General features: G+C 71.1%; 73 protein-coding genes, 1 tRNA gene and 3 pseudogenes. 42 read left to right on the forward strand and 35 right to left on the reverse strand.

The genetic code is table 11. The annotated features are described in order from the left end of the window. Positions 1 to 102: 102 nt before the first annotated feature. Entirely contained in the window at positions 103 to 573 is a 471-nt protein-coding gene (locus tag AB0F18_RS11155) for a hypothetical protein (protein WP_362057607.1), read from the reverse strand. Between the two features lie 129 nt (positions 574 to 702). Continuing rightward, on the reverse strand, positions 703 to 1,716 hold the full coding sequence (locus tag AB0F18_RS11160; RefSeq protein ID WP_362057610.1) for a DUF2254 family protein: 1,014 nt from the start codon (positions 1,714 to 1,716) through the stop codon (positions 703 to 705). Between the two features lie 163 nt (positions 1,717 to 1,879). Here AB0F18_RS11160 and AB0F18_RS11165 point away from each other — a divergent pair, with 163 nt between their 5' ends. Beyond that, entirely contained in the window at positions 1,880 to 3,577 is a 1,698-nt protein-coding gene (locus tag AB0F18_RS11165) for a glycoside hydrolase family 71 protein (protein ID WP_362057613.1), read from the forward strand. A gap of 167 nt (positions 3,578 to 3,744) precedes the next feature. Then, entirely contained in the window at positions 3,745 to 4,887 is a 1,143-nt protein-coding gene (locus tag AB0F18_RS11170) for an aminotransferase class V-fold PLP-dependent enzyme (protein WP_362057616.1), read from the forward strand. Positions 4,888 to 4,900: 13 nt separating this feature from the next. Here the strand turns inward: AB0F18_RS11170 and cobF are convergent, their stop codons facing one another. Further along, positions 4,901 to 5,653: a precorrin-6A synthase (deacetylating) gene (gene cobF, locus AB0F18_RS11175; protein ID WP_362057619.1), complete on the reverse strand. Its 753-nt coding sequence runs from the start codon at positions 5,651 to 5,653 to the stop codon at positions 4,901 to 4,903. Between the two features lie 18 nt (positions 5,654 to 5,671). On the opposite strand from cobF, the gene AB0F18_RS11180 reads away from it, so the two are divergent. Genes AB0F18_RS11180 through AB0F18_RS11195 form a run of 4 tightly spaced genes read left to right on the forward strand, consistent with a single transcriptional unit; the run spans position 5,672 to position 8,985 of the window. Then, the gene (locus AB0F18_RS11180; protein ID WP_362057622.1) at positions 5,672 to 6,427 is read left to right on the forward strand and encodes a (Fe-S)-binding protein; all 756 of its coding nucleotides are present in this window, start codon (positions 5,672 to 5,674) and stop codon (positions 6,425 to 6,427) included. Then, positions 6,424 to 7,929, forward strand: coding sequence for a lactate utilization protein B (locus AB0F18_RS11185; RefSeq protein ID WP_362057625.1), 1,506 nt, complete (start codon positions 6,424 to 6,426; stop codon positions 7,927 to 7,929). The genes AB0F18_RS11180 and AB0F18_RS11185 overlap by 4 nt, the downstream gene beginning before the upstream one ends. Beyond that, positions 7,926 to 8,585: an LUD domain-containing protein gene (locus AB0F18_RS11190; protein ID WP_362057628.1), complete on the forward strand. Its 660-nt coding sequence runs from the start codon at positions 7,926 to 7,928 to the stop codon at positions 8,583 to 8,585. Before AB0F18_RS11185 ends, AB0F18_RS11190 begins: the two co-directional genes overlap by 4 nt. Before the next feature lie 4 nt (positions 8,586 to 8,589). Beyond that, entirely contained in the window at positions 8,590 to 8,985 is a 396-nt protein-coding gene (locus AB0F18_RS11195; RefSeq protein WP_362057631.1) for a VOC family protein, read from the forward strand. Here AB0F18_RS11195 and AB0F18_RS11200 read toward each other — a convergent pair. Then, positions 8,982 to 9,461, reverse strand: a complete 480-nt coding sequence (locus tag AB0F18_RS11200) for a DUF309 domain-containing protein (RefSeq protein ID WP_362057634.1) — start codon at positions 9,459 to 9,461, stop codon at positions 8,982 to 8,984. The two genes, AB0F18_RS11195 and AB0F18_RS11200, sit on opposite strands and share 4 nt — an antisense overlap. Positions 9,462 to 9,578: 117 nt before the next feature. On the opposite strand from AB0F18_RS11200, the gene AB0F18_RS11205 reads away from it, so the two are divergent. Then, positions 9,579 to 9,652, forward strand: a tRNA-Pro gene (locus AB0F18_RS11205). 31 nt (positions 9,653 to 9,683) lie between these two features. On the opposite strand, the gene AB0F18_RS11210 is transcribed toward AB0F18_RS11205, so the two are convergent. Then, positions 9,684 to 10,139: a tyrosine-type recombinase/integrase gene (locus AB0F18_RS11210; RefSeq protein ID WP_362057794.1), complete on the reverse strand. Its 456-nt coding sequence runs from the start codon at positions 10,137 to 10,139 to the stop codon at positions 9,684 to 9,686. Then, positions 10,073 to 10,630, reverse strand: a complete 558-nt coding sequence (locus AB0F18_RS11215) for a hypothetical protein (RefSeq protein WP_362057637.1) — start codon at positions 10,628 to 10,630, stop codon at positions 10,073 to 10,075. Before AB0F18_RS11215 ends, AB0F18_RS11210 begins: the two co-directional genes overlap by 67 nt. Before the next feature lie 905 nt (positions 10,631 to 11,535). Between AB0F18_RS11215 and AB0F18_RS11220 the strand changes: the two genes are divergently transcribed. The 5 genes from AB0F18_RS11220 to AB0F18_RS11240 all read left to right on the forward strand — a co-directional run bounded on the left by AB0F18_RS11220 (position 11,536) and on the right by AB0F18_RS11240 (position 16,848). Further along, positions 11,536 to 11,985, forward strand: a complete 450-nt coding sequence (locus AB0F18_RS11220) for a hypothetical protein (RefSeq protein WP_362057640.1) — start codon at positions 11,536 to 11,538, stop codon at positions 11,983 to 11,985. Between the two features lie 57 nt (positions 11,986 to 12,042). Next, a complete protein-coding gene (locus tag AB0F18_RS11225) occupies positions 12,043 to 13,635 on the forward strand; it encodes a GMC family oxidoreductase N-terminal domain-containing protein (protein WP_362057642.1) in 1,593 nt (530 codons plus the stop codon). Between the two features lie 107 nt (positions 13,636 to 13,742). Further along, positions 13,743 to 14,561 carry an inositol monophosphatase family protein gene (locus AB0F18_RS11230; protein WP_362057645.1) on the forward strand — a complete coding sequence of 273 codons (819 nt, stop codon included), beginning with the start codon at positions 13,743 to 13,745 and terminating at the stop codon, positions 14,559 to 14,561. Between the two features lie 44 nt (positions 14,562 to 14,605). Further along, the gene (locus tag AB0F18_RS11235) at positions 14,606 to 15,202 is read left to right on the forward strand and encodes an NAD(P)-binding domain-containing protein (RefSeq protein WP_362057648.1); all 597 of its coding nucleotides are present in this window, start codon (positions 14,606 to 14,608) and stop codon (positions 15,200 to 15,202) included. 659 nt (positions 15,203 to 15,861) lie between these two features. Further along, complete coding sequence (locus tag AB0F18_RS11240) at positions 15,862 to 16,848, forward strand: helix-turn-helix domain-containing protein (RefSeq protein ID WP_362057650.1); 987 nt, start codon at positions 15,862 to 15,864, stop codon at positions 16,846 to 16,848. Positions 16,849 to 17,536: 688 nt separating this feature from the next. On the opposite strand, the pseudogene AB0F18_RS11245 reads toward AB0F18_RS11240, so the two are convergent. Further along, positions 17,537 to 18,588 (reverse strand): annotated as a pseudogene (locus tag AB0F18_RS11245) (SpoIIE family protein phosphatase). A 419-nt stretch (positions 18,589 to 19,007) separates the two neighbouring features. Between AB0F18_RS11245 and AB0F18_RS11250 the strand changes: the two are divergent. The 4 genes from AB0F18_RS11250 to AB0F18_RS11265 all read left to right on the forward strand — a co-directional run bounded on the left by AB0F18_RS11250 (position 19,008) and on the right by AB0F18_RS11265 (position 22,830). Then, positions 19,008 to 19,616: a hypothetical protein gene (locus AB0F18_RS11250; RefSeq protein ID WP_362057653.1), complete on the forward strand. Its 609-nt coding sequence runs from the start codon at positions 19,008 to 19,010 to the stop codon at positions 19,614 to 19,616. Positions 19,617 to 19,629: 13 nt separating this feature from the next. Further along, positions 19,630 to 20,970, forward strand: coding sequence for a peroxidase (locus AB0F18_RS11255; RefSeq protein WP_362057656.1), 1,341 nt, complete (start codon positions 19,630 to 19,632; stop codon positions 20,968 to 20,970). 24 nt (positions 20,971 to 20,994) lie between these two features. Beyond that, complete coding sequence (locus AB0F18_RS11260; protein WP_184930222.1) at positions 20,995 to 22,083, forward strand: catalase family protein; 1,089 nt, start codon at positions 20,995 to 20,997, stop codon at positions 22,081 to 22,083. Positions 22,084 to 22,182: 99 nt separating this feature from the next. Next, positions 22,183 to 22,830 (forward strand): TetR family transcriptional regulator, encoded by a 648-nt coding sequence (locus AB0F18_RS11265; RefSeq protein ID WP_116157425.1) that lies wholly within the window; start codon positions 22,183 to 22,185, stop codon positions 22,828 to 22,830. Between the two features lie 298 nt (positions 22,831 to 23,128). Here the strand turns inward: AB0F18_RS11265 and AB0F18_RS11270 are convergent, their stop codons facing one another. Beyond that, entirely contained in the window at positions 23,129 to 24,742 is a 1,614-nt protein-coding gene (locus AB0F18_RS11270; RefSeq protein WP_362057659.1) for an MFS transporter, read from the reverse strand. Between the two features lie 480 nt (positions 24,743 to 25,222). Here AB0F18_RS11270 and AB0F18_RS11275 point away from each other — a divergent pair, with 480 nt between their 5' ends. Together AB0F18_RS11275 and AB0F18_RS11280 are read left to right on the forward strand one after the other, a co-directional pair. Further along, complete coding sequence (locus AB0F18_RS11275; protein ID WP_362057662.1) at positions 25,223 to 25,588, forward strand: DUF2993 domain-containing protein; 366 nt, start codon at positions 25,223 to 25,225, stop codon at positions 25,586 to 25,588. After that, positions 25,563 to 25,847 (forward strand): hypothetical protein, encoded by a 285-nt coding sequence (locus tag AB0F18_RS11280; RefSeq protein WP_362057665.1) that lies wholly within the window; start codon positions 25,563 to 25,565, stop codon positions 25,845 to 25,847. Before AB0F18_RS11275 ends, AB0F18_RS11280 begins: the two co-directional genes overlap by 26 nt. A 169-nt stretch (positions 25,848 to 26,016) precedes the next feature. On the opposite strand, the gene AB0F18_RS11285 is transcribed toward AB0F18_RS11280, so the two are convergent. Continuing rightward, positions 26,017 to 26,652 (reverse strand): TetR/AcrR family transcriptional regulator, encoded by a 636-nt coding sequence (locus AB0F18_RS11285; RefSeq protein WP_362057668.1) that lies wholly within the window; start codon positions 26,650 to 26,652, stop codon positions 26,017 to 26,019. A gap of 135 nt (positions 26,653 to 26,787) precedes the next feature. Between AB0F18_RS11285 and AB0F18_RS11290 the strand changes: the two genes are divergently transcribed. Genes AB0F18_RS11290 through AB0F18_RS11305 form a run of 4 tightly spaced genes read left to right on the forward strand, consistent with a single transcriptional unit; the run spans position 26,788 to position 32,451 of the window. Further along, positions 26,788 to 27,933: a VOC family protein gene (locus AB0F18_RS11290; RefSeq protein ID WP_184930225.1), complete on the forward strand. Its 1,146-nt coding sequence runs from the start codon at positions 26,788 to 26,790 to the stop codon at positions 27,931 to 27,933. A gap of 28 nt (positions 27,934 to 27,961) precedes the next feature. Further along, complete coding sequence (locus AB0F18_RS11295; RefSeq protein WP_116157421.1) at positions 27,962 to 28,900, forward strand: fumarylacetoacetate hydrolase family protein; 939 nt, start codon at positions 27,962 to 27,964, stop codon at positions 28,898 to 28,900. Positions 28,901 to 28,909: 9 nt separating this feature from the next. Further along, positions 28,910 to 30,487, forward strand: coding sequence for a bifunctional 3-(3-hydroxy-phenyl)propionate/3-hydroxycinnamic acid hydroxylase (locus AB0F18_RS11300; protein ID WP_362057672.1), 1,578 nt, complete (start codon positions 28,910 to 28,912; stop codon positions 30,485 to 30,487). Continuing rightward, the gene (locus AB0F18_RS11305; protein WP_362057675.1) at positions 30,484 to 32,451 is read left to right on the forward strand and encodes an acetoacetate--CoA ligase; all 1,968 of its coding nucleotides are present in this window, start codon (positions 30,484 to 30,486) and stop codon (positions 32,449 to 32,451) included. Before AB0F18_RS11300 ends, AB0F18_RS11305 begins: the two co-directional genes overlap by 4 nt. A gap of 638 nt (positions 32,452 to 33,089) precedes the next feature. Here AB0F18_RS11305 and AB0F18_RS11310 read toward each other — a convergent pair. Continuing rightward, the gene (locus tag AB0F18_RS11310) at positions 33,090 to 35,444 is read right to left on the reverse strand and encodes a PEP/pyruvate-binding domain-containing protein (protein WP_362057796.1); all 2,355 of its coding nucleotides are present in this window, start codon (positions 35,442 to 35,444) and stop codon (positions 33,090 to 33,092) included. Between the two features lie 29 nt (positions 35,445 to 35,473). Here AB0F18_RS11310 and zapE point away from each other — a divergent pair, with 29 nt between their 5' ends. Then, positions 35,474 to 36,430, forward strand: coding sequence for a cell division protein ZapE (zapE, locus tag AB0F18_RS11315; RefSeq protein ID WP_362057799.1), 957 nt, complete (start codon positions 35,474 to 35,476; stop codon positions 36,428 to 36,430). Positions 36,431 to 36,647: 217 nt separating this feature from the next. Here zapE and AB0F18_RS11320 read toward each other — a convergent pair whose 3' ends face one another. Both AB0F18_RS11320 and AB0F18_RS11325 read right to left on the reverse strand, forming a co-directional pair. Continuing rightward, complete coding sequence (locus AB0F18_RS11320) at positions 36,648 to 38,534, reverse strand: AarF/UbiB family protein (protein WP_362057801.1); 1,887 nt, start codon at positions 38,532 to 38,534, stop codon at positions 36,648 to 36,650. Between the two features lie 249 nt (positions 38,535 to 38,783). Next, positions 38,784 to 38,969, reverse strand: a pseudogene (locus tag AB0F18_RS11325) (ISL3 family transposase); the annotation flags it as partial. A gap of 4 nt (positions 38,970 to 38,973) precedes the next feature. Between AB0F18_RS11325 and AB0F18_RS11330 the strand changes: the two are divergent. Beyond that, on the forward strand, positions 38,974 to 39,162 hold the full coding sequence (locus AB0F18_RS11330) for a hypothetical protein (protein ID WP_362057678.1): 189 nt from the start codon (positions 38,974 to 38,976) through the stop codon (positions 39,160 to 39,162). Between the two features lie 949 nt (positions 39,163 to 40,111). Here AB0F18_RS11330 and AB0F18_RS11335 read toward each other — a convergent pair. After that, complete coding sequence (locus AB0F18_RS11335) at positions 40,112 to 42,670, reverse strand: GH32 C-terminal domain-containing protein (RefSeq protein ID WP_362057681.1); 2,559 nt, start codon at positions 42,668 to 42,670, stop codon at positions 40,112 to 40,114. Between the two features lie 221 nt (positions 42,671 to 42,891). Next, positions 42,892 to 43,863, reverse strand: coding sequence for a carbohydrate kinase (locus AB0F18_RS11340; protein ID WP_362057684.1), 972 nt, complete (start codon positions 43,861 to 43,863; stop codon positions 42,892 to 42,894). A gap of 294 nt (positions 43,864 to 44,157) precedes the next feature. On the opposite strand from AB0F18_RS11340, the gene AB0F18_RS11345 reads away from it, so the two are divergent. The 4 genes from AB0F18_RS11345 to AB0F18_RS11360 all read left to right on the forward strand — a co-directional run bounded on the left by AB0F18_RS11345 (position 44,158) and on the right by AB0F18_RS11360 (position 48,395). Beyond that, a complete protein-coding gene (locus tag AB0F18_RS11345; protein ID WP_362057687.1) occupies positions 44,158 to 45,171 on the forward strand; it encodes a sugar ABC transporter substrate-binding protein in 1,014 nt (337 codons plus the stop codon). Between the two features lie 226 nt (positions 45,172 to 45,397). Beyond that, positions 45,398 to 46,393, forward strand: a complete 996-nt coding sequence (locus AB0F18_RS11350; RefSeq protein ID WP_362057690.1) for an ABC transporter permease — start codon at positions 45,398 to 45,400, stop codon at positions 46,391 to 46,393. After that, on the forward strand, positions 46,390 to 47,223 hold the full coding sequence (locus tag AB0F18_RS11355) for an ATP-binding cassette domain-containing protein (protein WP_362057693.1): 834 nt from the start codon (positions 46,390 to 46,392) through the stop codon (positions 47,221 to 47,223). The genes AB0F18_RS11350 and AB0F18_RS11355 overlap by 4 nt, the downstream gene beginning before the upstream one ends. Positions 47,224 to 47,333: 110 nt before the next feature. Further along, the gene (locus AB0F18_RS11360) at positions 47,334 to 48,395 is read left to right on the forward strand and encodes a LacI family DNA-binding transcriptional regulator (RefSeq protein ID WP_362057696.1); all 1,062 of its coding nucleotides are present in this window, start codon (positions 47,334 to 47,336) and stop codon (positions 48,393 to 48,395) included. Between the two features lie 300 nt (positions 48,396 to 48,695). On the opposite strand, the gene AB0F18_RS11365 is transcribed toward AB0F18_RS11360, so the two are convergent. The 3 genes from AB0F18_RS11365 to AB0F18_RS11375 all read right to left on the reverse strand — a co-directional run bounded on the left by AB0F18_RS11365 (position 48,696) and on the right by AB0F18_RS11375 (position 51,485). Then, positions 48,696 to 49,586, reverse strand: coding sequence for an alpha/beta hydrolase (locus AB0F18_RS11365; protein WP_362057699.1), 891 nt, complete (start codon positions 49,584 to 49,586; stop codon positions 48,696 to 48,698). 82 nt (positions 49,587 to 49,668) lie between these two features. Continuing rightward, entirely contained in the window at positions 49,669 to 50,673 is a 1,005-nt protein-coding gene (locus tag AB0F18_RS11370) for an NADP-dependent oxidoreductase (RefSeq protein WP_362057702.1), read from the reverse strand. Between the two features lie 125 nt (positions 50,674 to 50,798). Continuing rightward, the gene (locus AB0F18_RS11375; protein ID WP_362057705.1) at positions 50,799 to 51,485 is read right to left on the reverse strand and encodes an SDR family oxidoreductase; all 687 of its coding nucleotides are present in this window, start codon (positions 51,483 to 51,485) and stop codon (positions 50,799 to 50,801) included. Positions 51,486 to 51,600: 115 nt separating this feature from the next. Between AB0F18_RS11375 and AB0F18_RS11380 the strand changes: the two genes are divergently transcribed. After that, positions 51,601 to 52,161: a TetR/AcrR family transcriptional regulator gene (locus AB0F18_RS11380; protein WP_362057708.1), complete on the forward strand. Its 561-nt coding sequence runs from the start codon at positions 51,601 to 51,603 to the stop codon at positions 52,159 to 52,161. A 139-nt stretch (positions 52,162 to 52,300) separates the two neighbouring features. On the opposite strand, the gene AB0F18_RS11385 is transcribed toward AB0F18_RS11380, so the two are convergent. Continuing rightward, complete coding sequence (locus AB0F18_RS11385) at positions 52,301 to 52,714, reverse strand: beta-ketoacyl synthase N-terminal-like domain-containing protein (RefSeq protein ID WP_362057711.1); 414 nt, start codon at positions 52,712 to 52,714, stop codon at positions 52,301 to 52,303. A gap of 665 nt (positions 52,715 to 53,379) precedes the next feature. On the opposite strand from AB0F18_RS11385, the gene AB0F18_RS11390 reads away from it, so the two are divergent. Both AB0F18_RS11390 and AB0F18_RS11395 read left to right on the forward strand, forming a co-directional pair. Next, positions 53,380 to 54,003, forward strand: coding sequence for a DUF1326 domain-containing protein (locus AB0F18_RS11390; protein WP_362057714.1), 624 nt, complete (start codon positions 53,380 to 53,382; stop codon positions 54,001 to 54,003). Positions 54,004 to 54,436: 433 nt separating this feature from the next. Next, entirely contained in the window at positions 54,437 to 54,580 is a 144-nt protein-coding gene (locus AB0F18_RS11395; protein WP_362057717.1) for a hypothetical protein, read from the forward strand. Between the two features lie 37 nt (positions 54,581 to 54,617). On the opposite strand, the gene AB0F18_RS11400 is transcribed toward AB0F18_RS11395, so the two are convergent. The 5 genes from AB0F18_RS11400 to rpmB form a co-directional block, all read right to left on the reverse strand. Next, positions 54,618 to 55,376: an MBL fold metallo-hydrolase gene (locus AB0F18_RS11400; protein ID WP_362057719.1), complete on the reverse strand. Its 759-nt coding sequence runs from the start codon at positions 55,374 to 55,376 to the stop codon at positions 54,618 to 54,620. A gap of 73 nt (positions 55,377 to 55,449) precedes the next feature. Beyond that, positions 55,450 to 56,427, reverse strand: a complete 978-nt coding sequence (locus tag AB0F18_RS11405; RefSeq protein ID WP_362057722.1) for a helix-turn-helix domain-containing protein — start codon at positions 56,425 to 56,427, stop codon at positions 55,450 to 55,452. A 105-nt stretch (positions 56,428 to 56,532) separates the two neighbouring features. Continuing rightward, positions 56,533 to 57,987 carry a vanadium-dependent haloperoxidase gene (locus AB0F18_RS11410; RefSeq protein ID WP_362057725.1) on the reverse strand — a complete coding sequence of 485 codons (1,455 nt, stop codon included), beginning with the start codon at positions 57,985 to 57,987 and terminating at the stop codon, positions 56,533 to 56,535. Positions 57,988 to 58,231: 244 nt separating this feature from the next. Further along, a complete protein-coding gene (gene rpsN / locus AB0F18_RS11415) occupies positions 58,232 to 58,537 on the reverse strand; it encodes a 30S ribosomal protein S14 (protein WP_362057728.1) in 306 nt (101 codons plus the stop codon). Beyond that, complete coding sequence (gene rpmB / locus AB0F18_RS11420) at positions 58,537 to 58,773, reverse strand: 50S ribosomal protein L28 (RefSeq protein WP_362057731.1); 237 nt, start codon at positions 58,771 to 58,773, stop codon at positions 58,537 to 58,539. Before rpmB ends, rpsN begins: the two co-directional genes overlap by 1 nt. A gap of 67 nt (positions 58,774 to 58,840) precedes the next feature. Between rpmB and rpmG the strand changes: the two genes are divergently transcribed. The 5 genes from rpmG (at position 58,841) to AB0F18_RS11445 (ending at position 61,613) form a co-directional block, all read left to right on the forward strand. After that, a complete protein-coding gene (rpmG, locus tag AB0F18_RS11425; protein ID WP_362057734.1) occupies positions 58,841 to 59,005 on the forward strand; it encodes a 50S ribosomal protein L33 in 165 nt (54 codons plus the stop codon). Between the two features lie 40 nt (positions 59,006 to 59,045). After that, the gene (locus AB0F18_RS11430) at positions 59,046 to 59,291 is read left to right on the forward strand and encodes a type B 50S ribosomal protein L31 (protein ID WP_362057737.1); all 246 of its coding nucleotides are present in this window, start codon (positions 59,046 to 59,048) and stop codon (positions 59,289 to 59,291) included. Continuing rightward, a complete protein-coding gene (locus AB0F18_RS11435; protein ID WP_362057740.1) occupies positions 59,291 to 60,442 on the forward strand; it encodes a GTP-binding protein in 1,152 nt (383 codons plus the stop codon). The genes AB0F18_RS11430 and AB0F18_RS11435 overlap by 1 nt, the downstream gene beginning before the upstream one ends. 70 nt (positions 60,443 to 60,512) lie before the next feature. Then, positions 60,513 to 60,749: a 30S ribosomal protein S18 gene (rpsR, locus tag AB0F18_RS11440; protein WP_362057743.1), complete on the forward strand. Its 237-nt coding sequence runs from the start codon at positions 60,513 to 60,515 to the stop codon at positions 60,747 to 60,749. Positions 60,750 to 60,923: 174 nt separating this feature from the next. Continuing rightward, positions 60,924 to 61,613, forward strand: a complete 690-nt coding sequence (locus AB0F18_RS11445; protein WP_362057746.1) for a DUF6445 family protein — start codon at positions 60,924 to 60,926, stop codon at positions 61,611 to 61,613. Positions 61,614 to 61,646: 33 nt separating this feature from the next. On the opposite strand, the gene AB0F18_RS11450 is transcribed toward AB0F18_RS11445, so the two are convergent. From AB0F18_RS11450 to kdpF, 6 genes are all read right to left on the reverse strand, one after another. Further along, the gene (locus AB0F18_RS11450; RefSeq protein ID WP_362057749.1) at positions 61,647 to 64,190 is read right to left on the reverse strand and encodes a sensor histidine kinase KdpD; all 2,544 of its coding nucleotides are present in this window, start codon (positions 64,188 to 64,190) and stop codon (positions 61,647 to 61,649) included. 20 nt (positions 64,191 to 64,210) lie between these two features. After that, entirely contained in the window at positions 64,211 to 64,897 is a 687-nt protein-coding gene (locus AB0F18_RS11455; RefSeq protein ID WP_362057752.1) for a response regulator, read from the reverse strand. Positions 64,898 to 64,997: 100 nt separating this feature from the next. Next, positions 64,998 to 65,675, reverse strand: coding sequence for a potassium-transporting ATPase subunit C (locus tag AB0F18_RS11460; RefSeq protein ID WP_362057755.1), 678 nt, complete (start codon positions 65,673 to 65,675; stop codon positions 64,998 to 65,000). A 9-nt stretch (positions 65,676 to 65,684) separates the two neighbouring features. Further along, the gene (gene kdpB / locus AB0F18_RS11465) at positions 65,685 to 67,823 is read right to left on the reverse strand and encodes a potassium-transporting ATPase subunit KdpB (RefSeq protein ID WP_362057758.1); all 2,139 of its coding nucleotides are present in this window, start codon (positions 67,821 to 67,823) and stop codon (positions 65,685 to 65,687) included. Next, complete coding sequence (gene kdpA / locus AB0F18_RS11470) at positions 67,820 to 69,499, reverse strand: potassium-transporting ATPase subunit KdpA (protein WP_362057761.1); 1,680 nt, start codon at positions 69,497 to 69,499, stop codon at positions 67,820 to 67,822. Before kdpA ends, kdpB (AB0F18_RS11465) begins: the two co-directional genes overlap by 4 nt. A 6-nt stretch (positions 69,500 to 69,505) precedes the next feature. After that, the gene (gene kdpF / locus AB0F18_RS11475) at positions 69,506 to 69,595 is read right to left on the reverse strand and encodes a K(+)-transporting ATPase subunit F (protein WP_266387857.1); all 90 of its coding nucleotides are present in this window, start codon (positions 69,593 to 69,595) and stop codon (positions 69,506 to 69,508) included. Positions 69,596 to 70,009: 414 nt separating this feature from the next. Between kdpF and AB0F18_RS11480 the strand changes: the two genes are divergently transcribed. The 3 genes from AB0F18_RS11480 (at position 70,010) to AB0F18_RS11490 (ending at position 76,375) form a co-directional block, all read left to right on the forward strand. Continuing rightward, positions 70,010 to 71,863: an APC family permease gene (locus AB0F18_RS11480; protein ID WP_362057765.1), complete on the forward strand. Its 1,854-nt coding sequence runs from the start codon at positions 70,010 to 70,012 to the stop codon at positions 71,861 to 71,863. Positions 71,864 to 72,096: 233 nt separating this feature from the next. Further along, positions 72,097 to 74,247: a potassium-transporting ATPase subunit KdpB gene (gene kdpB, locus AB0F18_RS11485; RefSeq protein ID WP_362057768.1), complete on the forward strand. Its 2,151-nt coding sequence runs from the start codon at positions 72,097 to 72,099 to the stop codon at positions 74,245 to 74,247. A 193-nt stretch (positions 74,248 to 74,440) separates the two neighbouring features. Then, positions 74,441 to 76,375 (forward strand): amino acid transporter, encoded by a 1,935-nt coding sequence (locus tag AB0F18_RS11490; RefSeq protein WP_362057771.1) that lies wholly within the window; start codon positions 74,441 to 74,443, stop codon positions 76,373 to 76,375. An 87-nt stretch (positions 76,376 to 76,462) separates the two neighbouring features. Here the strand turns inward: AB0F18_RS11490 and AB0F18_RS11495 are convergent, their stop codons facing one another. Next, complete coding sequence (locus AB0F18_RS11495) at positions 76,463 to 77,287, reverse strand: DUF2182 domain-containing protein (RefSeq protein WP_362057774.1); 825 nt, start codon at positions 77,285 to 77,287, stop codon at positions 76,463 to 76,465. 116 nt (positions 77,288 to 77,403) lie between these two features. On the opposite strand from AB0F18_RS11495, the gene AB0F18_RS11500 reads away from it, so the two are divergent. Beyond that, entirely contained in the window at positions 77,404 to 78,057 is a 654-nt protein-coding gene (locus AB0F18_RS11500; protein ID WP_362057777.1) for a DUF1326 domain-containing protein, read from the forward strand. Here the strand turns inward: AB0F18_RS11500 and AB0F18_RS11505 are convergent. Then, positions 78,029 to 78,232, reverse strand: a complete 204-nt coding sequence (locus tag AB0F18_RS11505; protein ID WP_362057804.1) for a hypothetical protein — start codon at positions 78,230 to 78,232, stop codon at positions 78,029 to 78,031. The genes AB0F18_RS11500 and AB0F18_RS11505 overlap by 29 nt on opposite strands. An 8-nt stretch (positions 78,233 to 78,240) precedes the next feature. Next, complete coding sequence (locus AB0F18_RS11510) at positions 78,241 to 79,680, reverse strand: glycosyltransferase 87 family protein (protein ID WP_362057780.1); 1,440 nt, start codon at positions 79,678 to 79,680, stop codon at positions 78,241 to 78,243. A 105-nt stretch (positions 79,681 to 79,785) separates the two neighbouring features. On the opposite strand from AB0F18_RS11510, the gene AB0F18_RS11515 reads away from it, so the two are divergent. Further along, a complete protein-coding gene (locus AB0F18_RS11515; protein ID WP_362057783.1) occupies positions 79,786 to 80,937 on the forward strand; it encodes a molybdopterin-dependent oxidoreductase in 1,152 nt (383 codons plus the stop codon). Continuing rightward, positions 80,934 to 81,341: a hypothetical protein gene (locus AB0F18_RS11520; RefSeq protein WP_362057786.1), complete on the forward strand. Its 408-nt coding sequence runs from the start codon at positions 80,934 to 80,936 to the stop codon at positions 81,339 to 81,341. Before AB0F18_RS11515 ends, AB0F18_RS11520 begins: the two co-directional genes overlap by 4 nt. Before the next feature lie 84 nt (positions 81,342 to 81,425). Here the strand turns inward: AB0F18_RS11520 and AB0F18_RS11525 are convergent, their stop codons facing one another. From AB0F18_RS11525 to AB0F18_RS11535, 3 genes and pseudogenes are all read right to left on the reverse strand, one after another. Then, positions 81,426 to 82,085: a class I SAM-dependent methyltransferase gene (locus tag AB0F18_RS11525; protein ID WP_362057789.1), complete on the reverse strand. Its 660-nt coding sequence runs from the start codon at positions 82,083 to 82,085 to the stop codon at positions 81,426 to 81,428. Beyond that, positions 82,082 to 82,702 carry a TIGR04282 family arsenosugar biosynthesis glycosyltransferase gene (locus tag AB0F18_RS11530; protein WP_362057791.1) on the reverse strand — a complete coding sequence of 207 codons (621 nt, stop codon included), beginning with the start codon at positions 82,700 to 82,702 and terminating at the stop codon, positions 82,082 to 82,084. Before AB0F18_RS11530 ends, AB0F18_RS11525 begins: the two co-directional genes overlap by 4 nt. Continuing rightward, positions 82,699 to 83,096, reverse strand: a pseudogene (locus tag AB0F18_RS11535) (glycosyltransferase); the annotation flags it as partial. The pseudogene AB0F18_RS11535 and the gene AB0F18_RS11530, both read right to left, overlap by 4 nt.

Raw genomic sequence — 83,096 nt, forward strand, 5'->3', positions numbered from 1 at the left:
TGGGCTCGCCTGATGTTGGCCTGCCGCCCCGGACGCCCGGTGGTACGGGACCGCCCGGGCCGGCCCCCCGCCGGCCGGGGCGGACCCGTACCCGGTCCCGGATCAGAGGCGGTGGACGCGTCCCTCGCCCACCGCCAGCGGGTACCGGCCCGCCGCCAGGAGGCGCAGGCCGGGTGCCACCGCGAGCAGCCGCCGCAGCCAGGCCAGTGCCTCGGGGGAGAGCCGGTCGCTGTCGTCCAGGACCAGCAGCATGTCCCGTTCGGCGAGCCAGGACGCGGCGTTCGCCGTCCCGCAGGGCAGGAAGGGCATACCGGGCAGGCAGCCCAGCGAGGCCACGAGGTCGCGCACCCCGCCGTCCCCCGTGGGGGTGACCACCGCCGCGCCGTCGCAGAAGTTCGACGAGATCCGCCGCGCGATGTCCCGGACCAGCAGGCTCCGGGGTTCGCGGAAGCGGCCCGTGACCGTCAGCACCCGGCCCCGCCGTACGGCGGTCAGCAGCACCGACAGCTCGGTGGAGGTGGCCGGCAGTGTCCCGGCCGCCCCGTCCGATCGTGCGGGTCTGGAGTCCCCCATCATCACGATGCCCCCCATTGCATGCGTGACCGGTGCGGCGGGTGGGTCGAATTTCGGGCCGCGTGTCGACGATTATGCGCCAATTGGCACGCATGACCAGGGGAATGTCGTATTCCGTGGCCGTGCGGTTCAGCCGATGCCCTGCCGGTCGGGCTGGAGGGCGAACGCCGCGCGCTGCGGGCTCGCCGACGTGGTGTGGACGGCCTCTTCGAGGAGGTCCCGGTGGCGGCGCACGGGCTCGCGCCGGTCCGGCGGGGCCAGCCGCTCCAGGGCCGCCTGGAGGTCCGCGTCGGACGGCGGCGGCCCGCCCGCGACCCGGAACAGCGGGGTGTGCGGCACGAGGTAGTCCCCGATGCGGGGGACGAGGTACAGCACGAGCCCGTCCCGCCCGGCGAGCGCCACCAGCCGCGGCACGTCCACGGCCTGGAGCACGCCCGGCCGCCAGACGTGCGCGACCGGCGTGCCGCCGCCCGCGTCCGCGTGCTGCCCCGCGGGCCCCCCGTCGCCCTCGCGGGCGGGCCCGGCGCTGTCCCGGATCAGCCGCAGGCTCTCCTGGCACACCCGGTCCATGACGTACGTGACCCTCATCAGCCGGATGGTGGAGTGCACGTAGACGACGAACAGCACGAGGCTCAGCAGCAGGAAGCCCATCGCGAGCGAAGCACCCAGGTAGGGCACGACGGCGTCGCCGTCGTCGCTCGACGAGGAGTACTCCTTCTGCACGCGCAGGGTGTAGAGGAACGTGCAGAGGAAGGTGCCCAGGGTCAGCTTCGTGACCCGGCTCTCCACGTAGATGCGCAGCACCCGCGGCGAGAACTGGCCCGCCGCCATCTGGAGCGCGACCAGGGTGATCGAGAAGACCACGCCGATGAACGTCAGCATCGCCGAGCTGACCGCGGCCACCGCCGTTTTGGCCGCCGACCCGAAGTCCGCGGCGGTGCGCAGGAACCACAGGTCGGAGAGGTCCGTGCCGGACCAGCGGGCGTCGAGGTCGTGGATGAAGGCATCGGCCTGCACCACGACCGTGGCCAGCACCCAGCCGATCAGCAGGCCCGCGAACGGCACGAACAGGAAGGAGTTGCGCATGCGTTTGCGCAGCCTCGGGAACAACCCCCGACTGCGCCGCACCACGGTCATCGGCATGCACGCCAAATTAGCCCCGGCAAAGCGGTCTTCGTAGTTCCTGTGGTCCCCGTGACGTACGTGCCGCGGCCCGGCTCCCGGGGGAACGGTTGTCCGCACCGCGGACATCGGCTCTACTGCTGTGCGGGCCCCGGCGGGGCACGTTCCAGGGAGGGGCTCGACGATGACAGCGGACCGGCGGACCGACGGGCGCGCGCACAGACCCTCCTCGCACCGGCGCCGCCCGCGCCTGCGCGGGACCCGGGTGTTACTGACGCTGCTGCTCTCCGTCTTCCTCCTCGTCGGCGTCTGCGCCGCCTCCGGCATCGCCTGGGACCCCTTCGCGGCCGGCGCCGACGCCACCCCGGCGGCCGCCCCCGGGACCGCCGCGCCCCGGCCCACCGGCCCGGCCGCCGCCCCCGCCGCCACACCGTCCGCCAGGCAGGGCCAGGACCGGGGCGGGGACGCCGCGCCCCCCGCCCCCCGCGGACAGGCCGACACCGGGGGCGCGCGCCCCGCCGGAGCCCTCCCCTTCGACCTGCCCGACCCGGCCGTGCTGCGCTCCGGCGACGCCGGCCGGAAGCTGGTGTTCGCGCACTACTTCACCCCGTACCCGCTCTCCCTGGACAACGCGAGCGCCGACGCCGACTACTACACCCGCAACTACCTCGACCCCGGCGGCGAGAGCGGCAAGCACCAGCGCTACGGCGGCCTGCTGCGCGACCGCCCCCTGCCCGTCCCGCCGAAGGACGGCGACTGGGAGGACGCCAACCTCCGGCAGGAGGTGCGCACCGCGCGCGGCGCGGGCATCGACGGCTTCAGCCTCGACCTGCTCTCCCTCTCCGGGAAGAACTGGGAACGGGCCGGACGGCTGATGAGCGCGGCCCACTCCGTGGACCCCGCCTTCAAGATCATGCTGATGCCGGACATGACCGCGCTGGACACCGACGACCCCGCGGTGCTCGCCGGAGCCGTCGCCACCCTCGCCGCGTCCCCCGCCGCCCACCGGCTCGGCGACGGCCGCCTCGTCCTGTCGCCGTTCAAGGCGGAGCAGAAGGACCCCGCCTGGTGGACCAGGGTCATCGACACCCTCCGGACCCGGCACGGCATCCGGACGGCCTTCGTCCCGCTCTTCCTCGACCTCGACGCCCACAGCGAGGCCTTCGCGCCGATCAGTTACGGGTTCTCCGAGTGGGGCAGCCGCAGCTACGCCGGCCAGGACGGCGCCACCGCCGACGTCCGGCGGGCCCACGCCGTGGGCAGGATCTGGATGCAGCCGGTGTCCGTCCAGGACGCCCGTCCCAACCAGGGGATCTACGACGAGGCCGGCAACACCGCGACCCTGCGCTCCACTTGGACCCACGCCATCGACGACGGCGCCGACTGGGTCCAGCTGACCACCTGGAACGACTACTCCGAGGGCAGCCAGTTCGCACCGTCCCTGCACAACGGGTACGCCTACCTGGACCTCACCTCCTACTACCTGACCCGCTTCAAGACCGGCCGCTGGCCGGACGTCGTCCGCGACACCCTCTACCTCACCGGCCGCACCCAGTTCGCCGACGCCGGCCCGACGGGCGCCCAGTCCCTGGTGATGTCCCTGCGCAAGGGCAGCGCCGCCGCCCGGGACACGGTGGAGGTGCTCAGCTTCCTGACCCGGCCCGGGACCGTCCGCACCGCCGTCGGCCGGACCACGGGGGAGTACGGGGCCCCGGCCGGCGTCCACTCCGAACTGCTCCCGCTGCAGCCGGGCACCAGCTCGGCCCGGCTGGTGCGCGACGGCAAGGCCACGGCGGAGGTGGAACTGCCGTACCCGGTGGACCGGAAGGTGCCGGTCCAGGACCTCCAGTACTACGCGGCGACGAGCGGCCGGGCGGGGTAGGGACGGCGTCCGGGCGGGGCACACCTGCCGAAACCGGGCGCGGCCGGCCTCCGGGCAGGCCAATCCCGCCCAGGCGGCCCTTTCCCTCCGCCCCGGCCGGCCGCATCCTGCCGGAGCCGGGCCCACGAGGCCCGCCCCGCCCGCCCGTCCCCGACCCGGAGGCATCCGTGACCGAACCGACCGCCCCCTCCGCCTTCCCCGGCGGCCCCGACCTCTTCCGGCTGGACCCGGCCGTCTCGCACCTCAACCACGGCTCGTACGGGGCGGTCCCGCTGCCCGTCCAGGAGGCCCAGGAGACCTTCCGCACCCAGGCGCACGCCGACCCCGACACCTTCTTCAACGGGGTCTCCGACCGGCTCGCCGCCGCCCGGGCCCGGATCGCGGCGCGCCTGGGAGCCGACCCGGACGGCCTCTCCTTCATCTCCAACGCCACCGAGGGCGCCAACCTCGCCCTCGACGCCATCCCCCTCGCCGAAGGCGACGAGGTCCTCGTCACCGACCACGGCTACGGCACCGTCGTGGACGCCGCCGCCCGCCGGGCGAAGGTCACCACCGTGGCCCTGGACCCCCGCCTGCCCGACGAGGACGCCGTACGGGAGGCCGTGCTGGCCGGGGTCACCCCCCGCACCAAGGTGGCCCTGCTCGACCACGTCAGCTCGCCCACCGCCCGCCTCATCGCCGGCCCCCGGCTGCTGGCCGACCTCGCCGCGCGCGGGATCACCACCGTCGTCGACGGCGCCCACACCCCCGGCATGCTGGCCGAGCCGATCGCCGCCGGCGCCGACTTCTGGTTCGGGAACCTGCACAAATGGGGGTACGCCCCCTCCGGCAGCGCCCTGCTCGCCGTGGCCCCCGCGCACCGCGCCCGGGTCCGCTCCCTCAGCCCGTCCTGGGAGGACCACCAGGGCTTCCCGCGCTCCGTCGAGTACCGCGCCACCTTCGACTACACCGGCTGGCTCGCCGCCCCCGAGGGCCTCGACCTCCTGGAGCGGCTCGGCGCCGACCGGGTCCGGGCCCACAACAGCGCGCTGGCCGGCTACGGGGCCGAACTGCTCGCCCGGATCCCCGGCCTGACCCTGCTGCCGCACACCCCCGGCCTGGCCCTGCGCTCCCTGCTGCTGCCGCCCGGCGTCGCCGAGACCCGGGAGGCGGCCACGGCACTGCGCGAGGAACTCGCGGCGAAGGCCCGTATCCGGGTCCTGGTCTGGCCCCGGCAGGGCGGCGGCGGGCTGCGCGTCTGCGGGCAGGTCTACAACCGGCCCGAGGAGTACGAGCGCCTCGCCGCCGCCCTGCCCGCCTTCCTGCGGTGAGCCGCCCGCGGCCTCAGGCCCGCCGCAGCAGATAGGTGTCCATGATCCAGCCCTTGCGGGCCCGGGCCTCGGTCCGCAGCTCCTCGATGCGGTCCGACACCTCCGCCAGCTTCCCCGACACCAGGATCTCGTCCGGGGTGCCCACGTACGCGCCCCAGTAGATGAACAGGTCCTGGTCCAGGTGGGCGGTGAACGCGTGCCGCGCGTCCAACATCACCACCACGTCGTCCACGTCCTGCGGCCAGCCCTCCGCGAGCCGGCGCCCGGTGGTGATCTGGACCGGGCGCCCGACCCGGTTCAGGTTGGTGCGGTGCCGCGCCAGCAGCGCCGACACGCTGCTGATGCCGGGCACCACCTCGTGCTCGAACGCCACCCGGCCGCGCTCCAGCACCTCGTCGAGGATCGCGAGCGTGGAGTCGTACAGGGAGGGGTCGCCCCACACCAGGAACGCGCCCGTCTCACCCTCCGCCAGGTCCTCGGCGATGAACCGCTCGAAGATCTCGGCCCGGGCGCTGCGCCAGCCGTCCACGGTCGGCGCGTAGTCGGCCGGGGTCCGGTCCCGGTCCGGGTCCCGGCCCTCCACCAGGCGGTGGCCGGGGCGGGCGTGCGCCTCCAGCATCGTGCGCCGCAACCCCGTCAGGTCCGCCTTCTCCTCCCCCTTCTCCAGGATGAGGAATGCGTCCGCCGCACCGATCGCCTTGACCGCCTGGAGGGTCAGGTGGTCCGGGTCGCCCGCGCCTATACCGATCACTGAGAACTTCTTCACCGGGCTATTGTGCCCACCATGCGCGTCGCCCTGTTCGTCACCTGCGTCAACGACGCCCTCTACCCGCGTACGGGCATCGCCGTCGTCCGGATCCTGGAGCGCCTCGGCGTCGACGTGGACTTCCCCGCGGCCCAGAGCTGCTGCGGCCAGCCGCAGTACAACACCGGCTACCGCCGCGAGGCCGAACCGCTGCTGCGCCGCACCGCCGGGGCCTTCGCCGGCTACGACCACGTGGTCACCCCCTCCGGCTCCTGCGCCGCGATGATCCGCGCGCACTACCCGCGCATCGCCCGCCAGGCCTCCCACGAAGGGCGGGGGAGCGCACTGGAGAGGCTCGCGGAAGACCTCGTACCGCGCGTGTACGAGCTCACCGAGTTCCTCGTGGACGTGCTCGGCGTGACCGACGTGGGCGCCTACTTCCCCCACACCGTCACCTACCACCCCTCCTGCCACGGCCTGCGCACCCTCGGGCTCGGCGAACGCCCCAGGCGGCTGCTGGCCGCCGTCAAGGGCCTCGAACTCGTCGAGCTGCCCGGCGCCGAGGAGTGCTGCGGCTTCGGCGGCACGTTCGCCCTCAAGAACCCGGACGTGTCCGCCGCGATGGGCGCCGACAAGGCCGCCGCCGCCCGGGCGACGGGCGCCGAGGTGCTGTGCGGGGCCGACAACTCCTGCCTCGCCCACCTCGACGGCACCCTCCGCCGCGCCGGCGCCCCGCTGCGCACCCTGCACCTCGCCGAGATCCTGGCATCGACCGAGGAGGACCCGCTGCGATGACGCGCACGCACCTGGGCATGCCCGCCTTCCCTCCCTCCGCACCGTTCCCGTCCTTCCCGGCCTTCCCCGACGCGGCCCGGGAGGCCGTACGGGACGAGGTCCTGCGCGCCAACCTCCGCCGCGCCACCCACACCATCCGCGACAAACGGGCCCGTGCCGTCACCGAACTCGCCGACTGGGACCGGCTGCGCGCGGCCGGCCGGGCCGTCAAGGACCACACCCTCCGCCACCTCGACCACTACCTCCTCCAGCTGGAGGCCGCCGTCACCGCGGCAGGCGGCACCGTGCACTGGGCGGCCGACGCCGACGAGGCCAACAGCATCGTCACCGCCCTGGTCCAGGCCACCGGCGCACGCGAGGTCGTCAAGGTCAAATCGATGGCCACGCAGGAGATCGGCCTCAACGAGGCCCTGGAGGCCGCCGGGATCGCCGCGTACGAGACCGACCTCGCCGAGCTCATCGTCCAGCTCGGCCACGACCGCCCCTCGCACATCCTCGTCCCCGCCATCCACCGCAACCGCGACGAGATCCGCGACGTCTTCCGCTCCGAGATGGGCGCCTGGGGCCGCCCGGCCCCCGAGGACCTCGGCGACGACCCGCGCGAACTCGCCGAAGCCGCCCGCCTGCACCTGCGCGAGAAGTTCCTGCGCGCCGAAGTCGCCATTTCCGGCGCCAACTTCATGGTCGCCGAGACCGGCACGATGGTCGTCCTCGAATCGGAGGGCAACGGCCGGATGTGCCTGACCCTCCCCGACACCCTGATCTCGGTCGTCGGCATCGAGAAGGTCGTGCCCACCTTCCGCGACCTGGAGATCTTCCTCCAGACCCTGCCGCGCTCCTCCACGGCCGAGCGGATGAACCCGTACACCACCATGTGGACCGGCACCGTCGACGGCGACGGCCCCTCCGCCTTCCACCTCGTCCTCCTCGACAACGGCCGCACCGACACCCTCGCCGACGAGACCGGCCGCCAGGCCCTGCGCTGCATCCGCTGCTCCGCCTGCCTGAACGTCTGCCCCGTCTACGAACGCGCCGGCGGCCACGCCTACGGCTCCGTCTACCCCGGCCCCATCGGCGCCGTCCTCAGCCCCCAACTGCGCGGCACCGAAAGCGCGATCGACGCCAGCCTGCCCTACGCCTCCACCCTGTGCGGGGCCTGCTACGAGGTCTGCCCCGTCGCCATCGACATCCCCGAGGTCCTGGTCCACCTGCGCGAACGCGTGGCCCAGGGCGGACCCGTGACCCGCGCCGGGGTCCGCGTACGCCTGCGCCCCGCGCACGGCCACACCGCCGAGCGGGCCGCCCTGCGCGCCGCCCGGCTGCTCCTGGACCATCCGGGTGCGCTGCGCGCCGGCGAACGCCTGCTGGCCCGCGCCCGCCGCCTGCGCCCGCGCCGCCTCCCGGGCCCGGGACGGGCCTGGACCGACAGCCGCGAACTGCCCGACATCCCCGCGGAGTCCTTCCGCGACTGGTGGCTCAGAGAAAGGGGGACCCGAGCATGAGCACCAAGGACCGCATCCTGTCCCGCATCCGCCGTGCCACCACCCCGACGACGCCCGCCCCGCCCGCGCCCGCCTCGGACGCCCTGGCCGCCGTCCCCCGCGACTACCTCCGCGTCCACGGCACCCGCACCCCCGCCGAGACGGCCGACCTCCTCGCCGGCCACCTCGCCGAGTACCGGGCGAAGGTCCACCGCACGGACGAGGCCGGCCTCCCGCCGCTCCTGGCGCGGCTCCTCTCCGCCTCCCGCACGGTCCTCGTCCCGCCCGCCCTGCCCCCGCACTGGCTGGCGTCCACCACCGCGACCCGCATCCCCGACCGGCCGGAATCCACCCCCCACGAGCTCGACGGGGTCGACAGCGCGGTCACCGGCTGCGCCCTGGCCATCGCCGAGACCGGCACGATCGTCCTCGACGGCGGCCCCGACCAGGGCCGGCGCCGCATCACCCTGATCCCGGACCACCACATCTGCGTGGTCCGCGTCCCCGACCAGGTCGTGGAGTCCGTCCCGCAGGCCCTCGAACGCCTCGACCCGACCCGCCCGCTGACGTGGATCTCCGGCCCCTCGGCCACCAGCGACATCGAACTCGACCGCGTCGAGGGCGTCCACGGCCCCCGCACCCTGGACGTGGTCCTCCTCGACACACCCGCACAATGAGGGCATGCCATCCCACATCGCCCTCACCGCCCTCGTGGTCCGTGACTACGACGAGGCCATCGACTTCTACACCCGCGCCCTCGGCTTCGAACTCGCCGAGGACACCCCCCGCCCCGACGGCTCCCGCTGGGTCGTCGTCCGCCCGCCCGGCGCCCGGGAGTCCGCCCTGCTCCTGGCCCGAGCCAAGGACGACGCCCAGCGCTCCCGCGTCGGCGACCAGACCGGCGGCCGGGTCGGCTTCTTCCTCTACACCGCCGACTTCGCGGCCGACCACGCCCGCATGACCGCGGAGGGCGTCCGCTTCCTGGAGGAGCCCCGCCACGAGCCGTACGGCTCCGTCGCCGTCTTCGAGGACCTCTACGGAAACCGCTGGGACCTCCTCCAGCCGGCCGCCGGCTAGACCGGACCGGCCAGCCGGGGAGCCTCGGCCGCCGCGTCGATCCGCTCCCCGGCCTCCACCCGTCCGGCCAGCTCCCGGGCCCACCCGACCAGCCCGGCCACCTCGATCCCGTACGCGTTCCCGTGCCCGGCCAGGGCCCCGGCCCCGCGCCGCAGCAACCGCGCCCCGCCGACGGAGTTCCCCCGCGCGGCGTGCGTCAGCCCCACGGCGAGCTGCGCGAGCCCCCGCCACAGGCCGGCATCGGCCTCCGGCCCGGACTTCCAGGCGTCCTCGAACACCTCGTGGGCGTGGAACGGCATCCCGGCGTCCAGCAGCCGCTGCGCCTCCGCCACCGTCTCCCCGGGCGACCGCACGACCCCCTCGGGCTGCCGCGCCACCCCGTCGGCCCCGTACGGCAACGGCCGCCCGAGCCCGTCCCGCGGCCGCGCACTCCGCGCCCGCCCCGCCCCGTCCCGATCCCGCTCCCGACCATCCACCCGGCCATCCTCCCCCGCCCCGCTCACCCGTGCACACGCACCCCTCAACGTGCGGTAATGTTCTGCATGTGCCCGGCGCGAGGGGAAACCCCAGGTCGCAGGGGGCGCACGGTACAACGGGACGTGGCGCAGCTTGGTAGCGCACTTGACTGGGGGTCAAGGGGTCGCAGGTTCAAATCCTGTCGTCCCGACTCTGCTTTTCGCAGGTCGGAGGCCGTTCTCTCACAAATGAGAGGACGGCCTTTTCCGTGCCCGGAATGCTGGTGGTCGCAGTGTGGTCGCACGCCCGCTTCGGGGCTGGTTCGCCATGGTGCTGAACGCGGTCGGGGCGGGGGAGCGGAGCCGGTTGAGGGCTTCGCGGAGGTGCCGGATGTGGTCGCGTGGTGGTCGCAGCCACGCCGCGCGGCCTGTCCACGTCCTGGTCTTCTCGGCTTTGGTCAGCGTGTGGTCGATGGTGTCGACGGCTTCGCGGGCGGCTTGTTGGGTGAGGTGGCTGTAGATGTTGGCGGTGGTCGACAGGGTGGAGTGCCGCAGGGTCTTCGAGACCACGGTGAGCGGGACGCCGGCGGTGATGGTGATCGTGGCGGCCAGGTGCCGCAGGTCGTGAACCGTCACCCGTGGCACGCCGGCTTCTTGGGACAGCTGCCGGAGCCGGTCGAGGACGGTGTGGGGCCGCAGCGGCTGGCCGTCGGGTCTGCAGAAGACGAGTCCGGACTACGGGTCGCTGTGGGCGTGGGCCCTTGATCGGGCCCGGTGTTGGAGGGCGGTGGCGACGCGGGGTGAGATGGCGACCCAGTTCTTGCTGGTACGGGTCTTCGGGCTGGTGATGACGAGAACTCGAACAGGTCGGCCATCTCCGTGTCGGCCTGGTGGCAGTGCTGGAGGAAGCGGACGGCCTCGGCCGCGGTCCAGATCTGGCGCTCCGGGGACGGTGGCCGGTGAAGTGCCGGGGGACTGGCGGGGTTGTGGGCGAGGCGATGCTGGCGAACCGCGTCACCGAGAGCACTGGAGAGGGTGGCCAGGCAGCGGTAGAGAGTGGTTTTGCCGCGGCCTGCGGCGAGCTCGCTGGTGACGAAGGCAGAGATGTGCCGGTGGGCGAGCTGGTCGAGCTTGAGGGTGCCGAATGCGGGGATGAGGTCGTTGCGTACGTAGTCGCGGTACCGGGCCATCGTCGTCGGCTTCAGCGCGAGGGCTTTCGCGGTCAGCCAGGCGTTTCAGGTAGGTGGCGACCGTCTGGTTCGGGTCCGCGTCGAACCCGCCAGCCTCTCCCTCAAGGAATCGGCGCAGGGCCTGTTCGGCCGCATCCTGGCTGGCGAAGCCGCCCCGGCGCACGGTTGTCCGGCGACGGGCTGGGGGTGGGGACATCGATGGCGAAGCTCCAGGTTCCGTGGTCGCTGTCGGTGCGCAGGCGGTGGCAGTGCGTGCCGATCTGGCGTCGGAAGGCGTCTCTGCAGCCGCAGCGGCGGTAGATGCGGCCGCGGTCGGCGGTGGTGCGCATGGCAATTCGCCTCCAGGAGGAGGGGAAGGGTCTGGCACCTTCAGCCTGCGACCACACGCGACCACCACGCCCGTCGGATGCAATGGTGACCTGCGGGTTTCCCTTGTCTGGGCGCTCCGGAGACCGCCAGCAGATTCTTCGTCTGCTGGTGGTACGGGAGGCACACCCATGCTGACCAGCGGAAACGCCAGTTGATGCGCCCCCTTGGTCTGGGCTGGTCCGGAGCTGGTCCGGATCTTTGCCCGGGCGCTCCTGGCGTGGGGTGGGCCGGGAAGTTCTGGGAATGATCGCTGGGAGGCTTCCGTCGTCCGCCGCGCGGACAACCGCGCGGCGGACCATCGTCTCGTACCAGCCGGAGCCCCACCACTCGCCGATCGACTCGGTGTGGGAGCCGTGCAGGAGAGCAGGCGGAGGGTGGCTTCCGGGCCGAGGTTCTCGTCGACCTGCTGCCAGAGGTCGATCTCCCGGTGGACGGACGTGAGGATCCGCACCCATCCCCGATGCCACGGGCCCGCCGTGGCCGGAACTGCGGCCGCCTAACGTCCTTGCTGCCGACCCAGGTTCACGCGGCCGTCGGTGGGAAAGGGCGGCCACCTGTGGCAGGGCAAGAAGTCGGTCGGCGTGTACGAGCAGCCTGACCCAGTGCTGTGTGACGCCGACTGTCTCGCCACACGTATGGCGCTGAGGTTCCGAACGAACGTCGCGGAGGTTCAAGTACGCGCCGTGTCCGTATTCCTAAGATTCGACGGCAGAAGGGAAACCCGGGCCCTTCCAGGACGGGTACACACCAAGGACAAGAAACGCGTGAAACAAGAGAAGTCCAGCCGGAAGGCCGTCATCGCAGGCACCGGCGCCGGCATGGACATCCCCAACGGGGTGATCGGCAATGGCCGGACCGGGCGCTCCCAGGCCCGTCGGATCAAGGTGATCGTTTGCCGCCGGGCCACCTCGGTGTCCGTCAGCACCAGCAGCGCGCGCGGCCTGCCTGCGGACAGCCCCGCTCCACTGGAGCCCGCTCGCTGCTGATCAGCCGGTTCCACGCCTTCTGCGCGCCGAGCTCGGACTTCTCGGCCCCATTAGTTCGTGCAAGCAATCAGCTCTTTGATCGTCGAGGAGCCTTTTCCTGAAACCCGGTGGTCGGACAGTGCTGCCGTGGGAAGCGGAGACATGATGGGCAAGAGTCCTTATGACTATGTCGTGGTGGGAGCGGGGACGGCGGGGTGCGTGATTGCCTCCCGGCTTTCGGAACGCCCGGGCGTGCGGGTGTTGTTGCTGGAGGCGGGAGCCCGGGACGCAACCGAGGCGATGGCATCTCCTTGGGGGTTCCTGGGGTTTGACCCGTCATCCCTCTGGCTGGGCGCCTCGACCGTGCAGGCCGGTACAGGCAGGGCCGCTGACGTGCTGCGCGGTAAGGCGCTCGGCGGATCGTCGAGCATCAACGGCCTCTACCACCTGCGGGGGCACCGGTCCGGTTACGACGAATGGCCCGGCCTCGGTGCTCCGGGCTGGGGTTTCGACGATCTGCTGCCTTATTTCCGCCGCAGCGAGAGCACTCGCAGTCGTGATGCCTCCGTGCGGGGCACGGACGGGCCGGTCGCGGTCGCCCCGGTCCCGGAACCCCATCCCCTGGCCACGGCGGGCGTCGACGCCGCAGCGGAGGCTGGGTTCGCACGCGCCGATGACATCGGCAGCGGGCTGGAGACCGGGTTCGGGTGGAGTGACATGAATCTGCCCGGCGGCGCCCGCCAGAGCGCGGCCGACGCCTACATCCGTCCGTTCCTCGACCGGCCGAACCTGGACGTCGTCACGGACGCGACCGTGCAGCGGCTGCGCACCACCGCGGGCCGCTGCACCGGTGTCGAGTACACCATCGGTGGGGAGCACCTGTCCATCGACAGCGCCGAGGTCATATTGACCGCGGGAGCCATCGGTTCCGCGCACCTCCTGATGCTGTCAGGGATCGGCCCGGCCCAACACCTTGAGGAACACGGTATCGACGTCGTCGCCGACCTGCCGGGAGTGGGATCCCATCTGCAGGACCATCCGATGGCGGGCGTGGTGTACGAGGCCGACCAGCCCGTACCGTTCGTTCCTGCCAACCCGCCGGCCGAAATGATGGGCCTGCTGTTCAGCGATCCCGCCGCGGCCCGGCCGGACCTTCAGGTCTACATCGTCGCCGCACCGCTCCCGTCGGCTTGGGGCCAGCCGCCGGCCAACGGCTACTCCATAGCCTTCTCCGCGATGGCTCCGCACAGCAGCGGCACCGTGCGCCTGGCGGACGCCCATCCCGCCAGTGTTCCCGTCGTCGACCCGGGCTACCTGAGCGACGACCGTGACCTGGAGGTCATGCGCAAGGGCCTGGCAGTGGCACGCCGCATCGGCGAGGCCGACGCGTTCGCCGACTGGCGCAAGCAGGAAGCGGTGCCGGGCTCCGGGACGAGCGGCGAATCTGTGGACGAGTTCATTCGCAAGGCCACCGGCCCCTACTTCCACTTCACCGGCACCTGCCGCATGGGAACCGACGCCGATGCCGTCGTCGACCCTGCGAACCTTCGCGTGCACGGAATAGCCGGACTGCGTGTCGCAGATGCCTCGGTGATGCCGTCCATCCCCTCGGCCAACACCAACGCGACCGTTTACGCCATCGCCGAACGGGCCGCCGAACTGATCGACTGAGCCTTCTTCCGCGCCCACGGCGCTTCCACAACGCGCTTCATCCCCCCGTCGTCCGTCGAACGCGACCCCGACCGGCCTCATCACCCTCCTCAGACAGGAGCACCACCATGTCCGAAACGCTTCAGACCACTGACGTCGTCACCTCCGACGCCGACCTGCTCGACCGCACCGCGACCGCCGTGCGCGCCGCCGGTGCGGCGCTGCGCGAGCGTTTCGGCGATGTGGTCCGTTACGAGACCCGTGACGAGCTGATGCATGCGCTCGCCGTCAACGACGACACGGCCCTGGACATCCTGCGCCCCTGCCTCACGAGCCTGCGCCCGGAGGCCGGCTGGGTGGAGGACGAGCTGGACGGCGGGGCGCTGCCGCCCGGCGAGTGGTGGGTCGTGGACCCGGCCGAAGGCAACGTCAACCACCTGCACGCGCTGCCGGAGTGGGCGGTGACCGCGACCCTCGTGCGTGAGAACCAGCCGGTGCTCACCGCGGTCCACCTGCCGCTGACCGGCGAGACCTACACCGCGCTCACCGGCGCCGGCGCCTACCTCGACGGCCGGCCGCTGCGCGTCTCCCCGACCGCGGACCTCGGCCTGAGCATCGTGGCCACCAGCCAGGCCCGGCCGGACGAGGACGAGAGGGTCGTACGGCGCGTCGGCTCCTCGATCACCGCGATGCTCTTCGACGCGCTCGTCGTCCGCACCGCCGTGCCCGCGACCCTGCACCTCACGAACGTGGCCGCCGGCCGCATCGACGCCTTCTGGCAGTTCGCCGGCGCCCGAGCGGACCTGCTGCCCGGCGCGCTGCTCGTCACCGAGGCCGGCGGACAGATCTCCGACGCCGAGGGCCGCCCCTGGACCCCGCAGAGCGAGAGCTTCCTGGCCGCCGCGCCCGGCGTCCACGCCGAAGCCGTCGCCACGCTCTCCCGCTGACCCCGCACACCACAACCCGCACCCAACGCAAGGACCAGAACATCATGACCACGATCGCAGTTCTCGGAAACGGCCGCGTCGGCGGCAACCTGGCGAAAGCCCTCACCCTGGCAGGGCACGAGGTGACCGTCGCGGACCGCGCGCCGGGCGCCGCCGCCGATGCCGCCCGGGCGGCCCGGATCGTCATCAACGCCACCCCGGGCGCCGGCTCCCTGGAACGTCTCGCCGCCCTGCGCGAAGAGCTGCACGGCAAGATCCTCGTGGACGTCTCCAACGCCACCGTCGACGGACCGGACGGAATGCCCGCCGCCCTGATCTACCCCGGTTCAAGCCTCGCCGAGCAACTCCAGGCAGCGCTCCCCGAAACGCACGTCGTCAAGACCCTCAACACCATGCTCTTCCCGGTGATGACCGCCCCGGCCACGCTCACCCAGACGCCAACCGCCTTCCTCTCCGGCGAGGAACCGGAGGCCAAGCGGACCGTCCTTGAACTGCTCATCGACCTCGGCTGGCGCAAGGAATGGATCACCGACCTCGGCGGGATCCAGACCGCTCGCGCCACGGAGGCCGCGATACTGTTCGTACCGCACGTCATCCGGTCCATCGGATTCACCCCCTTCGCGATCTCGATCGCCCGCTGACCGTCGAGCCGCGCAACCTGCAGGTGACCGGAGCCGGCACCTGCACGGATGGGTTCCCGGTGGGACACGACCGCGACAGGATGATCTTGGCCGACACGGCTTGGCAGGCCGATCGGCATGGCCCGCAGGCCGGAAGACGCCCGGCTTCGGCAGCGGCTCGGTGAGTGACCTACCGGGGCAACTACGAGGTCGCGCTCACGGTCCGTTCCGTCGACACCGGGGCTGTGCACTACGAACTCGGTGCCTCCGGGGCACCACCTGCCTGGGCGTGGCCGACGCCATCGGCCCACACGGCGAACTGCGCGCCGGCCACTAACCGTTACCTCCGGCGAAAGGTCCGACCGAGGCGGCGAAGACGTCCCCGGCACGAGCCCATGAGGGAGGACCGAGCGCGAGTGCGACCCCTGACGATCAGGCTGCGACCTGATCGTCAGGGGTCGCGTCGTTCATCTCGCCGAATCAGAAACATCAGCTCTGCCTCCCGGCCGCTGCAATGCGAGCCGTCTGTAGGAAGATTGGCACGGTGTCCACATGGGTCATGGCGGCGTCCTGCGGAACACGACCACCACAGGACGGCGTTGAAGCAATGAAGACGAGAGGATCGCAGAGGGATGCACGGTACTGGAGCGGAGGTCGACGGCGCGCGCGGGGTGTTCGCTGTGGACTCGACCGCCCCGGATTCCGCACCGCGGGGACTCGACGTTTTCCGGCGCGGGTGGCAGACGCAGGTCGGCGACGATGTCTTCCAACTGCCGGCCTTCAGCCCGGACACGATCGGTGACTTCCGGGTCAAGGGCAAGGTTGCCAAGGTGCATGGCGCGGCGATCGCCGATCTCCACGCCGCGTCGGCAACCCGGACCGCGGACGTCCCGGGCGGCGATCAGGATCTGGTTGCCATGTATGTCGTGCGGAGCGGCGCATGGACTCTGGGCGGCCCGTCCGGCTACGGCGACCAGACCGTGTCGGCCGGGCAGTTCCTCGTCCGGCACCTCGGGCGCCTGACGGCCTTCGAGACGACGGCGCACCTCACGGCGAAGTTCCTCGTCCTGCCCCCCGGCGAGCTCAAACCCCTGCTCGGGAACCGGGTCGTCACCGGGCCGGCGGACTCGGCCGAGGTGCGCTTGCTGACGGCCCTTGCAGACATGATCCACATGACCGTGGCCGACCTCGGCCCGGCCGGTGTGGCAGCTGCCCAAGGTACCCTGATCGAGCTGACCAAGGCGGTGGTGAAGGGCCGGTTCGACGACGTAGAGCCCCGATTGGCTCCGGCGCTCACCCAGGCGGCCAAGGACCTCGCGGACCGTCGGCTCGCTGATCCCGAACTTTCTCCGGCGATGCTTGCGCGTGAACTCAACGTCTCAGTCCGCACGCTGCACCGGGCATTCGCCGTGGTGGGAGAGCAGGTGAGCACCTACATCCGCCACCGGCGACTGCATGAGGCCCGGCTCGCCCTTGTCTCGCCGTCAGGGCGCCTGAGCATTTCGGAACTCGCCGCACACTGGCAGTTCGCGGACGGCAGTCACTTCACCCGAGCCTTCAAGAAGCACTACGGTCAGACTCCCACCGAGTGCGCCCGCTCGACCGGACCGGCCTCGCTCTCGTCGAACCGGCACCCGCCGGGCCACGGGTCGGCCGATAGCGCGTGACCAGAGGTACGGCTGCAGTTCAGCGGATGCCGCCGACTCGTGTCCCAAGCAAGGCAGCGGGGCGCTGTGGGCGGCCTGGGCACCGGCTGGAGGCTCGACGACCTGCACCGCACGCGACCCGCCGACAACGAGGGCCGGGATGACGTGCCCGAACCGTCACGGCTTCGCCTGTGACTCCGACGGCTATCGCGTCACGGCTGCCAAGGGCAGCACGGTGCTCCGCACCTCGTCCTGGGACGTCAACGGAGCCCTGCCCACCATCGGCGCCGAGTACGACGGCAGAGGCCTTGAGTATCGCCACCTGGGGCCGCGTCATCAGAGGAAGGGCGCAGTCATGAACCCCGCCCAGCACGGAGCGGCGTTCGCAGCCGAGACCGCCTGCGTTATGGGCGTTACGTGCCATATCTTGACGCGTATTCGACGCACGTGACGCACGTTTGACGCACGGACGGCACGGTTTCTGATGGGTCGTCATGCGCGATTGGTGACCGCCGGGCGGAGCCCTCGATTGGGTGGCGGTGGGCAGCTTGCAGTGGCCGGGGCGCTGACTGCCGAGCTGTTGACTGCCGCTGCCTATCCGCCTCTCGATAGTGACGTTCCGTGACGCGAGGTTCGCGTGCTCGTGAGGGGGCGTCCGCTGGGTCAACCGCTCCCGATCCGGTGGCGGCGAGGTCCTCGGGCTTTTCGTCTACAGGCGGATCACGATGAGGGCGGTGTCGTCGGTGAGGTCGGCCGCAGGGATGAGGCGGGTCAGAAGTGTGTCGGCGAGCTGGTCCGGGTCCGCGGCGCTGTGTTCGGGGCGGGCGCCGAGCAGTGGGTCGCTGGCCTGGTCGAGGTAGGTGACGGTGTCATCGGGGAGCCGGAGCACGGGTGGGGTGGCCGGCGCTGCTGTAGATGAGGGTGCGGGCGTTCCAGCCGACGAGGACGCAGGCGGCGGTGGTGGATACGGCGCCGTCGACGGAGCGGGCGTACAGGCTGAGAACCTCCAGGGCCTGGGCGGGGTCGTCGGAGACTCGGGAGGCGGCGGACACGGTGCGCTGCCGAGCTGGCCCATGACGCCGGCCGCGACGGCCGTGCGGCAGCCCTCAGGCAGGTCGACGAGGGCGTACCAGTCGCTGCACACGTTCAGGCTCCCACCGCTGGCCGGTGGCACACCGCGGCCCGGTGGTGGCCGAGCGGCGGGGCGCGGGCAGCATCGCCTCCTGCAGGTGGAGGGCGACCTCTCCCTCCCGGGCGTGGGCTTGACGCAGGCGCTCGTTGACCTCTTGCAACTTCCGGGCGCGGGTGTAGAGCTCGCTCGGCGCGCGGTCCGCCGCGGTCGGCCGCCGCGGGCGCGGATGAGTTCGGCGACCGCTTCGACCCGGTGCAGCAGCAGAGCCACGGTGCCGTCAGGAGCGACCGGGCTCCAGTACGGCTCGTCCCACACCCCGGGCCGGTCGGGGTACCCCACGTCGTAGTCTGCACGGCCATGGTGTCGGGCTCGCCGGTGTCCGCGACTGGCGCAGTGAGGCATACAGGTTGCGCATACCGGTCGCGGCGGGTCGTTCGGGTTGTGGGGGAAGACGTCGAACAGGTACCGGCCGATCAGCTGCTCACGGGGCCGGCCCGACATCGACAAGAACGCCTCGTGGCATCCGCGTACGCCAGATCGCGGAGTGCAGCCGCTCCCGGCAGCGCGTGGAACGATTTCTCGCTGGAAGGGGCCGGGCCGGTCTGAAGGCTGCTTGGTGCTGCTGGCATGGATGCCGCATGTGGATGTCGTCGTGACGCCGCGCGTGGAGCGGGAGCGAGTCGAAGTCGGTGCGGAGGTGCTGGTCGGAGAAGCGCCTTGCTCGGGTTGTCGACGTGCGTGAACGAGGGGAAGGTGGCTGGAGCGGGCTGTCGCGCCGCGGCTGCTCGGGCCTCCCTGCGCAAGAGCGGTGGCTGCGGTGGAAGGCGCCAAGGAGACGTCGCCGGTAGGGATCCGGCGGCATGCCTCAGATCGGGTGTCGTGCGTTGACAGGCGGGACTGCCTGTCTGATGCTTTAATCAGTTCTGCTGAGATGGTCAGTGGGTGTGGGTGGGCACCTTCGGATGCCGCCGTGGCATCCCTTACCTGGCCGAATGGGAAATTCTGCGCCGGCTGACAGCGTGGGCGCTCGATCCCGAGGAGAAGTGCCATGGGTGAAAAGGATCTGCAGGACAGGTTCCAGAAGCTGCCTGAGGCCGTCCGGGAGAAGGTCGACTCGGCGCTGGCGGACGCGAAGATCGCGCTGAAGTTGCGTATCGCCGAGCTTCTGGCCGACAAGGAGGAGATGGCCGAGCACGCCGTCACCACTGCCGGCCGGATCGGCGCGAAGAGCGGCGAGGTGTCCGAGCTGACGACCATCCTGCCGCTGAAGCCGGACGGCGCGAAGCAGCTGCGGAAGTTCTTCAAGCTGGTCGGCGGGAACCTGGCGGGCGCAGGTCAGGTCGGCACGCTGCACAACATGCGGTTCGTGTTCCTGGAGAACGACACGAAGCTGCTGTTCGCAACTGCCTTCGACGGCGAGTGGGACCCCTACATCGACGACTTCGCCACCAAGATCCCCGACTTCATGGACTACCTGTTCAGCAACGTCGAGGGATGGCCCGGTATCACCTCGCCGGACGTGAAGGAGTTCATCGTCAAGCACCAGCTCCCGGCGGAGGCGTGGTACGTCGCGCACCCCGACCTCACTGTTGCGGAGGCCGGTCGGCTCAAGCGGCAGGAGGCCGCCGTGCAGCGGTTCCTGTCCGACCTCAACTGACGGCAGGCGCGCCATGCCTTCTCCGCTGTTCCGGCGTCTGCGCCGCCCGCCCACGCTGGATCTCGACGACATCCAGGCGACCTTGCTGCGGGCCCGACCCGAGCCCTACTTCGGTACCCACGCGATCCTGGAGATCACTGACGCTGCAGGGGGCAGGGAGCTGCTGCGTCGGCTGGCCCCGAGGGTGACCTCGGCGGCCCGCTGGGACGAGCCGCAGGCGTCCTGGCTGGCTCTCGCCCTCAGCTACCAGGGGCTGGTGGCGCTCGGCGTACCGCAGGAGTCACTGGCCTCCTTCCCCGCCAACTTCCGTGCCGGGATGGCCGCCCGCGCCGAGCGGCTGCGGGACACCGGCGTGAACGCCCCGGAGCGCTGGGAGTTCCCGTTCGGCACCCCGCGCGTGCACATCGCCGTCACGGTCTACGCCGCGAGCGAGAGCGACTGGCGCACAGAAGTCGCCGCCTATGAGGAGGAGTTGGGCGAAGTCCCGGGGGTGCGGCTGCTGTCGCACCAGGACTTCGCGGCCGATGGGTTCAACGTCTTCGGATACCGGGACGGCTTCAGCCAGCCGGTGATCGAGGGCAGCGGCGCCGAACCGCTGCCCGGCGACGGCCGTCCTATCAAAGCAGGAGAGTTCCTGCTCGGCTACCCGAGCGAGACGGGTGTACCGCTGCCCGTGCCGGCCCCGGACGTCCTGGGCCGCAACGGTACGTACGTCGTCTTCCGTAAGTACCACTCCCACGTCGCCGCCTTCAACAAGTGGCTGCACGACAACGCCGGCACCGAAGCCGAACGCGAACTGCTGGCCGCCAAGCTCGTCGGGCGTTGGCGCAGTGGCGCACCGCTGGCCCTGGCCCCGGAGCGCGACGACCTGGCCATCGGTGAGGATCCGAACCGGATCAACGACTTCGACTACTCCGCCGATCCACGCGGTCTGCGGACTCCTCTGGGTTCCCACATCCGCCGGATGAACCCGCGCGACACGAAACTGACGGTTCTCACCGACCTCAACATCCGCCGGATCATCCGGCGGGGCACCTCCTACGGCACCCCGCTGCCCCCGGACCGGTTGAAGGACGACGGCAAGCCGCGTGGCCTGGACTTCATCGCTCTCGGCGCACGCGCGATCGACAACGTCGAATTCCTGCAGAGCGAATGGGTCGGCTCCGGCAATTTCATGGGCCTGGGCAAGGAGAAGGACCCGATGATCTCGCTCCAGGACAAGGGCGCCTACTTCACGGTGCCCGGCACCCCGCCCCGCAGGGTGCAGAACATCCAGTCCTTCAACACCCTGCTCGGCGGCGAGTACTTCTTCATGCCCGGCCTGTCCGCCATCCGCTGGCTCAGCGGCATCTGACCCGAACCCTTCGCGGAGGCACTCATGACCTCGTACGTCTCCTACCGCCCCGACCTGGAACAGCCGTTTCCGAACGAGGAGGAGCTGATCCGCCAGGTCGTCGAGGCCATGGGCAAGGCCAACCAGCAGGTCGCCGACAAACACCGGCACGGCCTGCGCGACGCCCACGCCAAGAGTCACGGCGTCCTCGCCGGCGAACTGCGCGTCCAGCCCAACCTGCCCGCCCACCTCGCTCAGGGCCTCTTCGCCGAACCGGCCACCTACCCGGTGATCGTCCGCTTCTCCTCCGCCCCCGGCGACCTGCGCTCCGACCAGGTGCCCGTGCAGCGCGGCATCGCGATCAAGGTGATCGGCGCACCCGGACCCCGCGCCATCGACGACGGCTTCACCACCCAGGACTTCCTCCTGGTCAACCACCCCACGCTGCCCTTCGGCAACATCGCCGAGTACGCCAAGCTCCAGGACCTGCTGGAGAAGCAGCCCCGCCAGAGCGACCAGCAGCTCCAGCTCACCGGCGCGGCCGCCCGCGTGGCCGCCAAGGCCCTCACCCGCTCCGGACGCCCGCTCCCGCCGACCGTCGAGACCCTGGCCGCCGCCAACGATCACATCCTCGGCGAGACCTTCCACTCCATGGCCGCGCTGCGCTACGGCGACCATGTCGCGAAGATCTCCGCCGCGCCCCGCTCGGCGAACGTGAGAGCCCTCACCGGCAGCCGCGTCCACAAGAAGGCCGGCGAGTCGGCGCTGCGCGACCTCGTCGTCGACTTCTTCGCGCACGACAGCGCCGAGTACGACATCCGCGCCCAGCTGTGCACGGACGTCGAACGGATGCCCGTGGAGGACGCCTCGGTCCTGTGGCCCGAGGAACTGTCCCCGCACGAGACCGTGGCGGTGCTGCACCTGCCCGCGCAGGACGCCTACAGCGACGCCCGCCGCCGTTACGCGGACGACGTCCTGTCCTTCAGCCCCTGGCACGCCCTGGAGGCCCACCGTCCCCTGGGTTCCATCATGCGGTCGCGCCGCGCCGCCTATCCCGCCTCCAGCGACTTCCGCCACCGTGTCAACGGCATCGAGCCCGAGGAGCCGTCCGACATCAAGGAGCTTCCCGCCTGATCAGGCAGGCCGGCTCTGGATACGGCCGCGGATCGTGCAGCGGCTCGCGTGCCAGAATGGTGGTGCCCGTTTCCGTCCGGACTCTTCGAGGTTCCTTCCGTGCCCCAGCCCGTCGGCCGCGTGCCGCAGCGACGCAACGCACGGTCCAACCGGGCACGCATCCTGGCCACCGCTCGCCAGGAGCTCGGGCGAAACCCCGACACCACCCTGGAGGAGCTGGCGCGCGCCTCCGGTGTCGTCAGGCGAACGCTCTTCGGGCACTTCCCCGGACGTGCCGCGCTCCTGGAGGCGCTGGCCGAGGAGGCCGCCGAGGCTCTTCAGGGCGCCGTGGCAGGCGCGGCGGAGGCGACGGAGCCGGCCGAGCGGGCGCTCGCGCGCTTCTCGTTGGCGATGTGGCCGGTGGGAGACCGGTACCGGATGCTCCTGGCGCTCGCCCAGCGGGATCTCGGCGTCGAAAGGGTCGCCGAGATCCTCGAACCCGCCCGTGTCAGGGCGACGGCCGTCGTGGAGCGGGGCCAGCGGGACGGAGTCTTCCACTCTCATCTGCCGCCCGCGGTGCTCAGCGCCGCTCTGGAGGCGATGGCGCTCGCCCTGCTGGAAGAGGTCAACACCGGGGCTCTGGAGGACGACGGCACCCGGGTGGCCGTCACCACGCTCATCGCGGCCGGCGTGCCGGAGGAGCGGGCGGGCGTTGTTGTAGAAGAGGTGGCGGCCTCGGTCGCCCCGGAGGCCGGCGGCGACGGCTGAGCCGCGGCCCGGCCGCCGGCGCGGAAGTGCGAGCGGACCCGGTGCCGAGGCGCTGCCTCCGGGCGACTTCCTGCCTGGTGCACCCCCCTCCGTCGCACCGGGAAGTCCCAGCCGGGGGCCACTCGGTTCTTCCCGGTCGGCACCCTGGACGCACGCAGCAAGAGGAGGGTGTCGGCTGTCCCTTCCGGCACCGTCCGGGGCCGTGCACCGCTCAGGTACGGCCCGTCCTTGGTGGAGGAGGCCGGAACGCTGTCCGGCCTCCGGTCGGCGGCCATGAGCCGCGGTCATGCCGTGGGGTTCAGGCGGCGCCTACGGTCTCGGTCTGCCTCGCCGTCCCGTCCGTCTGCTCCTGACGGTGCTTCGCGACGCGCTTGCGGCCGGGCAGGACGGCGATGACGATCAGCGTGCCGGCGGCCATGATGATGCCGCCGATGAGGCTGGTGTGGGCGATGGAGTGGGCGAAGGACTCGTGCACCGCGCCGAGCAGGGCCTGGGCCTGTTGGGCGCCGCCCTGGGGGTTCAGGGCGACCTGTTCGGCGACCGCGATGCCGCCGCCCACCGAGTCCTTGGCGGTGTCCATCGCGGCGGCCGGGAGGTGGCCGCCGACGAGCTCGGTCAGCTTGTCCTTGTAGGACGTGGCCAGCAGTGAGCCGAGGACGGCGATGCCCAGGGCGCAGCCGAGCTCCAGCGCGGTGTCGTTGGCGCCGCCGCCGACGCCGAGCTCCGATTCGGGGAAGGCGCCCATGATGGTGTCGGTGGCCGGGGACAGGCTCAGCCCGATGGCGAAGCCGAGCAGGAGCAGGGGCGCCAGGAAGTCGGTGTACGTCGAGCCCGACTCGATCTGGGTGAGCAGGAAGACGCCTGCCGTGCCGATGGCCATGCCGGTCCCGACCATCAGCTTCACGCCCAGCTTCGGGGCCAGCTTGCCGGTCACCGCGGCACCGACGAAGACGGCTCCGGCGAGCGGCAGCAGTCGTATGCCGGTCTCCAGCGCGTCGTAGCCGAGGACGAACTGCAGGAACTGGGTGGAGTAGTAGATCGAGCCGAAGGTGCCGAAGAAGAAGAACAGCACCGCGAGCATCGAGCCGCTGAAGGGGCGCTCCTTGAACTTCCGCACATTCAGCATGGGGTTGGGGTGGCGCAGCTCCCAGACGATGAAGGCTGCCAGACTCAGGCCGGCGACCACGGCCGCGGTGATCGGGCCGGTGCCCCAGCCGAAGTGCGGGCCTTCGATGGTGGCGTAGACGAGGCTGCCGACCGAGGCGATCGACAGCAGACCGCCGACATAGTCGATGCGGCCCATGCCCTTCGCTTTGGACGGCGGTACCAGTACCAGCGCTCCGACGACGCCGAGGACGGCAATGGGCACGTTCATGAGGAAGGTGGAGCCCCAGGCGTGGTCCTGCAGCAGCCAGCCGGCGGCCACCGGTCCGGCGGCGATGGCGAGGCCGGAGGTGGCGCTCCAGGCCGTGATGGCCTTGGCGCGCTCTGCCCTCGGGAAGATCGCGACCAGCAGGGAGAGGGTGGCCGGCATGACCACGGCGGCGCCGACGCCCATGATCGCGCGCGCGGTGATGACCAGGCCGGTCTCGTCGACCAGGCCGCCCGTCACCGAACCGGCCGCGAAGATCAGCAGGCCCAGGATCAGCGCGCCCCGGCGGCTGTACTTGTCGCCGATCGCTCCCAGTACCAGCATCAGCGCCGCGTACGGGACGGTGTAGCCGTCGATGACCCACTGCAGGTCGCTGCTGGAGAGTCCCAGGTCCTGCGTCAGGTCCGGCGCGGCCACGACCAGCGACGTGTTGGCCATCACGACGATCAGCAGGCTGAGACAGAGCACGAGCAAGGCCCACCAGCGGCGTGGGTAGGGCTCGGTCATCTTCTCGGCGGGTGTGTTGGCAAAGAGCGGCATCGAGGCCTCGGCGGGGGGGGAGAGAGAAAGCGGGAGGCTTCGGGGGAGAGGATCGGCGCGGGCGCGGCTGTCTGCCTGCGAGGCACCGTCGGGCAAGTTAATTGCCCATCCATGTGCAGGTTAGCTAATTGCTCGCTAGTGTGCAACTAGTGAGTCACCTTCCCCGCCGCTGACCGGAGCTCCCGACCTGACCTGCCCGAGGGTGTGGTGTGGCGCACGGTGTCCGGTCACCAACGGCCGACCCGGCCCGCTGAGCCGGGCGCTGGAGGGGCATCCGCTGGGCCTGCTGGAGTGCGTGAACGCCGGGGCCTGGCCCGACGACGGCACCCGCACCGCGACCGCCGCGCTGATCGCGATGGGTGCGGACGGTGACCGAGCCGCGGCCTGCGTCCGAGGGCTCGGCCGGCCCGAGTGCATCGGCGCCTTCGTCTCAGAGACTCACCCCGAGAAGTTCCTGACCGCCTTCTGGAGAGCACTCCCATGTACCAGCCCCAGCCCGATGACGGACGCGTCGGCGAGCCCTACCGTGGCGATTCCTTGTCCACGGGCTTCTCTGCCCCGAGGGGGCGGCTCCTGATCGTCGTCGCCGCTTCTATGGCGGCGTTGCTGACTGGTGGCGTCGCGGTGGACCGGATCGCGGCGGCCCGTGCGGAGAGCCATACGGCCGAGGCGTTCCAGCACGGCATGGGAACCGCGGATCGGCCGTCGGTACGCGTCAGCGGCTTCCCGGTGCTCACCCAGCTGGCGAAGGGCAGCCTCCGGCACATCGACCTGGCCGCCCATGACATACCCGCGAACTGGCTCGATTCGGCCCCTGCCGGTGACGAAGCTGACCGTACGCCTTGACGGGCTGAAGACCTCCGGGAGTGCTGAGGAGGCTCACGCCGACCATGTCGAGGCGACCGCGTTCCTCTCGTACGGTGACGTGTCGGGCGCGCTCGGTGTGCGGATGTCACCAGGTGGCGAAACGGACCGGATCGGTGCGACGGCCGTTCTGCCGGTCGTCGGCGACGTCACCGTGAGCGCGGCCGTCTCGGCGGCAACGGGCAACCGCATCGCCTTCACGGATGTCCGCACCGTCCGGGGCGAGCTGCTCCTCCGCTGAAAACGCTGCTGGACAGAGCCCTGGAAGATCCCATCCCGCTGGAGAGCGTCCCCGAGGGGCTGCACCTGCGATCCGTCACCACCACGCGGGACGGAATCGACGCCGCCTTCACCGGCCGCTCGGTCGCCTTCCGGCAGGGTTCGTCCGCCGCCGGGTAGGAGCGGTCGTCTCAGACGGGGCCGGGGAGGGGGCGCCGGGCGACCTCGTGGGCGTCGTCCGGTGGTACGCCCAGCATGCGCAGGGCCATCTCGGCCAGGTTCACCGCGGCCTCGTCACCGTCCACGTCGGGGCGCGCGAACCTCAGCTCCACCAGGGACAGCAGGGTGCCGCCCAGTGCGGACAGGGCCACAGTCGGGTCGGCCACGGTGAAGCGGCCGGAGGCCGTGCCGACCTCGATGTCACGCAGCGCCCGCCGGGCCAGGCCGTTGTCCGAGTGGATGTGACCGAGGCCGCGACGGCGCAGGATCTGCATCAGTTCAGGGTGGGAGTCGGCCATGCGTGCGCTGAGCCGGAAGCCCGCCGCGACGAGCTCCGCAGGGTCGTCGATCTCCGCCAGGCGCTGGTCGAAGTTCCGACCGTACTCCTCCAGGGCGTCCACCACCGCCGCCTCGAACAGCTCGGCCTTCGACTCGAAGTGGTTGTAGAAGGAGCCGAAGCCCACGTCGGCGCGCTCGGCGATCGCCTGGATGCTGATGCCTGTGTCCCCGCTGTCGGCGAGTATCTGCCGGGCGGCGCGAATGAGCGCGCTACGGGTCTCGGCGCGACGTCGCTCGAATCGGTTGCTGGGCGGGGCTGACGTAGGCATGGGCCAAGTCTAACCGCGCAGGCGATGACGACTGCAGTTCTGATGAATCCATCATTTCCAGCCGGGAACATCTTGACGACGGAACTGTCAAAGTTGATGATTTCCTCATTGCGGCAATGTTGCTCGGAGGACACCATGTCTGAGACCCGCGTCCACGGGGCCGATGCCAAAACGGCCCACCAGGACCTGCATAGCGAACAGGGAGCCCTGAGGGGCGAGCATCCCGGCCGCTCCCGGAATCCCGTGATCAAGGTCGCGGACCTGGCCTGGCTGGAGTTCGAGAAGCCTGACCTGGAGCGAGCCGAGGTCTTCGCCCGGGACTTCGGCTTCCAGATCGCCGCGCGCACCGACAGCGAGCTGTGGCTGCGCGGCACGTTCGCCGGCTCGCCGTGCATGGTGATCCGGCGCGGGCGTACGTCCCGCTTCATCGGCCCGGCGTTCCGTGCGGCGGAGCGTCCCGATCTGGACCGGCTGGCGCGGGCCACCGGTTCCGACGTGCGTGACGCGGACGTACCCGGTGGCGGGAAGACGGTCGACCTGCTCGATCCGTCCGGCTTCCCGGTGCGGGTGGTGCACTGCGGCGAGCAGCTGCCGGCGCTGCCCGAGCAGCTGCCGCTGCTGCTCAACTTCGGTACGGACCATCGTCGTACGAACACCACGCAGCGCCCGCCGCGCGAGCCGTCCCGGATCCAGCGGCTGGGCCACGTCGTCCTGGAGACCCGCGTGTTCGGCCGGGCCCTGGACTGGTACCTGGACACGCTGGGGATGATCGTGTCCGACTTTCTCTTCCTGGACGGGCAGCGCGACCGCGGCCCGACCATGGCGTTCATCCGCTGCGACCTCGGCAGCGTGCCGGCCGACCATCACACGCTGGCCATGCACCTGGGACCGGGGACCGGCTATGTCCACTCCGCCTACCAGGTCACCGACCTGGACTCGATCGCCGTCGGCGGCGAATACCTCAAGGAACGCGGATACCAGCGCAGCTGGGGCGTCGGTCGGCACATCCAGGGCAGCCAGCTCTTCGACTACTGGCGCGACCCCGACCGCTTCATGCTGGAGCACTTCGCCGACGGCGACCTGTTCTCCAGCGACGTCGAGCCCGGGTGGGCACCCATGTCGACCAGCGGTCTTGCCCAGTGGGGTCCACCGGCCACGCGTGACTTCCTCGGCGCGAGTCCCTCCCCGCAGCGGGTCCGCGACGTCATCCAGGCCCTGCGCGGCGACAACGAGATGGACCCGGCGCGCCTGCTGGGCCTGCTCAAAGCCGCCAAGTCCTGAACACCGACCCCCTCACGAAGGTACTGACATGAGCACCAACGTCCTGCGCACCGCCGACGGATGGTGGGTCGTCCGCGGCCACCGGGCCATCCCTGTCGACACCAAGGCCACCACCACCGCCGAGCTGATCGCCGATCGTGACGCCGTACGAGAGGCGGCTCGCTCGACCGAGGCGGGCACGCCCGTCGCCGACCTGGCCGTCCTCTCGCCGGTCACCACCCCCTGCCGGGTGGTCGCCCAGATGGTCAACTACCGGAGTCACGCCCGTGATTCGGGCTTCACGGGCGACATCCCGCCCGCCTTCTTCCGCAAGGCGTCCGGGTCGGTCAGCGGACCCGGCGACCCCGTCGTACGGCCCTCGCACGTGAAGTTCCTCGACTACGAGGTCGAACTCGGGCTCGTCATGGGCGCCACCCTGCCCATCGGCACCACGGTCGACGAGCGGGACCTGCCGTCGTACGTCGCCGGGCTCGTCGTCACCAACGACATCAGCGCGCGCGACGTCCAGCTGACCAAGACGCAGTTCTACGAGAGCAAGTCCTACCCGACCTTCACACCGACCGGCCCGTACCTCGCCCTGCTTGAGCCGGAGGACTTCGTCCATCTCCTCGACCTCAGGCTGAAGCTGTCCGTCAACGGCGAGCTGCGCCAGGACCGCACCCTCGCCGACATGATCGTCCGCCCGGCGCAGGCCCTCACCCTGCTGGCCCGTTTCCAGACCCTCGACCCCGGCGACCTGCTCCTGACCGGCACGCCCGGCGGCACGGCCCTCAAGGCCCCGCCGAAGCCGGTCGAGAAGGTCGGCGCACTGCTGCCGCCCGCCTTGAAGTGGAAGGCTTTCTTCAAGTCCCAGGCGAAGAACCCGCACTACCTGCACGCGGGAGACGTGATCACGGCGACGATCGCGACCCCGGACGGCCGGATCGACCTCGGCGAGCAGCGGACCTCCGTCACGGACGCGAAGTAGGGACCTGAGGTGAGCCGCACCGAACAGCAGGTACCCGTGGTGATCATCGGCGCGGGACCGGTGGGCGTGACCGCCGCCCTCCTCCTCGCCCGGCGCGGGGTGCGCACCGTCGTCCTGGAACGCCACCGGGACGTCTACCCGCTCCCGCGCGCCGTCGCCACCGACGACGAGGTCCGCAGGATCCTCCAGGCCGCGGGCGTGGGGGAGGAGTTCGCAGAGATAGCCCGCCCCGCGAACGGACTGCGGCTGCTGGACGCCCAGCACCGGGTCATGGCCGAGTTCCGGCGCTCCGAGCACGGTCATCACGGCTACCCGCAGACCAGCATGTTCGACCAGCCCGAGCTGGAGCGACTGCTGCGCGACGCCCTCGCCCGGAACCCGCAATGCGAACTGCGCAGCGGCGTGGAGGTTACCGGCGTCGGCCCGGACACCGCCGGCCCCGTGCGCGTGACTTACCGCGACGACGACGGAGAGTCCGAACTGTGGGCCGAGGCGGTCCTCGGCTGCGACGGGGCGAACAGCCTCACCCGCGACGCCATCGGCGCCACATGGGAGGACCTGCGCTTCGAGGAACGATGGACCGTCGTCGACGTCCGCACGAACGCCGACGTCCGCTGCTGGGAAGGCGTCGACCAGGTCTGCGACCCACACCGCCCGGCGACCTTCATGCGCGTCGGCGAAGACCGCTACCGCTGGGAGTTCCGGCTGCAGGACGAGCGGCAACCGGTGCGGGAGCTGATCGCCCCATGGATGCCACCCTCCCACGACGGTGACTTCGAGATCGTCCGCGAGACCCAGTACACCTTCCGGGCGCGCATCGCCGACCGGTGGCGCAGCGGACGAGTCTTCCTCCTCGGCGACGCCGCCCACCTCACCCCGCCGTTCATCGGGCAGGGGCTGTGCGCGGGCCTGCGTGATGCCTACAACCTCACCTGGAAGCTGGCCCGCGTCCTGGGCCAGGGCGGCGACGAGCGGCTGCTTGACACGTACGAGAGCGAGCGCAAGCCGCACGCACGGCATGTGATCCGGCTCGCGGTCGCCATCGGCTGGGCCATGACCGGCGGCCAGGACGGCGCCGCCGCACTACGCCGCAGGATCCTGGCCGCTGCCTGCCGCATACCCGGCCTCACCGCGGCGGCGGGCCGGGACCTCAGCCCGTCCCTGACCGCCGGGCCCCTCGTCCGGCGCCGTATGCGCAGGGGCCTCGCGGGCACCCACTGCCCGCAACCATGGGTGGCACTCGACGGACGGCGCATCCGCCTCGACGAACTGCTCGGCGACTCCTTCACCGTCCTGACCGCCGCCGAACCCTGGCCCGCACTGAACGCCCTCGCCCACGCGCTCGGCGCCCGGACGATCCCTGTCACCGGCCTCGGTGACGACGGCACTCTCGCGGCCTGGCTGCGCGCCGGCAGGGTGGATGCCGTCCTGCTGCGCCCCGACCGCGTCGTCATGGACGTCGTTCCGGCCGGGAGGCACGACTTCACCGACACCGCCGCCTGGGCGGCCCTCCTGCACACCACGCGCAGCACCCTCCCCCTCCAACAGACCGCCGAGAAGAGCCTGCTGAGGAGCGCCACACGATGACCAGGCCGGACCCCTTCACGACCCCTGACCCCAAGGCCGTCGTGAACAGCCGCATCATGGACTTCGCCCGCCACGCCGGGCTCGACGGCACCGACTACGCCACCCTGCACCACTGGTCGGTCACCGACCTGGAAGGCTTCTGGCGCGCGGTGTGGGAGTACTTCGACATCGAGTCCGACACCCCGTACGAGCAGGTGCTGGCCGAGGAGCGGATGCCGGGCGCCCGGTGGTTCCCAGGCGCCACCCTCAACTACACCCATCATGCCCTGCGCAACCTCACCGACGACGCCGTGGCGATCACCGCCCTCGACGAGACCGGCTCCAGTCACGAGGTGACCGGCGGCCGGCTGCGCGCCCAGGTCGCCTCCGTCGCCGCCACACTGCGCGATCTGGGCGTCGGCAAGGGGGACCGGGTCGTGGGCTACCTGCCCAACACCCCGCACGCCATCGTCGCCTTCCTCGCCGCCGCGAGCCTGGGCGCGGTGTGGTCGGTCTGCGGGCAGGACTACGCCCCCAAGGCCGCCGCCGACCGCTTCGCCCAGCTCGAACCCACCGTCCTGATCGCCGCCGACGGCTACCTCTTCAACGGCACGACCCACGACCGCCGCGAGGCTGCCGGTGAACTGGCCGCGCATCTCCCGACGTTGAAGGCGACGCTGCTGGTGGACCACGTGGGCCTGCCGTGGCCTTCGCGAGCGTTCCCGTCGCTGGTGGTGCCGTGGGAGGACGCGTCCACCCGCGCCGAGGAACTCACGTGTACGCCGGTGCCGTTCGATAACCCGCTGTGGGTCGTGTTCTCCTCCGGAACCACCGGTCTGCCCAAGGGCATCGTCCACGGTCACGGCGGCGTCCTGCTGGAGCACCTGAAGACCCTCGGCCTGCACTCCGACCTCGGGCCCGGCGACCGTCTGCTCTGGTACACCACGACCCACTGGATGATGTGGAACCTGGTCGCCTCCACCCTGCTGACCGGCGCCACGACCTGTACGTACGACGGCAGCCCCGCACCCTTCGCCCGGCTCGACGTCCTGTGGGAGCTGGCCGCGCGCCACCGGGTGACCGTCTTCGGCACCAGCCCCCAGTACCTGCTGGGCATGGCCAAGTACGGCATCGACCCCTCGGCACACGACCTGTCGTCGATCCGCGTGGTCGGCTGCACCGGCTCCGCCCTGCCGGCCTCCGCCTACCCCTGGGTCCGCGACCACGTCGGCGACCACGTCCTGCTCGCGTCCACCAGCGGCGGCACGGACGTCGTCTCCGGCTTCGCGGGCAGCGCCCCCAACACACCGGTCTGGGCCGGGGAGCTGTCCGCACCTCATCTCGGGGTGGCCCTGGCCGCGTACGACGCCGAGGGCCTCCCGATCGTGGACCAGGTGGGCGAACTGGTCGTCACCCGCCCGATGCCGTCCATGCCGCTGTACTTCTGGAACGACCCCGACGGCACCCGCTACCGCGACGCCTACTTCTCCTCCCACCCCGGCGTCTGGCGGCACGGCGACTGGATCACCGTCACCGGACACGGCTCCGTGATCGTCCACGGCCGCTCCGACAGCACCCTGAACCGCAACGGCGTACGCCTGGGCAGCGCCGACGTCCACGACGCCGTCGAACGCCTCCCCGAGATCACCGAGGCCCTCGTCATCGGCGCGGAAGAACCCGACGGCGGCTACTGGATGCCCCTGTTCGTCGTCCTCGCAGACGACGCGACCCTGGACGACCCGCTCCGCGAGAAGATCAAGGAGGCGATCCGGACCGGCGCCTCACCCCGCCACGTCCCCGACGAGATCCTCGAAGTCCCCGGCATCCCGCACACCCGCACCGGCAAGAAACTCGAAGTCCCCGTCAAGCGCCTCCTCCAGGGCGCCCCGGTCGAGCAGGTCGTCAACCCGGCAGCCGTGGACGCCCCCGACCTCATCGACCACTTCGCCCGCCTGGGCGCCGAACGCCGGAGGCGGCCGGCGTGACCACCGCACAGGTCACCCTCGCCGCCGTACTGTCCCTCGTCTTCCTCCCGCTCAAGGGCGCGGGGGGAGCTCCGCGCGGTCATCGCCGACCGGATCACCTTCCGCTGGACCCTGATCCGTCCGCGGCGGCGAGCGCCTCGTCGAACTCCAGCAGCACTACCGACGGCGGCCGTTCGGCAACGGGGAGTGCTGGGCCGTGAAGATTCGAACGAGCCCAGTCGCAGAGTCCGCTCCGGCTCAACCGGGAACAACTCGCCAAGGAGACGCGCCGACGCCCAAGCAGCGGGGGAACGGCTGGAACAGGCAGGCGTCCACGTCAACCTCGTCAGGGTGCCGTTCAGCGGACCGGCGGACACCTACGGGTTCCGCATCGGAGCCGCTGAAATCACCGGCCGCGGCATGACCGGCCACGACGCCCGAACTCGCCCACCTGATGGCTGACGCCATCGTCCACCGAACGACCAGGGCAACGGCAAACGACACCGCGCGGCTGTCGGCGCGCTCTCGGCCCGATTCCCCCGGCTGCTGTTCGGCTACGACGACGCCACGGGGACAGCCCTCGGGAACACTGTCGCCCATGCGGCCTCCCGCCGCCGGCTCGGCCGGCACCGAGCAGAGAGGCTACTCGGCAGGGTCGGTCAAGCCTCGGCCAGCACCTCCACCGTCCCATGGCCGCCGTCGACGCGGATGCGTTGGCCGGTCCGGATCCGTGTCGTGGCGTTGCCGCACCCGACGACGGCGGGAATGCCCAGTTCGCGGGCGACGATGGAGGCGTGCGAGAGATTCGCGCCCACGTCGGTGACGATCGCCGAGATCCGGGTGAACAGGGGGGTCCAGCCGATGTTCGTCACGGTCGTCACGAGGATTTCACCTGGCCGCAGGGTCTCGCCCTCCTCGACCGTGGCGACGACGCGGGCGATGCCCTCCACCACCCCGCCCGAGGCCGGCGAACCGCTGACCGTGTCGGAGGGGGGCCGTGTGGCGTGCGCGTCGTACAGGTCGGCGCGCCGGTTCGGATCCGCCGCCCAGGTCTGCGGGTCGAATTCGCCTCGGATCAGAGTGGGGTACGTCGGCAGGGCGCGGTACAGCTCGTGGGCGGCGCGCCGCGCCGGCACCGCGGCGAGCGGCCGCTCGTCCCCGGCCAGCACGACCAGGATCTCCTCCGTGTCGAGGAAGAAGAGGTCCTCACCGTGGCCGGTCACTTCACCGGCGCGTCGGACGACATCGCGCAGCAGCCAGAAGACGCGTGCCACTTCGGTACGAGCCGCCTCGCGCAGGCGCGCCGAAGCGGCCCACTGGTCCACCGTGCGGCGTATCGCGGTGACCCGGTTCGGGTGGCGCGCGGCGAACCGTTCCCATGCCGCGGCCCGCGCCTCGGACTGCCGCTGCAGGCGGGCGTCAGCGTCCTCCTGGACGCTGCTCAGCGCGGCGAGCTGTCGGTCGATCCACTGTGGGTCCTCGGCGGGCCGCGCCAGGGAGATCTCGAACTCGTGCGGGCCGCGATGTCCGTACGTCCGCGTGTACGTGTCCCGGTCGATCTCCCCGCGCGCCAGCCGCTCCAGCCCCAACAGCGGTCCCATACTGGCGAGTTGGCCCTCGTCGCCGAGGCCCGTCGTCATCAGGTCGGCGTCCTGCTCGCCGACCAGCTCGTGGAGCGTGCCGCGAACCTTGACGAGTGTGTCGCCGTCCTTGCGGGTGGCCGCCTGGAGCATGTGACAGCAGAGGCGGAAGTACTCGCCCACCTCGGTGTCCCACAGTTCGCGCAGCTTCTTCGCGTCCGGGGCGCCGCCCACCCGGGCCCGCAGGTCCTCGCAGCGCGCCGGTGCCTCTTCCAGAAACGTCGACAGGATCTTGCCGTTGGCACGGATGCGGCTCACCACACGGGCGGCCTCCCCGAGCGTGTCCCGCCACACACGCAGTTTCGAGGCGGGCAGCAAGGGGATCTCCACCCCCTCGGGCAGCCGGCCGAAGACCAGCTCGTTGGCCTGCGCGAACTTCCTGCCCTGCCCGAAGGCGGCCGCCAGGGTGGCAGTGACGGAGAGGTTCATGTAGAAGCGGCCGCCGATGTTGCCGTACATGGGCCGCCCCTCCAGAGTGGCCCCAACCATGACCTCGCTCATGAACTGCCGTACGAACGACCAGGTCGCGGGCGTCATCACATCGGGCACGGCCTCGCCCAGGTTGGCGCTGGTCCACAGAGAGTCGGTGCCGGTGCTGTCGTTCCACACCTCGGGCCGGGTCGAAGCGGCGGCGGTGATCGGCCGGGCCTGCAGGATGAGGAAGCGCCCCTTCTCGCGGGCCCATTCGACGTCGCGCGGCTCTGCGTACAGCTCCTCGATCCGGTTCCCGAGCCGCGCCAGTTCCACTGCCTCGAAATCGCTCAGGACCGGGGCGTCCCGCCGGTCGGCCGGCACCGCCACCTCGCGGGTGCCGTCGTCCGTGGGGACGGTCATCACCTCCTTGGAGGCGGTCAGCCGGTCGGTGATCTCGAGCGTCCCGCGGTCGACGTACATCGTGTCGGGTGTGACAAGGCCGCTGACCACCGCCTCGCCCAGGCCCCACGCCGCGTTCAGGACCATACGGTCGGCGGGGCCACCGAGCGGGTCGATCGTGAACATCACCCCGGCCGCGTCCGCCGCCGCCAACTTCTGCACCACGACCGCGAGCGCCACGTCCTGATGGGCGATCCCGGCCCGGTCGCGGTAGGTGATGGCCCGGTCCGTCCACAGTGACGCCCAGCAGTCGCGGACCGCGCTCAGCAGCGCGTCCTCTCCGCGGATGTTGAGGTACGTGTCCTGCTGGCCGGCGAACGACAAGTCCGGCAGGTCCTCCGCCGTGGCCGACGACCGAACGGCCACGGTCATGTCGCCGCCGCCGCCGTCGCCGTCGTCGCCTTCGCCTTCGTTCTGGCCTTCGCCGAGCCGGGCGTACGCCGTGACGATCGCCTCGCGCAAGGAGCCCGGCAGCTCGGTCTCCTCGAAGAAGGCGCGGATTCGCGCCCCGGCGGGATCTCGGCGAGGCGCTGAACCGGGAAGGTGCCCGGCGCTGGTTCAGGCGCCCTGTGAACGAGCCGGTGCGCGGGGTGTACCTGTGGGGGCCGGTGGGGCGTGGCAAGAGCTGGTTGTCCGACACGCTCTTCGACATGGTGCGCGCGGAGAAGCAGCGTGTGCACTTCCACGAGTTCTTCCGCCGGTTCCACACCGCGTACGCCCGGCACAGGCACGAACCGCGGGCCGGTGAACGTGCCGTGGCGGAACTCCTCGGAGACTGCCGGTTCCTGTTCTTCGACGAGTTCCACGTGCACGACGCCGGCGACGCGATGCTGATGGGCCGGGTCGTGAGCGGACTGTTCGAGCGCGGAACGACCCTGCTGGCCACCTCCAACTACCCGCCGTCCGGACTATTGCCCAATCCGGTATTCCACCAGATGTTCGAGCCGACGATCGGGCTGCTCGAACGGTCCATGGACATAGTCGAGATCCCCGACGGCCCCGACTACCGCGTGTCCGGAGTCTCGACCCGCCCGTGTTCCGGTTTCTCCGGTGGCCGCTACCTCTGGCCGGGAGGCGCATCCGAACGCGCCGGATCGGCCCCGGCCCTGCCGGCTCCTGGCGAGGAACGGACCGTGCCGGCGGGACGCGGACACGTCCGGGCCCTCGCCGTACGGGACGACCTGATCTGGTTCGACTTCGCCGACCTGTGCGACCGGCCCCTCTCGACCATCGACTACCTCACCCTCGCCGACACCCACCGCCGCTGGACGATCTCCGGGCTGCCCCGCCTCGCCGAGGCCGGCCCCGACGCGGCACAGCGCTTCGCCAACCTCGTCGACGTACTCGTTGACCGCGACGTACACCTCACCCTCATCGGCCGCACATCTCTGACCGACACCCTGCACGGTGCCGGACTGCCACCAGACATCGGCCGCACAGCCAGCCGCCTCGCACTCCTCCAGCAGGAAACCGTCACCACTACGTGAAGTCCCCAGAAGCCGTTGCCCGGTAGCGGATGCCCGGGGTGGGGTGTTCCCACCGGTTGTAGTCGGTCATCGTCCCGCACTGGTCTCGGCGCGTTCGGCTTCTCTGTGATCAGGGCTTTGTGGCAGGCCGGCAGGCCGCGGGTCTGGAGCAGCTTGAGCTAGGTGGCTCGGGCAGTGCCAGTGCTGTGGGAACGGGCACGGAGGTCGGCGCGTCGCGTCATTCCATGGGCCGGCTGGTGACAAAGAGGGTACGGAGGACGATGGCGGCGGAGAGAATCAGGAGGTTGAAGCCTGTCAGCCCGTAGAGTCCGAGGCTCTCGCTCACGCGCGGCCCGCCGTCCATTCCCAGGAGTTGCAGGCCCGCGAACCCGAGGAAGATCCCGACGAAGGCGTGCACCATCCGCCCGACCAGCTCGCCGACGACCCGCCGGTCGCGGGGGTCGGCGAAGAGCCGCACGTTGAGCCCGAGCCGACCTTCCTCGAGCGCACCGCCGAGGCGGTCGAGGCGGCGGGGCAGCCGTCGCAGGACAGGCAGCAGCGCGATCAGTTCGTCGCGGGCCGTGTCACGGGCACTGCGCGGCCCCAGCCGGTCCGTGAGCCGGGCTGAGGCGTACGTACGGGACGCCTCCAGCATGTTGAATCCGGGGGAGAGGCGGACCAGCGTGCCTTCCAGGGTGGCCAGGGCCCGGAACACGGCCGCGACCTCCGGCGGAACCGTCAGCCGGAAGTCCGTCACCAGCCGGAACAGATCGCTGAACATCTCCACGTCGGGCGCGGACCCGTGCCCCAGATGGCGGGCGCTGAACTGCCCGAGCGCGCGCAGCAGCCGCTGTTCGTCGACCTCCTGGGGACGGCCGGTGATCTCCAGGAGGGCCTCGCGCAGGGCAAGCGGATCGCCGCGGTCGACGGCGAGGAAGAGGCCGCCCATCGCCTCGCGGAGCCCGGAGTCGATCCGGCCGACGGATCCGAAGTCGAGCAGGGCAGCAGTGCCGTCCGGCTGGAGCAGGATGTTGCCGGGGTGTGGATCGGCGTGGAAGACGCCGTCCAGCATGATCTGGTTGAGCAGCGCGGTGAGCAGGGTCTCGGCCAGCTTGGTGCCGTGCCGCTGGTCGTCGGGGACGGCCTTGCCGAGCGAGGAACCCTCGACCCGGCTCATGACGAGGACACACGCCGTGCTGAACTGCCCGTACAGGACGGGGATGGCGATGCTGGAGTCGCCGCGGGCCTCGGCGGCCTGGCGCACCGCGGTCATGTTGCGAGCCTCGACGCGGAAGTCCAGCTCCTCGCGCAGCGCGACGGCGAAGCCCTGCGCCAGGTCGTTCAGCCCCAGACCGCGCCCCCAGGCGGTGCGGTCGCTCAGAGCCGACGCCAGGCGCCCGACGATGTCCAGATCGCGCTCCACGAGTTCCGGTATCCCGGGCCGCTGCACCTTGACGACGACCTCGGTGCCGTCATGCAGGACGGCCGCGTGCACCTGCGCGATGGAGGCCGCTGCCAGCGGGACCCGCTCGAACGTGGCGAACACATCCCGCACCGGCGCTCCCAGGCTCTCCTGAAGCTGTGTCTCGACCTCGCTCCACGGCGCGGGCGGCACTTGGTCCTGAAGGAGACTGAGCTCCTCGGCGTACACCTCGGGCAGCAGGTCCCGCCGGGTCGACATCAGCTGCCCCAGCTTCACGAACGTGGTCCCGCCCGCCTGCAACGCCTGTCGCAGCTCCCGCGCCAGCAACTCGTGCCGCACCCCGGGCGCGCGCCGCCGGCCCCGCAGATACGGCCCGAGCCCGTGCCGGCCGGCTATGCGCACCACCCTGGAGTATCGCCGCGCCCGCGCGATCCGCCACCGCACGGACTGCGCCCACCCGAGCGGCCGTACGGCGCCCATGGGCACCACGATGTCCAGCACGACGAGAACCACCATCGAGGCGAGCATCCCCACCCCGCCCATCAAGGACAGCAGCGGCGCGAGCTCGCCCGACTCCTCCAGCCGGGGCCCGAACAACCCCCCGGACACCGCGAGCCCGCACGCCCCCGCGGTCGCGACCCGCACCGCCCCCGCCCGCACCCCCAGCAGTCGCCGCCCCACCACCGCAGGGGCCACCACCACAAGCAAGAAGACAAGCGTCCCGACCAACGCACCAGTAATCCACATGACGCCATTCAACAGCACATGCGTGCGATTCTCTGCGCCTGACAATCCGGCCAAGTCACCGAGCGCGGACGTGACTTGACGGTCAGGACGCCGGGTCCGACGTGCCCCCCAACCGGCTGCGATCAGCCGAATCAGCAGTCGAGCTCATTGGGACTGTGAAACGTTCGGCTCTGTCCCGCAATCGGTGGTTACGAAGGGTGACGGTCAGTGCGGGAGGATGCGGTGGCGGAGGAGGGGGAAGCCCGCGCGGCCGTGCATCTGCCTCATGATCCGTTTGGTGCGGGTGTTGACGCCTTCGGTCCGCCCATTGTGGTGCGGGAGGGTGAGGCCGGCGTTGACGGCTGCGCGGTCGAGTTCGAGACCGTTCACAAAGGCGTGGAGGTAGGGCATCGGCATGGCGTTGCGCCAGCCGACCCCGGGCGGCGCCAAGCGCCGCGAGCGGATTGCGCAGAAGACGGTGGGCGTCCTTCGGGTCGCTCCCTCCCGGTCCGTGCATCCCGAAGGCGAGCACGTCGCAGTACGCCTCCAGGTCGTCCCCGGAGTCGAGCCGATCGGCCAGCGTGCGCAGTTCTTCCATGCGTGAGATCAGCCGACGGGCCTGCGTGTAGTAGTCGGGGAACGGGTTGGGACAACGCTGGCAGCCCCCGGGCTCCGGAACGTCGGCCATGCTGCCGCGGTCCGGTACGCGCAGGCTGACGGCAGCCCGCTGCGGAGGTACCCGGAACGCCCCGCACGCCGCCGACAGGTGGAGCATCGAGCCGGTCGCTCCCTGCCGCAGCGGTACGTCCATTCCTGTCAGGGGGCCGAGTGGAACGTCGCGAGCTGTTGGAAGGGGTGCCTCGTCATGTGCTGCCACGCTCGCGGACACGCTCGTGAGCTCCTGCCCCCGGGATGCCGAAGATGTGCCACCCCAGCCTGTCGTACGCCCGAGGGCTACGGCGGGGCTTTCGCCGATCGAGTGACGGGAGGGCTGACCGGCCCCCTACGCAGCCTGTCGCATCACGGTTTCAGATCGACCGCGAGTATGATATGCGTCATAATTGGGTTGGGTGAGACTCCAGCCCGGTTTGGGAGACCAGTCCGGAGGTCCGGGGCGCGGAGGACGCACTCAATCTGTCCGAACCTCCCAAGTGGCACCTCGGAGTGACGACTTGTTGGGGACCACTTGGGGACCAGCACCTCTGCGCACAGGTGCACGGCACGCGCATTCATGCACGTCGCCCGCCCTCAAATCGCCCTGTATATTAGGATTTTGACCCCGACCCATCGATCTGGGGGTCAAGGGGTCGCAGGTTCAAATCCTGTCGTCCCGACTCTGCTTTTCGCAGGTCGGAGGCCGTTCTCTCATCCACGAGAGAACGGCCTTTCGTGCGTCCGGGGCCAGGGTGGTCGCAGTCCAGTCTGCGGCCGGTTCGCTGCGGCGCAGAAGGCCGGCGGCGCGAGGGAGCGGAGTGCGCCGAGGGCACCGGAGCGGTACGCCTCCACACCGTCAGCGGATCTGCACAGGTGGTTCAGTCGCGACACGCGTGTGGTCAGTCGCGGTACGACCGCACCTGCCAGACCTTGGCGCTGTCCAGGCGGGCGGAGCCGCCTTCGGCGAAGAGCCGGATCCCGCCGCTGTCCGGGCTCGGGAAGATCTGGTCCGTGATCACAGCCTCGCCGTCGCCGCCGAACACCTCGACGGAGGACCAGTCGACCAGGATGCGGAGCTCGACCTTGCCGTTCCGGGCCGTCAGCGGTGCGCGCTGGACGCCGGGGAAGTCGTCGTGGAAGTCCACCGCACCCGACTGTGTCCGGTCGACGTACAGCTCCTGGGTCTCGGTGTCGTAGCCGATGACCGTCTTCTGCCCCTCGCCCGTGCGGACCGTGAACCCGAACCGCTCGGCGTCACCCGGGGAGAACGTGGCCCGGATGTCGAGCGCCTTGCCGTCGGCACGGCCGCCTGCCAGTGGTACGGAGCCTTCCGTGATCTTCACGTCGCGCACACCGACCGCGGGTCCGGCGTACAGCGACTCCACCTTGGACACCGGCTGCTGCGTGAGCCGGAGCTGGCCGTTCACAGTGCGCAGCGCCATCTCGCGCGGAATGCTCTGCGCGCTGCGCCAGGGGGAGGTCGGAATGTCGTTACCGTACTGCCAGTTGTTCATCCAGCCGATCATGCGGCGCTTGCCGTCCGGGGCGTCCTCCCAGGAGACGGCCGCGTAGTAGTCCTTGCCGTGGTCGACCCAGGACGCCCGCCGGACGCTCGGGATCGCCGGCTGGTCGGCGGCGACGAAGTGGTCGGCCAGGATGTGGCCCCAGCCGCCCCGGTTCATGTCGACGATCTGGACGACGGCTTGCTTGCCCTGGTGTGCACGCAGGTCGAAGGACGCCCAGTCCAGGCTGCCGCCGTTCCCGCCGGTCTCGCTCTGGACGACCTCGCCGTCGATGACGAGATCGACCACCGTTTCAGTCGAGCGGGGCCGTGCCGGGGTGTCGGACTGCATCACCTGGTCAAGCAGGATGTGACCCCAGCCGCCGGTGTTCTGGTCGACGATCTCGATGCGCGCAGTCCGGCCGGCGAGGTCGCCGACGTCCCAGGAGGTCCAGTTGAGCTCTTCCGAGTCGGTGCCGGTCGCGCTGCGCACGGTCTTGCCGTCGACGACGAGCCGGACCGCGGTGGGCGCGGCGGAGCCCGAGGGGTGATGGCCGCCGCCGAGGAGGAGGTTGATGTGCCTCGCGGTGAGGGTGAACTCGGGCGAGGTGAGCGTGCCCGTGGTCGCGTCGCCGTCGAGGAAGCTGTTCACCAGGCCCTCGCCGTCGTGGCCGGTCACCGTGTTCTGCCCGGGGAGCGTGCCGCGTGCGGGGCCGTTGCCGAAGGCGGTGCCCGTGGTGGTCCAGGAGCCGTAGCCGTCCTGCTCGAAGTCGGCGAGTACCTCTCCCGCGGGCGCGGGAGAGTCGCCCATCACCGAGCCGGGCACATGCGGGTGACGGCCGCCGGCCACCTTGAAGTTGAGGTAGTCGCTGTCGACGGTGAACGGCGGTGAGGTGAGGGTGCCGGTCTCGACGTCGCCGCCCCGGAAGCTGTCGACGAACCCCCGGCCCTCGACCCCGCTCGTGCCCGACGTGCCGGGCGCGGGCGCGGGGACCGGTCCGTCGCCGAATGCCGTGCCGGCCGTCTGCCAGGTGCCGTAGTCGTCCCCCTCGAAGTCCTGCACCACCACTCCGGGCGGTGGCGTGTAGGAGCCGTCGTCGTCGGCCGTGAACCGCTTGCCGTCGAAGTCGCCCACGAAGTACTGGGCGGCTGAACCACCGGCGATGCCACCGGGGTTGATGTTGACGACGAGCACCCACTTGATGCGCTTGGGGTCGCCGTCGACGGGCAGCGGGAACAGGTCCGGGCACTCCCAGACGCCGCCCACCGCGTTCTGCGGGCCGAAGTCGCTCTGATGCGTCCAGTTCTTGAGGTCCTTGGAGGAGTAGAACCGGACTTGGTGCTCGGCGGACAGCGACACCGTCATCAGCCAGCTCTGGGTGGGCGCGTACCACTGGACCTTGGGATCGCGGAACTCCTTCGACCCGATGTCGAGCACGGGGTTCCCGGCGTACTTGGTCCAGGTGCGGCCGCGGTCGGTGCTGTATGCCAGGGACTGGGCCTGCTTGCCGCCGTCCTTGAAGTGGCTCGTGTAGACGGCCACCATCGCGGGATTCTCCTTGCTCCCGAACCCCGTGGTGTTGTCGCGGTCGACGACGGCGCTGCCGGAGAAGATCATCTCCGTGTCGTCGTGCGGGATGGCGAGCGCGAGTTCCTGCCAGTGCACCAGATCCTTGCTGACGGCGTGGCCCCAGGACATGTTGCCCCAGGTGTCGCCGCTCGGGTTGTACTGGTAGAAGAGGTGGTACTCGCCCTGGAACCAGACCAGTCCGTTGGGGTCGTTCATCCAGTTCTTCGCGGGACTGAAGTGGAACTGGGGGCGGTACGTCTCCGTGTAGGGCCGGCTGACCTCCGCCGCCGCCTGCGGGGCGACGGCGGAGACGGTCAGCGCGCAGGTCGCGGCCGCGGCGGCGACGAGGCGCAGCAGGACACGACGACGTGCGGGGGCTGGGCTCATGGTTCCTCCTGCGCTGTGGGCGGCGGCGTGTCCGCGTCCGCTGCGGCGGTACGACGCCGGGGGATTCGCAGTGCCGGGCGGTGAGGGCGACCCGGAAAACGGAATGTCATCGGAATGTCATCGATGACATGTGACAGCGATGACATTCACTGGGGAGTGATGATGTGCGGTCTCCCGGCGGCGCGTCAATGCGCTGGGCCGAGTTCGTTCGGTCCGCCCGTTCAGCCGGCGGTGCGTCCGGCCGCGGGTGTCGGCAGCCGCAACTGGCCGGCCCACGGCGGGTTCGGCCCGACGGCGCCGCAGGTCAGTGCCGCTACCCGGGAGGCGAAAGCGCAGGCGTCGAAGACGTCGTCGACCCGCAGATCCGTCAGGCGCCCACCGAGGAGCCCCTTGGCGCCGAGATGGTGCAGGAGCCCTGCGGTGAAGGAGTCGCCGGCGCCGACGGTGTCGACCACGTCGGTCAGGGGCGCCGGTACGACAACCCGCTCGCCGTCCAGCGAGGCGACCGCGCCGCGCTCCCCGCGGGTGATCACGACGAGCGGGACGCCCGCCGCATGCCAGGCGTCGCAGGCTCGCTCGATCGTGTACTCGGGCAGCAGCAGTTCCAGGTCGTCCTGGCTCAGCCGGAGGATGTCCGCGAACGCGCACCAGCGCGGCAGGCGTTCGCGGTAGACCTTCAGTCCCACGAGCAGCGGCCGGACGTTGGGGTCGACGCAGATGGTGGCCGTGGCGGAGGCGCGGGCGAGGAACTCCTCCACGACCGTGCCGCCGGGCTCGCGCACCAGGGCCAGGGAGCCCGAGTGCAAGCAGGCGGTGGAGGCGAGGTCCGTCGCGGCGAGTTCGTCCGCCGTCCACTGCCAGTCCGCGGTGCCCTGGGCGCGGAAGGAGTACGTCGCCCGGCCCTGGGCGTCGAGTTCGGCGACGGCCAGCGTGCTGGGCTCAGGTGCGTGTATGGCGGCAGTGAGATCGACACCCGAGGCCTCCAGGTGACCACGGAACAGGCGGCCGAAGACGTCGTCGGACAGCCGCGCCAGGAAGCGGGCGGGTGTGCCCAAGCGGGCGAGCGCCACGGCCGTGTTCGCCGGACCGCCGCCCGGCAGGACCCGCAGGGCAAGCTCGCCCGGCGTGGGTGCGGGGACGGTGAAGGCGTCCGCGACGCATTCTCCGAGGACGGTGACCAGAGGTAGGCGCATTGGTCATTCTCTCCAGGTGGGCAGCGCGAGAAGGCTGCGATTGCAAGGGGCCTTGAGGAACCTCAGGGAGAGCGCTGCTCTCAATGTGAGGCGGTGAGGGCGGCGTTGCCGATTTGTGACGGCGCCAAGGCATTGACGTTTCCCGGTGATGGAGTTCATCATCCTCCGCAAGTGGTGTCAACGATGACATGAGTCAACGATGACACCGGCAGCCAGTGTGCTCGACGGCAGCAGTCCCCTCGCAGCCCTTCGATCCGCGCGGCCGTTCCGCCCTCGTCCAGCAGGAGATCAGTCATGCTTCGCAGAAACCGCACCGTCCGCACCTCCATCGGATTCACCGCTCTCGCCGCCGTCTCGGCGCTGACCCTGACGGCCTGCGGCTCCGGTGCGCAGGGAGGGTCCGGCGGCGGTGGAACCAAGGTCGGGCTGATCACCAAGACGGACACGAACCCGTTCTTCGTGAAGATGAAGGAGGGCGCCGAGCAGGCTGCGAAGGACAACGGCGTCGACCTCGTCAGTGCGGCCGGGAAGTTCGACGGCGACAACGCGGGCCAGGTCACCGCCATCGAGAACATGGTCAACTCCGGTGTGAAGGGCATCCTCATCACGCCCAACGACTCCAAGGCGATCGTCCCCGCCCTCGAGAAGGCACGCGCCAAGGGCGTCCTGGTCATCGCGCTCGACAGCCCGACCGAGCCGCAGGACGCCACCGACGCCCTCTTCGCCACCGACAACGTCAAGGCGGGCGAGCTCATCGGCCGGTACGCCAAGGCCGCCATGGCCGGCAAGGAGGCGAAGATCGCCACCCTGGACCTCGCACCCGGCGTCGCGGTGGGTGTTCAGCGCCACCAGGGCTTCCTCAAGGGCTTCGGCATCGCGGAGGGCGACCCGTCGGTGGTGTGCATGCAGGACACCGGCGGCGACCAGGCCAAGGGTCAGACAGCGATGGAGAACTGCCTTCAGAAGTCCCCGGACATCAGCGTCGTGTACACGATCAACGAGCCGGCCGCGCTGGGCGCCTACACCGCGCTCAAGGCGAAGGGCCTGGAGACGAAGGTCCTGGTCGTCTCCGTCGACGGCGGCTGCGCCGGTACGAAGGCCGTCAAGGAAGGCAAGATCGCGGCGACCTCGCAGCAGTACCCGCTCGAGATGGCGTCCCAGGGCGTCAAGGCGGTCGCCGACTTCGCCAAGGGCGGCAAGAAGGCCTCCGGCTACACGGACACCGGCGTCACGCTCATCACCGGCGCGGCGAAGCCGGGTGTCGACGCCAAGGACACCGCGTACGGCCTGGAGAAGTGCTGGGGCTGAGCCCCGGTAACAGGGCGCGCCGCGGAAGTCCTCGCCCGGCCGGCCGCTCCCGCGGCCGAACCCTCCGAACCCGGCCTCCCCGTCCCTGAGGTCGCACTGCCCGCGCCCTTCCGGGGATCAGCCTCGCGGCACTCTCCGGCGAACGCCTCCTGCGGCGAACAGCCCTCCGGCACGTCACCGTGACGAACCCCGCTCCGCCGACCGTCGACCACCTGCAAGGACCACCATGACTGCCACACCCCTGCCCTACGACCAGCTGAAAGGACCGACCACGGTCCGCCGGCTGTTCGCCACACCGACCACGGGCCCACTCGTCGCCCTGCTGCTGGCCTGCGTCTTCTTCTCCCTGACGGCCGAGCAGTTCCTCTCCGGCGGCAACTTCTCGCTGATCGTCCAGCAGGTCATGGTCGTGGGCACGCTGGCCATCGGTCAGACCCTGATCATCCTCACCGCCGGCATCGACCTCTCCTGCGGTGCCGTCATGGCGTTCGGCAGCATCGTCATCGCCAAGACGGCTGCCGAGGGCGGCCTGCCACCACTCGCCGCGATCACTCTCGGCCTGGTCGTCAGTGCGGTCTTCGGCCTGGTCAACGGCCTGCTGGTGCAACTGATCCCCCTCCCGCCGTTCATCGTCACCCTCGGCATGCTGAACGTGGCGTTCGCCCTGACCCACATCTACTCGGCCGAGCAGACGATCACCAACCTCCCGGCGCCGTTGACCGCCCTCGGTGAGACCTTCCCGCTCGGAAACACCGACATCACCTACGGCTCGCTCGTGACGATCGCCCTGTTCCTGCTCTTCGCCTACGCGCTGAGCGGCACGTCCTGGGGTCGGCACGTGTACGCGATCGGCGACAGCCCCGAGGCCGCCCGCCTCAACGGCATCCGCACCTCCCGGCTGACGATCGGCCTCTACACCCTGGCCGGAGTCGTCTACGGAATCGCCGCACTGCTCCTGATATCCCGCACGGGTGTCGGCGACCCGCAGGCCGGCCAGACCGACAACCTGGACAGCATCACCGCCGTCGTCCTCGGCGGCACCAGCCTCTTCGGCGGGCGCGGCTCCGTCCTCGGCACCTTCATCGGCGTCCTCATCGTCGGTGTGTTCCGCAACGGCCTCCAGCTGATGGGCGTCGCATCCATCTACCAGACCCTGATCACCGGGGTGCTGGTGATCCTGGCCGTCACCGTAGACCAGATCTCCCGGAGGAAGGCACGATGAGCACTGCCGATGTCACGCCCGTGCTCCAGGCCCGAGGCCTGGTCAAGCGGTACGGCCATGTCACCGCCATCGACGGCGCCGACTTCGACCTGCTGCCCGGCGAGGTCCTCGCCGTCATCGGCGACAACGGCGCCGGAAAGACGAGCCTGATCAAAGCCCTCACGGGTGCGCTCACCCCCGACGAGGGCGAGATCCGGCTGAACGGCGAACCCATCAGGTTCACCGGGCCGCAGAGCGCCCGGCAGCACGGCATCGAGACCGTCTACCAGGACCTGGCCGTCGCCGCCTCCATGGACATCGCCTCCAACATGTTCCTCGGGCGCGAACTGCGCCGGCCGGGCTTCCTCGGCAGCGCGCTGCGCATGCTCGACAAGAAGCGCATGCGCCAGGAGGCAGCGGCCCACATGGCCGACCTCAAGATCGGACTGCGGTCGCTGACGCAGCCGGTGGAGACGCTCTCCGGCGGTCAGCGCCAGGCCGTGGCGGTCGCGCGGTCCGTAGCCTGGGCCAAGAGCGTCGTCGTGATGGACGAGCCCACCGCCGCACTGGGCGTCAAGGAGTCGGGGCAGGTCCTCGACCTGATCCGCCGAGTCCGCGACAAGGGCATGCCCGTGGTACTGATCAGCCACAACATGCCTCATGTCTTCGAGATCGCCGACCGGATCCACATCCACCGACTCGGCCGTCGCGAGGCGCTGATCAAGCCGTCCGACCATTCCATGGCGGAGGTCGTCGCAATCATGACGGGGGCGCTCAGGGTGAGCGACGATGGAGGTACCGTCGTTGCCGACGCGGATGCCGCCGAAGCGGCAGGCGTGTCCGCCCACTGAGTTGCCGCAGGGGCAACGCCGCGCAGACCACAGGGTCGCCGCACAGGCAGGACAGCGGGACCGGCCCCGGGCAGGGGCCGGTCCGGAAGAACGCACAGGAACGGTGGTACATGGCCGCGAACCGCCGCCCCACACTGGCCGATGTCGCCAGAGAAGTGGGCGTCAGCGCCAAGACGGTGTCCAGGGTGCTCAACGAGGACGGGCCGAGTTCCCCGGAGACCCGCGAGCGCGTGCTCGCCGCGGTCGCGAAGCTGGGCTTCCAGCCGAACCTGATGGCCCGCAACATCCGTGTCGGGGGCCCCGACACCACCGTCGGCCTGGTCGTGCCCGACCTCGGCAACCCCTTCTTCGGCACCGTCGCCGGCGGCATAGAGGACCTCGTACGCAGCCGGGGGCTCACCCTCCTCATGGGCTCGTCGGCCGAAGACCCGGACCGGGAACGGGCCTTGATCCAAACCTTCCTCGCCCGGCGCGTCAGCATGCTGATGGTCGTCCCCGCGTTCGGAGCCGATCACAGCCATCTCAAGGCACCCCGCGCGGCCGGTCTGCCGGTGGTGTTCCTCGACCGGCCGGGAGTCGGACTGTCCGCCGACTGCGTCGTCAGCTCCAACCGGACCGGCGTCCACGAGGGCATCGCCCACCTCATCGCCCGCGGCCACCGCCGGATCGGCTTCATCGGAGACCTTCCCGCCAAGCTCTACACCCGGCGCGAGCGGCTCGCCGGCTACCGCTCGGCGCTCGCCGAGGCCGGCCTGCCGTACGACCGGACCCTGGTGACCGGCGCCCACAGCCAGGACGCGGCCGCCGCCGAGATCACCGCGCTGCTCGACCTGCCGCATCCTCCCACCGCCCTGTTCGCGGCGAACAACATCATGGCCCTCGGGACCTTCGCCCAGCTCACCCGCGCAGGGCGCAAGGACATTGCCCTGGTCACCTTCGACGACCTCCCGCTAGCCGATGTCCTCGAGCCCGCCCTGACCGTCGTGGCCCAGGACCCGGTGGCCATCGGCGAGGCGGCGGCCAGGACCGCACTCGCCCGCCTCGACGGCGACCGCACCCGCGCTCGGACCATCATGGTCCCCACCCGACTGGTGGTCCGCGGCTCCAGCGAACTCCCTCCGTACCCCGCCCAGCAGGCGCCGGCCGGCCGGACCGGGCGAGGGCGGGGGTGACCGGATCTGTCGGACGTGGGCCGGGACGCGTGCGGCGGCCTTGAGGGAGGAGGACGGCACGACGAGGGCGTAGCGCGTGTGCGGGTCCTGGCTCGTCATGCGGCGCAGCAGTTGGCCATAGGCGTCGGCGTCGGTGCCTTTCTCACTGGTGCGGCCCTTGGCCTCACAGATCAGCCGTTCCCAGCCGCGTACGGCTTCCAGGCCGGTCCACCGGGGAGTTGACTTCGAGGCTGGGCCGGCTCGCCCGGGGCCGCCCCGCCCGGTCGCGCCGCGTCCGGGACGGACGGCGGGGGATGTGCATCAGCGGTCAGGCGCCGGGCGTGCTTCGAGGAATGCGAGGGCCCTGGCCACGAACGCTTCGTGGAACTGGAAGATTCCGCCGTGTCCGGCGTCCGGGTAGAGGGGGACGAGTTCGCCCCGGGGCAGCCGTGCGGCGAGGTCGAGCGTGTTCTCACTCGGCACCATCCGGTCGCTCTCGCCGTTGGACACCAGGACTGGCTGGCGGATGCGGGTCAGGTCGGCCGACGGCTGGAGGCCCCACCGGTGGATGGCCTTCAGCTGGGCGCGGAACGACCTCAGCGAGATGGCTTTGTCGCGGTGGTCCGTGCGCTCCTTCAGCCGTTCCAGGAAGGCGCGCGCTTCCCTTCGGCCGTGTTCAGTGTCGGTGAAGAAGAGGAACTGCTTGGGGTCCTTGCGGGTCAGGAAGCCCTTCAGGATGTCCCGGAGAGTGAGTGCGGTGACCTTGTCGATGCCCGGGCCTCCGGCGGGGCCTGTGCCCGCGAGGATGACCCTGCGCACCAGCTGCGGTTCCCCGGCTGCGATGACCTGGGCGATGAAGCCGCCCATCGACAGGCCGAGCAGGTCGACCTGCTCGAAGCCCAGGGCTCGGATGAACAGCACCGCATCGCGGGCCATCGCTTCAATGGTGTCGGGCGTGGAGCCGCCCGACGCACCGACTCCGCGGTTGTCGAAGGTGATGACCCGGCGCCGGGCGGCGAGTCCGTCGACGACGCGGGGGTCCCAGTCGTCCAGGACCGCGGTGAGGTGGTGGAGCATGATCAGCGGTACGCCGTCTCCTGCCGGACCGAGCTGCCGGTAGACGAAGTCGACGCCGCGCACGGACACCGAACGAGTCGGCGCCTCCTTGTACGACGACGGGGCGGGCGTGGGGGAACTGCGTGGTGCGTTCATGACCGGTTCCTGTGCGGATGGGAGTGGCGGGAGGCGGAATCCTCTCGTCGCTGAGGCGTACGGGTGGCGGGGTGGGGGTCTCTCACCTCATCGCGACGACGACCTTGCCGGCTTTGGCGCGGCCCTTCTCGGCGTACTCCATCGCCTCGCGGGTCTGCTCGAAGGGGAAGACACGGTCGACGACGGGACGGATCTCTCCGGCGTCGACGAGCCGGGTGAGTTCGCGCAGCCGCTCGCCGTCGGCCTTCATGAACAGGAAGGAGTAGGTGACGCCCTGGCGCTTGGCATGGCGCCGGGTCTTCCAGCTCAGCGCGTTCATCGCCTGCCGCAGGACCAGGTTCGCGCCCAGCTCGCGGGCGAAGTCCGCGTCGGGAGGCCCCGCGATGCTGATGATCTTCCCGCCGGGCCTGAGGACCCGCAGGGACTTCTCCAGGGTCTCGCCGCCGAGGGTGTCCAGGACGACGTCATAGCCGTCCAGGACCTCCTCGAAGTCCTGGGCGCGGTAGTCGATGACGACGTCCGCGCCGAGCTCCTTGACCAGGCCGGCGTTGGCCGCGCCGGCGGTGGTGGCCACGTGCGCGCCCAGATGCCTGGCCAGCTGGATGGCGATGGTGCCCACTCCGCCGGAACCCGCGTGGATCAGGACCTTCTGCCCCGGCTGGACCTGCGCCCTCTCGACCAGTGCCTGCCACGACGTCAGACCGACCAGGGGAAGGGAGGCGGCCTCTTCCATGGTGAGGGTGGCCGGCTTGGATGCCAGGTCGTTCTGGTGGACGGCGATGAGTTCGGCGAAGGTACCGATGCGGTCCTTGTCGGGCCGGGCGTAGACCTCGTCACCCACCGCGAACCGGGTGACGGCCGAGCCGACCTGGACCACCACTCCGGCGAGGTCGTTGCCCAGCACGAGAGGGAGGCGGTACGGGAGGATCATCCTGAAGGCACCGTCGCGGATCTTGAAGTCCAGCGGGTTGACGCTCGCCGCATGGATCTTGACCAGCACGTCGTCGGCGCCCGGCTCCGGATCAGGCATCTCGGCGGCGCGCACCGCGGACTGGTCACCGTACTTCTCGATCGAGTAGGCCTTCATCGCCGTCTCCCTGTCTCGTCCGCACAGGGACGGGATCTCCGCTCGCTTCGGCTGCCCCGGTGCGAGATGCTTTCTGGCATTCACTGCTGGTTCATGACGCCCCACGCCGATGCGGCGGGCGCGCCTCACGCTGCGTTCGGCGATGCGGCCAGGCTCCGCTTCACGTGTCGGGTGGTCTCGTCGGCGAGGATCTCGGGCAGTCCTCGCTCGATGTCGGACAGGGCCTGGGCGGCGACCTCGGCAGGGTCGGCCTTCTGGTCGGCGGGAACGCCGACGGCCATGTCCGTGTCCATGTATCCGACGTGCAGCGCCGACACGGTGATGCCGCGGGGCGCCAGCTCTTCTCGGGTCGCGCCGGTCAGCGCCCATGCCGCGGCCTTCGCCGCGGCGTAGGCGCCGAGGTCGGCCGGGTGCAGCCAGGACAGGACCGACAGCACGTTGAGCACGGCGCCGCCGCCGTTGGACTCGATGACCGGGGCGAAAGCCCGCGTCACGGCGAGCGGGCCGAAGAAGTTCACCTCCATCTCCAGGCGCACCACGTCCGGGCTGCCCGCGATCAACGGCGTTCCGGTGGAGATGCCGGCATTGTTGACCAGCAGCGTCGCGTCGGAGGCGGTGTGAGCCGCCACCCGGATCGACTCCGCGTCCGTCACGTCGAGCCGCAGCGGGATGACACCCGGAAGGTCCACCGTTTCGGGGCGACGGGCCGCCGCGTACACCTTGGCCCCGCGTTCCACGAGCTGGGCGGCCAGATGCCGCCCGAGCCCCCGGTTGGCGCCGGTGACCACTGCTACCGCGTCCTTCAGTTCCATGCCCACTCCCAGCGCCACGGCCGCCGTCAAGCGACCCACAGAAATTAGATTACGAGTGCAATCTAAGCACTGGTCTAAGATAGATGCCAGTCGACATCCAATCGGGAGGTGGCCGATGGCCCGCGTATCGCAGGCGCAGGCGCAGGAGAACCGCCGGCGGGTCGTTGAAACCGCGTCCCGCCTGTTCCGGGAACAGGGGACCCACGTAAGCGTCGCCGACCTCATGAAGGCGGCCGGTATGACCCACGGCGGCTTCTACAAGCAGTTCGCCTCCAAGGAGGCACTCATCGACGAAGCCACCGCCCACGCGTTCGGCGAACTCGCCCAGCACCACAGGGACGGGCTCGATCAGTACGCCGGGCAGCGCGACGCCGCCCAGCGGGCGCTGATCGACACCTACCTCTCCACCGAGCACCGCGACAGCGCGGCAGACGGGTGCCCCGCCGCCGCACTCGCCACCGACATGGCCCGCGACGGCGGAGAAAGCGAGGCCCGCCGCGTCTACACCCAGGGAGTGGGCGACTTCGCCGACTGGCTCGACACCAAGGACCATGACGGCATCACCCGGTTGTGCACCATGCTCGGCGCACTCGTCCTGTCCCGGGCCACCAAAGGCTCCGCGCTCTCCGAGGAGATCCTCACCACCGCACGCGAGGCACTGACGGCCACCAACTGACCGGAACCACCGTGCAGGGCGCCACGCCGCGGGCAGGGTGCGATTCTTCGCACCCTGCCGTCATCCCCTGCGCCACGGGGAAAGACGTGATCGGCGAGGCTGAGCGTAGGCCGAGGCGGGAGCCCTGGTCGCGTGACGATCACCCATGCTGGCCGCGACGCCGGGAGGCTGGGCGGTGGGCGGTGGGCTGGTCGTCGTCTTGCGGATCCGATGCGGGCCGCAGGATTGGTCTTGGATTCGGGTTGGCGGCTCGTCGAGTCCCCAGCCCCTGGGTTCCGAGGCCATCGCGGTCGACCAAACCCAGGGCTTCCTTGGCGGCGATGACGGCCAGCCGGCTGGAGCGGTCCAGGCGGTGCGCGGTACGGCGGCCCAGGACGCCGGCGGCGTCGAAGTGGGGCAGGGAGCAGCAGAAGTCGACGGGCAGACCGGCCGGCTGGTCGCTGGTGGCGGCTGTCGACTTACCGTCCAGGACTCCTTCCCAGGTGGCCTCCACGCCGATCCCGGCAGGAGTGAGCATGCCGAGCCCGGTGACGGCGATGGCGGGGCCGTTCACCGCACACCTCCGCCGTGTGCGGCCAGGCAGGGAAGGGCGATGGGGGAGGCGGTTGCGGGGGTTGGGCGTGTCACGGTTTACGCCTGCTGCGGCTGGGCGCCGTGCGTGAGCTGAAGGTGCGGTCGATGGTTCCGCGGGACGTCGCTCGGTGCTGGAGAACGGTGGGCCCGGCGGGGCACGAACGGCTCGCCGACGATCCTGATCGACCGCACCACCCCCCTTCGCGCTGCCCGGAGCCACGCCAAGCATGTCCGAGGAGAGGGGCCTGCGGGCACTGCACCAGCGGGTGCTGCGTTCCTTCGGCGCGACCGGGAGCGCACCCGGCCAGGAGGCTCTGGCAGCGGTCGCCCCGGAGGCCGGCCGGGGACCGTCTCACACCCCGCACCCGCAGCGGCACCATGTGTCACCGTGAGTCGGCCCTGCCCGCTGCGCCCGGCACCCGAGGCTTGGGCTGTTCCGGCGATCGAGACACCCGGCGGCGGCCGCGGACGGTTTACAGACCACGTCGAGCACGCCTAGCGTGAAAGTACCGGCGCTCCCCGACCGATCCCGTGGAGCGGAGCACATCGCCATGCCCACCTCCCGCTCACCACCGACCCACCCAGCCCCGACGCCGTCCGGAAGGGCCGGACGACGGGGTCCTCGAGCGAGAGGAGACCGGTTCCATGACGTACACCATCTCAGGGCAGTACCTGGCCAGCTGCTCGTGTGCCGTGATCTGCGGCTGCAGCGTCGACGCCCAGCCGAGGGACGCGCAGGGCGGCACCGAGTGCCGGGGCGCGGCGGTGTTCCACATCGCCGACGGGCGGTTGGACGACACCGACCTCTCCGGGGTCGACTTCGCCTTCTACAACCACTTCCCCTCCCACCTGACGGCCGGCGACTGGAAGGTCGGGGTCGTCATCGACAGCGCCGCCAGCGACGAGCAGGCCGACGCGCTCGGCCGGATCCTCTCCGGCAGCGAGGGCGGCATGCTGGGTGAACTCGCGCAGTTCATCGGCGAATTCGTGGGCACCGAACGCGGCGAGATCTCGCTCACCGACGGTGAGCGGCCGGGCGCGAGCGTCGCCGGGCGCACCCGGCTGACGTACGAGCCGCTGCTCGGCGCCGACGACGCGCCGACCACGGTCAAGAACGCGATGTTCGGCTTCGCCGCCGAGTACGGGATCGGCCGTACCAGCGGCACCTCGTCCGCCTTCGGTCTGGATTTCGAACCGGCCTACGGCGAGAAGGCCGACTTCGTCTTCAGCAGCGAGCCGGCGGCGGGGGCGCCCAAGGGGCGCGCGTGAACCGCGCCGCCACACCGTGGAGGAGGCCGCAAGGCCTCCTCCACCTCTGCCCGCCACCGTCTTCCCGATCGCCCCTGGTCAACCAGGGATCGGCGCTCTTCGCCGGTACCGCCGCACAGATCCACTTCCCGGCCTGCGGGTCGCGGTCGACCAGGCCTCCGGTGAGCGCCGGCCCGCCGTACGCCGGCAGCCCGAACGCCGTCCACGCCAGCAGGTACCCGCCGAGGAACTCGGTGATCCGCACCGCCCGCGTCATGCCGCTCGACTGCCGGGCGATGCCCCTGGCCCCCGGGCCGGGGCGGGTCGATGGAGGGACACCGGAACGGGGCTGAGGCGGGTGGCGCGTGGGCGTCGACGTGACGGCGGAGCGGGTGATCCCGCTGCCGTGCGCGCGGGTCGCGGCCTTCGGAACGGACTGGCGCCATGACGCGGAGTGGACGCAGGGCATCCGGACGGCGGCACCCTGGCCCGCATCCGCGTCCAGGGTGACGCCTGCGGCCTGTACGGTCTCGCGGCGCCGATCATGGCACGCAAGGCGCGATCCTCGACCTTCGCCGCCGGCCTGCCGCCCAAGTGAACGCCGGACCGAACTCGGTCAGGGTCTTCAGCGCCGGTCAGGCCTTTGCGTCTTCCGCACGGGTGCGGATCCGCCCCGCCGCTTGGAGCCGGGACAACCGCTGGTGTTCCCGGGAGGCCCAGCGTCGTACGCGGTCGGGGGCGAGGGGTGTGCCGTGGCCGACGTGGAGTCTGGTGGGGTTCAGGTCGAGCATCTTGTGCAGGCTGGCGAGGTTGAGCAGCGGGTCGTCGTGGAAGGGCGGGTTGGCGGGCCGGCCGCGTACGAGGCCGAAGAAGGAGTTGGCGATCAAGTCACCGGCGACGAGGTCGCCCTGGTCCGTGAGGACGGAGATCGATCCGGCGGTGTGCCCCGGGGTGGGCATGATGCGCGCTGCGATCCCGAAGTCCTCCAGGTCGGTCTCGCCGGTCACGAGGACGTCGGGTTCGAACGGTTCGACCTGCAGGTGCAGGTCCTTGTTCTTGGCCATGAGGCGGCCCATCGGACCCGTGGGCAGGTACGGCTCCCGGACCCGGCCGGTACGGAACGGACCGAGGTCCGCGATGTGTCCCGCCACCGGCGCCCCGGTGAGGCGGTGCAGTTCGGCGGCGGAGCCGAAGTGGTCGATGTGCCCGTGCGTGACGATGATCAACGACACGTCGGCGGGGTCCACACCGTGGGCGGCGACCTGGTCGCGGATCCTCCGGCCACTGCCGGGTGTTCCGGCGTCGACGATGACGGGCCGGCGGCCCAGCAGCAGGTAGGCGTTGATGTTGTGCCGGCCCATGACGGGGATCGGGACGACCTTGGTTCGGGACACGGTTCTCTCCTCGGGCATGGCTGTCTTCCGCCGCGCGGTGGTTCGCGGGCGGTCGGGATGGGGACGGGTCGGTCTAACGGAAGCGGCGCCGGTATGCGGCGGGCGTGGTCCCGAGGTGGCGGAGGAAGGCGCGGTGCAGGCTCTCCACGGAGCCGAGGCCGCTGAGGGCGGCGATCTCGGGCAGGTCGTGGCCGCTGTCCTGGAGCAGCCGGCGGGCGGCCTCCAGCCGGACGGATTCGACGTAGGCGGCGGGGGTGGTGCCGGTGCGCCGCCGGAACAGCCGGGAGAAGTGGCGCACGCTCAGGTGCAGCCGCGCGGCCAGGACCTCGGCGGACAGGTCCTCGGGGAGGTGTTCGCCGATCCACACGCGCAGGGCGTCGATCCGGTCTGCGGGGTCGACGGGAGCCGTGAGCGGGACGCTGAACTGGCTTTGTCCGCCCGCGCGTTTGACGTACATGACCATCGTGCGGGCGGTGGCCAGGGCGAGTTCGGGGCCGTGGTCCTCGGTGACCATGGCCAGCGCCATGTCCATCCCCGAGGCGATGCCGGCGCAGGTCCACAGACGGCCTTCCCGGATGAAGATCGGGTCCGGGTCGACGGTGACGCGCGGGTGGTCGGCGGCCAGCCGGGCGGCCGTCCGCCAGTGGGTCGTGACGCACAGCCCGTCCAGCAGCCCGGCCGCCGCGAGCAGGTGCGCGCCCGAGCAGACGGCGGCCACCCGGTGGGTACCGGGTGCGGCTTCCCGGAGCCAGTCGATGATCCCGGGGTCGAGCACCGGTTCCACCCCGTGGTCGTCCACCCGGACGGCGCCGGACACGAGGAGGGTGTCCACGTCCCCGGGCACCTCGTCCAGCGTCAGGTCGGCCATCAGCCGGATCCCGCCGGCGGTGGTCACCGGCTCGCCGTCGGGGGTCGCGATGCGGACGGCGTACCCGGGCCGGCCGGTGCCTGCGACCCGGGTGGCCACCGAGAACACCTCGGCCGGGCCGGTGACGTTGAGCAGTTCGACGCCGGGGAAGGCGGCGATGACGACCCTGTGCGGTGGGAGCATGCCTCGATCATGTCGCCCCGCCATGATGGCCGCAATGACCATGTTCTGTCAGATCCGGACACGAGGTGCCGGGGCGGGGCTACGGCGAGCCCCGCCCCGCCGGTGTCACAGGGTGCGGAGCTTGGTGCTGAAGACCTGGCCGGCGACCTTGTCGCCGAGGGTGAGGCCGTCGGTGGCGTCCCACGGATAGTGGACGCCGAGCCAGATGCGGCTGTCCGCGTCTTCCTTGGCGGCGGCGGTGAAGCTGGTGAAGTGGCGCTGCTTGACCGGGGCGAGGGGCTCGTCGGTGGTGAGGTCGAAGGAGATGTTGTCGCTGCCGAAGTAGCGTTTCATCACGCCCGCCCAGGCGCCGCCGAAGGAGGCGTGGCCAGAGACGTAGGCGGGGAAGCACGGGTTGACGTTGACGCCGTCGTTGTTCTTCAGGAGCGGCTTCCACTGGGCGTCCAGGCCGCCCTCGCGGATCGCCGAGACCGGGCGCCACAGGTCGATGGGGGTGGAGAACTTCGCGTCCCGGACGGCTATCCCGGTGTCGGCCAGCGCGATGGAGACGAGCGCGAAGAGGCGGGCGTTGGCGTAGGTGCTCAGCCCCCGGGCCTTGGCGACCTCCCGGGTGGCCTGGAGCATGTGGCCCGGGGGCTTGTACGTGCCGTCGTTGTCGTTGGCCCAGAACCAGGCGGCGTTCAGCTGGTCCGGGGTGCGGTCGATCACCGGGGTGGCTGCCGTGGGGACGGCGGCGCCGGCCCTGCGGACGGCGTCGACCTGAGCCTTGTACCCGGGGCTGGCCACGAGGTCCTCGTAGGTGCCGTACTGCGCGAGCGTGGTGGGCCGGAACTGCGAGCCGGAGCTCAGCGAGAACGGCTTGACCTGGCCCCAGAACGGGTTGACGGCGTCGCCGTCCACCTGGCACTTCGCGTCGACCATGTCGGGGTAGCTGGTGGGCCGCCAGGAGCCGGGCTTGTTGTCACCCGTGTAGGCCTGCTTGTTGTCCGAGCCGTCCCCGGCGCGGGCGTCCATCATCTGGCTGACCATCTTGCTCACGACGGTGACGTCCAGCAGGTCGCCCTGGGTGGGTTCCGTGCCGAACCGGTCGCGGAAGCGCTGGTCGAGGTAAGCCGTGAAGTCGGGCGCGTTCTTGTCGGGCCGGTTCACGCCGTAGAGGTCGAGCAGGATGTTGTAGGCGGTACGCCCGACGACCCGCTCCTCCTCGTCGGGGCCCTCGACCCAGCCCGCGTAGTTCTCGGCGTGGAGGTAGGGCTCGGACGTCATCCGGCCCTTCCACTTCAGCTGGTAGGAGCTCTCCGCGTCGTAGATCGCGGCGTTCATCATGGCGGCTGCCCGCGTCATCGGGACCGGGCCGCCGCCCGCCTTGCGGAAGAGGTTCTGCAGCACGTCGTTCCAGTAGTGCACCGGGTCGGCGATCGACTGCGCCGGCAGTGCGGCATGGGCGGGCTGCGGGGCGACCGTGAGGATGCTTCCGGTCGCCGCGAGGACGGCTGCCGTCGCCAGGGCACGGCGCCACATCCGGGTACGGGTTCTGGTGGTGCGGGTGCTTTCGGGCATGGCTCGATTCCCCCTGATCACACACGTGTCAACGGCCGCCGGACCGGCGGCGGCGTGATCATCACGCGAAGGCGGCCCCATTGGCATGTACCAAAGCGGACACCTGCGCGGAATGGCCGGTCCCGGGCACAGGAAAGGCGTGAAGGCCCCGTGTGCGGATCGGAGTACGCGTGCGGCACCTCTTCGAGCCCCCTTGCTTGCCCGTTGAGGTGCCGCACGCGTACGGGACGCCCTTGCGCGTCGCCTACCAGGACGACTTCGTCACTCCTGGCAGGAAGCCGGCGTGCGCCTGCTGCCGGGCTCGCACGCGCGAGAGGCCGAACTTGCGCAGGTAGCCGCGCGGGCGGCCGTCCACGCTGTCGCGGTTGCGCACTCGGGTGGCGCTGGCGTTGCGCGGTTGCCGGCGCAGCTCCGCGAGGGCGGCCTCCCGTTCGGCCGCGGTGGCGGACGGGCGCCGGATGACCTCCTTGAGCTCGGCCCGCCGGGCGGCGTACCGCGCGACGGTCTCCTTGCGCTTCTCGTTCTGCGCGATCTTGCTCTTCTTCGCCATCAGACCTTCCCTCCCCGTGCGCGGATCCGGGTCACGGCGGCCTCGATGCCGATCGCGTCCACCGTCTTGATCGCCTTGGCGCTCAGCGTCAGGCGGACGTGGCGCCCCTCGCTCGGCAGCCAGTAGCGCTTGCGCTGGACGTTCGGGTCGAAGCGGCGCGAGGTGCGCCGGTGCGAGTGGGAGATGGCGTTGCCGAAGCCCGGCTTGGCGCCGGTCAGTTGGCAGTGGGCTGACATGTGTGCTGCCGCCTTTCTCGATGGCTCTGCATATTGGTAATGAAAACCAGTGTCATATACTAGCCTCATGGCACGCAACGAGATCCGCCCGATCGTCAAACTCCGTTCCACGGCAGGCACCGGGTTCACCTATGTGACGCGCAAGAACCGCCGCAACGACCCCGACCGGCTGGTGCTGCGCAAGTACGACCCCGTCGTCCGCCGCCACGTCGACTTCCGCGAAGAGCGCTGATCCCCGCACACCCCGCCCGACTCATCGAAAGGCCCCTGCCATGAAGCCCGGAATCCACCCCGCCTACGGGCCCGTCGTCTTCCGCGACTCCGCCTCCGGCACCGCGTTCCTCACCCGCTCCACGATGACCAGTGACAAGACCGTCGACTGGGAGGACGGCAACACCTATCCGGTCGTCGACGTGGAGATCTCCTCCGCGAGCCACCCCTTCTACACCGGCACCGCTCGCGTACTCGACACCGCAGGCCGTGTCGAGAAGTTCGAGCGCCGCTACGGGGCCCGTTGATGGCCCACGTCCACCAGCTTCCCGTCGTCATCGTCGCCGGTCTCCATGCCGACGCACGGAAGGAGGTCGTGGAGCGCCTCCTGCGAGCGGTTCCGGGCAGTGTGGCGCTGCACCACGACCTGGCCGCGGCGCCCGACGGCACCGTGCTCCGCCTGATCCGCGACGCGTCGGGCACCCTCTCCCGCGGCGAGACGCCCCTGGTCAACGACTGCGCGTGCTGCGCGCTGCGCGAGGACCTGGTCCCGGAGCTGGAGCGGATGGCGGGCAGCGGTCTGACCCGTCTCGCCGTGGTCGAGCTGTGGGACTCGGTCGAACCGAAGGCCATGGCGGAGGTCATCGCCGGGCACGGCGGGGACCGGCTGGTCGTGACCGGTGTGATCACCGCCGTGGACCCCGCGCTCGTCCTGCCGTACCTCGCCAACGGCGACGACCTCGCCGAGGCCGGGCTCGCCGCGGCCCCCACCGACCAGCGGACCGTCGGCGACACCTGGGCCCGTCAGCTGGAGTACGCGCCCGTCCTCGCCGTCGTCGACAGCGAGGAGGCCGACGACGAGGACCACGCCCTGCTCGGGCAGCTGCATCCCACCGCGCGACGGGTGCCGGCCGCGTCCACCGAACTCGCACGGGCCGCGTTCGCCGGGTTCGACGTCGAGGCCGCCGCGGCCGCCCAGCACCCCGCGTGCGCGCTCCTGCCCCAGGAAGCCGACGAGGCAGGCGTCACCACGTTCGTGTGGCGCCGCAGACGGCCGTTCCATCCCGAACGCCTCTACGAGGCGCTCGAAGACCTGTGCTGTGCCGCCGCCCGGAGCCGCGGCAGGTTCTGGCTCGCCGACCGCCCCGACACGCTGCTGGCCTGGGACGCGGCCGGCGGAGCGCTGTGCGTGGAGAGCGCCGGGCCGTGGCTGGCGTCACTGCCCGACGCGGCGTGGGACCTGGTCCCGCCCATGCGCCGGGCGGCGGCCGCCCTCGACTGGCACCCGGACCACGGCGACTGCTGCCAGCACCTCGTCTTCACCTCGCCCGGCCTGGACCGGGACGGGCTGGAACGGCTCCTCGACTCCTGCCTGTTGACGGACGCGGAGTACGGGTCGGGACGCGAAGCCTGGAAGCACCTGCCCGCCGCGTTCGACTCCCTCCTCGACGCCGCCTGACACCCGCACATCACTGATCACGGCCCGGCGGGGCCGTAACCGAATCGTTCATGCAAGGAGAAGCCGCCCCATGGCCCGACGCCCGCACCCCAGCAAGCCCGTGAAGTCCCGGCCCAACCCACTCGACGCGGCCAAGATCACCTACATCGACTACAAGGACACCGACCTGCTGCGGAAGTTCATCTCCGACCGGGGGAAGATCCGCAGCCGACGCGTCACCCGGGTGACGGCCCAGCAGCAGCGCGCCCTCGCCACCGCCATCAAGAACGCGCGGGAGATGGCGCTGCTGCCGTACGCCGGCCGCTGACGGCACCCGACCGGCCGCCCGGCCACATGCCCGTAGCCGTCTGCTCCGGCTCCTTGCGGGGCCGGTCGGTATACGGGCATTTCAACGGTGCCGCAGGCCTGCATGACGATGTCTTGCCGCAGTCTTGGCGGTGCTTTGGTGCATGCCGCCCTCCCCAGCCCTAGCGTTCCGGTCATGCCGTCTCTGCCCTCACACCCCCCACGCCCTGGCAGGCTCCAGGTGCTGCCGTACCGCAAGCCGACGCGCGGTCGGGACTACTGGATCCTGGACGACGTCCTGCCCGACCCCGATGCCGTACGGGCCCGTGTGCTCGGCCGGGACGACTGGGTGGAGGGCTACCCCCACAAGCCCGAGCCGTGGCCGGGGCTGCGCACGATGCCCGGTCTCGAACCGGCGGAGCTCGCGCACGTGGAGAAGCTGGTGTGCGAGACCGTCGGCGTGAGCAAGGTCTGGGCCGTGGATCCCGCCGGCGGTGGCACCTTCAACCACAACTGCGTCCAGGTCGTCGGCAAGGACGAATGCGAACCGCGCCCGCACACCGACTCCCGGAGCCTGTGCCGCTACGCGGCGGTGCTGTATCTCAGCCCGGACCTGCCCAAGGACTGCGGAACCAGCTTCTACCGCCAGAATCTGCCCGGCGGCGTCCTCGGCGGCAATCAGGTGCTCGCCCCGCACAACAACCTGGTCGACGCCCTCGGCACCCGCTTCGTGCCCGAGGACTCCTTCACCGAGGACCTGCGCGTCCCGCCCCGCTACAACCGTCTGCTGCTGTACTCGGCCAACCTCATCCACACCGCGACCAGTTACGCGGGCAGCACCCTGGAGGACAAGCGGATGACGGCCGTCTTCTTCTGGATGGCCTGACGCGTACGGCTTCCGTGCCGGGTCCGTCGCCCGTCAGCTGACCGCCGACGTGGGCAGCTCGGCCGTGACGGGGGGTTCGTGCCCCGCCATGGGCAGGGTGAGGACCATGGTCAGGCCTCCGCCAGGGGTGTCCTCGGCGGTCAGGGTGCCGTCGACGGCTTCGGTGAAGCCGCGGGCGACGGCGAGGCCCAGGCCCACGCCCGCGCCGCGTGGGGCGTCGCCGTGGCGCTGGAAGGGTTCGAAGATGCGGCCCTTGGCCTCGTCCGGGACGCCGGGGCCCCGGTCCACCACGCGGAGTTCGACCCGGTCGTGCAGGGCGCTGGCGGTCACGAGGACCGGCTGACCCCGGGGGCTGTACTTGACGGCGTTCTCCACGATGTTCGCGACGGCGCGCTCCAACAGGCCCCGGTCCACGGCGACCATGGGGAGCGTTTCGGGGATGTCGAGTTCGACGCTGTCCTCCGGTACGCCGCCCAGGGCCATCGGGACCACTTCGTCGAGGTCGGTCACACGGATCAGGGGGACGACGGTGCCGGTGTTGAGCCGGGACATGTCCAGGAGGTTGCCGATCAGGGCGGACAGCCGGTCGGCGCCCTCCTCGATGCCCTCCAGCAGGTCGGCCCGGTCCTCCTCCGACCACTCGACGTCCTCCGAGCGGAGGGAGGTGACGGAGGCCTTGATACCGGCGAGCGGGGTGCGCAGGTCGTGGCTGACGGCGGCGAGGAGCGCGGTGCGGATGCGGTTGGCCTCCGCGAGGCGCCGGGCGTCCTCGGCCTCGCCGACCAGGCGCTGGCGGTCGAGTACGACGGCGGCCTGTGCGGCGAAGGCGCCGAGCACGCGGCGGTCCTCGGCGGGCAGCACCCGGCCGGAGAGGGCGACGGCCATGTTCTCGCCGATCGGCATGTCGACGTCGGCGTCCTCGGGCCGGACGACGGGGTGGCTGCCGACCGCGGCCGCCGTGGTCCAGGGGGCGACCTCGTCGGCGCGCTCCAGCAGGGCCACGGAGTCCATGGCGAAGGTCTCGCGGAGCCGTTCGAGCAGGGCGTCGAGGGTGTCCTCGCCGCGCAGGACGCTGCCGGCGAGGAACGAGAGGATCTCGGACTCCGCGCGCAGCCGGGCGGCCTGGTGGGTGCGGCGGGCGGCCAGGTCCACCACGGACGCCACGGAGACGGCGACGCCGACGAAGATGGCGATGGCGACGATGTTCCTCGGGTCGGAGATCGTCAGCTGGTAGAGGGGCGGGGTGAAGAAGTAGTTGAGGAGCAGGGAGCCCACCGCCGCCGACGCGAGCGCGGGCAGCAGCCCGCCCAGCAGGGCCGCCGCCACGGTGCACGTGAGGAACAGCAGCATGTCGTTGGCGAGGCCGAGCTCGGGTACGGCCTGGCTGAGCAGCAGGGTCAGCAGGGCCGGGCCGGCGACGCCGGCGATCCAGCCCCACACGATCCGGGCGCGCCCCAGCCGCGCCCGGCGGGGGACGGGCAGCCCCCGGCCCTTGGCGGCCTCGTCGTGGGTGACGATGTGCACGTCCAGGTCCGGGCCGGACTCGCGGGCGACGGTCGCGCTGACCCCGGGGCCGAACACGTACTGCCAGGAGCGCCGGCGGCTCACACCGAGGACGATCTGCGTCGCGTTGACCCCGCGGGCGAACTCCAGCAGGGCGTCGGAGACGTCGTCCCCTATGACGTGGTGGAAGGTGCCGCCGAGGTCCTCGACCAGGGTGCGCTGGACGGCGAGTTCCTTGGGCGAGGCGGCGGTGAGACCGTCGCTCGCGGCGATGTAGACCGCCAGGACCTCACCGCCGGCGCCCTTCTCGGCCAGGCGCGCGGCCCGGCGGATCAGCGTACGGCCCTCCGGGCCGCCGGTGAGTCCGACGACGATGCGCTCACGTGCCTGCCAGGTCGTGCGGATGTTGTGCTCTCCGCGGTACTCCCGCAGGTACTCGTCGACCCGGTCGGCGGTCCACAGCAGGGCCAGCTCCCGCAGGGCGGTCAGGTTCCCGGGGCGGAAGTAGTTGGACAGGGCCGCGTCGACCTTGTCGGCCTTGTAGACGTTCCCGTGGGCCATGCGCCGGCGCAGGGCCTGCGGCGACATGTCGACCAGCTCGATCTGGTCGGCCCGCCGCACCACCTCGTCGGGGACCGTTTCCCGCTGCCGTACGCCCGTTATCGTCTCGACGACGTCGCCCAGGGACTCCAGGTGCTGGATGTTGACCGTGGAGACCACGTCGATCCCGGCCTGGAGCAGTTCCTCGACGTCCTGCCACCGCTTGGCGTTGCGGGAACCGGGGATGTTGGTGTGGGCGAGCTCGTCCACCAGCGCGACCGCCGGGCGCCGGGCGAGAATCGCGTCGACGTCCATCTCGGCGAACGTGGCGCCCCGGTAGTCGAGGTCCCGTCGTGGCACCAGCTCCAGGCCGTGCAGCATCACCTCCGTACGCGGCCGGCTGTGGTGCTCGACGAAGCCGACGACGCAGTCGGTGCCCCGTTCGACCCTGCGGTGTGCCTCGGAGAGCATCGCGTACGTCTTGCCGACGCCGGGTGCCGAGCCGAGGTAGATACGGAGCTTTCCGCGTCCCATGATCGTGACTCTTCTTCTGTTCAGGGTTCGAAGCGGTAGCCCATGCCCGGCTCGGTGATCAGGTACCGGGGATGCGAGGGATCCGCCTCGAGCTTGCGCCGCAGCTGGGCCATGTAGACGCGAAGGTAGTTGGTGTTCTCACTGTAGGTGGGGCCCCAGACCTCCAGCAGCAGCCGGCTCTGTGTGATCAGGTGACCCGGGTGGGTGACGAGGATCTCCAGCAGGTGCCACTCGGTCGGCGTGAGCCGCACGGTGCGGTCGCCGCGGCGGACCTTCTTCGCGAGCAGGTCGATGGTGAACTCGTCGGTGTCGACCACCGTGACGTCGTCGGCGCTCCGCACCGGCTCCGCCTGTCTGCGCGAGGCGGCCCGCAGCCGGGCCAGCAGCTCGTCCATGCTGAAGGGCTTGGTGACGTAGTCGTCGGCGCCGGCGTCCAGCGCGCGGATCTTGTCCTCGGAGGTGTGCCGGGCGGAGAGCACCACGATCGGGACCCGGCTCCAGCCGCGTACCCCTCTGATGACCTCGATGCCGTCCATGTCGGGCAGCCCGAGGTCGAGGACGATGATGTCGGGTCTGCGTGCGGTGGCCAGCCGCAGTGCCGAGGTGCCGTCGCCGGCCTCGTCGACGTCGAACTTGCGCGCCTGGAGGTTGATCCTCAGCGCGCGGACGAGCTGGGGATCGTCCTCCACCACCAGCACCCGGGTCATCGGTGGGCAGCCTTTCCTTCGTTGTGTGCGCAGCGGTCGGGAACCGGCGGGGTGCGGGAGTCCGCGCGCCGCCGGTTCCCGTTCCGTGCGGGAGGGACGGTCAGTTCTTGGACAGGGCCTTGAGGGCGGTGTTGAGCTCCAGCACGTTGACGCGGGGCTCGCCCATGAAGCCGAGCTGCCGGCCCTCCGTGTGGTCCTTCACCAGCTTTTCGACCTGCTTGACGGACAGTCCGTTCTTCTCGGCCACCCGGTTGATCTGGAGTTCGGCGTACTCAGGGGAGATGTTCGGGTCCAGGCCGGAGCCGGAGGAGGTGACCGCGTCGGCGGGCACGTCCTCGGGCTTGACCTGGTGGCCGGCGGTGGAGTTGTCGGCGACCACGGCCGCCTTGGCGTCCTCGACCAGCTTGACGAGCTCCGGGTTGTCGGCGGCCTTGTTGGTGGCGCCGGAGAGGATCAGCGCGTACTGGGTGTTGACGCTGTTGGCGCCCAGGCCGTTGGAGGGCCGCGGCTGGAACCACTTCAGGTCCGGCTTGGCGGCTTCCTCGGGGTCGTTCGGGTTCTGCTTGGGCAGGTTGTAGCTCTGCCCGATGAGGGCGGAACCGACGACGTGCCCGCTCTTGTCCTTGATCTCCGACCCGTTGGCCTTGTCGTGGAAGAGGGCCTGGGCGATCCCGGTGACGGCGAGCGGGTAGAGCACGCCGCACACGATCGTCAGGACGAGCAGGGCGCGCAGCCCTGCGCCGAGCACGCGTGCCGTGTTGCCTACGGATGTGTTCATGGTCGTTTCTCAGCCGATTCCGGGGATGAGGGAGATGAGCAGGTCGATGAGCTTGATGCCGATGAACGGGGCGATGAGGCCGCCGAGTCCGTAGACGCCGAGGTTGCGGCGGAGCATCTTGTCGGCGCTGGTGGGCTTGTACTGGACGCCCTTGAGGGCGAGCGGCACGAGCGCCACGATGATCAGCGCGTTGAAGATCACCGCGGAGAGGATCGCCGACTCGGGGGACGCGAGCCCCATGATGTTGAGCTTGTCCAGGCCCGGGTAGACCACGGCGAACATGGCCGGGATGATCGCGAAGTACTTGGCGACGTCGTTGGCGATGGAGAAGGTCGTGAGGGCGCCGCGGGTGATGAGGAGCTGCTTGCCGATCTCGACGATCTCGATGAGCTTGGTGGGGTTGGAGTCCAGGTCCACCATGTTCCCGGCCTCCTTGGCGGCCGAGGTGCCCGTGTTCATCGCGACGCCGACGTCGGCCTGGGCCAGGGCGGGGGCGTCGTTCGTCCCGTCACCGGTCATGGCGACGAGCTTGCCGCCGGCCTGTTCCCGCTTGATGAGGGCCATCTTGTCCTCGGGGGTGGCCTCGGCGAGGAAGTCGTCGACGCCGGCCTCTTCCGCGATGGCCTTCGCGGTGAGCGGGTTGTCGCCGGTGATCATGACGGTCTTGATGCCCATGCGGCGCAGCTCGTCGAAGCGGTCGCGCATGCCCTCCTTGACCACGTCCTTGAGGTGGATGACACCCAGGACCCGGGCGCCGTCGGCGTCCTCGACGGCGACCAGCAGCGGGGTGCCGCCGGCCTGGGAGATCGTGTCGGCCAGCGTGCCTGCCTCCTCGGTGACCTCGCCGCCCTGCTCGGTGACCCAGGCGATGACGGAACCGGCCGCGCCCTTGCGGACCTTCCTGCCGTCGACGTCGACGCCCGACATACGGGTCTGGGCGGTGAACTCGATCCACGTGGCGTGGGCGAGCTCGCCCTGGTGCCGTTCGCGCAGGCCGTACTTCTCCTTGGCCAGGACGACGATCGAGCGGCCCTCGGGGGTCTCGTCGGCGAGGGAGGAGAGCTGTGCGGCATCGGCGAGCGCCGCCTGCGTGGTGCCCTTGACGGCGACGAACTCGGCGGCTTGGCGGTTGCCGAGGGTGATGGTGCCGGTCTTGTCGAGCAGCAGCGTGGAGACGTCACCGGCGGCCTCGACGGCACGCCCGGACATGGCCAGGACATTGCGCTGCACCAGGCGGTCCATGCCGGCGATGCCGATGGCCGAGAGCAGGGCGCCGATGGTGGTGGGGATGAGGCAGACCAGCAGGGCGGTCAGCACGATCATCGACTGCTTGGCGCCGGCGTAGATCGCGAAGGGCTGGAGGGTGACGACGGCCAGCAGGAAGACGATGGTGAGGGACGCCAGGAGGATGTTGAGGGCGATCTCGTTGGGGGTCTTCTGCCGGGCGGCGCCCTCGACCAGGTTGATCATGCGGTCGATGAAGGTCTCGCCGGGCTTCGTCGTGATCTTGATGACGACGCGGTCCGAGAGCACCTTCGTGCCACCGGTCACCGCGCTGCGGTCACCGCCGGACTCCCGGATGACGGGGGCGGATTCGCCGGTGATGGCGGACTCGTCCACGGAAGCGACACCCTCGACGACGTCACCGTCGCCGGGAATGACGTCGCCGGCTTCACAGACCACCAGGTCGCCGATCTTCAGATCGGTGCCCGGGACCTGCTCCTCCGTCGTGCCGTCCCCGGCCAGGCGGCGAGCGACGGTGTCGGTCTTGGCCTTGCGCAGGGTGTCGGCCTGGGCCTTGCCGCGGCCCTCGGCGACGGCCTCGGCGAGGTTGGCGAAGATCGTGGTCAGCCACAGCCAGGCGGTGATCGCCCAGCCGAACCAGTCCGTCGGGTCCGTGAGCGCGAGGACGGTGGTGACCACCGAGCCGACCAGGACGACGAACATGACCGGGGACTTGACCATCACCCGGGGGTCGAGCTTGCGGACGGCGTCCGGGAAGGACTTCAGCAGCTGCTTGGGGTCGAACAGCCCGCCGCCGACGCGGCCGGCCTCGGGCTTGTGGCCGGTGGGTACGTCCTGGTGCGGAGCGCGGGTCGGAGTCACGGTCGACATGACGCCCTCCTGCTTCGTGGTGTCGGAGGTCATGACGCCAGTCCTTCGGCGAGCGGTCCGAGCGCGAGCGCGGGGAAGTAGGTCAGACCGGTGATGATGATGATCGTGCCGACGAGCAGGCCGGCGTAGAGGGGCTTGTCGGTGCGCAGGGTGCCCGCCGTCTCCGGTACCGGCTTCTGTTCGGCGAGGGAGCCGGCCAGCGCGAGGACGAACACCATGGGCAGGAAGCGGCCCAGCAGCATCGCGATGCCGATGGTCGAGTTGAACCACTGGGTGTCGGCGTTCAGGCCGCCGAAGGCCGAGCCGTTGTTGTTGGCGCCCGAGGTGTAGGCGTACAGGACCTCGGAGAAGCCGTGCGCCCCGGAGTTGAGCATCGAGTGCGGCGGCGTCGGCAGGGCCATGGCCGCGGCGGTGAAGCAGAGCACGAGCGCCGGGGTGATCAGGATGTAGCAGGCCGCGAACTTGATCTCGCGGGTGCTGATCTTCTTGCCGAGGTACTCGGGGGTGCGGCCGACCATGAGGCCGGCGATGAACACGGCGATGATCGCCATGACGAGCATGCCGTAGAGGCCGGAGCCGACGCCGCCGGGTGCGATCTCGCCGAGCTGCATGCCCAGCAGCTGGATGCCGCCGCCGAGACCGGTGTAGGAGGAGTGGAAGGAGTTGACCGCGCCGGTGGAGGTGAGGGTGGTGGCGACCGAGAAGATCGCCGAGGCGCCGACGCCGAAGCGGGTCTCCTTGCCCTCCATCGCGCCGCCCGCCGCCTGGAGGGCCGGGCCGTGGTGGGCGAACTCGGTCCACATCATGAGCGCGGTGAACCCGAGCCAGATGAGGGCCATCGTCGCGAGGATCGCGTAGCCCTGCCGCAGGTTCCCGACCATGCGGCCGAAGGTCCGGGTCAGGGCGAAGGGGATGACCAGGATCAGGAAGATCTCGAACAGGTTGGAGAAGGGGGTCGGGTTCTCGAACGGGTGGGCGGAGTTGGCGTTGAAGTAGCCGCCGCCGTTCGTGCCGAGTTCCTTGATGACTTCCTGGGACGCGACCGCGCCCCCGTTCCACTGCTGGGTGCCGCCGAGGCCGTGCTCGTTCGAGAACTGACCGACCTCGTGGATCCCGGAGAAGTTCTGGATCGCCCCGCAGGCGACCAGGACCATCGCGCCGATGACGGAGATCGGCAGCAGAATGCGGACGGTGCCGCGCACCAGGTCGGCCCAGAAGTTGCCGAGTTCACCGGTGCGGGACCGGGCGAAGCCCCGTACGAGCGCCACGGCGACGGCCATGCCGACGGCGGCGGAGACGAAGTTCTGCACCGCCAGGCCGCCGGTCTGCACGACGTGGCCCATGGCCTGTTCGCCGGAGTACGACTGCCAGTTGGTGTTCGCCACGAAGGAGGCCGCGGTGTTGAAGGCCTGGTCGGGGTCGATCGACTGGAACCCGAGCGACCCGGGCAGGACGCCCTGGAGCCGCTGGAGGGCGTAGAGGAACAGGACGCTCACCGCGGAGAAGGCGAGGACGCCGCGCAGGTAGGCGGGCCAGCGCATCTCCGTGGCGGGGTTGGCGCCGATGGCCTTGTAGATCCACTTCTCCGGCGCGTAGTGCTTCTCGGAGGAGTAGACCTTGGCCATGTAGTCGCCGAGCGGGCGGTAGGCCAGGGCCAGGGCGGCGATCAGGGCGAGCAGCTGGAGCACACCGGCGATCTGGGGACTCATGTCGGCTCAGAACCTCTCCGGCTTGACGAGGGCGAGGACGAGGTACCCGAGCAGGGCGACGGCGACGAGGAGGCCGACGATGTTCTCGGCAGTCACAGCTTCGCCACCCCCCGGGCGATGAGAGCCACCAGCGCGAAGACCGCGACCGTGGTGACGACGAAGGCCAGATCGGCCATCGTGAGCTCCTGATGAAGTGATGAGATGGAATCGGCCGGACTGGCCGAGACCGAGCAAACCGTGAGGAGCCGACCGCGTTAAGACACCTTGATGAGGTCCATACGGGCGGGCAGGAACCTTTAACGCCGCCCTGACGCCGATCGCCTCGACCTGCCGCGAAGTGCGGCTTTCCTCCCCTCCGGGCCCGTCCGGCGGTGTCGGGGGCGGCGTCGGCGTATGAAGTGCGCGAAGAGTGGCGGGACGGGCGTATGGATCTCGCAAAGACCGCTGGCGGTGGTGGTCCGGTACTCCGACGCTGTCCTCACTTTGCTCACTTCGGAGGAACACGGCGACATGGCCATGCACACAGGAAAAGCGACGGGGGAGCGGCACAGGCTGACCGCCCTACAGGGCCTGGCCGCCCTGTCGCTCGACGCCATGGCCTCCGTGGCCTACGGGCCCGAGTCCATCGTGCTCGTCCTCGCGGCCGCCGGGGCGTACGGCCTCGGCTTCACCCTCCCGGTGACCGTGGCGATCGCCGCGCTGCTGGCCGTGCTGGTGGCCTCCTACCGTCAGGTCATCGCCGCCTTCCCGGAAGGCGGCGGCTCCTACGCCGTGGCCAAGCGGCACCTCGGGCGCCGTACGAGCCTGGTCGCGGCGGCCTCGCTGATCCTCGACTACGTGCTCAACGTGGCCGTCTCCGTCACCGCCGGCGTGGCCGCCCTGACCTCCGCCTTCCCCTCCCTGTACGGGGACCGCGTGTGGATCTGCCTGGGCGTGCTGGTGCTGGTCACCGCCGTCAACCTGCGCGGGGTGGTGGACTCCGCCAAGGCCTTCCTGGTCCCCACCGCCGTCTTCGTCGGCTCCATCCTGGCGATGATCACCGTCGGCCTGTTCCGGGAGGGCCCGGTGTCGACGGAGACCGCCGCCGGGCACGCCTCCGCCCTCGGCGACGGTGCCACCACCGTCGGCGCCCTGCTCCTCCTCAAGGCGTTCGCCGCCGGCTGCTCCGCCCTCACCGGCGTCGAGGCCGTGGCCAACGCGGTGCCGTCCTTCCGGGCCCCCGCCGCCCGTCGGGCCCAGCGCACCGAAGTGGCCCTCGGGGCCCTGCTCGGCGTGATGCTGATCGGCCTGTCCGTCCTCATCGGCCGCTTCCACCTCCAGCCGGTCGAGGGCGTCACCGTCCTCGCGCAGCTCGCCGACGCCTCCTTCGGCCACAACGCCGCCTTCTACGTCGTCCAGTTCGCCACCGTGGTGCTGCTGGCCCTCGCCGCCAACACCTCCTTCGGCGGCCTGCCCGTCCTGATGAGCCTGCTCGCGCGGGACCACTTCCTGCCGCACGTCTTCGCGCTCAAGGCCGACCGGCAGGTCCACCGGCACGGTGTCGTCTGGCTGGCCCTGGTCTCCGCCGTGCTGCTCCTCTTCTCCGGAGGCGACGCCAACTCCCTCGTACCGCTCTTCGCCATCGGCGTCTTCGTCGGCTTCACCATCTGCCAGGTCGGCATGGTCCGGCACTGGGCGCTGGAGCGTCCCGCCGGCTGGCAGGGGAAGGCCGCTCTCAACGGCTTCGGAGGGCTCCTGACGGGCGTCTCCGCGGTCGTGGTGACCTCGACCAAGTTCACGGAGGGCGCCTGGCTGATCGTCGTCGCGCTGCCGCTGCTCGTCCTCGCGTTCGAGAAGGTGCACCGGACGTACGGGCGGATCGGCGAGCGCCTGGAGCTGGGGCGGGTGCCCCAGCCCCCGCGGCGTTCCCGCTCGCTGGTGGTCGTCCCGGTGTCCGGGCTGTCCCTGCTGACGTGCCGGGCGCTGACCGCGGCCCGCTCGCTCGGCGACGAGGTCCTCGCGGTGACCGTCACCCACCCGGCCCCGGAGGACCAGCAGGCCGCCGAGGCGCTGCGCCGCGACTGGGAGCTGTGGAACCCGGGCGTCGAGCTCGTCGAACTCCCCTCGCCGACACGTTCGCTGGGCCGCCCGGTGTCCGGCTACGTCCGCACGCTGGCGGAGCGGCAGCCGGGAGTCCAGGTCACCGTGCTGATCCCGGAGACCGAGCCGGAGCGGCTGTGGCAGCGGCTCCTGCAGAACCAGCGCGGCTCGGTCGTCGCCCACGCCGTACGCCGGGACACCGACGCGGTGATCTGCCGGCTCCGCTTCCGCATCACCGCCGACACCGGACCGGCGCCCGCTGACGCGCCCTTGACGGATGCCTGACGCGTCCCGTGCGCAGGCCATCAAGAAGCTGCCAATTCCCCCTCGGGAAGCCGGTCCCGCCCGCGAAGGGGCGTTAGGTTCCTGTCTGTTGCGCTGCCGGGCCACCGATCCGCATGTGACGGCCGAGGGGGCCCATGAGGGCGCCCGGCAGCGCGCCCATCCTTCCCTTCCTGCCCCTGTCCGCCGGCGTGCGGGCAGGGGCCTCCTGTCGAATCCGCCGAGAAGGTACTTCGATGTCTTCCGCTGCCGCGCAGCACGTTCCCCCGGGTCTCGGGACTCCTCCGCAGCCACCGGCCGCCCGCCCGCCCCGCAAGCGCCCCGGACCGGCGAACATGCTGGAGCCCGGGCAGCTCGCCGCCTCCCTCCGCGAGGCGGTGGCCAAGCTGCACCCGCGCGAACTGATCGGGAAGCCGGTGCTGTTCGTCGTCGCGGTCGGCTCCGTCCTCACCACGCTCTCCGCACTGATCCACCCGTCCGTCTTCACGTGGGTGATCAGCGTCTGGCTGTGGCTGACCGTCCTCTTCGCCAACTTCGCGGAGGCGGTCGCCGAGGGCCGCGGCCGCGCGCAGGCGGCCTCGCTGCGCAAGGCCCGTACGGACACGGTCGCCGTACGGCTGAAGCACTGGACGTACGGGGCGAACCTGCGCACGGCGGAGACCGAGGTGGTCACGCCGGCCGAACTCCAGCCCTTCGACTTCGTCCTCGTCGAGGCGGGGGAACTCGTCCCGGCGGACGGCGACGTCGTCGACGGTGCGGCCATGATCGACGAATCGGCCGTCACCGGCGAGTCCGCCCCCGTCCTGCGGGAGTCGGGCGGCGACCGGTCGGGCGTCACCGGCGGTACGACCGTCCTGTCGGACGCGGTCGTCGTCCGCGTCACCTCGCGGCCCGGCGACAGCTTCATCGACCGGATGATCAATCTGGTCGAGGGCGCCTCCCGGCAGAAGACCCCCAACGAGATCGCGCTGAACATCCTGCTCGCCGCGCTCACCGTCGTCTTCGTCCTGGTCGTCGTCAGCCTCGAACCGATGGCCGCCTATGCGAAGGCCGCCCAGTCGACCACCGTCCTGGTCGCCCTGCTCGTCACCCTGATCCCCACCACCATCGGCGCCCTGCTGTCCGCCATCGGCATCGCCGGCATGGACCGCCTGGTCCAGCGCAACGTCCTGGCCATGTCCGGCCGTGCCGTCGAGGCGGCCGGCGACGTGAACACCCTCCTCCTCGACAAGACCGGCACGATCACGCACGGCAACCGCGAGGCCGTCGATTTCGTCCCGCTGCCGGGCGTCGACCACGGCAGGCTGGCGGACGCCGCCCAGCTGTCCTCCCTCGCCGACGAGACGCCCGAGGGCCGGTCGGTGGTCCGGCTCGCCGCCCAGTACGGTTTCACCCCGCCCGCCGTGCACGAGCTCGCCGGCCCCCGCTTCACCGAGTTCAGCGCCCGCACCCGTATGAGCGGCATCAATCTGAGCTGGGACAACGGCGCCGGACTCGCCATCCGCAAGGGCGCTGCGGCACAGGTCATGGACTGGGTGGCGCAGCGCGGCGGCACGGTCCCGGCGGAGGCCGCGGCCTGGTCCGCGCAGGTGTCGCAGTCGGGCGGGACCCCGCTGCTGGTGGCCGTCCACGACTGGGACGGGCCCCGGGCCCTGGGCATCATCCACCTCAAGGACGTGGTCAAGGAGGGGATCCGGGAGCGGTTCGCGGAGCTGCGCAGCATGGGCATCCGCACGGTCATGGTGACCGGCGACAACGAGCTGACCGCCCGCGCCATCGCCGCCGAGGCAGGCGTCGACGAGTACCTGGCCGAGGCCACCCCCGAGGACAAGATGGCCCTCATCAAGCGGGAGCAGACCGGCGGCCGGCTGGTCGCGATGACGGGCGACGGGACGAACGACGCGCCGGCCCTGGCCCAGGCCGACGTCGGCGTGGCGATGAACACGGGCACCTCGGCCGCCAAGGAGGCCGGGAACATGGTCGACCTGGACTCCAACCCGACCAAGCTCATCGAGATCGTCGAGATCGGCAAGCAGCTCCTGATCACCCGCGGCGCGCTGACCACCTTCTCGATCACCAACGACGTCGCGAAGTACTTCGCGATCATTCCCGCGATGTTCACTTCGGCCTACCCGGGTCTGGAGGCGCTGAACATCATGGGTCTGAGCAGCCCGCAGTCCGCCATCACCTCAGCGATCATCTTCAACGCGCTGATCATCATCGCGCTCATCCCGCTCGCCCTGCGGGGCGTCCGCTACCGGCCGGCCTCTGCCCACGACCTGCTGCGCCGCAACCTCGCCGTCTACGGCCTGGGCGGCCTCGTCCTCCCGTTCGTCGGCATCAAGCTGATCGACCTCGTCGTCTCCCCCTTGCCGGGCCTCGGCTGAGCGGATCCGTGGGCCCTCGGCCGGCTCCAGCGGGAGTACGTGCACTACGCCACCGGAAGGAAGAGCGTTAAAGACGCGTCAGGATTTCGTCAGACGGGGATATGGACGTATTGGCTGACTGTCCGGTGCGTACGCTGGCTCAGCCGTCGAGGTCGATGGCTGAAACCATGCCGTATGACAGGAGCGCCCCACGATGGCCACCCCTGCCCGCACCTCGCGCCTGCGCGCGTGGCTGCTGGAAGGCTTGACCGACCAGCGCCACAAGCAGCAGCAGCACCCCGAGACCGCGCACGAGGGGCGCCCCTGGTGGCGGGTCATGTGCCTGACCGGTCTCGACTACTTCTCGACCCTCGGTTACCAGCCGGGCATCGCCGCCCTCGCGGCCGGTCTGCTCTCGCCGCTGGCGACGATCGTGCTGGTGGTGCTGACCCTGCTGGGGGCGCTGCCCGTCTACCGCCGGGTCGCGGAGGAGAGCCCGCGCGGCGAGGGCTCGATCGCCATGCTGGAGCGGCTGCTGTCGTTCTGGAAGGGCAAGCTGTTCGTCCTGACCCTGCTGGGCTTCGCGGCCACCGACTTCCTGATCACGATCACCCTGTCGGCGGCCGACGCGACCGCGCACCTGGTCGAGAACCCGCACCTGACGAGCACGCTCAACGGCCACCAGGTGCTCATCACCCTGATCCTGATCGCCCTGCTCGGCGCGGTGTTCCTCAAGGGCTTCAGCGAGGCCATCGGGGTGGCCGTGGCGCTGGTCTTCTCGTACCTCGCGCTGAACGTCGTCGTCATCGGGGTCGGCCTGTGGAAGGTCATCAACGAGCCGCACGTGATCACCGACTGGAAACAGGCGCTGGTCACCGAGCACGGCAACGTGTTCATGATGATCGCCATCGCGCTCGTCGTCTTCCCCAAGCTGGCCCTCGGCCTGTCCGGGTTCGAGACCGGGGTCGCGGTCATGCCGCACGTCGAGGGCTCCCCCGACGACACGGAGGAGAACCCCGCCGGCCGGATCCGGGGTACGAAGAAGCTGCTGACCGCGGCCGCCGTGATCATGAGCGTCTTCCTCATCACCAGCAGCTTCGTCACCACGCTGCTGATCCCCGCCGACCAGTTCAAGGCGGGCGGCGAGGCCAACGGCCGCGCCCTCGCGTACCTGGCGCACGAGTACCTGGGCTCCGCCTTCGGCACGGTCTACGACGTCTCGACGATCCTCATCCTGTGGTTCGCGGGCTCCTCCGCCATGGCCGGCCTGCTCAACCTGATGCCCCGCTACCTGCCCCGCTACGGCATGGCCCCGCACTGGGCACGCGCCCTGCGCCCGATGGTCATCGTCTTCACGCTGATCGCGTTCCTGGTCACCTGGCTGTTCAACGCCGACGTGGACGCCCAGGGCGGCGCCTACGCCACCGGTGTCCTCGTCCTGATCACCTCGGCGGCCGTCGCCGTGACCATCGCCGCCCGCAAGGCCGGCGAACGCGGCTGGACCATCGGCTTCGGCCTCATCTCCGCCGTCTTCATCTACACCACCGCGGTCAACGTGGTCGAGCGCCCCGACGGCGTGAAGATCGGCGCCTGCTTCATCGCCGGCATCATGGCCCTCTCCCTGCTCTCCCGCCTCGCCCGCGTCTTCGAGCTGCGGGTCACGCACATCGAGCTCGACGACATGGCCGAGCGGTTCATCCGCGACACCGCCAACCGGACGATCCGCTTCATCGCCAACGAGCCGGACAACAGGGACATTGAGGAGTACCGGCAGAAGAAGGCGCAGATCCGCGCGGACAACGACATCCCGTCCGAGGACGACGTCATGTTCGTCGAGGTCACCGTCCTGGACGCGTCCGAGTTCGAGTCCGGGATGCGGGTGCGCGGCGAGGTGCTGCACGACCGCTACCGGGTCCTGACCCTGGAGAGCTCCAGCATCCCCAACGCCCTGGCCGCGCTGCTCCTCCACGTCCGGGACGAGACGGGACAGCGCCCGCACATCTACTTCGAGTGGACCGAGGGCAACCCGATGGCCAACTTCCTGCGGTTCTTCCTCTTCGGCCAGGGCGAGGTCGCCCCCGTCACCCGCGAGGTCATCCGCGAGGCCGAACCCGACCGCTCCCGCCGCCCCCACGTCCACGCCGGCTGACCCGTACAGGACGACTGAGGCCGGCCCCACGAAGGCCCCGACCGCACCGCGGCCGGGGCCTTCGTCCGATGAGCGGCCTGCGTGTCCCTATGGCCGGAGCATGGACGTCATCGGCGACTGCGGCGGGGTCAGGCCCGGCAGCAGCCAGGGCTGGAAGAGGGCCAGTACCGCGAGCGCGAGGAAGGCGATGCCGATGGCCGCCGAGAAGACGGGGCCCAGTCGCCACAGCTTCTCCACGAAGATCACCACGGCCACCGCGGCCATGGCCAGGACGTTCATGACGCCGAGCGGGACGAGGACGACCATCAGTCCCCAGCAGCAGCCGACGCAGTACGCCCCGTGGTGGGCCCCGACCCGCAGGTCCCGGACCACGGGCCGGAAGCCGGCGTAGCGCACGAGCTGGCCCATGGGGCTGCGGCAGTGCCGCAGGCAGAGGTTCTTCAGCGGGCTGAACTGGTACAGCCCGGCGACCAGGAAGGCTCCGGCGCCGATCCAGCGCCCGGCGCCCGGGTGGTCGTCGACCACGGCCGCGGTCGCGGCGAGGAGCCCGTAGGCGATCAGGCCGAAGACCGTCCAGGCCAGGAGGTACCCGGCCACGAACTGGGCGGTGCGGGCCGCGCGGACGGCTCCGGCCGACTGGCGGCCGATGCCCCGGGCCCAGGTGATGGCCACCGGGGCCACCGACGGGAACATCATGGCGATCATCATGACCAGCCACAGCAGCAGGAACAGCGGGATGCCCATCCCCATGGTTCCCGGTTCCACCCCCATGTCACGGGCCTGGTCGACGACCAGCGCCCAGGCGATCAGCGCGATCAGCCCCATCAGGGACCAGGCGAACGCCAGCTGCCGGACCGACAGCAGGTTCGCCGGACGCAGGGGCGGTGACAGGGCCTTCCGGTCGAGGCGCACGCTTCCAGCACACCACAGCGGACCTGCGCGTGCGCGCGGACCAGACCCTGCCGGGCGGCCGTGGCGGGCGGATAATCGAGGTGCAGGCCTGTACCCGGTCACGAGGAGGCAGGGAGATGTCCGAGACGACGGCGGCCGTGCCCAGGTGGCACGCGGCGGGCGACTGGTTCGACACCTGTAAGTGCAACGTGCCGTGCCCCTGCTCGTTCGCGCAGCTGCCCACCTACGGCGATTGCGAGGGCATCCTCGCCTGGCACATCCGCGAGGGACGGTACGGAGACGTACCGCTGGACGGCCTCAACGTGCTGATGCTGGGCTCCTTCGTGGGCAACGTATGGGCCGAGCACTCCGACGCGTACGCGGCGGTCTTCGTCGACGAGCGCGCCGACGACGCACAGCGCGAAGCGCTCCAGATGATCTTCGGTGGGCAGGCGGGCAGCTGGCCGGCCGAGATGGTGAGCATGATGGGCGCGGAGATGCGCGGTATGGAGTTCGCCCCCATCGAGGTGGAGGTCGCCGACGACCTCTCCAGCTGGCGGGCCGTGGTTCCCGGCCGGGTCGAGGCGGGCGCGCAGGCACTCACCGGCCCCACCACACCGGAGGGCGCCCGCGTGCAGTCGACCAATCTGCCGGGTGCCGAGACCGGACCGGGCCAGGTCGCGACCTGGGGCCGCGCGACGGCGGACCGCGCCGACGCCTACGGCTTCCAGTGGAGCCGGGAAGGCCAGTCCAGCAAGCACATCACCTTCGACTGGACCGGGCCGGACTAGCCCCAGCCCGACAGGCCCCCGAACCCGCCCGGCGGCGCGGGTCTGCGAGCCGGGCGACGCGCTTGGCGAAGACCATCGCGGTGACGGAACCGGTGACGACGCCGACGGCGAGCTTGTGGGTGGCGACCACGCACACCACGGTGACCGCCATGACGGTGATCTCGCCCGCGGGCATCCGCCTCGTCAACGGGAACCGAGGCGCTGCGGCCGGGGCGCTGTACGGTCCTCGGCCCGGTTGGCCCGGAGCCGGCGTCGGACCAGGGCCGTCACGAGGACGAGCGCGGCCGCGGCGCCGTAGGCGAGGCTGCTCAGCGCCGGCCGGTAGCCGAGGGACGGGCCGAGGACGTAGACGGCGGCGCCCGCGAGCGCCACGCCCAGCCATTCCCCGCGTCCGTCGAGGGCGACGAGGGCGACCGGGAGGAGGGCGTACCAGGAGTAGCCGGGCGTGAGGAGGACGAACGCCCAGCCGGTGACCGTCAGGGCGCCGCTCCACGGGCGCCCCGGGTCCCCGCGCCACATCACGAACAGACAGATGCCGGCGATGACGGCGGCCAGCACTGGCAACGCCCAGGCGTCGGGCAGGACCAGGCGCAGGAGCGCGTAGCGGGCACCGGCCGAGGCGTCCCCGTAGCCCTCCTCCCGCACGTAGCCGCCGAGGTAGCCGAAGACCGAGCCGTGCGAGAGGAGGACGTAGGGGAGGTAGGAGAGCGCGGCGAAGGCCGCGGCGGGCAGCAGCACGGCGGCCGCGTCGCGGACGCGCCGGACCCCGGACAGGGCGCCGGGCAGGACGACGGCCGGCATCAGCTTGGTGGCGATGGCGGCGCCGATCAGCACCCCGCCAGCCGCCCGCCGGTCCAGGGCGCGGGAGGCGACGAGGCCGAGTCCGGCGACCGCCAGGAGCACGCCCAGGACGTCGGCGTGGGCGTTGCCGACCGCTTCCACGGGAACGGCCGGGCACCAGGCCCAGTACGCGGCCCTGCGGAGGTCGTCGCCGCGCCGCCGGAGGATCAGCAGGAGCGTGCCGGTGACGCCGAGCGAGATCAGGCCGGCACCCGCCTGGAGCGGCTTGTGCCGGGCGCCGGAGGGGGAGAGCCGGTCGACGGCCAGGAAGTACGCCTCGGCGACGGGCGGGTAGATCGTATGGACGGCGGGCCTGTTGATGCGGGTGCAGCGCCGGGTGCCGTCGGCGGACGGGATCGGCGCGAGGTCCGGGCCCGCGCAGGCGGCGCCGGTGGGGAAGAGCCAGGGGTCGCGCAGCCGGGCGAGCGCCGGGTCCTGCGGGGCGTGGTCGTACGGGGAGACACCGGCGGACTGGACGCGGCCGTCCCAGGCGTAGCGGTAGGAGTCGGTGCTGGTCCGCGGCGGTCCGGCCAGTCCGGCCACCGTGACCGCCACGGCCCCGGCCACGACCAGCCGTCCGACCTGGCGGCCCGGGACCCGGCGCAGCGCCAGCAGGGCCACGGCGAAGAGCGCCCAGCCGGCCGCGTACCACCGGAACAGCCCGTCGGGGTCTTCGAAGCCCCCGTACCGGACGGTGAGGACGAGGACCGTCGTGAGCGCGGCGAGGGCCAGGACGCTGGCGGCGAGAGCGGCGCGGGGGGCGCGGGCGGTGAGGGGCTTCACCCGGGGAAGCGTTCCAGGAATCGGCGCCCGAAGGCGGCCCGCGCCGTGGGCGTCCGCGTTTCGTAAGGTGTTCCGGCCCCCTGCACGCGCCCGGTCGGCGGTGTGATGGGGGGCATGCGTCTCACCCTGCCCCCAGGGCCGCCCGTGACCTTCAAGGCGCGCCTGCACGATGCCCGTACCGCGACCGCGATCGGCCGATGGCTCGGCCTGTCCCTGGCCGTCTGCTTCGCGACCGGTGTCGTGAGCCACTGCCTCCAGCACCCGCCGGGATGGCTGGCCGACCGGCTGCCGAGCCGCCCGTACTGGGGCTACCGGCTCACCCAGGGCCTCCACGTGGCGTCCGGGATCGCCGCGGTCCCGCTGCTGCTCGCGAAGCTCTGGGCGGTCTACCCCCGGTTGTTCGCCTGGCCTCCGGTGCGGTCGGCCCTCCACGCCCTGGAGCGGATCTCCGTGGCCGTCCTCGTCGCCGCCGGACTGTTCGAGCTGTTCACCGGTCTGCTGAACACCTTCCAGTGGTACCCCTGGCCCTTCGACTTCGTCGCCGTGCACTACGCCGTCGCCTGGCTGCTGCTGGGCTCCCTGGTCCTGCACGTCGCCGTGCAATGGCCGCGCGTCCGGGCCCACTTCACCCTCCGTTCCCCCGGAACCCTGGCCCTGCCCGAGGCCGACGGGCCGGACCGGCGACAGCTCCTCCTCGGCGTCTCGGCCGCCGTCGGGGCGGTGACGCTGACCACCGTGGGACAGTCCGTGACCGCGCTCGGCCCGCTGGACCTGTTCGGCCCGCGCAGCCCCGCCCACGGACTCCAGGGCCTGCCCGTGAACCGGACCGCCGCCGCCGCGGGCGTCACCCGGGCCTCCCTGGCCGGCTGGCGGCTCACCGTGGACGGGCCCCGGCCGTTCACCCTGACGCTGGACGAGCTGCGCGCCCTGCCCCAGCACGAGGTCACCCTGCCCATCGCCTGCGTCGAGGGCTGGAGCAAGTCCGCCCGCTGGACCGGGGTACGGGTACGCGACCTCCTGGAACGCGCGGGCGGCGGCCCGGGATCGCGGGCCCGCGTGGAATCCCTCGAAGCGGCGGGCGCCTACCGGGTGACGGACATGGGCCGGCACTACGCCCAGGACCCGCTCACGCTCCTCGCGCTGCGCCTGAACGGCGAGGAGCTGTCCCTGGACCACGGCTACCCGGCCCGCGTCATCGCCCCGAACCGGCCCGGCGTCCTGCAGACCAAGTGGGTCGGCCGGCTGGAGGTCGTGTGAAAGGCTTCCGCTTCGTGCTGGGCGCGTTCGGGCTGACGCTCGCGGGCTGGGGCGGATGGCTGCTGCTCCGGCAGCCCGGGCCGTGGCGGATCGCCGTCTGGCTCGGGGGAGCGGTCGTGGTGCACGACGCCCTCGTCGCGCCGCTCGTGCTCGCGATCGCCGCCCTCGCCGCCGCGGCGGGACTGCGCCTGCGCGGGGTACCGCGCGGGGCCCTCCTCGTCGCGGGCTCCCTGACCGCGATCGCCCTGCCACCGCTCCTGCGTCCCGGCGGGGTGGCCAACCCCACCGTCCTGCCGCTCGACTACCTGCGCAACTGGCTGCTCGCCATGGCGGCCGTCGCGCTGCTCACCGCCGTCGGCGCCGGTGCGCGCGCCGTGCTGCGCACGATGGGCCGGAGGGCCTGACCGGAGCATCGCGCGCAGAGACCGCCGGGGTGGGATCCGCGGACGTACGGATCCCACCCCGGCGGCTCCGCCGCGCGGAAACCGTCAGCGGGTCAGATGGACGAAGTGCCGGCCCGCCGCCTGCCAGGTGTCGTACGGGGTCCAGCCCGCGGCCCGCGCCTCGGCGCACAGGGCCAGGCTGCCGAGCCGCGCCCACCGGAAGGACGCTCCACGGCCCCCGCTCCCGTCCTCGACGTGCACCTCGACGCGCTCGTCCACGTCGGCGCCGGCCGCCTCCACCAGCAGGGAGCCGCCGGGCGCGGCCAGTTCGGCGGCCCGGCGCAGCAGGGCGGCGGGGTCCCCGCCGATGCCGATGTTGCCGTCGATCAGCAGGACCGTGCCCCAGCCGCCCTCTCCGGGCAGCGGTTCGAAGACCGACCGGCACAGCGCGCTGCCACCCGCCCGCACGGTACGGGCGACCGCCTCGGGGGTGACGTCCACGCCCAGTGCCGTGCGCCCGAGCCGGGCCAGGGCCGCGACCAGCCGGCCCGGTCCGCAGCCGACGTCGAGGACGGGGCCGCCGCACCGGGCCAGGACGGTCAGGTCGGCGGCGTCGGGCTCCGCACACCACCGCTCGACGTCGAGCGGCAGCAGCCAGCCGTCGTGACGGCGGAGGTAGAGCGGGCCCCGGCCCACGCGCAGCGCGTCGGCGTACGGGTCGGCCCGCCAGGCGCGGGTGGCCGGTCCGGTGAGCCGGGCGGTCATCGGGCCACCGCGCACAGGCCGCCGTACAGGGCGGCGAAACGGGTCCGCGGTGCGGCCGCGGCGACCCGGGCCGCGTCGGCGGGGGTGTCCACGTCGCACAGCTCCGGCAGGTCCCGTACGGCCAGCCCCGCGTCGGTGAGCCGGCGCCGCTGCACCTCACCGGTGTGCGCCACCGACATGGGGACGCCGATCAGCAGCGCCGGGTCGGGGTCCGCCAGGCCCAGCGCCCAGAACCCCCCGTCGTCGGCGGGCCCGAACCAGGCGTCCGCCGTGGTGAAGTCGAGCCCCGGCGCGAGGAGGGCCGCGGTGACCTGCGGGGTGTCCATGCCGATGAGCAGCGCCGGCCCGTCGGCCAGCGCGAAGGCGGCGGCCAGCCGGACGTCCAGACCGCCCGTACCCTGCGGGACGACCTCGATCCCCTCCGGCACCCAGGGCCCCGGCTCCCCGTCGAGGACCAGGACCCGGCGCCGGGCCGGTGCGGCCAGGACCGCCGACAGGGTGTCCCGGAGCGATGCGAGCGCCAGGTCCGCCGCCTGCTGCGGGGTGAACGCCGGGGTCAGCCGGGTCTTCACGCGGCCCGCGACGGGGGCCTTGGCGATGACCAGGAGGGTGCTCATGCGCAGGCCCCCTCGGCGGGCGCGCGCCCGGTGCGCGGCGGCTCGGCCAGGACCCGCCGCATGTCGCGCACGGCGTGCCAGGTACCCCGCCAGGTGCCGGTGACCTTGGACTTCCCGGACCGGGGCAGGTAGGGGACGTCCGTCTCCGCGACCCGCCAGCCCGCGTCGGCTGCGCGGACGACCATCTGGAGGGGGTAGCCGCTGCGCCGGTCCGTCAGCTCCAGGCCGAGCAGGGCCTCGCGGCGCGCGACCCGCATCGGGCCGAGGTCGTGCAGGCGCAGCCCGGTCCGGCGGCGCAGCATCCGGGCCAGCGCGAGGTTCCCCGCGCGGGCGTGCGCCGGCCACACGCCGCGTTCCCGCGGCCGGCGCCGGCCGAGCAGCAGGTCGGCCTCGC

The sequence above is a fragment of the Streptomyces sp. NPDC029216 genome (assembly GCF_040648015.1).
Lineage (GTDB): Bacteria > Actinomycetota > Actinomycetes > Streptomycetales > Streptomycetaceae > Streptomyces.

Coding starts and splice junctions, on each gene's coding strand:
- AB0F18_RS11155 (WP_362057607.1), bottom strand. CDS start 573: ATGGGGGACTCCAGACCCGCACGATCGGACGGGGCGGCCGGGACACTG.
- AB0F18_RS11160 (WP_362057610.1), bottom strand. CDS start 1,716: ATGCCGATGACCGTGGTGCGGCGCAGTCGGGGGTTGTTCCCGAGGCTG.
- AB0F18_RS11165 (WP_362057613.1), top strand. CDS start 1,880: ATGACAGCGGACCGGCGGACCGACGGGCGCGCGCACAGACCCTCCTCG.
- AB0F18_RS11180 (WP_362057622.1), top strand. CDS start 5,672: ATGCGCGTCGCCCTGTTCGTCACCTGCGTCAACGACGCCCTCTACCCG.
- AB0F18_RS11185 (WP_362057625.1), top strand. CDS start 6,424: ATGACGCGCACGCACCTGGGCATGCCCGCCTTCCCTCCCTCCGCACCG.
- AB0F18_RS11190 (WP_362057628.1), top strand. CDS start 7,926: ATGAGCACCAAGGACCGCATCCTGTCCCGCATCCGCCGTGCCACCACC.
- AB0F18_RS11195 (WP_362057631.1), top strand. CDS start 8,590: ATGCCATCCCACATCGCCCTCACCGCCCTCGTGGTCCGTGACTACGAC.
- AB0F18_RS11215 (WP_362057637.1), bottom strand. CDS start 10,630: ATGGCCCGGTACCGCGACTACGTACGCAACGACCTCATCCCCGCATTC.
- AB0F18_RS11230 (WP_362057645.1), top strand. CDS start 13,743: ATGTCCGAAACGCTTCAGACCACTGACGTCGTCACCTCCGACGCCGAC.
- AB0F18_RS11235 (WP_362057648.1), top strand. CDS start 14,606: ATGACCACGATCGCAGTTCTCGGAAACGGCCGCGTCGGCGGCAACCTG.
- AB0F18_RS11250 (WP_362057653.1), top strand. CDS start 19,008: ATGGGTGAAAAGGATCTGCAGGACAGGTTCCAGAAGCTGCCTGAGGCC.
- AB0F18_RS11255 (WP_362057656.1), top strand. CDS start 19,630: ATGCCTTCTCCGCTGTTCCGGCGTCTGCGCCGCCCGCCCACGCTGGAT.
- AB0F18_RS11260 (WP_184930222.1), top strand. CDS start 20,995: ATGACCTCGTACGTCTCCTACCGCCCCGACCTGGAACAGCCGTTTCCG.
- AB0F18_RS11270 (WP_362057659.1), bottom strand. CDS start 24,742: ATGCCGCTCTTTGCCAACACACCCGCCGAGAAGATGACCGAGCCCTAC.
- AB0F18_RS11275 (WP_362057662.1), top strand. CDS start 25,223: ATGTACCAGCCCCAGCCCGATGACGGACGCGTCGGCGAGCCCTACCGT.
- AB0F18_RS11285 (WP_362057668.1), bottom strand. CDS start 26,652: ATGCCTACGTCAGCCCCGCCCAGCAACCGATTCGAGCGACGTCGCGCC.
- AB0F18_RS11290 (WP_184930225.1), top strand. CDS start 26,788: ATGTCTGAGACCCGCGTCCACGGGGCCGATGCCAAAACGGCCCACCAG.
- AB0F18_RS11295 (WP_116157421.1), top strand. CDS start 27,962: ATGAGCACCAACGTCCTGCGCACCGCCGACGGATGGTGGGTCGTCCGC.
- AB0F18_RS11305 (WP_362057675.1), top strand. CDS start 30,484: ATGACCAGGCCGGACCCCTTCACGACCCCTGACCCCAAGGCCGTCGTG.
- AB0F18_RS11330 (WP_362057678.1), top strand. CDS start 38,974: ATGGCGTTGCGCCAGCCGACCCCGGGCGGCGCCAAGCGCCGCGAGCGG.
- AB0F18_RS11335 (WP_362057681.1), bottom strand. CDS start 42,670: ATGAGCCCAGCCCCCGCACGTCGTCGTGTCCTGCTGCGCCTCGTCGCC.
- AB0F18_RS11340 (WP_362057684.1), bottom strand. CDS start 43,863: ATGCGCCTACCTCTGGTCACCGTCCTCGGAGAATGCGTCGCGGACGCC.
- AB0F18_RS11345 (WP_362057687.1), top strand. CDS start 44,158: ATGCTTCGCAGAAACCGCACCGTCCGCACCTCCATCGGATTCACCGCT.
- AB0F18_RS11350 (WP_362057690.1), top strand. CDS start 45,398: ATGACTGCCACACCCCTGCCCTACGACCAGCTGAAAGGACCGACCACG.
- AB0F18_RS11355 (WP_362057693.1), top strand. CDS start 46,390: ATGAGCACTGCCGATGTCACGCCCGTGCTCCAGGCCCGAGGCCTGGTC.
- AB0F18_RS11360 (WP_362057696.1), top strand. CDS start 47,334: ATGGCCGCGAACCGCCGCCCCACACTGGCCGATGTCGCCAGAGAAGTG.
- AB0F18_RS11365 (WP_362057699.1), bottom strand. CDS start 49,586: ATGAACGCACCACGCAGTTCCCCCACGCCCGCCCCGTCGTCGTACAAG.
- AB0F18_RS11370 (WP_362057702.1), bottom strand. CDS start 50,673: ATGAAGGCCTACTCGATCGAGAAGTACGGTGACCAGTCCGCGGTGCGC.
- AB0F18_RS11375 (WP_362057705.1), bottom strand. CDS start 51,485: ATGGAACTGAAGGACGCGGTAGCAGTGGTCACCGGCGCCAACCGGGGG.
- AB0F18_RS11380 (WP_362057708.1), top strand. CDS start 51,601: ATGGCCCGCGTATCGCAGGCGCAGGCGCAGGAGAACCGCCGGCGGGTC.
- AB0F18_RS11390 (WP_362057714.1), top strand. CDS start 53,380: ATGACGTACACCATCTCAGGGCAGTACCTGGCCAGCTGCTCGTGTGCC.
- AB0F18_RS11405 (WP_362057722.1), bottom strand. CDS start 56,427: ATGCTCCCACCGCACAGGGTCGTCATCGCCGCCTTCCCCGGCGTCGAA.
- AB0F18_RS11410 (WP_362057725.1), bottom strand. CDS start 57,987: ATGCCCGAAAGCACCCGCACCACCAGAACCCGTACCCGGATGTGGCGC.
- rpsN (WP_362057728.1), bottom strand. CDS start 58,537: ATGGCGAAGAAGAGCAAGATCGCGCAGAACGAGAAGCGCAAGGAGACC.
- rpmB (WP_362057731.1), bottom strand. CDS start 58,773: ATGTCAGCCCACTGCCAACTGACCGGCGCCAAGCCGGGCTTCGGCAAC.
- rpmG (WP_362057734.1), top strand. CDS start 58,841: ATGGCACGCAACGAGATCCGCCCGATCGTCAAACTCCGTTCCACGGCA.
- AB0F18_RS11430 (WP_362057737.1), top strand. CDS start 59,046: ATGAAGCCCGGAATCCACCCCGCCTACGGGCCCGTCGTCTTCCGCGAC.
- AB0F18_RS11435 (WP_362057740.1), top strand. CDS start 59,291: ATGGCCCACGTCCACCAGCTTCCCGTCGTCATCGTCGCCGGTCTCCAT.
- rpsR (WP_362057743.1), top strand. CDS start 60,513: ATGGCCCGACGCCCGCACCCCAGCAAGCCCGTGAAGTCCCGGCCCAAC.
- AB0F18_RS11445 (WP_362057746.1), top strand. CDS start 60,924: ATGCCGTCTCTGCCCTCACACCCCCCACGCCCTGGCAGGCTCCAGGTG.
- AB0F18_RS11450 (WP_362057749.1), bottom strand. CDS start 64,190: ATGGGACGCGGAAAGCTCCGTATCTACCTCGGCTCGGCACCCGGCGTC.
- AB0F18_RS11455 (WP_362057752.1), bottom strand. CDS start 64,897: ATGACCCGGGTGCTGGTGGTGGAGGACGATCCCCAGCTCGTCCGCGCG.
- AB0F18_RS11460 (WP_362057755.1), bottom strand. CDS start 65,675: ATGAACACATCCGTAGGCAACACGGCACGCGTGCTCGGCGCAGGGCTG.
- kdpB (WP_362057758.1), bottom strand. CDS start 67,823: ATGACCTCCGACACCACGAAGCAGGAGGGCGTCATGTCGACCGTGACT.
- kdpA (WP_362057761.1), bottom strand. CDS start 69,499: ATGAGTCCCCAGATCGCCGGTGTGCTCCAGCTGCTCGCCCTGATCGCC.
- AB0F18_RS11480 (WP_362057765.1), top strand. CDS start 70,010: ATGGCCATGCACACAGGAAAAGCGACGGGGGAGCGGCACAGGCTGACC.
- kdpB (WP_362057768.1), top strand. CDS start 72,097: ATGTCTTCCGCTGCCGCGCAGCACGTTCCCCCGGGTCTCGGGACTCCT.
- AB0F18_RS11490 (WP_362057771.1), top strand. CDS start 74,441: ATGGCCACCCCTGCCCGCACCTCGCGCCTGCGCGCGTGGCTGCTGGAA.
- AB0F18_RS11500 (WP_362057777.1), top strand. CDS start 77,404: ATGTCCGAGACGACGGCGGCCGTGCCCAGGTGGCACGCGGCGGGCGAC.
- AB0F18_RS11505 (WP_362057804.1), bottom strand. CDS start 78,232: ATGCCCGCGGGCGAGATCACCGTCATGGCGGTCACCGTGGTGTGCGTG.
- AB0F18_RS11515 (WP_362057783.1), top strand. CDS start 79,786: ATGGGGGGCATGCGTCTCACCCTGCCCCCAGGGCCGCCCGTGACCTTC.
- AB0F18_RS11525 (WP_362057789.1), bottom strand. CDS start 82,085: ATGACCGCCCGGCTCACCGGACCGGCCACCCGCGCCTGGCGGGCCGAC.
- AB0F18_RS11530 (WP_362057791.1), bottom strand. CDS start 82,702: ATGAGCACCCTCCTGGTCATCGCCAAGGCCCCCGTCGCGGGCCGCGTG.